The sequence below is a fragment of the Exiguobacterium aestuarii genome (genome assembly GCF_020171655.1).
In the GTDB taxonomy this organism is placed as follows: domain Bacteria; phylum Bacillota; class Bacilli; order Exiguobacteriales; family Exiguobacteriaceae; genus Exiguobacterium; species Exiguobacterium aestuarii_A.
Genome location: NZ_JAIVAC010000002.1, coordinates 112,315 through 227,118, shown reverse-complemented (window position 1 = coordinate 227,118; position 114,804 = coordinate 112,315). Strand labels below are relative to the sequence as shown.

The 114,804-nt window shown below is 47.8% G+C and carries 113 protein-coding genes and 1 pseudogene (2 of these 114 cut by a window edge); 62 read left to right on the top strand and 52 right to left on the bottom strand.

The window, feature by feature from the left end:
• Positions 1-330, bottom strand: the 5' portion of a protein-coding gene (locus LCM29_RS12125; RefSeq protein WP_224863098.1) for a TetR/AcrR family transcriptional regulator. 303 nt of this gene lie to the left of the window's left edge; only the first 330 of its 633 coding nucleotides appear in the window; the start codon lies at positions 328-330; its stop codon lies off the left edge, out of view.
• A gap of 117 nt (positions 331-447) precedes the next feature.
• Between LCM29_RS12125 and LCM29_RS12120 the strand changes: the two genes are divergently transcribed.
• Positions 448-1,197: an SDR family NAD(P)-dependent oxidoreductase gene (locus LCM29_RS12120; protein ID WP_224863096.1), complete on the top strand. Its 750-nt coding sequence runs from the start codon at positions 448-450 to the stop codon at positions 1,195-1,197.
• A gap of 33 nt (positions 1,198-1,230) precedes the next feature.
• Here LCM29_RS12120 and LCM29_RS12115 read toward each other — a convergent pair whose 3' ends face one another.
• Positions 1,231-1,557 carry a hypothetical protein gene (locus LCM29_RS12115; protein ID WP_224863094.1) on the bottom strand — a complete coding sequence of 109 codons (327 nt, stop codon included), beginning with the start codon at positions 1,555-1,557 and terminating at the stop codon, positions 1,231-1,233.
• Positions 1,558-1,679: 122 nt separating this feature from the next.
• Between LCM29_RS12115 and LCM29_RS12110 the strand changes: the two genes are divergently transcribed.
• Entirely contained in the window at positions 1,680-2,093 is a 414-nt protein-coding gene (locus tag LCM29_RS12110; RefSeq protein ID WP_224863092.1) for a hypothetical protein, read from the top strand.
• A gap of 35 nt (positions 2,094-2,128) precedes the next feature.
• Positions 2,129-2,563, top strand: coding sequence for a hypothetical protein (locus tag LCM29_RS12105; protein ID WP_224863090.1), 435 nt, complete (start codon positions 2,129-2,131; stop codon positions 2,561-2,563).
• A gap of 32 nt (positions 2,564-2,595) precedes the next feature.
• On the opposite strand, the gene rluF is transcribed toward LCM29_RS12105, so the two are convergent.
• A complete protein-coding gene (gene rluF, locus LCM29_RS12100) occupies positions 2,596-3,306 on the bottom strand; it encodes a 23S rRNA pseudouridine(2604) synthase RluF (RefSeq protein ID WP_015880301.1) in 711 nt (236 codons plus the stop codon).
• A 92-nt stretch (positions 3,307-3,398) separates the two neighbouring features.
• Here rluF and LCM29_RS12095 point away from each other — a divergent pair, with 92 nt between their 5' ends.
• Positions 3,399-4,223 carry a hypothetical protein gene (locus LCM29_RS12095; RefSeq protein WP_224863088.1) on the top strand — a complete coding sequence of 275 codons (825 nt, stop codon included), beginning with the start codon at positions 3,399-3,401 and terminating at the stop codon, positions 4,221-4,223.
• Here the strand turns inward: LCM29_RS12095 and LCM29_RS12090 are convergent.
• A complete protein-coding gene (locus tag LCM29_RS12090) occupies positions 4,189-4,839 on the bottom strand; it encodes a C39 family peptidase (RefSeq protein WP_224863086.1) in 651 nt (216 codons plus the stop codon). The two genes, LCM29_RS12095 and LCM29_RS12090, sit on opposite strands and share 35 nt — an antisense overlap.
• Positions 4,840-4,912: 73 nt before the next feature.
• The gene (locus LCM29_RS12085) at positions 4,913-6,286 is read right to left on the bottom strand and encodes a YjiH family protein (protein ID WP_224863084.1); all 1,374 of its coding nucleotides are present in this window, start codon (positions 6,284-6,286) and stop codon (positions 4,913-4,915) included.
• Positions 6,287-6,546: 260 nt separating this feature from the next.
• Between LCM29_RS12085 and LCM29_RS12080 the strand changes: the two genes are divergently transcribed.
• The 5 genes from LCM29_RS12080 to LCM29_RS12060 all read left to right on the top strand — a co-directional run bounded on the left by LCM29_RS12080 (position 6,547) and on the right by LCM29_RS12060 (position 12,881).
• The gene (locus tag LCM29_RS12080; protein WP_224863082.1) at positions 6,547-7,539 is read left to right on the top strand and encodes an LLM class flavin-dependent oxidoreductase; all 993 of its coding nucleotides are present in this window, start codon (positions 6,547-6,549) and stop codon (positions 7,537-7,539) included.
• A gap of 137 nt (positions 7,540-7,676) precedes the next feature.
• Complete coding sequence (locus LCM29_RS12075) at positions 7,677-10,847, top strand: EAL domain-containing protein (protein WP_224863080.1); 3,171 nt, start codon at positions 7,677-7,679, stop codon at positions 10,845-10,847.
• Between the two features lie 2 nt (positions 10,848-10,849).
• Positions 10,850-11,605, top strand: coding sequence for a hypothetical protein (locus tag LCM29_RS12070; RefSeq protein WP_224863078.1), 756 nt, complete (start codon positions 10,850-10,852; stop codon positions 11,603-11,605).
• Entirely contained in the window at positions 11,593-12,450 is an 858-nt protein-coding gene (locus LCM29_RS12065; RefSeq protein ID WP_224863076.1) for an MBL fold metallo-hydrolase, read from the top strand. Before LCM29_RS12070 ends, LCM29_RS12065 begins: the two co-directional genes overlap by 13 nt.
• The gene (locus LCM29_RS12060) at positions 12,450-12,881 is read left to right on the top strand and encodes a GNAT family N-acetyltransferase (RefSeq protein ID WP_214696689.1); all 432 of its coding nucleotides are present in this window, start codon (positions 12,450-12,452) and stop codon (positions 12,879-12,881) included. The genes LCM29_RS12065 and LCM29_RS12060 overlap by 1 nt, the downstream gene beginning before the upstream one ends.
• Positions 12,882-12,905: 24 nt before the next feature.
• Here the strand turns inward: LCM29_RS12060 and guaC are convergent, their stop codons facing one another.
• From guaC to LCM29_RS12025, 7 genes are all read right to left on the bottom strand, one after another.
• Positions 12,906-13,889, bottom strand: a complete 984-nt coding sequence (guaC, locus tag LCM29_RS12055) for a GMP reductase (protein ID WP_074036799.1) — start codon at positions 13,887-13,889, stop codon at positions 12,906-12,908.
• 203 nt (positions 13,890-14,092) lie between these two features.
• The gene (locus LCM29_RS12050) at positions 14,093-16,150 is read right to left on the bottom strand and encodes a PAS domain S-box protein (protein WP_214695630.1); all 2,058 of its coding nucleotides are present in this window, start codon (positions 16,148-16,150) and stop codon (positions 14,093-14,095) included.
• Positions 16,151-16,258: 108 nt separating this feature from the next.
• On the bottom strand, positions 16,259-17,443 hold the full coding sequence (locus LCM29_RS12045) for an MFS transporter (RefSeq protein ID WP_224863074.1): 1,185 nt from the start codon (positions 17,441-17,443) through the stop codon (positions 16,259-16,261).
• A gap of 156 nt (positions 17,444-17,599) precedes the next feature.
• Positions 17,600-19,609 (bottom strand): catalase, encoded by a 2,010-nt coding sequence (locus LCM29_RS12040; RefSeq protein ID WP_224863072.1) that lies wholly within the window; start codon positions 19,607-19,609, stop codon positions 17,600-17,602.
• 133 nt (positions 19,610-19,742) lie between these two features.
• Entirely contained in the window at positions 19,743-20,396 is a 654-nt protein-coding gene (locus tag LCM29_RS12035) for a hypothetical protein (protein ID WP_224863071.1), read from the bottom strand.
• A 45-nt stretch (positions 20,397-20,441) separates the two neighbouring features.
• Positions 20,442-21,644 (bottom strand): NAD(P)/FAD-dependent oxidoreductase, encoded by a 1,203-nt coding sequence (locus LCM29_RS12030; RefSeq protein ID WP_224863069.1) that lies wholly within the window; start codon positions 21,642-21,644, stop codon positions 20,442-20,444.
• A gap of 99 nt (positions 21,645-21,743) precedes the next feature.
• Positions 21,744-25,250 (bottom strand): lamin tail domain-containing protein, encoded by a 3,507-nt coding sequence (locus LCM29_RS12025; protein ID WP_224863067.1) that lies wholly within the window; start codon positions 25,248-25,250, stop codon positions 21,744-21,746.
• A 376-nt stretch (positions 25,251-25,626) separates the two neighbouring features.
• On the opposite strand from LCM29_RS12025, the gene LCM29_RS12020 reads away from it, so the two are divergent.
• From LCM29_RS12020 to LCM29_RS11995, 6 genes are all read left to right on the top strand, one after another.
• Positions 25,627-26,388, top strand: a complete 762-nt coding sequence (locus LCM29_RS12020; protein WP_224863064.1) for an alpha/beta hydrolase — start codon at positions 25,627-25,629, stop codon at positions 26,386-26,388.
• A 128-nt stretch (positions 26,389-26,516) separates the two neighbouring features.
• Entirely contained in the window at positions 26,517-28,172 is a 1,656-nt protein-coding gene (locus LCM29_RS12015) for a glycoside hydrolase family 13 protein (RefSeq protein WP_224863202.1), read from the top strand.
• A gap of 54 nt (positions 28,173-28,226) precedes the next feature.
• A complete protein-coding gene (locus LCM29_RS12010) occupies positions 28,227-28,565 on the top strand; it encodes a hypothetical protein (RefSeq protein WP_224863062.1) in 339 nt (112 codons plus the stop codon).
• 57 nt (positions 28,566-28,622) lie between these two features.
• Complete coding sequence (locus LCM29_RS12005; protein ID WP_015880320.1) at positions 28,623-28,826, top strand: YwbE family protein; 204 nt, start codon at positions 28,623-28,625, stop codon at positions 28,824-28,826.
• Between the two features lies 1 nt (position 28,827).
• On the top strand, positions 28,828-28,995 hold the full coding sequence (locus LCM29_RS12000; protein WP_015880321.1) for a hypothetical protein: 168 nt from the start codon (positions 28,828-28,830) through the stop codon (positions 28,993-28,995).
• Positions 28,996-29,262: 267 nt separating this feature from the next.
• On the top strand, positions 29,263-30,735 hold the full coding sequence (locus tag LCM29_RS11995; protein ID WP_214695651.1) for an alanine/glycine:cation symporter family protein: 1,473 nt from the start codon (positions 29,263-29,265) through the stop codon (positions 30,733-30,735).
• Positions 30,736-30,786: 51 nt separating this feature from the next.
• On the opposite strand, the gene LCM29_RS11990 is transcribed toward LCM29_RS11995, so the two are convergent.
• Together LCM29_RS11990 and LCM29_RS11985 are read right to left on the bottom strand one after the other, a co-directional pair.
• Positions 30,787-31,587, bottom strand: a complete 801-nt coding sequence (locus LCM29_RS11990) for a formate/nitrite transporter family protein (protein WP_224863060.1) — start codon at positions 31,585-31,587, stop codon at positions 30,787-30,789.
• Positions 31,588-31,680: 93 nt separating this feature from the next.
• A complete protein-coding gene (locus tag LCM29_RS11985) occupies positions 31,681-32,070 on the bottom strand; it encodes a VOC family protein (RefSeq protein WP_224863058.1) in 390 nt (129 codons plus the stop codon).
• An 80-nt stretch (positions 32,071-32,150) separates the two neighbouring features.
• Here LCM29_RS11985 and LCM29_RS11980 point away from each other — a divergent pair, with 80 nt between their 5' ends.
• The 3 genes from LCM29_RS11980 to LCM29_RS11970 are packed head-to-tail and all read left to right on the top strand — an operon-like array spanning position 32,151 to position 35,437.
• Positions 32,151-33,269 carry a GTPase gene (locus tag LCM29_RS11980; RefSeq protein WP_224863056.1) on the top strand — a complete coding sequence of 373 codons (1,119 nt, stop codon included), beginning with the start codon at positions 32,151-32,153 and terminating at the stop codon, positions 33,267-33,269.
• Between the two features lie 14 nt (positions 33,270-33,283).
• On the top strand, positions 33,284-34,426 hold the full coding sequence (locus LCM29_RS11975; RefSeq protein WP_224863054.1) for a YcjF family protein: 1,143 nt from the start codon (positions 33,284-33,286) through the stop codon (positions 34,424-34,426).
• A 48-nt stretch (positions 34,427-34,474) separates the two neighbouring features.
• Complete coding sequence (locus LCM29_RS11970) at positions 34,475-35,437, top strand: 2-hydroxyacid dehydrogenase (protein WP_224863052.1); 963 nt, start codon at positions 34,475-34,477, stop codon at positions 35,435-35,437.
• Between the two features lie 39 nt (positions 35,438-35,476).
• Here the strand turns inward: LCM29_RS11970 and LCM29_RS11965 are convergent, their stop codons facing one another.
• The 4 genes from LCM29_RS11965 to LCM29_RS11950 form a co-directional block, all read right to left on the bottom strand.
• Complete coding sequence (locus tag LCM29_RS11965) at positions 35,477-36,082, bottom strand: general stress protein (protein ID WP_224863050.1); 606 nt, start codon at positions 36,080-36,082, stop codon at positions 35,477-35,479.
• Between the two features lie 12 nt (positions 36,083-36,094).
• The gene (locus tag LCM29_RS11960; RefSeq protein WP_224863048.1) at positions 36,095-36,610 is read right to left on the bottom strand and encodes a general stress protein; all 516 of its coding nucleotides are present in this window, start codon (positions 36,608-36,610) and stop codon (positions 36,095-36,097) included.
• Positions 36,611-36,722: 112 nt separating this feature from the next.
• A complete protein-coding gene (locus LCM29_RS11955) occupies positions 36,723-37,625 on the bottom strand; it encodes a hypothetical protein (RefSeq protein ID WP_224863200.1) in 903 nt (300 codons plus the stop codon).
• A gap of 2 nt (positions 37,626-37,627) precedes the next feature.
• On the bottom strand, positions 37,628-38,041 hold the full coding sequence (locus tag LCM29_RS11950; RefSeq protein ID WP_026824646.1) for a methylglyoxal synthase: 414 nt from the start codon (positions 38,039-38,041) through the stop codon (positions 37,628-37,630).
• Between the two features lie 221 nt (positions 38,042-38,262).
• Between LCM29_RS11950 and LCM29_RS11945 the strand changes: the two genes are divergently transcribed.
• Together LCM29_RS11945 and LCM29_RS11940 are read left to right on the top strand one after the other, a co-directional pair.
• Complete coding sequence (locus LCM29_RS11945; RefSeq protein WP_224863046.1) at positions 38,263-40,014, top strand: mechanosensitive ion channel; 1,752 nt, start codon at positions 38,263-38,265, stop codon at positions 40,012-40,014.
• Positions 40,015-40,117: 103 nt separating this feature from the next.
• Positions 40,118-41,596 (top strand): HD-GYP domain-containing protein, encoded by a 1,479-nt coding sequence (locus tag LCM29_RS11940; protein ID WP_224863044.1) that lies wholly within the window; start codon positions 40,118-40,120, stop codon positions 41,594-41,596.
• A gap of 30 nt (positions 41,597-41,626) precedes the next feature.
• Here the strand turns inward: LCM29_RS11940 and LCM29_RS11935 are convergent, their stop codons facing one another.
• Positions 41,627-41,929 (bottom strand): AzlD domain-containing protein, encoded by a 303-nt coding sequence (locus LCM29_RS11935; RefSeq protein ID WP_214785516.1) that lies wholly within the window; start codon positions 41,927-41,929, stop codon positions 41,627-41,629.
• The gene (locus tag LCM29_RS11930; protein ID WP_214785517.1) at positions 41,926-42,657 is read right to left on the bottom strand and encodes an AzlC family ABC transporter permease; all 732 of its coding nucleotides are present in this window, start codon (positions 42,655-42,657) and stop codon (positions 41,926-41,928) included. The genes LCM29_RS11935 and LCM29_RS11930 overlap by 4 nt, the downstream gene beginning before the upstream one ends.
• Positions 42,658-42,771: 114 nt before the next feature.
• Between LCM29_RS11930 and LCM29_RS11925 the strand changes: the two genes are divergently transcribed.
• Positions 42,772-43,473: a CBS domain-containing protein gene (locus tag LCM29_RS11925; protein WP_214785518.1), complete on the top strand. Its 702-nt coding sequence runs from the start codon at positions 42,772-42,774 to the stop codon at positions 43,471-43,473.
• Here the strand turns inward: LCM29_RS11925 and LCM29_RS11920 are convergent.
• Both LCM29_RS11920 and LCM29_RS11915 read right to left on the bottom strand, forming a co-directional pair.
• Positions 43,456-43,791, bottom strand: coding sequence for an antibiotic biosynthesis monooxygenase (locus tag LCM29_RS11920; RefSeq protein WP_214785519.1), 336 nt, complete (start codon positions 43,789-43,791; stop codon positions 43,456-43,458). The genes LCM29_RS11925 and LCM29_RS11920 overlap by 18 nt on opposite strands.
• A gap of 76 nt (positions 43,792-43,867) precedes the next feature.
• Positions 43,868-44,707, bottom strand: coding sequence for a M15 family metallopeptidase (locus LCM29_RS11915; RefSeq protein WP_224863042.1), 840 nt, complete (start codon positions 44,705-44,707; stop codon positions 43,868-43,870).
• A 174-nt stretch (positions 44,708-44,881) separates the two neighbouring features.
• Here LCM29_RS11915 and LCM29_RS11910 point away from each other — a divergent pair, with 174 nt between their 5' ends.
• Both LCM29_RS11910 and LCM29_RS11905 read left to right on the top strand, forming a co-directional pair.
• Positions 44,882-45,100, top strand: coding sequence for a hypothetical protein (locus LCM29_RS11910; protein WP_074036747.1), 219 nt, complete (start codon positions 44,882-44,884; stop codon positions 45,098-45,100).
• A 55-nt stretch (positions 45,101-45,155) separates the two neighbouring features.
• Entirely contained in the window at positions 45,156-45,623 is a 468-nt protein-coding gene (locus LCM29_RS11905; RefSeq protein WP_224863040.1) for a hypothetical protein, read from the top strand.
• Positions 45,624-45,640: 17 nt separating this feature from the next.
• Here the strand turns inward: LCM29_RS11905 and LCM29_RS11900 are convergent, their stop codons facing one another.
• A complete protein-coding gene (locus LCM29_RS11900) occupies positions 45,641-46,744 on the bottom strand; it encodes a glycerol dehydrogenase (RefSeq protein WP_224863038.1) in 1,104 nt (367 codons plus the stop codon).
• Positions 46,745-47,118: 374 nt separating this feature from the next.
• On the opposite strand from LCM29_RS11900, the gene LCM29_RS11895 reads away from it, so the two are divergent.
• The 5 genes from LCM29_RS11895 to LCM29_RS11875 all read left to right on the top strand — a co-directional run bounded on the left by LCM29_RS11895 (position 47,119) and on the right by LCM29_RS11875 (position 50,907).
• A complete protein-coding gene (locus LCM29_RS11895) occupies positions 47,119-47,778 on the top strand; it encodes a type 1 glutamine amidotransferase domain-containing protein (protein ID WP_214695688.1) in 660 nt (219 codons plus the stop codon).
• A 109-nt stretch (positions 47,779-47,887) separates the two neighbouring features.
• Positions 47,888-48,313, top strand: a complete 426-nt coding sequence (locus LCM29_RS11890; protein WP_214785523.1) for a DMT family transporter — start codon at positions 47,888-47,890, stop codon at positions 48,311-48,313.
• A gap of 14 nt (positions 48,314-48,327) precedes the next feature.
• Positions 48,328-49,002 carry a Crp/Fnr family transcriptional regulator gene (locus LCM29_RS11885; protein WP_214876145.1) on the top strand — a complete coding sequence of 225 codons (675 nt, stop codon included), beginning with the start codon at positions 48,328-48,330 and terminating at the stop codon, positions 49,000-49,002.
• Positions 49,003-49,013: 11 nt separating this feature from the next.
• Positions 49,014-49,487, top strand: a complete 474-nt coding sequence (locus LCM29_RS11880) for a DMT family transporter (RefSeq protein ID WP_224863036.1) — start codon at positions 49,014-49,016, stop codon at positions 49,485-49,487.
• 91 nt (positions 49,488-49,578) lie between these two features.
• Positions 49,579-50,907, top strand: a complete 1,329-nt coding sequence (locus tag LCM29_RS11875) for a hemolysin family protein (protein ID WP_224863034.1) — start codon at positions 49,579-49,581, stop codon at positions 50,905-50,907.
• An 11-nt stretch (positions 50,908-50,918) separates the two neighbouring features.
• On the opposite strand, the gene LCM29_RS11870 is transcribed toward LCM29_RS11875, so the two are convergent.
• Positions 50,919-52,103, bottom strand: a complete 1,185-nt coding sequence (locus LCM29_RS11870; RefSeq protein WP_224863032.1) for an amidohydrolase — start codon at positions 52,101-52,103, stop codon at positions 50,919-50,921.
• 128 nt (positions 52,104-52,231) lie between these two features.
• Between LCM29_RS11870 and LCM29_RS11865 the strand changes: the two genes are divergently transcribed.
• Both LCM29_RS11865 and htpX read left to right on the top strand, forming a co-directional pair.
• The gene (locus LCM29_RS11865) at positions 52,232-52,780 is read left to right on the top strand and encodes a LemA family protein (protein WP_015880351.1); all 549 of its coding nucleotides are present in this window, start codon (positions 52,232-52,234) and stop codon (positions 52,778-52,780) included.
• A gap of 18 nt (positions 52,781-52,798) precedes the next feature.
• Positions 52,799-53,686, top strand: a complete 888-nt coding sequence (gene htpX / locus LCM29_RS11860; RefSeq protein ID WP_214876419.1) for a zinc metalloprotease HtpX — start codon at positions 52,799-52,801, stop codon at positions 53,684-53,686.
• A gap of 63 nt (positions 53,687-53,749) precedes the next feature.
• Here the strand turns inward: htpX and LCM29_RS11855 are convergent.
• From LCM29_RS11855 to LCM29_RS11840, 4 genes and pseudogenes are all read right to left on the bottom strand, one after another.
• Positions 53,750-55,313: pseudogene (locus tag LCM29_RS11855) on the bottom strand (IS3 family transposase).
• A gap of 340 nt (positions 55,314-55,653) precedes the next feature.
• Positions 55,654-57,144 (bottom strand): N-acetylglucosamine-specific PTS transporter subunit IIBC, encoded by a 1,491-nt coding sequence (gene nagE, locus LCM29_RS11850; protein WP_224863030.1) that lies wholly within the window; start codon positions 57,142-57,144, stop codon positions 55,654-55,656.
• Positions 57,141-57,989 carry a PRD domain-containing protein gene (locus tag LCM29_RS11845; RefSeq protein WP_251129926.1) on the bottom strand — a complete coding sequence of 283 codons (849 nt, stop codon included), beginning with the start codon at positions 57,987-57,989 and terminating at the stop codon, positions 57,141-57,143. The genes nagE and LCM29_RS11845 overlap by 4 nt, the downstream gene beginning before the upstream one ends.
• A 20-nt stretch (positions 57,990-58,009) precedes the next feature.
• Positions 58,010-58,498 (bottom strand): PTS glucose transporter subunit IIA, encoded by a 489-nt coding sequence (locus LCM29_RS11840; protein ID WP_224863028.1) that lies wholly within the window; start codon positions 58,496-58,498, stop codon positions 58,010-58,012.
• A gap of 458 nt (positions 58,499-58,956) precedes the next feature.
• Here LCM29_RS11840 and LCM29_RS11835 point away from each other — a divergent pair, with 458 nt between their 5' ends.
• Together LCM29_RS11835 and LCM29_RS11830 are read left to right on the top strand one after the other, a co-directional pair.
• A complete protein-coding gene (locus LCM29_RS11835; protein WP_224863026.1) occupies positions 58,957-60,873 on the top strand; it encodes an endonuclease MutS2 in 1,917 nt (638 codons plus the stop codon).
• A gap of 63 nt (positions 60,874-60,936) precedes the next feature.
• Positions 60,937-61,644 carry a hypothetical protein gene (locus tag LCM29_RS11830; protein WP_224863024.1) on the top strand — a complete coding sequence of 236 codons (708 nt, stop codon included), beginning with the start codon at positions 60,937-60,939 and terminating at the stop codon, positions 61,642-61,644.
• Positions 61,645-61,677: 33 nt separating this feature from the next.
• Here LCM29_RS11830 and LCM29_RS11825 read toward each other — a convergent pair whose 3' ends face one another.
• Complete coding sequence (locus tag LCM29_RS11825) at positions 61,678-62,250, bottom strand: hypothetical protein (protein ID WP_224863022.1); 573 nt, start codon at positions 62,248-62,250, stop codon at positions 61,678-61,680.
• A gap of 143 nt (positions 62,251-62,393) precedes the next feature.
• Here LCM29_RS11825 and LCM29_RS11820 point away from each other — a divergent pair, with 143 nt between their 5' ends.
• The 3 genes from LCM29_RS11820 to LCM29_RS11810 are packed head-to-tail and all read left to right on the top strand — an operon-like array spanning position 62,394 to position 65,040.
• Entirely contained in the window at positions 62,394-63,044 is a 651-nt protein-coding gene (locus LCM29_RS11820; protein WP_224863020.1) for a response regulator transcription factor, read from the top strand.
• Positions 63,041-64,309, top strand: a complete 1,269-nt coding sequence (locus LCM29_RS11815; protein WP_224863017.1) for a sensor histidine kinase — start codon at positions 63,041-63,043, stop codon at positions 64,307-64,309. The genes LCM29_RS11820 and LCM29_RS11815 overlap by 4 nt, the downstream gene beginning before the upstream one ends.
• The gene (locus LCM29_RS11810) at positions 64,300-65,040 is read left to right on the top strand and encodes an AAA family ATPase (protein ID WP_224863198.1); all 741 of its coding nucleotides are present in this window, start codon (positions 64,300-64,302) and stop codon (positions 65,038-65,040) included. The genes LCM29_RS11815 and LCM29_RS11810 overlap by 10 nt, the downstream gene beginning before the upstream one ends.
• Before the next feature lie 112 nt (positions 65,041-65,152).
• On the opposite strand, the gene LCM29_RS11805 is transcribed toward LCM29_RS11810, so the two are convergent.
• Positions 65,153-65,590 carry a hypothetical protein gene (locus LCM29_RS11805; RefSeq protein ID WP_214695728.1) on the bottom strand — a complete coding sequence of 146 codons (438 nt, stop codon included), beginning with the start codon at positions 65,588-65,590 and terminating at the stop codon, positions 65,153-65,155.
• 220 nt (positions 65,591-65,810) lie between these two features.
• Between LCM29_RS11805 and LCM29_RS11800 the strand changes: the two genes are divergently transcribed.
• Genes LCM29_RS11800 through LCM29_RS11785 form a run of 4 tightly spaced genes read left to right on the top strand, consistent with a single transcriptional unit; the run spans position 65,811 to position 68,776 of the window.
• The gene (locus tag LCM29_RS11800) at positions 65,811-66,485 is read left to right on the top strand and encodes an ABC transporter ATP-binding protein (protein WP_224863015.1); all 675 of its coding nucleotides are present in this window, start codon (positions 65,811-65,813) and stop codon (positions 66,483-66,485) included.
• Positions 66,482-67,489, top strand: coding sequence for an ABC transporter permease (locus tag LCM29_RS11795; protein ID WP_224863012.1), 1,008 nt, complete (start codon positions 66,482-66,484; stop codon positions 67,487-67,489). The genes LCM29_RS11800 and LCM29_RS11795 overlap by 4 nt, the downstream gene beginning before the upstream one ends.
• Positions 67,486-68,097 (top strand): SAM-dependent methyltransferase, encoded by a 612-nt coding sequence (locus LCM29_RS11790; protein ID WP_224863010.1) that lies wholly within the window; start codon positions 67,486-67,488, stop codon positions 68,095-68,097. The genes LCM29_RS11795 and LCM29_RS11790 overlap by 4 nt, the downstream gene beginning before the upstream one ends.
• A 16-nt stretch (positions 68,098-68,113) precedes the next feature.
• A complete protein-coding gene (locus tag LCM29_RS11785; RefSeq protein WP_015880376.1) occupies positions 68,114-68,776 on the top strand; it encodes an NAD(P)H-dependent oxidoreductase in 663 nt (220 codons plus the stop codon).
• A 39-nt stretch (positions 68,777-68,815) separates the two neighbouring features.
• Here LCM29_RS11785 and LCM29_RS11780 read toward each other — a convergent pair whose 3' ends face one another.
• Both LCM29_RS11780 and LCM29_RS11775 read right to left on the bottom strand, forming a co-directional pair.
• The gene (locus LCM29_RS11780) at positions 68,816-69,451 is read right to left on the bottom strand and encodes a nitroreductase family protein (protein WP_074036693.1); all 636 of its coding nucleotides are present in this window, start codon (positions 69,449-69,451) and stop codon (positions 68,816-68,818) included.
• Positions 69,448-69,894 (bottom strand): MarR family winged helix-turn-helix transcriptional regulator, encoded by a 447-nt coding sequence (locus LCM29_RS11775; RefSeq protein ID WP_078146066.1) that lies wholly within the window; start codon positions 69,892-69,894, stop codon positions 69,448-69,450. The genes LCM29_RS11780 and LCM29_RS11775 overlap by 4 nt, the downstream gene beginning before the upstream one ends.
• Before the next feature lie 181 nt (positions 69,895-70,075).
• On the opposite strand from LCM29_RS11775, the gene LCM29_RS11770 reads away from it, so the two are divergent.
• The 5 genes from LCM29_RS11770 (at position 70,076) to LCM29_RS11750 (ending at position 75,872) form a co-directional block, all read left to right on the top strand.
• The gene (locus LCM29_RS11770; protein WP_224863008.1) at positions 70,076-72,259 is read left to right on the top strand and encodes a malate synthase G; all 2,184 of its coding nucleotides are present in this window, start codon (positions 70,076-70,078) and stop codon (positions 72,257-72,259) included.
• Positions 72,256-72,552: a hypothetical protein gene (locus LCM29_RS11765; protein ID WP_015880380.1), complete on the top strand. Its 297-nt coding sequence runs from the start codon at positions 72,256-72,258 to the stop codon at positions 72,550-72,552. The genes LCM29_RS11770 and LCM29_RS11765 overlap by 4 nt, the downstream gene beginning before the upstream one ends.
• A gap of 75 nt (positions 72,553-72,627) precedes the next feature.
• Positions 72,628-73,896 (top strand): isocitrate lyase, encoded by a 1,269-nt coding sequence (gene aceA / locus LCM29_RS11760; protein WP_224863006.1) that lies wholly within the window; start codon positions 72,628-72,630, stop codon positions 73,894-73,896.
• A gap of 216 nt (positions 73,897-74,112) precedes the next feature.
• Positions 74,113-75,438: a PepSY-associated TM helix domain-containing protein gene (locus LCM29_RS11755; protein ID WP_224863004.1), complete on the top strand. Its 1,326-nt coding sequence runs from the start codon at positions 74,113-74,115 to the stop codon at positions 75,436-75,438.
• Positions 75,435-75,872 carry a hypothetical protein gene (locus tag LCM29_RS11750; protein ID WP_224863002.1) on the top strand — a complete coding sequence of 146 codons (438 nt, stop codon included), beginning with the start codon at positions 75,435-75,437 and terminating at the stop codon, positions 75,870-75,872. The genes LCM29_RS11755 and LCM29_RS11750 overlap by 4 nt, the downstream gene beginning before the upstream one ends.
• A gap of 24 nt (positions 75,873-75,896) precedes the next feature.
• On the opposite strand, the gene LCM29_RS11745 is transcribed toward LCM29_RS11750, so the two are convergent.
• Complete coding sequence (locus LCM29_RS11745; RefSeq protein WP_224862999.1) at positions 75,897-76,160, bottom strand: LlsX family protein; 264 nt, start codon at positions 76,158-76,160, stop codon at positions 75,897-75,899.
• 65 nt (positions 76,161-76,225) lie between these two features.
• Positions 76,226-77,422 (bottom strand): LysM peptidoglycan-binding domain-containing protein, encoded by a 1,197-nt coding sequence (locus LCM29_RS11740; protein ID WP_224862997.1) that lies wholly within the window; start codon positions 77,420-77,422, stop codon positions 76,226-76,228.
• Between the two features lie 265 nt (positions 77,423-77,687).
• Here LCM29_RS11740 and LCM29_RS11735 point away from each other — a divergent pair, with 265 nt between their 5' ends.
• Positions 77,688-78,437 carry a FixH family protein gene (locus LCM29_RS11735; RefSeq protein WP_224862995.1) on the top strand — a complete coding sequence of 250 codons (750 nt, stop codon included), beginning with the start codon at positions 77,688-77,690 and terminating at the stop codon, positions 78,435-78,437.
• A 33-nt stretch (positions 78,438-78,470) separates the two neighbouring features.
• On the opposite strand, the gene LCM29_RS11730 is transcribed toward LCM29_RS11735, so the two are convergent.
• Positions 78,471-80,096: an ABC-F family ATP-binding cassette domain-containing protein gene (locus LCM29_RS11730; protein ID WP_214695756.1), complete on the bottom strand. Its 1,626-nt coding sequence runs from the start codon at positions 80,094-80,096 to the stop codon at positions 78,471-78,473.
• Positions 80,097-80,284: 188 nt separating this feature from the next.
• Between LCM29_RS11730 and LCM29_RS11725 the strand changes: the two genes are divergently transcribed.
• Both LCM29_RS11725 and LCM29_RS11720 read left to right on the top strand, forming a co-directional pair.
• Positions 80,285-80,944, top strand: a complete 660-nt coding sequence (locus tag LCM29_RS11725) for a hypothetical protein (protein WP_224862993.1) — start codon at positions 80,285-80,287, stop codon at positions 80,942-80,944.
• A 117-nt stretch (positions 80,945-81,061) separates the two neighbouring features.
• Positions 81,062-82,306 carry an MFS transporter gene (locus LCM29_RS11720; RefSeq protein ID WP_224862991.1) on the top strand — a complete coding sequence of 415 codons (1,245 nt, stop codon included), beginning with the start codon at positions 81,062-81,064 and terminating at the stop codon, positions 82,304-82,306.
• A 39-nt stretch (positions 82,307-82,345) separates the two neighbouring features.
• Here LCM29_RS11720 and LCM29_RS11715 read toward each other — a convergent pair whose 3' ends face one another.
• From LCM29_RS11715 to LCM29_RS11700, 4 genes are all read right to left on the bottom strand, one after another.
• A complete protein-coding gene (locus LCM29_RS11715; RefSeq protein WP_412093988.1) occupies positions 82,346-82,795 on the bottom strand; it encodes an SACOL1771 family peroxiredoxin in 450 nt (149 codons plus the stop codon).
• Between the two features lie 52 nt (positions 82,796-82,847).
• Positions 82,848-84,086: a peptidase T gene (pepT, locus tag LCM29_RS11710; protein WP_224862987.1), complete on the bottom strand. Its 1,239-nt coding sequence runs from the start codon at positions 84,084-84,086 to the stop codon at positions 82,848-82,850.
• A 102-nt stretch (positions 84,087-84,188) separates the two neighbouring features.
• Entirely contained in the window at positions 84,189-84,863 is a 675-nt protein-coding gene (locus LCM29_RS11705) for an LrgB family protein (protein ID WP_214876220.1), read from the bottom strand.
• Positions 84,860-85,213, bottom strand: a complete 354-nt coding sequence (locus LCM29_RS11700) for a CidA/LrgA family protein (protein WP_214760713.1) — start codon at positions 85,211-85,213, stop codon at positions 84,860-84,862. The genes LCM29_RS11705 and LCM29_RS11700 overlap by 4 nt, the downstream gene beginning before the upstream one ends.
• Before the next feature lie 149 nt (positions 85,214-85,362).
• Here LCM29_RS11700 and LCM29_RS11695 point away from each other — a divergent pair, with 149 nt between their 5' ends.
• Positions 85,363-86,100 carry a YwqG family protein gene (locus LCM29_RS11695; protein WP_214876224.1) on the top strand — a complete coding sequence of 246 codons (738 nt, stop codon included), beginning with the start codon at positions 85,363-85,365 and terminating at the stop codon, positions 86,098-86,100.
• Between the two features lie 45 nt (positions 86,101-86,145).
• Here the strand turns inward: LCM29_RS11695 and LCM29_RS11690 are convergent, their stop codons facing one another.
• Both LCM29_RS11690 and LCM29_RS11685 read right to left on the bottom strand, forming a co-directional pair.
• Positions 86,146-89,298, bottom strand: coding sequence for an efflux RND transporter permease subunit (locus LCM29_RS11690; RefSeq protein WP_224862985.1), 3,153 nt, complete (start codon positions 89,296-89,298; stop codon positions 86,146-86,148).
• A gap of 29 nt (positions 89,299-89,327) precedes the next feature.
• Complete coding sequence (locus LCM29_RS11685) at positions 89,328-89,894, bottom strand: TetR/AcrR family transcriptional regulator (protein ID WP_214876228.1); 567 nt, start codon at positions 89,892-89,894, stop codon at positions 89,328-89,330.
• 228 nt (positions 89,895-90,122) lie between these two features.
• Here LCM29_RS11685 and LCM29_RS11680 point away from each other — a divergent pair, with 228 nt between their 5' ends.
• The 3 genes from LCM29_RS11680 to LCM29_RS11670 all read left to right on the top strand — a co-directional run bounded on the left by LCM29_RS11680 (position 90,123) and on the right by LCM29_RS11670 (position 93,662).
• Positions 90,123-91,184, top strand: coding sequence for a Fe(3+) ABC transporter substrate-binding protein (locus tag LCM29_RS11680; RefSeq protein ID WP_214876230.1), 1,062 nt, complete (start codon positions 90,123-90,125; stop codon positions 91,182-91,184).
• A gap of 133 nt (positions 91,185-91,317) precedes the next feature.
• Entirely contained in the window at positions 91,318-92,955 is a 1,638-nt protein-coding gene (locus LCM29_RS11675; RefSeq protein ID WP_224862983.1) for an ABC transporter permease, read from the top strand.
• Positions 92,955-93,662: an ABC transporter ATP-binding protein gene (locus tag LCM29_RS11670; protein ID WP_224862981.1), complete on the top strand. Its 708-nt coding sequence runs from the start codon at positions 92,955-92,957 to the stop codon at positions 93,660-93,662. Before LCM29_RS11675 ends, LCM29_RS11670 begins: the two co-directional genes overlap by 1 nt.
• A gap of 49 nt (positions 93,663-93,711) precedes the next feature.
• On the opposite strand, the gene LCM29_RS11665 is transcribed toward LCM29_RS11670, so the two are convergent.
• From LCM29_RS11665 to LCM29_RS11655, 3 genes are all read right to left on the bottom strand, one after another.
• Positions 93,712-94,611, bottom strand: a complete 900-nt coding sequence (locus tag LCM29_RS11665) for a class F sortase (protein WP_214876241.1) — start codon at positions 94,609-94,611, stop codon at positions 93,712-93,714.
• Positions 94,612-94,630: 19 nt separating this feature from the next.
• On the bottom strand, positions 94,631-95,971 hold the full coding sequence (locus LCM29_RS11660; RefSeq protein WP_224862978.1) for a copper amine oxidase: 1,341 nt from the start codon (positions 95,969-95,971) through the stop codon (positions 94,631-94,633).
• 88 nt (positions 95,972-96,059) lie between these two features.
• The gene (locus tag LCM29_RS11655) at positions 96,060-96,839 is read right to left on the bottom strand and encodes an AraC family transcriptional regulator (protein ID WP_224862976.1); all 780 of its coding nucleotides are present in this window, start codon (positions 96,837-96,839) and stop codon (positions 96,060-96,062) included.
• A 123-nt stretch (positions 96,840-96,962) separates the two neighbouring features.
• Between LCM29_RS11655 and LCM29_RS11650 the strand changes: the two genes are divergently transcribed.
• Together LCM29_RS11650 and LCM29_RS11645 are read left to right on the top strand one after the other, a co-directional pair.
• Positions 96,963-98,612, top strand: a complete 1,650-nt coding sequence (locus LCM29_RS11650; protein ID WP_224862974.1) for a glycoside hydrolase family 13 protein — start codon at positions 96,963-96,965, stop codon at positions 98,610-98,612.
• A 103-nt stretch (positions 98,613-98,715) separates the two neighbouring features.
• A complete protein-coding gene (locus LCM29_RS11645; protein ID WP_224862972.1) occupies positions 98,716-99,222 on the top strand; it encodes a flavodoxin domain-containing protein in 507 nt (168 codons plus the stop codon).
• Here LCM29_RS11645 and LCM29_RS11640 read toward each other — a convergent pair.
• Positions 99,186-100,784 carry a glycoside hydrolase family 55 protein gene (locus tag LCM29_RS11640; RefSeq protein WP_224862970.1) on the bottom strand — a complete coding sequence of 533 codons (1,599 nt, stop codon included), beginning with the start codon at positions 100,782-100,784 and terminating at the stop codon, positions 99,186-99,188. The two genes, LCM29_RS11645 and LCM29_RS11640, sit on opposite strands and share 37 nt — an antisense overlap.
• Before the next feature lie 261 nt (positions 100,785-101,045).
• Between LCM29_RS11640 and LCM29_RS11635 the strand changes: the two genes are divergently transcribed.
• The 4 genes from LCM29_RS11635 to LCM29_RS11620 all read left to right on the top strand — a co-directional run bounded on the left by LCM29_RS11635 (position 101,046) and on the right by LCM29_RS11620 (position 102,839).
• Complete coding sequence (locus LCM29_RS11635) at positions 101,046-101,246, top strand: cold-shock protein (RefSeq protein WP_015880427.1); 201 nt, start codon at positions 101,046-101,048, stop codon at positions 101,244-101,246.
• 117 nt (positions 101,247-101,363) lie between these two features.
• The gene (locus LCM29_RS11630; RefSeq protein WP_224862968.1) at positions 101,364-101,777 is read left to right on the top strand and encodes a pyridoxamine 5'-phosphate oxidase family protein; all 414 of its coding nucleotides are present in this window, start codon (positions 101,364-101,366) and stop codon (positions 101,775-101,777) included.
• 178 nt (positions 101,778-101,955) lie between these two features.
• Entirely contained in the window at positions 101,956-102,462 is a 507-nt protein-coding gene (locus tag LCM29_RS11625) for a DoxX family membrane protein (RefSeq protein ID WP_214746834.1), read from the top strand.
• 80 nt (positions 102,463-102,542) lie between these two features.
• Complete coding sequence (locus LCM29_RS11620) at positions 102,543-102,839, top strand: DUF3817 domain-containing protein (RefSeq protein ID WP_074034148.1); 297 nt, start codon at positions 102,543-102,545, stop codon at positions 102,837-102,839.
• A 21-nt stretch (positions 102,840-102,860) separates the two neighbouring features.
• Here the strand turns inward: LCM29_RS11620 and LCM29_RS11615 are convergent, their stop codons facing one another.
• Entirely contained in the window at positions 102,861-104,114 is a 1,254-nt protein-coding gene (locus LCM29_RS11615) for an MFS transporter (RefSeq protein ID WP_224862966.1), read from the bottom strand.
• A gap of 110 nt (positions 104,115-104,224) precedes the next feature.
• On the opposite strand from LCM29_RS11615, the gene LCM29_RS11610 reads away from it, so the two are divergent.
• Positions 104,225-105,415, top strand: coding sequence for a helix-turn-helix domain-containing protein (locus LCM29_RS11610; protein ID WP_214876261.1), 1,191 nt, complete (start codon positions 104,225-104,227; stop codon positions 105,413-105,415).
• A gap of 4 nt (positions 105,416-105,419) precedes the next feature.
• Here LCM29_RS11610 and LCM29_RS11605 read toward each other — a convergent pair whose 3' ends face one another.
• Together LCM29_RS11605 and LCM29_RS11600 are read right to left on the bottom strand one after the other, a co-directional pair.
• Positions 105,420-106,427: a S66 peptidase family protein gene (locus tag LCM29_RS11605; RefSeq protein ID WP_224862964.1), complete on the bottom strand. Its 1,008-nt coding sequence runs from the start codon at positions 106,425-106,427 to the stop codon at positions 105,420-105,422.
• Positions 106,428-106,490: 63 nt separating this feature from the next.
• The gene (locus tag LCM29_RS11600) at positions 106,491-106,817 is read right to left on the bottom strand and encodes a winged helix-turn-helix transcriptional regulator (protein WP_318247829.1); all 327 of its coding nucleotides are present in this window, start codon (positions 106,815-106,817) and stop codon (positions 106,491-106,493) included.
• A 106-nt stretch (positions 106,818-106,923) separates the two neighbouring features.
• On the opposite strand from LCM29_RS11600, the gene LCM29_RS11595 reads away from it, so the two are divergent.
• On the top strand, positions 106,924-107,727 hold the full coding sequence (locus tag LCM29_RS11595) for a VOC family protein (RefSeq protein ID WP_224862962.1): 804 nt from the start codon (positions 106,924-106,926) through the stop codon (positions 107,725-107,727).
• A 13-nt stretch (positions 107,728-107,740) separates the two neighbouring features.
• Here LCM29_RS11595 and LCM29_RS11590 read toward each other — a convergent pair whose 3' ends face one another.
• Together LCM29_RS11590 and LCM29_RS11585 are read right to left on the bottom strand one after the other, a co-directional pair.
• Positions 107,741-108,733 (bottom strand): 5'-3' exonuclease, encoded by a 993-nt coding sequence (locus tag LCM29_RS11590; RefSeq protein ID WP_074034157.1) that lies wholly within the window; start codon positions 108,731-108,733, stop codon positions 107,741-107,743.
• A 199-nt stretch (positions 108,734-108,932) separates the two neighbouring features.
• Entirely contained in the window at positions 108,933-110,255 is a 1,323-nt protein-coding gene (locus LCM29_RS11585) for a hemolysin family protein (RefSeq protein ID WP_214746854.1), read from the bottom strand.
• 189 nt (positions 110,256-110,444) lie between these two features.
• On the opposite strand from LCM29_RS11585, the gene LCM29_RS11580 reads away from it, so the two are divergent.
• Positions 110,445-111,242 (top strand): glucose 1-dehydrogenase, encoded by a 798-nt coding sequence (locus tag LCM29_RS11580; protein ID WP_224862959.1) that lies wholly within the window; start codon positions 110,445-110,447, stop codon positions 111,240-111,242.
• A gap of 33 nt (positions 111,243-111,275) precedes the next feature.
• Here LCM29_RS11580 and LCM29_RS11575 read toward each other — a convergent pair whose 3' ends face one another.
• Entirely contained in the window at positions 111,276-113,231 is a 1,956-nt protein-coding gene (locus LCM29_RS11575; protein ID WP_214876272.1) for an ATP-binding protein, read from the bottom strand.
• Between the two features lie 189 nt (positions 113,232-113,420).
• Between LCM29_RS11575 and LCM29_RS11570 the strand changes: the two genes are divergently transcribed.
• Together LCM29_RS11570 and LCM29_RS11565 are read left to right on the top strand one after the other, a co-directional pair.
• Positions 113,421-113,741 carry a PadR family transcriptional regulator gene (locus LCM29_RS11570; protein WP_214746862.1) on the top strand — a complete coding sequence of 107 codons (321 nt, stop codon included), beginning with the start codon at positions 113,421-113,423 and terminating at the stop codon, positions 113,739-113,741.
• Positions 113,738-114,769 carry a DUF4097 family beta strand repeat-containing protein gene (locus LCM29_RS11565; RefSeq protein WP_214876274.1) on the top strand — a complete coding sequence of 344 codons (1,032 nt, stop codon included), beginning with the start codon at positions 113,738-113,740 and terminating at the stop codon, positions 114,767-114,769. The genes LCM29_RS11570 and LCM29_RS11565 overlap by 4 nt, the downstream gene beginning before the upstream one ends.
• 32 nt (positions 114,770-114,801) lie before the next feature.
• On the opposite strand, the gene LCM29_RS11560 is transcribed toward LCM29_RS11565, so the two are convergent.
• A protein-coding gene (locus LCM29_RS11560; protein WP_224862957.1) for a LutC/YkgG family protein crosses the window boundary here: on the bottom strand, positions 114,802-114,804 show its end. The gene runs 690 nt beyond the window's last position; the window shows 3 of its 693 coding nt (coding positions 691-693); its start codon lies beyond the right edge, outside the window; it ends in the stop codon at positions 114,802-114,804.

The window sequence follows — 114,804 nt, the reverse complement described above, 5'->3', positions numbered from 1 at the left end:
ACGAAAACGGGCGTGGTCCGTCCGCTCCAACTGCATCTCGAAAAAGTGGTTCAAGATGATCTCGAGCCGTTCATAGGCGTTGCCTTCCTCATTCACAAACTGTTCAAATCGCTCGAGTGTCGGCTGTAGATTTTTGACGGCCGCTGCGACGATCAATTGGTCTTTCTTCGGAAAATAGCGAAACAGTGTCGCTACCCCAATCCTTGCCGCATCCGCAATGTCCTGCATTTGAACTTTCTCAAAGCCATTCTCTAAAAATAAGCGTTCTGCCTCTTGAATAATCAGTTGAATCCGTTCTTCTTTGTTTTGTTGTCGTTTACTCAATTCCATCACCTCATTGTCTGTCCTTAGTATATCGTCTTCGAGCAGTTTCGTTGAGATTAATGTCACATCCAATTATAATTATGATAGTTAGACTATCATAATTTAATGAATGGAGCTGGGACAATGCGTTTACAGGGGAAAGTAGCGGTCATCACAGGGGCAGGAAGTGGTATGGGAGAGTCGACGGCACGTCTATTCGCCAAAGAAGGAGCGACGGTCGTCGCAACAGATATCAATGAACAAGGGGTAGGGAGCGTAGTCGAGTCGATTCGTGCACAAGGTGGGGAAGCCATCGCGGTGAAGCATGACGTGACCTCACGTTCAAGCTGGGAAGACGTGTTTGCAGAAGTGGAAGCGACGTGTGGCAAATTGGATATCCTCATCAATAATGCCGGAATCGCACTCGCGAAACCGTTCTTGGAACAGACAGAAGAGGACTGGGCGCGCACGTATCGCATCAACATCGATGGGGTCATGTTAGGGACACAGTATGCGATTCCGCTCATGACAGAAAATGGCGGAGGATCGATTGTCAACATCTCCTCCATCTCAGCACTGAAAGGTATGGCAGGTGCCGGGGCATACACGGCCTCAAAAGGTGCTGTCCGTTCTCTCACGAAAGCAGCGGCCGTCGATTACGGGAAGCAAAACATTCGCGTCAACTCGGTGCATCCGGGGTATATCGTGACACCGATGAGTGCGCCGCATATGGAACATCCGGACTATAAGCAGCACTTCTTGAATCAAATCGCTTTGCCGAATCTCGGACAAGCGGATGAGGTCGCGGCAGCTGTCCTATTCCTCGCGTCAGACGAAGCGAATCATATTAGCGGGATCGAACTTCCGGTAGACGGTGGCGTGACGGCGAAATAAAACTAGGGTCTCTATGGAGGCCCTAGTTTTTGATTACTCTAAGATTCCGACTAACTCCATCACGAGTAGCATGACTAGACCTGAGCTGAGCACAGCGGCAAAAAAGACGAGCACAGCATACTCTTTCTGCTTCAGAATAGCCCACCATCCGGTCACAAACGCTCCGAGTCCGAGGACGGAGAATGTGGTCATATAGCTGAGTCGAAGCATGTTTGCGGTATTGTCGCTCCAAAGCGTCGAGTGGAAGATTGTATCAAATTGATTGAGCAGGAGAAACGGCACATACATGGCAAGAAACAAGGCAATCAGGATGATAGACCACTTGCCGACCGAGGTGTGTGGAAAGATTGCACCATTCATGACGAATCACCTCTTTTCGTTTGAAAATCATCTGTACCATTCATATTCCCGTTTTGAGTAAAAAATTTAAATGATTCATCAAATTGACATGATATAGTCGAAACGAAAGCGTGGGGATGAGGATGGTAGAACAGTTCAAACTGAGGCGAATATGGGAAGACGATTTGGCAATCGAAGTGATGATGACGCTAAAAGGGAAGTGGTGCGAGGTTAACGTGAACGAGTATGTCACAGCATCCGATATCAACACATTGATCTCTTCATTACGAGCGTTCAATGAACGGAATGGGAAGTCACCGGAGATATGGATACTTGACCTTCCGCTCGTCCGTGTCTCCTTGACGTTCGCGCTTGCGAATGTAAGAGGGGTTGTTCAAGTCAGCGCCGCAATCGAGCAAAATAAAGGTGATGACGGAGATATGAATGCGACGTTCTCGTTCGAGACGACGATGGGACAGATGGATGATTTGCAGCGACAACTGTCGGCATTCTTAGGACGCGAAACCAATTCGGTCGAATCGCTTCGCCCAGAGTAAGTGTTCAGATTAAAACGAAAAGGCGGGTGAGGAGAGTGAAAACTCAATTCGAGATGGAACGGATTTGGATGGATGAAACTGAGCTGTTTTATCAGGTTAAGCTACAGCTCCATGCATCCGTCTGTTCGAGCAATCAAGATGTATATATACAGGACGAGACATTGCAAGAACTGATTGACTCAATCGATGGATTCAATAACATATGGGGAAAGAATCCCGTGACTTGGGAGTTGTTGGACCCGGATGCGGATGACCAAAAAATCAGCCTCACGTTCACACTGATTGATCGGACAGGCACGATTCAAGTCGACGTCTTCATCCATGACGAGTGGCCACACGATTCGTTCGATCACTTCCATGCGACTTTCAAGTTCAGAACGACAATGGGCCAGCTCGATGACTTGAGCGCTCAACTCAAACGTTTCATTCGCCGTGAGACCGATTATGTCGCATCGCTTCGACCAGAATAAAAAACAAGCCTAGACGCGCGTCTAGGCTTGTTTTAGTACCATTCTTTCGGTTCGTAATTCAATTCGCGGAACAACTGCTCCCGCTCTTTTTTCGAAAGGTCGCGCCATTGTCCAGGCGGGAGTTTTCCGAGCGTGATGTTCATGACACGCACGCGTTGGAGGCGGAATACTTCATAGCCGAGCGCCTCACACATCCGACGGATCTGACGGTTGAGTCCTTGCGTGAGGGTGATGTTGAAGTCGAACTTCGAGAGCGGACGTACTTTACACGGTAGCGTCTTCTGTCCGAGGATTTTGACGCCGGCTTCCATCTGTTCGACGAACTCCGGTGTGATCGGCTTATCGACCGAGACGATGTATTCTTTCTCGTGCTCGCCTTCTGCGCGAAGGATTTCGTTGACGATATCGCCATCGTTCGTCATGAGGATGAGGCCTTCCGAGTCTTTATCGAGACGACCGATGTTGAAGATGCGGAGCGGGTGGTTGACCATGTCGACCAAGTTTCCTTTTACTTTCTTCTCTGTCGTACTCGTGATCCCGACCGGCTTATGAACGGCGATATACACGTTGTTTCGTGCGACACGTGCGACCGAACCGTTGACGAGGACTTCATCCCCCGGTTTGACCTGGTCGCCGATTTTTGCTTTTTTCCCGTTGATGGTGACGCGTCCCTCTTCGACGAGACGATCGGCTTGGCGACGGGACGCCTTGCCTGATTCACTGATGAATTTATTGATGCGCATGTATACACGTCCTTTGTTTGGCTTCGTCCTATCACTATAACGCATTTTATGAACTCTCGAAAGCGGGAAACGAACGGGAGAGGAGGGATGACATGGAGGCAGTAAAATTGTTACAAGATGCAATCCGATTTCAAGCAACGTTATGTGAGACATCGTTTGGTCAAGAACTGATTTCGGAGGCATCGCCTGTCCTTTGGTACGGTCGTCCTCGTGCGAATCAATGGCTGACTATTGGGACGAACCCGTCACGCGGCGAGTTTTTACATCGAGACGGGACACCGAGAATGGGGCAACACCAAAAGTTCTATTGGCGGAACGCGCTCTCGTTTGAAGATTACCTCGGAAATGAAGAGGCGCTGCAAGAAACGATAGAACGAGCATCGTCTTATTTCGAATCGGGTCGCGCGACAACGAGCTGGTTCGGGAAACCGAATGGCGCCAAACTTGAGGCGCTGTTGAACGGGATGGGGCGAACATTTTATGACGATCCGGTCTCTGTCATCCACGTCGATTTTTTCAAGTATGCGACGTATGAACAAATGGGGAAGATGAAGACCGGACGCGACTGGATGGAACACCCGAACTCAATCGAATTGTTGGAGCGGACGATTGCATATATCAAACCAATCCGTATCATTGTGCTCGGACGAGACAACTGTCGTGCCTTTAGCGGTTTTTCAACAATCGGAAGACTGTCTGCTTATCCTGCCATCACTTATGAAATCGGACGCCATGAATCGGGCATCCCGATGATTGGACTTCATATGAAACCGTCTGAAGTGTTCGTCGGGCTCGGGAATGGTCGGGATTCAAACGGGCTACATTACGGGTCATATGCCAAGCGTGAGCATCTGTTAAGAATCGGACAAGCGCTTGAAACGATTATGGACGAGTGGCTGGCGGATGGACGCGCGTGATACTTCCCCAGAAATTGAATTCATTGAAGTCGATATAGCGCACGTCTTTTGAACGGTTGTCGAGCACGGCCAACAAGATGACGTCCGAAAAACCCCGTTTTTCAAACTGTAAATAACCGATTCCGGTGACGGAATGATTTTTATAAAAGCCGTTCGCCATATTCAACACAAACGGGCGACCCGCTTTCAGCTCACGCTCAAACGTCGACCATTTCCATAGATAGCGGGAACTCCCTCGACCTTCATACCCGTATCGCTTCCATAATTTCGTGATGATGGTGGCGATTTGAGTCGGGGGCGTCCCTTTCTCGTCTTTGAAATGATGTATGAAGGCGATCTCGCGTACATCCTCTTGAATCTGTGTCACATCATCTGGGATATTCGTATACCCATGGTCTCGATAGAAACGAAAGATCGCGGTGATGGATGTCAACGTACAGTTGTTCTTTCCGTTCTCGAACTGGCGTTGGAGCAAGACGGGCACGCTTTCAATCTGTACGGAGCGCTTTAATGTCCAGCGTCCGTGATAACGGTCGTTCACGTAAAGCTCCGGGTCGATGATTCCAGCATAGCCGTTGTTCGCGACCTCGAGTTGTCCTGCAAATGGGTGCTCCATCTTGGTCTCCCTCCTTTTCTTTTAGTATACAAAGGACGCCCCATCTCATAAAAGAGAAAGGGCGTCGTTTTCGTTAAAAGACAAGATGTGCGATTCCGACGATGATCGGAAGTGTGATGAATGTCCGTAACAAAAAGATTAAGACGAGGTCGAGGAATGAGATCGGTAGTTTTGAACCGAGCAATAAGCCACCGACTTCAGACATATAGATAAGCTGAGTGACGGACAGTGTGGCGATGACGAAACGCGTCAATTCGCTCTCGATGCCGCTTCCGAGGACGGCCGGCAAGAACATATCAGCGAAGCCGACGACCATCGTCTGAGCGGCCTCCGATGCCTCAGGTACTTGCAGGAGCATCAGGATCGGTTCGAACGGCTTCCCGATAATGGTAAAGAACGGCGTATATTCCGCGATGACGACCGCGATTGTCCCGACCGCCATGACGACAGGGAGAACACCGATCCACATATCGAGGACGTTTTTGAAGCCGTCTTTGAGTGTCTCTAGGAAACTTTTACTCGAACGTGACTTTTGTAGCGCTTGTATCAACGCCCACTTCCCGAGTGAAACGTCTGACGGCACCTCTTCTTCCGGTTTAAGCTCGGTCTTCTCATAAGCCGTATCTGCTTTTTTAGATAGTGGATAAATCCGTGGCATGATGAGCGCTGCGACCAAGCCAGATAAGACAATCGCCCCGTAGTACGGTAGGAAGTATTGGTCGAGTTCGACGTATTGTAAGACGACGATCGTGAACGTGATGGAGACGACGGAGAAGGTCGTCGCAATGATTGATGCTTCCCGTTTCGTATAATAACCTTCCTCATACTGTTTGGTCGTCAGTAGAATCCCAATCGTCGCATCCCCGACCCATGAAGCGAGCGAGTCGAGTGAGGCGCGCCCTGGCAATCGGAAGAGTGGGCGCATGATTTTCATCAAGAACGTCCCGACGAACTCGAGAAGCCCAAAGTTCAAGAGGAGCGGTAACAACATACCTGCAAAAAAGAATGTCGCAAACAAGATTGGAATCAAATCAAAGAGGAGCAAACCTCCTGTGAATTCTGACGTGATCATTTCTGGTCCGAGTGTGAGTAGCGTCATCACACCGGCGACAAAACCGATGATGCGCATGACGAACCAAAACGGTGTCACGCTAAAGAGTGCGTTGATGGACGGTCGTTCCACAATAAAAGCAGGACGTGCCGTAAACAACAATAAAGATCCGACAATCGAAATCCCCATCATGATGACAGCGAGTGTCGGGACGAACTCGCCAATCCACTCAATCAATAGATTGGATAAGAAAGCGACCGGAATCGTAAAGCCTTCCTCTGATGAGATTGGGACGATGAAAAACATGATCCCGATGAGCGATGGGACCAAAAACTTAAAAAAGTCCCGACTCGAAAAAGAAGTGTTCTTTTTGTCTGGTGTTGATGAACCATTCATGATGCATTCCCCATTTCCCCGAAGTGTTTGCGCTGTCTATGTATCCCCATTACACATCCAGCCGCTATTGAAACGTATTTCTTTTCTAGTATAAAAAATATGACCAGGTGCTATCAACCGAATGCGTAAATTTTCTGAAAAATATAAAGCAGACACTAGGCAAAACATTCGTATTCCCTTGAAGCATTTAGTATGATGACGGCGAGTCCAACAAATTCAAGATATTTAGAAACTTCATTATAGAGATAGGAGAATGCATCATGAGATTGAGTGTGTTAGACCAGGCGCCGGTCACGTCGGGTCATACAGGCGAGCATGCGCTGAACAGCGCGGTCGAGCTAGCACAAGTCGCAGAGGAGTTGGGATATTACCGGATGTGGATGGCGGAGCACCATGGCGGCATGTCGTTCGCGAGCTCGGCTCCGGAAGTCATCACGGCCTATCTGGCAGCTAAGACGAACAAGATTCGTCTCGGGTCCGGCGGCATCATGATGATGCACTATTCACCATTGAAGATGGCGGAAGTGTTCAAGACGCTCAGCGCCCTTGCGCCAGGACGCATCGACTTCGGTGTCGGACGCGCACCAGGCGGGGACGCTAATGCGATTTATGCGATGTCACAAGGGCAGAAGCCGATGATGGAAGGTCTATACGAGAAGCTCGATACGACGCTTCAATTGATCAAAGATGAAGCACCTGAAGAGAGATGGTATAAGAACACACCGGCCGCCCCAACAGGCGTCACGCTTCCGGAAGCGTGGTTACTTGGGTCGAGCGGAAACAGTGCCGTGCAAGCCGGTCGGATGGGACTCGGCTATTCCTTCGCACAGTTTTTCAACGGTCAATTGAGTGCCGACACGCTTGATACGTATCGCCACCACTTCACCCCGTCTGATTTTATGGAGAAGCCGGACATCAGCGTCACGTATTTGGTCACGACGGCAGAGACGGAGGAAGAGGCCGAATATTTGGCTCGGCCGTCTGATTTGTCGCGACTCTTCTTGATGCGCGGACAGTTGAGACAATTATTGAGTCCAGAAGCAGCCCACGACTATCCGCTTACAGAAGTCGATAAAATTCATATCGCCAACAACCGAGCGATTCACCTCGTGGGAACACCGAAACAAATTGCAGAACAACTGCGAGACGAGTCGGAGCGCTATGGTTTTGACGAAGCGATGATTTGTAGCATCCAGCATAAACAAGAGGATCGCTTGAACGTCTATCGCCTGTTAGCGAACGAGTTGCTTTGATTCGACGAACACCTTCTCAGATTGAGGAGGTGTTTTTGTATGAATGAAAAACGTTTTCCCATTTTTTCAAAGGTTTTCTCCATAGTCGGAGCGAAACCAACTACACTATAAGAAAAAGGAACAGGTGGAGGTATACGATGCAACGGATGAAAGGCGACCCATATTATCTATTCGAGCTGTTCACACGCTTGTATCGAATGGTATTTCTAATGGAAGTGACGGATGAAGGCTATCGTTATGTTCATGTGAGCGATCAAGGGAAAGTCGCTTCCTCGCTTCCTGATGATGTGGAAGGTCAGTATTTACATGAGATGTATCGCTCAGAAGTGGCAGATGAATTGATTGGACATTATGATGCGGTCGTCGAGACGGGGGAACCGGTCTATTTTATGTCAAAAATGAATGTCGAATCCAATACGGCCCGATTCGCCTCCTCTATGCTTGTGCCGATCGAAGATGAATCGGGTGTCGTGCGCTATGTGCTCAGTTTGACGACGGATTTGTCAGAAGAAGCGGAAATCAAGTTGTTGCGTAGTATCGAACATATGGACTATTTGACGGGAATGCCGAATTTGATGAAAGTCAAATTGGATCTTGATCAACTGTTTGAGCGCCAGAGCATGGAAGAAACGAGTGTGATGCGCCTACATATCAATCGTTTCAAGATGATGATGTCGCTCCAAGGGGTGGAGCGCTCGAATGAATTGATTAAAGACATCACGCGTCAATTGGCGAATACACTCCCGCAAGGTTCCATTATCGGTCGGGTCGATGGGGAAGATTTTATCGCGGTCTTGCCCCACGTCCCGATGAAGACGGCCTATATGTATGCGGAACATTTACTTGATGTCATCGCGAGTCATTCTTACAAAGTGGCCGATGCAGAATTCCCATTATCAAGTTGTATCGGCATCGGTTCGGGAACTGCTGACGCCGATCGCGTCATCATGAACGCCTCAACGGCTTTATTAGAGGCACGTCAGAACGGTAACCAAACGATTCATCTATATGAACATGATGAGTATGTTCAGCGTTATATTGATGAGATTATGATTGAGACGGAGCTTGTGAAAGCTCTCAAACAAGATGAACTATATATGGTGTATCAACCAAAAGTGTCGATGGACGGGTCGATTCATTTCGAGGCGCTCATTCGTTGGAATAGTCCGGTACTCGGGTTCGTCTCTCCTGAAACGTTCATTCGTGTGGCGGAACAGTCACTGCTTATTGAAGACGTGACACAGTTCGTCATGAATCGAGTCTGTCAGGACGTATCTGCACATGCAGAGCAATTCGAAGGTCGTCGTGTCGCCGTGAATGTGTCACCGAATTTGTTTCATGAGCATCACATGAATGAATTGGTTACCATCATTTCGTCATACGACCTGAAGCCGGAGCAGTTTGAGTTCGAAGTGACGGAGCACACACTTATGCATGAACCGGTCGCAGCCATCAAAACGGTTGAATCGTTGAAGCAGCAAGGATTCCGATTGGTGATTGATGATTTTGGGGTGAGTTATTCTTCTTTAAATTACTTGAAGCTATTTGAAATCGATGGCATCAAGATTGACCGATCATTCGTTGCACAACTCGACCAGGAAAATGGACTGAAAGAGTATGAAATCGTCAAATTGATTGTGTCACTCGCCAAAAAATTAGAGCTCGAAGTGACAGCAGAGGGCGTTGAAACGGAAGAACAGTATCGTATTTTACGTCAGCTCGGCTGTGATGAAATTCAAGGTTATTTCTTTAGCCGCCCGATGGCGCTCGAAAACCTAGATGAGGCACTCGAAATCTTGTATTCTCACCAGGTGGTCTTATCGAAAATTGAACAGCCGTCGCAGTTACTTCATCCTTCACTTGATGAACGCGAGATAAAGCGAATAAAGGCCATCTTACGATTGGAGATTTTAAACACGCCACAAGAAGAACGGTTTGATCGGATTTCTCGTTTGGTCGCACAAACGTTTCAGATGCCGATTGCCTTCATCTCCATCATGACGACGGACCAGCAATGGTTCAAATCGTGTGTCGGGATCGAACTCGAATCTTCTCATCTTAAGCGGGAGTGGACGCTATGTACGCGAGTCGTCACGTCGGAACGTCCGATTGTGATTGAAGATGTGGCAGCTGAAGCATTTGAGAGTGACAGTCCGTGGCTCGAACAAGTCGGGTTCTATGCCGGGGTGCCGCTCCGGACGAAACAAGGTCACGTCATCGGTACGCTTTGTGTGGTAGATGCTCAGGCGAGAACATTCACTGAAGAGAATCTACATGCGCTCGAGTCGTTCACACACTGGGTCATGGCAGAGATTGAACATACAGAAATGTCACGGCGACAAATCAAACGCCAACAAGTCGTAGAGGCGTTGTATGAAGCGACGGCACTTCGTATGCCGTTTCAAGACCAGTTGGCACGAGTTCAAGAAATCTTATTGGAATGGGTCGGTTACTCGCATGCCGTGATCTTCTCAAGTGAATCCTCACATCGTCTCTTGGTCGAGAACGGGGTGTCTCGTCTGATGTGGGAGGAAGAAGAGCTATGCACCCTCCATCAACTGACGACGGTCGGTTCACAAACTCTTCAAGAAGGAGAACTGATTGTAGATGGAATTGAGTTCACAACGATTGTCAGCTTCCCTTTGACACATAAACACCAAGTGTTCGGGTGGATTGTCTTATTGGCGGAGCAAGGGAATTTAAATGATCAACTCGACGAAGAAACCCTGCAAGAGTTGGCAGACACGATTCGGTTGCTTGCAAGATGGTTAGAGAACGGCATTCGGAAAGAGCGGAAACAACGCGAAATGATTCGAATTGCGACACAGGATCAACTAACAAAACTCTGTAATCGATATACACTGATGACCGATCTATATAGACAGATTCAGCGTTCACAAAAAATCACATTGTTGTTGATCGATATAGACGACTTCAAACGGATTAATGATCAATATGGTTACCTGATCGGAGATGAGTTATTGATTGAAATCGCACAACGATTGAGCGGGTTCGTGGAAACGTTCGGAGGTCAGGTATATCGATTTTCAGCTGATGAATTCGTTGTCGTTCAAGAGGAAGGACCTGTTGGCTTAAAGGAGATGAACAACGTTATTTCCCAGGGAATAAGCGCGTCAAATGGTGAAACCATACGTCTTACAGTAAGTATCGGGGTCGCCACAATCCAATCTACCTCAACGATTGATTCGATTCTTCAGCAAGCGGATGCGGCTATGTATATTGCGAAGAACAATGGTGGCAACCAATGGTTTCAATACGATGGATATTCAAATGATGAGGAGTTTTAAGTATGGGGAAATTGTGGTTGATTGAGGGGTTGCCGGGAAGTGGAAAATCCACATTTGCTGAAAAGATATGTGCGTTGAAAGAAGGTGTCTTCTATTCGGAAGTGGACGCTGCTCACCCCGTCGATCTGCATGAAATCTACTGGGTAACGGAACCACCTTCACATGGTACGATTCTTGATGAAATTGAAGGCGGATGGCTCGTTCGTTACGATGAAGGGGAAGAGCGCGTAGGAACGGATGCCTATGAGTTGCCCTTTGCACTCCACACACGAATCATGTGCGAACGATGGCGTCGTTATGTAAAGAAGCTTGAGCAAGAAGAACGAGACGTCATCTTTGAATGTGCGTTGCTTCAAAATCCGTTCACGATTGGGATGGTCGCCCAAGACGTTTCGTTAGAGGCGATTGAAACATACGTTCAAGAGGTTTCATCGATTCTAAAACCAATCGAACCAATCATCATATATTTAGAGTTGAACGACGTTACCCGTATATTTCCAGTCGTCTATAATGAACGACCGATTGAATGGCAACAGGGGTTTGTCGAGTATTACACGACAGGGTCCTATGCATCGAAACGTAACCTTGTCGGTGTATCGGGGACGATTGCGGTATTGGCAGACAGACAGCGACTTGAGCTTACATTGCTTGATCGGATCCCGTTTCGTCATGTCCGAATCCAAAATGATGAGCGTTCTTCATTTGAAGAACTAACCAAATTGATAGAAGAGGAGTCGAGCCGTTCATGCAAACCTTGATCAAACATTCGGAACGTTTTTGGTATATGACGCCGGTTGCGCATACGGACCGTCCGATTCTTGGTGCCGTTGTCGGTGACACCCATACGTTACTCATTGACGCAGGCAACTCCGTGGCGCATGTCTCAACCTTTTTAGGACAGCTTCAAGAGCGTGGCCTCCGTGCGCCATCGATGGTCGCATTGACACATTGGCATTGGGACCACATTTTCGGTCTACCTGCCTTAGAAGGAGTGGTCTCGATCGCAAGCGAGGCGACGAAACACGAGATGCAGAAACTCGTCCCTTACGCTTGGGATGATGCATCATTGAATCAACGAGTTGCTGAAGGAATTGAAATCGACTTTTGTGCCCAGGCAATCCGCGAAGAGTATGGTGATTCGCGAGACATTCAAATCGTTCTGCCAACACTTACGTTTCAGGAGTCGTTGACGCTTGACCTTGGCGGGGTTCATGTCATATTGAGGCATGTCGGTGGCGACCATGCGAAAGATTCGGTCGTTATCTATCTCGTGGAAGAACGCATCTTATTTTTAGGAGACGCGCTGTATGCAAATTTGTATGCCCCGACATGGCGAATGACACCAGAGGAGACACTTCGGTTGTTACATGTACTAGAGACATTTGATGCACAACAGATTGTCTGGTCGCACGGTGAGATGGTAAGTCGTGAAGCGTTCGCAGAAGATTGCCTTGCATTGAGAAGAATCGCCATGATTTCAAATGATTTCCCAGGAAATACCGAGGAAATCACCCAATCATACGCTGCACTTGTCAATCGCGAATTGAACGAAGAAGAGCAGGAATTGATTACGTTTTTTGTGAATGGGACGGTGGAGGATTAATGCATACAATTGTACGAATCCATGAAGAAGACGAGTCATTTCAACAGTTTTTGACTGGGAAGCTACGTGATTATAATAATGTTCACTCTGCGCATCATCGCGAGATTCGCAAGGCGATCGTACCGGCTGTTCAATTGAAAATCGAGCAAGACGGACGAATCATTGCTGGCTTGTACGGGAGTGTGTATTGGGGATGGTTCGATTTAGACCGTTTATGGGTGGAGTCGAACGTTCAGGGACAGCGGCTCGGGAGTCGGTTGCTTGAAGAAGGGGAGACGATTGCGAAGTCGCTCGGTGCGACGCGTGTGAAGTTGACGACGTTCTCGTTTCAGGCGAAATCATTTTATGAGCGCTTTGGCTATACGGTCGCCGGTGTGCTACCGGACTACCCACCCGGATCTGACTATTACATGATGATGAAGGAACTATAAAAGGCGACACGAGGTCGCCTTTTTTTAGTATACTTTATCCCCATTGAAGATTGAGTTTTTCACCATGACATAGTCTACCGTGCGCAATGCTTCGAGACTGTCGCCACCCGCGTAAGAAATCGCCGACTGGAGATCTTGCTCCATCTCGGTCAATGTATCTTGTAATGCCCCTTTGTGTTCGACAAACATCTTTTTCCCCTCGACGTTTTTTCGCTCACCTTTTTGGAACTCGGAAGCAGAGCCGAAATACTCTTTTAGTTGCTTGCCGTCTTGCTCGAATGTTTCCCCTGGAGATTCGTCATGGCCAGCGAACAATGAACCGATCATGACCATCGAAGCGCCAAAACGAATCGACTTGGCGATATCCCCATGTGTACGGATTCCCCCATCCGCGATGATCGGCTTCGTTGCTGCCTTGGCACACCAGCGGAGCGCCGCCAATTGCCAGCCGCCCGTGCCGAATCCCGTTTTGATTTTCGTGATGCATACTTTCCCTGGTCCGATTCCGACTTTCGTCGCATCCGCTCCGGCATGTTCCAATTCACGAACGGCCTCTGGCGTCCCGACGTTCCCTGCGATGACAAATGAACCAGGAAGATGGTGCTTGATATGTTGAATCATTCGGATGACCGCGTTCGAGTGTCCATGTGCGATATCGATCGTAATAAATTCTGGTGTATGACCAGTCGACTGAAGCATCTCGATAAATGCATACTCCTCTTCTTTCACCCCGACGCTGATGGAGGCATAGAGACCTTTCTCGTGCATGTCCTGGATAAACGCGAGACGCGTCTCAGGATTGAAGCGATGCATAATGTAAAAGTAACCGTTCTCGGCCAACATGAGCGCCACTTTCTCATCAATAATCGTTTGCATGTTAGCCGGGACGACCGGTAAACGGAACGTGAAGCCCCCGAGCTCGACGGTCGGGTCACATTCCGAACGACTATCGACAATACATTTTGCAGGAATTAATTGAATATCTTCATAATCAAACACTTTATCCATAAGTTGCACCCCTATTCACGAACATTAACATCTTGAACTATAAAAAAACTTCGCCCATTCGGTAATATAACGTGAACAGCTCTCAAAGTCAAAGGGAAACTTCGTAAAAACGATCTAAAAATGAATGTATTTAGATTTTTTAGTATTTAATGTTCGTATTTAGGTGTTCTACATATGTTTCACGTGAAAAAAAGGACCTTGATTCACAGGTCCTTTGCGAGTACATATTGGTTTCGACCGTCTGCTTTCGCCTCATATAAAGCGAGGTCGGCGCGTTTTAACAGCTGTTTAGTCGACAATCCTTTTGTATAACGAGCGCCACCGACGCTCGAAGTTGTGATGAATGTATGCTGGTCGATTTCCCAAGGTCGTTGTAACGCTTGGATAATCTTTTCGGCGACACGATGGAGAGAAGAAGGATCGGTGAATCGGATGAGGACGGCGAATTCATCGCCCCCGAGTCTTGCCACCATATCTTGTTTTCGGAGTACCGACGTCAATCGGCGCGCCAATTGCCGCAAAAGCTCATCCCCGACATCATGGCCGAACGTGTCGTTGATTTGCTTGAAACGGTCGACATCGAGCGCGAGAACGCCTAATTGCTCTTTCTCATATCTCGTCTCTTCGATGGCTTCTTCAAGATAGGCGAGGAAGTAGCGTCGGTTCGGCAAATCAGTCAGCGTGTCGTGATATGCCAAGTGCTTTAAGCGCTTCTCAAGCGCTTTTCGCTGCATGATTTCTCGGCTGACCGTCAAGTAGTGCAGAAGATGCCCTGATTCGTCATAGATAGCTTGAATTTTTGTCTCGAGCCAAATCCAGCGTTGGTCCGCGTGAAAGTGTCGGAATTCAAGAGTCAGCGAGACGTCTTGCTCTTTCAAGTCCTTCAATTGTGAACGGACGATTTGAATGTCATCTGGATGAATATAGTCGAGCGTATTCTTCCCTTCATAGTAATCGGCCGCAAAGCCGAGAACCGTACGATGAGAAGGGGAGGCGTAACGAACCGTCCCGTCCCGTTCTAATATGCAAACGAGATCACTCATGTTTTCCGTGATCAGTCTGTATTGTAACTCACTTTGTCTCAAGGCCTGTTCCATTTCTCGTTTTTCCGTGACATCGCGCAAAATCGTCAATATGGCCAGCTGTCCTTCATAGTCGATGAGGAGACTGCTGATGTCCATATGAAGTCGGTCCCCGCTCGGCGTCACAACGACCATCTCGGTATCTTGAACAGGTCCACCTAGTTCAAGGGTAGCGAGACGTGTCCGAGTGGATTGGTGATATTCTTCTGCAATGAAAGAAAAGATAGATTCACTCTCGAGATAAGTCTCTCCAATCGTTTCGAGCGCCATTGCGTTCGCATATAAAATCTTCCCATCTTGGTGAACGATGATGCCTTCCGGAATCGTTTCGATCAGTTGGCGATAGCGACGTTCACTTTCGATTGTGGCCCGTTCAGCGTTCTTCTCAGGCGTTAAATCGATGATGATGGCAAACAATCCAGTGATGTTGCCACCGACTTCGATCGGGATGTTCAACACAGACAAATCAAGCCGCTCCCCAGACTCATGAGTGGCGTAAACCGAATACTTGTGCGGAATGCCGGATAACGTGAACTGCAACCCTTTCCGTACACGAGAACGTTCGTCCTCGGGAAGCCAGTAAAGGAACGGTTGATGGAGCATCTCCTGCTCGGCATATCCAGTGATGCTCATGACGGCCGGATTGACCGATTTGATATTCAGATGATGATCAAGTACAAAAATGCCATGGGGCGAGTAACGTCTTAATGACTCATGATGATCTTTCAAAATGGACAATTCCAGTTCGCGACGCTTTCGTTCCGTCACTTCGCGGACGACCGAGACGATATGTGTACATTGTCCCTCGTCATTAAAAATAGGAGTCACTTCTGACTCGAAGTAATGAAGGGGAAGCGTCAATACATCATTTGCTTCTACCGTATCGGTGTAGAATGAGTCAGCAAGACGATAGTCTTCATAGACGACACTTTTTTTCGTTCGAATCGCTTCATCGTAATAGGTTGTGATGAGCGCGGCCGTTTCAGCGGGGACGAGTTCGTCAATCTGTTTTCCGACATCTGCGTCCGACCAGTTGATCGCGCGTTTTGCGGGTTCATTCACAAAGACGTATCGATAAGCTGAACCATCGACTTCCATAAAGAACACATAGTCTGAAATTTTATCGAACGTCCGTAATAAAATCGATGCGTTGTATTGAAGTGTTTGGTCAGCCTTCATCTCGTCTCCCTCATTTCGTTCTATTTTTTACACGTCATTTTTATCTTAACGTATCCTTCGATAAAATGTGTGAACTTTCAAAAAAAGACAGGATGCAATCACATCCTGTCAGGCGGCCTCTTTTAGTTGTTTTTGTTCGCTTCGGCCATTCATGAGGTAATACAAGAAAATGGTAAAGAGAACGACGCCGGAAAGCATCAAGTATAGCGTCGAAAATCCAGTCAATGGAATGAGTAGACCGATGAAATACGGACCAAACCCGAGACCTGCATCGAGTGCGATGAAGAACGTCGAAGTAGCCATACCCATCCGGTGGGGTGGGGATGCTTTGACGGCAATCGCTTGTGTACCGGACTGGATATTCCCAAACCCGAGCCCGATTAGAGCACCTGCGAGTAACAGCATCCAGCCGCTATTCGCTTGACTGAGCACGAGAAGCCCGACGGCGAAAATCGCGATCGCTGGATACATGACGACGTTCGCCCCGCGCGCATCCATCAACTTCCCGGTGATCGGACGCGACAACAGGACGGCGACGGAATAGACGAGGAAGAAAATACTCGCCGCTTCAATCAAGTCGAGTTCACTCGCATAAAAGTTGATATAGGACAAGACACTTGAGTAGCTGAGTGCGGCCACCCCAATGATGAGCGCGATCGGTAACGCCTTCGGTTCAACGAATGATTTCAATGAGAAACCACGAACGACTTCCGGTGCGTCTACTTCTGGTACGTTCACGAAGAACGTACTCGCCAAACTGATCAGTCCGATCACGAAACAAAGTCCGAAAATGACGGTGAAACTCGTATATTGGCTAAGGAGCAACCCGACGAATGGCCCGATGGCTGTCGCCAAGGTAGAGCTCATACTGTAGTAGCCAATCCCTTCGCCTTTTCGTGTCGCGGGAATGACCTGTGCCACGATTGTTCCGGTTGCGGTACTCGATAATCCCATCCCGAGACCGTGTACGAAACGAGTGAGCAATAAGAACCCGACGCCCCAATGGACGAAGTACAACAAGATGGTGGCGGTGAAAAAGACGAGCCCGATATAAAGCGTCTTTTTCCGGCCAATCGAATCGATGAGTCGACCGATGAACAATCGTCCGGTCAACGTCCCGATGATAAAGATGCCGGTGACGAGCCCTGCTTGACTCGTCGTCGCCCCGTACGACTCGACGGCATGTACCCCGATGGTGACCATCAATAAGAAAAAGATGAGCGTCAGGAAGAAGTTGATGAGCGAGATAATCAAAAAGTCTCTCGTCCACAGTTTTTGGATAGGTTGTTGCATCGAAAACGACGCCTCCTTTTCTTCAAATTCGAATAGTTAATAAACATAACTAAAAGAGTATACCAAATCAAAACAGGATTGTCTGAGATGATGCATTCCACGAGTTCATGGAGCAAATAAAAAAACTCGACTCGTGAATCGAGTCGAGTGGTATCGTTAAGCGCGGTCCCAGAAGCGGGCGGTTGCGATTCCGTCGATGAACGTATCGAACCCATCGAGGTTATGCGTATCAAACGTGAAGACCCCAGGCTGGTCTGTCTTCACGCGACATGTTGCGAGCGCTTCTTTATGATGCACGTGCAGGGCGAGCGGTTTATAGTGCTTATACGTGTTCTCGATGAACTCGAGGACGTCATCTTCGACCGAGGTTGCGGCACTCACCAAGAAGGCGGCGTCGAAGAGGCTCGAGTCGACCGTGTCATACGTCTCTTTTACTTTCAAATCACCGAGCATATAGGCTTTCTTACCGACGAGACTATAGTTGACGTTGTGGTCGGCGAGTTGCTTCACCCATTGCTTCACTTGATTCGCATCCACGTCACCGGCGAGGAGAAGGGCGACGCTCTTCGTATCTGGTTTTTTGATCGTGTTCGCCATCGAGAGGGCAGGGGACGTCTTGTCTGACTGGACTTCATTGTTTTCTTCAGGTACTTGCACGCCTAAATTGTCCGCGACGACCTCGGCGAGATGGCGATCGATCCGATTTAATAAATCGACAGCGTTTTCTTTCACCATATCCGACTCACATTTCCCGAGTTCGAAACTGCAGGCTTCTTGAATGTGTTGCTTTTCGACATCGGTCATGCTGTTATAGAAGAGTTTCGCCTGTGAATAGTAGTCTAGGAAGCTGTCGCTGCGTCCTCGAATCTTATGTCCATCGACTTTCTCTTGATAATGCTCAAATCCGCCTTGGTCAGCTGGTACGGGTTCAGGCTGATTGTTATTGAGCGCATTTTTATGATAACTCGTTTGTCCTTTGTGGACGGCCATTTGATGCATGCCGTCACGCTGATTGTTGTGGAACGGACAAACGGGTTTGTTGATTGGAATCTGGTGGAAGTTTGGTCCACCGAGACGCGAGAGTTGCGTATCTGTATAAGAGAACAAGCGCCCTTGTAAGAGCGGGTCGTTCGAGAAATCGATTCCTGGAACGAGGTGTCCCGGATGGAAGGCGACTTGCTCGGTTTCGGCGAAGAAGTTATCGACGTTTCGATTGAGTGTCATCTTCCCGACAAGTTTCACAGGGATTTCTTCCTCGGGCCACAGTTTAGTCGGGTCTAAAATGTCGAAGTCATAGTTGAACTCATCTTCTTCAGGGATGAGTTGGAGTCCGAGCTCCCATTCCGGATAATCGCCTTTGTTGATGGCTTCATACAAATCGACACGGTGGAAGTCCGCATTTTTCCCGACTGCTTTTTGAGCTTCGTCCCATACTTGTGAATGGACACCGAGCTTCGGTTTCCAATGGAATTTGACGAAATGTGCCTTTCCTTCCGCATTCACGAGACGGAACGTATGGACCCCGAATCCTTCCATCATGCGTAGACTACGTGGAATTCCCCGGTCACTCATCGCCCACATGACCATATGAGCGGTCTCGTGGTTTTGTCCGACGAAGTCCCAGAACGTATCGTGCGCGCTTCCCCCTTGCGGCACTTCCGTATGCGGTTCAGGTTTTACAGCATGGACAAGGTCTGGGAATTTGATGGCATCCTGAATAAAGAAGACCGGGATGTTGTTTCCGACTAGGTCGTAGTTCCCTTCGTCTGTATAAAACTTCGTCGCAAAACCGCGTACGTCACGGACTGTATCCGCAGACCCACGCGAGCCTTGGACGGTCGAGAAACGGACAAATACCGGTGTTGTCTTCGAAGGATCGTTCAAGAAATCAGCTTTTGTGATGTCGGCGAGCGGTTCATATACGTGAAACTCTCCGTGTGCCCCAACGCCGCGAGCGTGGACAATCCGTTCTGGAATCCGCTCATGGTCAAAGTGGGTCATCTTCTCCCGGAAATGAAAATCTTCAATCAAGGTCGGACCGCGACGCCCTGCCTTCAGTGAGAATTCATCTTCCGCCATCTTCAATCCTTGGTTCGTCGTCAAGCCTGCTTGTTGTTCGTTATCAATCGTATGTTGTTTTAACTGCTCTTCTTTCTTGTTCCCCATGTGATTGCCTCCCTTAAGTATGACTGACCGTTGTAAGTCACGTTTTGACCTACTGTATCGGTGTTCCCTAACCCAAATAAAAAAATCCCTCTTTTTTCAAAAAAGAGAGATTTCACACAAACGAGTAACTCACTTATAGCGCGGCCCATACGTGCTGCTTCAAAACGATTTGTTGCACGATTTTTGGGTCAAGATCATATTCACTGGAGACGATTCGCGTCACTTTTGATTTCACGTCCGGGTCGTCTGGATCCTGTTTCGTATATTGTTCCTGCCACAACGCCCAGATTTGAATCTCTTTTCCAGTCAGTTTCGTCGACCACTCTTTCTCACGAAGCTGCCAGCCGAACATCATCTCGTCTGTTTGACCAGGTTCGACCCAGTCGGCAAGCGCATAGTCGCCTTCAGGAGCGAATACGGCCTCACCGAGTGGGGGTTCTGTCCCGATATAGGCGGCGTCATCATAAAATCGTAATAAGGCGGCCTGGAATTGGTCAGACTGTTGGACGTTCTCGATGACGTCATGGCTAATGGATTGAAGTTCATCCGTACTTGGTTCACCATGCACCACAACATCATATTCATATCGCGTCACACCGTCTTCTACAACGGGTGAACGCTTTTCGATCGTGTATATTTCCTCGGAAATAGAGACTTGTTCAGACTTTAACTGCGTGGTGGGTGTCGACTCGTTTGGCCAAAACCAGATGGCGCAGCCAAGAGGGACGAGAAACACGATCAGTCGGCGAAACGCGTACACCCATCTTGCTTTTCTTTTTTTCTTCAATCCAAAAACACTCCTTCAATATGTAACAACCCCCAAGAATAGGGGTTACGTTCGGTCTAGACGAACGAGATCAGCGTCTGGATGATGCTGACCACGAACGAGGGCGCTCAGGATGTGAGAGCCGAGCATACTGTACACCGTCCCATTTCCCCCATATCCGAGCAAGTAAAACAAATTCGGTCGATTCGGGTGCTCTCCGATGAACGGGAGTTGGTCCACCGATTCTCCAAACAAGGCGACCCAGGCATAATCGACTTCAAGGTCATACATCGGGAAGAGTTCTGCAATTTTCTCCTTCACTCGTTCAGCCCGGTCGTTCATGAGTGCCTCATCGTGAGGCGTCTCTGCCTTGTCTTCGTCGAGGCCACCAGCGATAATCCGACCGTCCGGAGTCGTACGTAAATATAGGTATGGTCGTTTCGTCTCCCAAATGAGTGCGCGTCCTTCCCATTCGCTGAACTCTGCAATCGGATTCGTTGCGATGGCGTATGAACGGTTCAAATCGATCCGATGAGAATCAAGTAGGGGAGCAGGACCGTAACCTGTCGCAAAAATGACTTTGTTTGCTTTGAATGTACCGTTTGAAGTGAGGACAATCCATCCTTCGCCTTCTGAAACGACTTCATCTACCGATGTTTCTTCAAAAATCGGGACGTTTTGTTTCGATAAGTGACGAATGATTTGACGACTGAGCGTGAGCGGATTGACTTCGGCATCACCTTTTGTGATCAAGGCCGCAGGTTTGTCGAATGGAAAACGTTCACGCAATGCATCGCGATCAAGCCATTCCACTTCAAAACCATGCTTCGAAAGCATCTCATACTCAAGTTTCAATTTGGCAACATCGGCCTCTTCACTCGCAAAACAAAGGCTATCCCGGCGAATATAAATATCGGATGCCCCGACATCTTCCGCTACCTGATCAAGTGATTCGACGGCATCGAGACAAAGACGATAGAAGCGTACCGCCGCGTCTTCTCCGATTTTTTCGGCGAGTTCATGTAACATAATGTCATTTGAATATTGAATAAGACCGGTGTTGGCCGACGTGCTGCCTGTTCCGACTTTTCGTCCGTCGAGCACCGCAAAATCCACACCATCCTGTTGCAACGTGTAAGCTGTCAGCGTTCCCGACATTCCGGCTCCGATGACGAGCACGTCATACTGCTCTTTTTTCTCAGGTTGTTGCAACACCACGTCATCTGATTCGGTCGTTGGCCAATATAAATCTCCGTTATACAATTCCATCAGTTTCATCCTCCATGATTCAGCATCTTCCTTTTTATCCCCGCTTCAAGGGAGCTGAAACCAAAAAAAACGCAGACGATGTGTCTGCGTTTCAACATGTTATTTCTTGATGATGATGGATGATGGAGAAGCACCTTTCGCATACGTGATGCGCTGAACATTTTTCGCCCCGCGAATCTCGGCAAGGTTTTTTCCGTCAACAATCACTTCTTTCACTGTTGCGCCTTTGAAGTCGATGATGGCACCGGCTTCTTTCGGTTTCACTTGAACGACGACGTTTTTCAACGCATCACCCGTCAATTCCGTGTAAGCGCCACGGACAAAGATTCCGTTTTTAAAGTTTGTCCCTTTTCCAATCGTCACACCGATAAAGTCCTCTTGAAGGACGAGGCGAGCGGCTGGATGATTTTCTACCGTGTAACGCGTCAATTCCACTTCAGGTTCTGGAGTGAAGTCGATTTGTGCGAGAACCGGATCATGGTCACTCGCGCGACCTGACATCTCGGTGAAGTCCGCATTGACGTGAATCATGTCAATCTTCGTAGAAGCGGCCAAGCGGTTCGACACGAGGATGTGGTCGAGTACTTGTGAGTTTCCTTGATAGACATATGAGTAGCGGTCAACAGCAGGGACTTTCTCGACCATGTTCGTCATCAAGTCTCCTTTAAAGATCTGAAGCGCATCCGAGAATTCGAAATCGTTAAAGTCTCCGAGTGCGACAACGTTCGCTTCCGGGTTTTTCGTCTTCACGTCCGCCACGAAGTTGTGGACGACTTGTGCAATCTTCTTACGTTGTACTTCACTTCCGAGTACGACCGGCTGTTGTGAACCGAAGAATCCAGTATCGCCGCCTTTTGAGTTCCAGTGGTTCGCGATGACAATCACGTTCTCACCTTGGAAATCAAATTGAGCTGCCAACGGTTTACGTGAGCGATTGAACGCTTCGTTCGTCGGGTCGATACGTCCCGGGTTGTGCGTCAACTTCCCGTCAACATATCCGACTGCCGTCGTCGCGTCACCAGCAGGCATTCCATCCGTCAACGATACACGCGCAGGGTCATACAAGAAACCGACACGAATGTTGGCATCCGGCGCACCACCGTCTTGGTTGTTCTCAGGGTCGATGTTGACGTACTTATACGTTTTCCCGCCGACAGCGACGATGTTGTCGATCAACCGTTGATAGCTTTGATCAGCGGCAGAACCCGCACCTTTGTCTTGTCCATCGTTGTCCTGTACTTCTGTTACGCCGATGATGTCAGGGCTGTTCAATTCATTGACGAATGCTTTTGCCAATTTGAGCGCCTTCTCATCTGATGTTTCTTTAATGTTGTTCGAGAAGTTTTCTAAGTTGTAAGACGCAATCGTCAATTGATCTTCTTCTGCTTCGATGAACGTCTTCTCACGCTGCGCATCCCCTTTGACGAAGGCAGCTTTCATGTCTTCGAGCGACGCTTGAATCTTGTAGTTTCCGAATGAGTAGCCGACGACACCAACGATTGGTCCGTTGAAACGGTCGCCTGTCGCCACATCGAAGTCACGTGCTTCTGCGTTCGGTTCGAGACGGAATTGAATGCGCTCCGGGTTTGCGTCGTTCTTTTTCAATAAGACACCACCATTGTAAGTCTCCGTTGGCGTATCTTCGAGCACGGTCACGAGGTCACCGTATTCTTGTGGTCCGACTGATTTCAAGTTGGTCGTTTGAACGCGCATGCCTTCGAGGCTTTCCCAGAAGTCAATCGCGTCCTTCTCCGGGTTGAAGACAGCGAGGTTATCACTATCGATAAACTCTGTCGGTAGGTTTGAAGCATCGATTGTAATCGGAGTCGGGAGTGTCACACCGCTCGCGACGACTTCGACTTTTCCGTTACGTGTATCGATTTGCGTCATCTTCATGTCCGTCTGTTGGCGATCGCTATATCCTTCAATCGCGTATTCGCTCACTTTCCCGTTCACCTTGACGAGGTCACCGACTTGAATACCAGCGATTGAACGTCCACCGTAAAGGACAATCCCTTCAGATGTGCGTGCATCGTTGTCGGCTTCAGCATCCGGTGTCTGGATGAAGTAATATGTCGTCCCGCTCGAGACGAAAGTAGACGTGACGATTCCTTCGACGCCCTCAACCGTCTGTCCGTTCATTGGAGCCGTATGGTTCGCTCCTTGGATGTCGTGAATGCGAATCTTATCTGTGATCTTGTATGAGAACGTCGAGACAGCGCTGAACGTGTCGCCTGTTTTCACGACCGTCTTCAGTGTCGTCGAGTTTTCGATGCGAATCGAACCTTCGTAACGAGTCCCGTTCTCTACCGGATCTGAACCGTCGAGCGTATAGAAAATCTCGGCATCTGCCGTCGTCGTTGAGAGTGTGACGTCTTGCGGTCCGACAAACGTTCCGGCACCTGGTTTTGCGACGGCCGGGCGAAGGACTGACGTATCGATGACCGTGTCCGCTGGGTCACGCGGGATGATTTGATAAGCATCGTCAAACTGCTGAACAATTCCTGTGATGGATGAATAGTTCACATCCGTCTGTAAATCGAGGATGCCCCGCTCGTCACGAACGATGAATTCTTTCGTTCCGTCCGTCGCCGTCAAGTTTTGACCGCTCCCTGTGAGCGTGACATTGTTGACGGTTACGAGTTCTGACTCGACGTCTTCATTGATTTGTTCTCCCGTCACTACTTGTGCAGTAGGAAGCGTTGCTGCTTGTTTCGAGACGACGACCGCGCTGTTCAATTGCAGGAGTTCACGATACGAACCGACGACGCCTGTGACGACGACTTCATCCCCGACATTGACCGCAAGGGACGTCGGACGGATAGAAAGACCGCCTGTCGCATCTTGAATCGAGATTGTGTTCGCAAGTTTTCCAGTGACGACTCCTTTTACAGTGACCGTCTCATTTTCTGCTTTTGTCCGTGCGTCCGCGATTGAAATCGGCGTGATCGGTGCAGGTGGCTCCGTCGTGCCACCATCGCCATACTCGACGCCTTGGAACGTATGCGCCCCGAGGTTATCGAATGAGTCTTGTGGTGTCGATGTCCATTCGACAGCAGGATCGAAAGCATCGCTTCCGTCACTGTCGCCACGCGTGACCGTATCTTTACGGATGAGTGACTGGTCGGCAGTCGCGACGGTCGTTCCCCATTTCGTACCCGGATCGACACCGAGTTGACCGAAGACATCGAGAACAGTGTCTCCTTTTTTCAAGACGATCGTGTCATCTCCGTTGAAGTTCGTCACAGCGCTCGTTGTATTCGATTTCGCTTTCAATGCGTCTGACGCACTACCGTTCACGATGACATATGTAGCTCCTGGTGCGAGTGTTCCCGTCAAATTCAATGTGTTTCCGGCAGTTGTGCCACCGTTTGAATAGAGTTCAATTTTGTAAGCAGAAAGGTCGATCGTCGCGTTCGTTCCGTTAAACAACTCGATGGCTTTATTGTTGCTTGAGCCTTCTACATACTCTGAGATGAAGAGGTCTGAAGCATTCAACGTCTCGGCATGTACATTTGCCGCGATCGGCGTCATGCTACTGACGATGAGTCCTGCTGACAAGGCGAGTCCAGTGACTGCCTTAAATGATTGTGTTGGTTTCCCCATGTGTAAGTCTCCCTTAGATGTAATTGTGTGATTCGATTTCCCCATTGTGCACCATCATAAATTGAGTATAAATACCCCTCCTTTTTATCAAAAAACAACATGATAACGCTTACATTACTTTCCTTTTAACGAATCACTTGAAAAATTATTCGTGTATTGTCAAAAGTGACAAACACATTTCCCAAGTTTTTAACTACATGTTAAACATAACCAAGCGGACGTCAGAACTCAATCCACTAAATACGAAGTTATGATTACAGTTTGATGACAAGGTAAACGAAACATGAAGAACTTGACGGTTGGGTCGATAACTTTTACACTCTTCTAATACGAATTAATTGTATCGGTTAAGTGGGAATTAAAAAAGGAGGCAGTAATGAGAGCAATCAACTATCCAGTCATTCCTGGAGCAGGCGCATTTTATTATGAAGGAAACGAAATTGGTATTTTGCTTTGTCACGGATTCAATGGAACGCCTCAGAGTGTGCAAGACGTTGGGATTGAACTGATGAAACAAGGCTTTACGGTGTATGCTCCACGTTTGAAAGGGCATGGGACAGATCCAGAAGATTTTCGATGTTCAACGCATCGATGTTGGTACAAGAGTGTCATCGAGGGCATCGAACGATTGCGCGAGTCGTGTCGGACGGTCATCGTCGTCGGTCAATCAATGGGCGGGACGCTAGCGCTCAAAGCTGCGCTTGAAGAAAAGGCTGATGCTATCGTCACAATCAATGCAGCCTTGTCCGTACCTGGGTATGCGTGTCATGCGTCAGATACCGAGTGTCGATTCATCGATGAAGACGCGCCCGACATTCTAGCAGAGGATGTATACGAGATTGTCTACGACCGCGTGCCGACAAAGGCGATTCGGGAATTGCTGGCGTTAATTGACGAGGTACGCCCGCACGTCGGGTCGGTTGATGTGCCGACATATGTCATCCATTCGGCAGTCGACAACGTCGTGCCACCGACCGATTCGATTTGGTTGTTCGATCAATTGCAAGGTACAAAAGAATATGCGGTGCTCTCGAACTCGTATCACGTCGCGACGATGGACAATGATTGGAAACACTTATCGAAGCTCATCACGACTTTTTGTGAACAAGTTGGGGCGCTTCATTCAAATGCAGTGTAAACTGCATTTTTTGTGAGTTGATTCTTTGCAAACGCTTGCACTAGTGCTATGGTAGATGTGAATCATACCTTATTGTAGGAGGCACGTGCCGTATGGAGACGTTGTTCAGCCAAACAAAACAAACAGAAGTGAGTCGCGTATGGTGGAAAGAGGCGATTGCCTATCAAATCTATCCACGAAGTTTCAAAGATTCGAATGGGGATGGAATCGGGGATTTACGTGGGATTATCGAAAAGCTCGATTACTTAGAAGACCTTGGCATTGACGTGATTTGGATTTGTCCGATGTATAAGTCGCCAAACGATGACAACGGATATGATATTAGTGACTATCAAGACATTATGGAAGAGTTCGGAACAATGGAAGATTTCGATGCGCTATTAGAGGCCGTACATGCACGTGGCATGAAACTGTTGCTCGACCTCGTCGTCAATCATACATCGGATGAGCATCCGTGGTTCCTTGAATCGAAAAGCTCTAAAGATAATCCAAAACGGGATTGGTACATTTGGCGAGACGGAAAAGACGGTGCGCCACCGAGCAACTGGGCAAGTATCTTTGGTGGCTCTGCTTGGGAATACGATAAAAAGACCGATCAATACTACTTACACGTCTTCTCGAAGAAGCAACCGGATCTGAACTGGGAGAACCGTGAAGTTCGAACGGCCATCTATGACATGATTAACTGGTGGCTCGATAAAGGGGTGGACGGATTCCGCGTCGATGCGATCAGTCACATTAAAAAGATGCCAACGGGAACGATGCTTCCATCACCGGACGGCAAGCCGGTCGTCACGGCGTTCTCGATGTACTCGAATATCGACGGCATCCATGACTATCTTCAAGAGATGAAACGGGAAACGTTCTCGAAATACGATATTATGACGGTCGGTGAAACGAACGGGATTGAGCCGGAAGCAGCAGATCTTTGGATGGGTCCAGAAAACGGCGCAATGAATATGGCGTTTCATTTTGACCATGTCGACATTATGCGGCGGTCACGTCTGGCCCCACTCGATGTCGTCGAGTTGAAACGAATCTTCGATAAGTGGCAACAAGGTTTACGTGAGACGGGTTGGAACGCGCTATATATTGAAAACCATGACATGGTGCGGGCGGTCTCGCTCGTTGGGGATGAGCATCATTATTGGCGGGAGAGTGCGACTGCGCTCGCGATGATGTACTTCTTTATGCACGGGACGCCGTTCATTTACCAAGGACAAGAGATTGGGATGAAGAACGTACCGCTTCCATCCATCCATGACTACGATGATGTCGCGACGAAGAATGAATACTTCGAACGGATTGCGAACGGGATGAGTGAAGTCGACTCGATGCAGCAAGTATGGGGCACATCCCGTGATAACGTGCGAACGCCGATTCAATGGGATGCGTCACCGCATGCCGGTTTCTCGACGACAACCCCATGGATGCCGATTCACGAAGAGTATGAGACACTCAACGTTGAGGCACAGCGAAACGATCAGCACTCGATTCTCTCGTTCTACAAGGAAATGATTCGTCTTCGCCGGGCCGAAGATACGTTTACGTACGGTCGTTATCGTGATGTCTTGCCAGAGCATAAGCAGGCCTTTGTCTACGAACGTACATTTGAGAACAATCGATTCTTCGTGGTCGTCAACTTGACTGCGAATCCGGCAGAAGTGACCATTCCGGAGATTGCGGGTGCGACGCTTGTCATGACGAATGAAATCGATCCGGAGACGATTGATACCGAGACATTCATGCTTCGACCATTCGCAGCGCGGTTATATCGTTTATGATAGAGGGGTACCTTCTGAGGAGGGTACCTCTTTTGAATGAGAGGTGTGGTGAGGATGCATACGATCGAATTTTCGGATGGGAATGATACCGTACAGATCGTAATCGAAAGTGCCAATCGTGAACGATTAACCTTGAAGATTGATCAAAGCCGTATGGCGACATCCGTGACAGCGTATCTCAGCTTTGCGGAAGCGTTCGCGGAAGCTTTTCATGCTCTTCAAGGAACAGCGACACTTCGCGATATAGACGAAAACGAGGTCATGGACGTCATCTTCTCACATCGGGGAGTACGTATTATGTTTCATACCTCCCTTCCGAAGAAGACGCTACAGACCGATCAAAGTTACATGACGGAACCGATGCGACAAATCGGGATCTGGAATAGGCTGTGACAAATAAGGGAAAAGAGCATATGATAGAGGTTGACTAAATGGAAAGGGGTGTCGGGTATGGATGGAACGAAACGTGCTGACATTCGCCCAGGACTCCATGTCCAAATCGTTTTGAAACAAGATCAACGAAGCGGGAAGCTGACGAAAGGCGTCGTTCAAGATATATTGACGAACTCGCCACGTCATCCGCACGGAATCAAAGTGCGTTTGAGCGATGGACAGGTCGGTCGTGTGAAAGTGATCGAAGCTGGAGGTGAGTAAGATGAGTGAGAAAAAACTATCTTTTCAAGAAGCGATGAAACAAAAGCTGGCAGAAAAGAAACAGAACCAGACAAAGGTTCCGACGGGTTTACATGGTACAAAACAAAAACCGTTGACGAGCCAATTGACGAAAAAACCAAATAACCAGAAGAAACGTACTGGTATTTAAGACGACAGCTACTCGAAAAGAGTGGCTGTTTTTTTGAATATGCGTTTCATCATAAATGAATTTAATCATGATTTAATATTTCTAAACATTTTTATGTAAGCGCTTTAAGTGCTTGTAAATAAGGAGTCTTGCTTAGTTGATGTGAAAAAAGAGTGAAATCACCTATAAAAAAATTATTGCTAATTGTCAGAATCTTTGTATAATTCAGAACTAAGACATCATAAAAATTCTCAACTTCAGATTCACACAACAGGGAGGAACTTATTCATGGAAGCGATTCAAGGTATGTTACAGGGAAGCGTCGACTTTTTGAACAACATCTTATGGTCGTACGTATTGATCGCCGTGCTCGTCGGAGCCGGGATCTACTTCACGGTCAGAACACGATTTATGCAGTTCCGTTACTTAAAAGAAATGTTCCGTACGATTACAGATAAATCGGACGTGACGCCAGCAAAAGATGGAAAGAGTATCACACCAATGAAATCATTCTTCATCGGTGCTGCGACTCGTATCGGTACAGGTAACCTTGCAGGGGTTACGGTAGCCGTCACACTCGGTGGACCGGGAGCGGTCTTCTGGATGTGGATTGTTGCCCTTCTCGGTGGAGCAACGGCCATGATTGAAAGCACACTCGCTCAAGTATACAAAGTGAAAGACGATGTTGCGTACCGTGGTGGTCCGGCTTACTACATCGAAAAAGGATTGAACAACCGTGCACTCGGAATCGTATTCGCGGTTCTCATCGCCGTCACATTTGGTCTCATCTTCAACTCAGTTCAATCGAACACAATCGCTGCAGCATTCGATAACGCGTTCGGCGTCGATGCAGTCATCGGTGGAGCAGTCTTAGTCGTCCTTACTGGTCTCGTCATCTTTGGTGGTGTACAACGTGTCGCGAACTTCTCGGCAATCGTCGTACCTGTCATGGCTGTCTTGTACCTTGCAATCGCACTCTACGTTGTTGTTGTAAACTTCGCTGAACTTCCAGCTGTGTTCGCGATGATCTTCCAAAGCGCATTTGGTTTAGACGAAGCGGTCGGTGGTTCAATCGGTGCTGCAATCTCAATGGGTGTCCGTCGTGGACTCTTCTCGAACGAAGCTGGTATGGGTTCTGCACCAAACGCAGCAGCAGCAGCTGAAGTATCGCACCCAGCGAAACAAGGTTTCCTTCAAGCGCTCGGTGTCTTCTTGGATACGTTGATTGTTTGTACGGCAACTGCAGCAATCATCCTTCTCTCAGACAGCTATGCTTCAGGGAACGGTGAAGGGATCGTCCTTCTTCAAAACGCTTTGACAGAACAAATCGGTGCACTTGCTCCAGCATTCATCGCCGTCAGCGTCTTCTTGTTCGCATTCAGCTCAATCGCAGGAAGCTACTACTACGGTGAAACGAACATCGAATTCATCAAGAAGAGCAAAGGTGCAGTCCTCGGATTCCGTCTTGCAACAATGGCATTCGTCTTCATCGGAGCGGTCGCAAGCCTCGGATTCGTATGGAGCCTCGCTGACCTCTTCATGGCAGGAATGACATTGATCAACATCGCGGCAATCACATTGCTCGGTGGCGTTGCCTTCAAAGTTCTTAAAGACTACGAAGAGCAACGTGCTCAAGGTCTCAACCCACGCTTCTCTGCCCGCAAACTCGGTATCGAGAACACAGAGTGCTGGGACGTGGAAGAAGACGAAGTGGCACAAGGTTCTGTTCAAGCAGCCGCTGCTGATTCTTCAAAATCTTAATTCGTGAAATGCAACAAACAGGGACCCTGCTAATCGGGGTCCCTGTCTTTTTTATGCGTGATGACGCATCGGTTTGACGGCTTGTTCCGCCTCCGATTTATTCAAATATAAGTAACTTCCAGCGACGAACAACGCACCACCGACAATATTACCGAGTGTAGCGAAAAATAGATTGTAAAGAGCACCGCTGAAGGTGATGAGGTCCGACGGTACATAGTGGAGCGCAAGGGCAAAAACGCCCATGTTCGCAATCGAGTGCTCGAATCCGGCGGCAAAAAATACGACGACTGGAATCATCGTCAGCATAATCTTCGCGACGTCGTTATTTGTTTTGAGCGGCATGAAGATGGCCAAACAGACGAGCACGTTGCATAGGATGCCTTTCAGGAAAATCGCGAGGGCATCTCCACCGATTTTTTTCGCGGCGACGACGGAGAGTAAATGATCACCTGTCACTTCGCCCATACTGTGAGCGCCGATGACGAGTAAGGACAGGATGAGGGCACCAATCAAATTACCGAACCAACTGAGTCCCCATATTTTTGCTAAGTCTAACCAGGCGACACGACCTCGTTTTGCCCCGGTGTAGAGATACATCGTGTTACTCGTAAACAGTTCTCCCCCCATCCAGACGATGAAAACGAGCGCGACCGAGAAGCTGGCACCGGCGATGAGCATCGTTCCTGGAACGTCGATAAACATGTTTCCGACCGTGAACGAGAAGACGACCCCGATCCCAATCAAAAACCCAGCGATAATCGAACGTAACATGTATTGCGAAAATGATTGCTGAAGCAATGACGATTTTTTAAATGCGGCTTCTTCCATATAGTCGATGACTTGTTTTTCCATAAGAAGACCTCCTTTAGACATTTTCAGTCTAGGAGGTTGCCATAAAGTTTGCAATTGTTTTCACAAACTTTCAAGAAGTTCTCACGAAACCGTTCACATCGTTGCCACGAGTTCAACTTTGATGCGGTCTGGGTCTTCAAAAAACAGTGCTGTATAGTTCGAACCCCCTGCGTGAGGGAAGCGGTCAGCATACAATTCACGAAAACCGTGTGACGTGAGTTGCTGTCGGATTTCTTCTAGTTGTGCGAGCGATGAGGCATGAAACGCCAAGTGATTGAGTCCGGTCTTTTTTCGATGGTAGGACGGAGTAAGGTGGTCTTCCTCTGTCTGAACGAACACGATATATGTATCGCCGTAACGATAGCTTCGACCTTCTGGCCACGATTGGTAGAGCGTGTACGCTAGCTGGTCACAGAGAAGCCATTCCCAAGCGCGTATACTGTCATCTAGGTTGGATACGTATAGTTCGACATGGTGAAGCATGAGAATCATCCTTTCGATGGACGTTTGAAATTGCTCCATTCGGTATAATTGAACTATACAACGAATGTGGGAGGAAGCGTATGGATCGGACAGGGCTCGTCTCAAATATTTTGATTGCCGGGAAAACTGGCGTCGGAAAGAGTGCGTTCATCAATTATATATATGGACATGACGTCGCCGAATCGCGTGCCGGAAGTCCGGTCACCGCAGAAGGGCTTCATGAGTACGAGTATTACGACTTAGAACGGGGAATCTTATTTCGGTTCTTTGATACGTGGGGCCTCGAGGCAGACCGCTCTGAAGAGTGGCATCAAGCGATCCTATCCATTGTGCATCAGCGCGAAGGGGCGCTCGATATCGCAGAATGGTTTCACACCATCTATTACTTGTTGTCCGTGCAGTCAGGACGTGTTGAGGCATACGAGCTTGAGGCGATTTTAAAGCCGTTATATGAACGGGGGAGCAACGTCACCCTCATTCTGACCAACTTTAATGAAGAAGACCCGATGAGTGTGCAGAAGGCAGAAGCGATGGAACGGGTATTGTTACGTGAACTGCCAATCGATGAAGGGGACATCATTCGTATCAACAGTGTCGAGAAGAAGTTACTGACCGGGAAACGTGTCCCGGTAAGAGGCTACGAAGACGTATGGAAACGGAATCGAACGAACCTTTGGAAAGACATTGAACGAAAACTTCCCATCAATCTGACGAATCATCTTTTAGAAGAGTTGGAAGATTGGCGGATTCGAAGTATCGACTCGGCAGAAAAAATCCGTATGTTCACCCCACAGGCGATGATTAGTTGGAAAGCCCGTCACATTGAAAAGGATTTAGAGAAAACACTAGAGCATGCGGCCGTGACGACAGAAGATGCGATGGCTGAAGGGGTACGTCACTATATCCAACTCATGCAACGGTACCCATTAGTCGGTGAACAAGCAGACCACTTGTTTAGAACGAGACGAGTCGAACTCGGATTTGACTATTCATTTGGAAAAACGGTAAGGAAGATGGTTCTCGGAATGATTCCCGGAGTGCATTTCATTTACTGGGCATTCAAGCGCCGAACGGCAGAACGAGGCATCAAAAAGGCCATCGATCAGCAATACACATCTGTGAAACAAACGATTGAAGAAGAGATTCGACGTGGCTTTGAGCGCGAGATGCGTCAGCTAGGGCAAACGCTCAACTCATAAAGGGGGAAACGAGAATGGAATCGACAAAGCGGTTTGATTTTAAAGACTATGATTTGAAAGCAGAGCTCGAGCGACTTCGTGGAAATGTAAAGAAACCAAACATCCTCATCGCAGGGGCGACGGGAGCGGGGAAAAGTTCGGTCGTGAACCATGTGTTTGGTCGAGATTTGACAAAGGTGGCGGCAGGGGAGCCCGTCACTCGGGGAATTCATCAATACAAGAGTGACGATATTGCGGTCACGTTGTTTGATAGCGAAGGGTACGAGATTGGGAGTGCACGCCAACAACATTACGAGGAAGAAGTCATCGGGTTTGTGGAGAACGCAAAGCAACAAGAAGCATCCGAACGAATCCATCTCGTTTGGTACACAATCAACGCCGCGACAAAACGTGTCACGCCACTCGACAAGGCGCTCATTCGTCGTCTTCGTGAATCGACTGCTGTCGCTGTCTTATTTACACAAATCGATCAGGTCGATTTAGATGAACTGACAGCATTGCGAAATGAACTGGATGGGGTCGTATCGGAGGAATCCGTGTTTCAGGTCAGTATCGCCCCGGAAATACTGAACGATGAAACGTTACGACAAGTTGTCGATTGGGAACGATTGATTGTATGGTCGGTTGAACAGCTAGACGCTTCTTTGCAGGAAGGACTACTGATGGAGATTCAAGCAGAGAGTGAGACGATGCTCAAGTTGAAACGGAAGAAAGCCAATCGAATCATTTCAGGGTATGTGGCGAGCGCAGGAACGGCCGCTGCAGTCCCGCTTCCGTTTGCAGATGCCGTGGCCTTGACACCGATTCAAGTGACGATGAGCGTCCATCTGTTTCGCTATTGGGGCGTGAAGGCGAGTGATGATTTACTGAAGACGCTCATTGGAAGCACGATTATCCCACAAATCGGACGTACGTTATCGAAAACGATTCTATTGAATGTCATGAAGTTCTTCCCGGGAGCGAATGCGGCAGCCGGTGTCATCAATGCGACGGTTGCCTCAGGGATCACGTGGGCAATCGGACTCGCCATCAACGAAATTGCCTATCGAAATGCGATGGACTCCTCAAAAACAATCGAGCAGTTGTTGAATCAAGAGTTCGGTTCGTTGTTTGAACAGTTCTTGAAACAAACTCCGAAGTCGAATCAACCATCCTAATGACTCCCTTTTGTTAGACTACAAGTAATCGTAGAGAGGGGGAGAAAGATGAAAAAACGAATCTATATTACGCGACGCTTGCCGGAAGAAGCGGTCGCGCCGCTTCGTGAACACTATGACGTGCGTATGTGGGAGCATGAGGGGCAGAGTGTTCCTCGTGAGGTGCTTTTAGAGGAGGCGTCATCTGCGCATGCACTCTGGACGATGCTTAGTGACACGATTGACCGTGAAGTGTTTGAGCGTGCACCGCATTTAAAGGTTGTTTCCAACTTGGCCGTCGGCTATAACAACATCGACTTGAAGGCAGCGAAAGGGAAGGGTGTCATCGTGACCAATACACCGGACGTCTTGACGGAAACGACAGCTGACCTGACGTTTGGACTCATGATGATGACGGCGCGACGTCTCGGAGAGGCCGAGCGTGATTTACGTGCCGGTGAGTGGAAATCGTGGCTTCCGATGGGATATGTCGGGATGGACCTCTATCAAGCGAAACTTGGGATCATCGGAATGGGACGAATCGGTGAAGCGGTCGCACGACGGGCGCGAGGATTTGACATGGACGTCTTGTATCATAATCGGACGCGTCGTCACGAGTCGGAGTCGATGTATGGCTTCACCTATGCGGAGCTCGATGAACTGTTAACGCAATCTGATTTCGTCGTCGTTCTCGCACCACTCACGGACGAGACTCGTGGAATGCTTGGGGCAGATGAGTTTGCCAAGATGAAAGAAACAGCGATTTTCATCAACGTGGCTCGTGGAGAAATCATTGACGAACAGGCGTTGTATGAGGCGCTCAAGGCGAAAAAGATTTGGGGGGCTGGCCTCGACGTGTTCACGAAAGAACCGGTCGACTTGGATCATCCACTATTGACCCTTCCGAACGTGACGACACTACCACATATCGGGAGTGCCTCGATTCGGACACGTCTCGCGATGATGGCGTTAAACCGGGACGCTATCGTTAACGTGCTTGAAGGAAAAGAACCGAAGAATCGTTTGACATAACAAAGAGCCTGACGCGTCCGCGTCAGGCTCTATTTACAATTAAAAGCGTCGAATGTTGTCTGGGTCTTCGACATCGTTTCGATACGCACGATCATCAAGACCGCGTAGTTTTTCTTCGCGGTCAGGATTCTTCGTTTCTTCGTCTAATTTATCTTGTTCCGGGTCTACAGGGTGACTTGGATCGACCGTCTGGCCTTCATGGTAAGGTTTCGAATCGATCTCTAATCCGTCGTCTGTATGACTACCGAGATGAGTGGATGATGCGTCTTGATACGGTTTCGCGTCAACCGTCACCCCGTCTTGATGGCGACGCTCGAAGTCCTCATCCACATAGACGAGAATCTTACCGGCTTCAACATCGTCATAATGACGTTTTACTTCATCTTCGCTAAGTCCCATATTTCGTAAACCGGCATGAACATCTTCATGACCACTCAAGAAGGCGCGAACTTTATCGAACCAACTTGCATGATGTGCAGCTTCTGTATGAACATCTGTGTCCCGTCTCAAAATCGATACGTTGTCTTCATGCTTCATGACGACGTAAATGTGTGAGTCTTCGTACCCTTTTGCCCGCAACTCTTCGATTTTTCCAAGCGCTGCATCTTGTGTATCGTGCATACTGATGAATCGTTTCTCGTTCATAGTAGTTCCTCCTTATAGTCGTCGATGGTCTTCTAAACCAGAATGTCCACGAACAATCGGGTCATCCTTTGTCCCTTTTGGTTCCTCGTCATGATCATTGAACGGCTTTGCATCAAAAGCAATCCCATCTGCCTTCTCACCTTTGTCATGATCGAGTTCACTATCTTTTTTGTACATATTCGGGTAACGATCATAAGAATGACGATCGACATAGAGTAAGATTTGACCTTCGTCGATGGCATCATAGTATTGCTCTGCCTCGGCGTCGCTGAGCCCCATGTTGCGAAGTTCATCGCGGATACGGTCACTTCCATGTAGGAATGCTTTCACGCGATCGAGCAAATTTACGTCTCGAATTCCAGCCTCGGCATTTACATCCGTATGGTCACGCAATGCGGAGATTTCCCCATCTCGCTTGGCGACGACATGCATATTCTTTTCGGCTTCCCCTGCAGACCTCAACTCGTCTACTTTATGCATGACCTCCTGTTCCGTTTGAAACAGACCAATCATTTTACGTTCTGACATCGAATACCCCCTTGATTTTGGCAAACCTTCAATCAGCGTCACAATAGGAGTAATTTCCGTTCTATCCAAAATTGAAACAAAAAACGCCATCTCCTAATAGGAGTGGCGCAGATTAATAATAAAGCATGAGCGTGTCGTCTCCGAGTGAACAACGTGTACTCTTCCAGACAAACTCAATCAACGTCCAAATGGCCATGAAACCACTGATCGCTAACAAAATGAGCGCATACAGTGGAGTCAATTGAATGATGAACGACCAACCAAGTGTCATCAATAGCGGTTGAATCAAAAAGATGGACGTGACATAGACGACCACGATGAGTAAAGCGAAGGCGATCCGTCGTCCGAGCGTATGAATGTGGTGCCGAAAACGGGTCAATATACCGAAGATGGCACCCGTCACGAGAACAGGTAACAGGAAGGCCAGATAGTCGATTGGATATGTCGACATCGGTGCAGTGAACAACCGTCCGCTGAACACATCGTCGATAACGAGCAGTAAGTTGGCGTATGAAAATGCCAAAATCATACCGAGCAACCAGCCGAAACGGTTCCAAATCGTCCGTGATGATTTGAGCGCTTCGATTTTCGTATAAGCGAGGAATGCAAGATCACGAACTTCAATCTCTTTCAATGAGAGTTTGGCTTCGTCTAGTTGATTGACCGCCCAATCGAAATCTCGATTCGCTTGAGCTTTTTCATGAGGTTTTAATTCATCCGAGGCATCGATCAAGACGTGGTAGCGACGGCGATATTCTTCATTTGTTTCTGGTTGTTCGATGAGGAAACGAGCGTACTCATGCGGATCTTGGTTTAAGAGACTGTCTAACGACTGTCCACTTTTCTCCGCATGGCGGATATAGCCGGCGAGAGCCAGCAAGAGGCGATCCGCTTCCGCCTCATCTCCAATCAGTTCGATCAGGCGATGGCGTACTTCGTTAAAGAACTGTTGGACGTTCGGGTCATGAATCATATTCGGTTCCAGACAGATTCCTCTCCTTTCTTGGTTTGTCATGGTCACGCAGGTGGTTCGTCATTATGAGAAAGTTTAAGCGACTCGAAATCACCTTGTTCGATGCTTCGAATCAAAATCTCGCTTCCTCCCATATTTGTCGAAAGGGGGATGGAATACACGTCACAAAGACGCATCAATGCGCTCACGTCTGGTTCGTGAGGTTGGGCAGTCAGTGGGTCTCGGAAGAAGATGATCATATCCATCTCACCGCGTGCGACGGCAGCTCCAATTTCTTGGTCCCCTCCAAGCGGTCCTGAGCGGAAACAATGCACGGGTAAGCCGGTCGCTTCCGCAATTCGCTTACCGGTTGTACCTGTTGCGAACAATTGATGCTTTTCTAGAATATGTGCATACGTTTTAATGAGAACAATCAAATCGTCTTTCTTTTTGTCGTGAGCCACTAAAGCGATGTTCATTCGAATTCCTCCTAAAATGACTTCTCATGTTATTCGTATCATATCTCGCGGGATTTGACACGATTTCTCTCTTACTTACGTACCCATTTCTATGGAATCGTAATAGTGATGTGAAAGAGTTGTCATATGCATGATGTTTGATGATTTTGAAATATAGGTATTTAAAGAAAGAACACTGTTAAGGAAAAGCAATCATCTCTTAAAAAAAGGAGGAAGATTCGATGAACAATACAACGTATAACTTCAATTCGTTCATGTCATGGCTACCAGAGCTTTTGCTGGCAATTGTTATTCTCGTAGTCGGTTATATCTTGGCGAAAGTATTGGAAAACGTGACACGAAAAGCATTGAAGAAGGCACGACTCGATGAGCGGGCCGGTATCAAAAAAGAGGGGGAAAAAGGAGATAAGTGGACACCTGAACGCATTATTGCAAAAGTGGTGTTCTTTGGGGTGTTACTTCTCGCATTCCTGATTATCTTTGAATTCATGAATGTCCCTGCAATCACAGAGCCGTTCAGTCAGATTTATGAAGGATTCTCTGGATTGATTATCGGTGTGATTAAAGCAGGTTTGATTTTACTCGTTGCGTGGGTCATCGCTACCCTTTTGAAAAAAGGGATTCAAATGGCGGGACATCGCTTGAATTTAAGCAAGTTGATGGAAAAAACGGGACAAGAATCGACAAGTGTCAATCAAACGAAATGGGTCGATACGGTCGCGAATATTGTTTTCTATCTCGTTCTCTTATTGGCATTACCAGCTGTACTTGACGCACTTGGACTTCGTGGGGTCAGTGGACCATTCGAAGACTTGTTAAACAGTTTCCTCGGATTTATTCCGAAACTTGTCGCAGCAGCGCTCATCTTCGCAATCGGTTATATTGTCGCGAAGATTGTACGTGACATTTTGACGAAGTTCCTTGAAGCGGCAGGATTAGATCGATTGGCAGAGCGATTCCATCTTTCTGATTATGTGAAGGGATCGAGTCTTGCGAAAGCAATCGGTACAATCGTGTTCATCTTCATCATGATTCCGGTCACGATTTCGGCACTTGAAGCGCTTGATATTCGAGGTATCTCGGAACCAGCGATTGCGATGCTCAATGATGTTCTTGTCATGATTCCAGACATCCTTGTCGCAATCGTCCTCGTCCTCGTCGGTGTATTCGTGGCAAGATGGTTGAAGGGTGTCGTTGTATCACTCCTTGAAAACCTTGGCGTCAATTCATTGGCTCATAAAATGGGCTTCGGGGAACGAGCATCTTCGATGTCAATCGCCCAAGTGGTCGGTGTCATTGTACAAGTGATCGTCATCTTACTCTTCGTATCTGAAGCACTTCAGGTGGCGAATCTTGAGTTCATGGCGTCTCTCGCGACAGCGATTTTCGCTTACTTGCCAATGGTGATTGCGGCACTCATCATCTTGGCAGTTGGCTTCTGGTTAGCTAATATGGCAGAACGTTTGGTCGGAAGTGTTCTTGTCGATGGCGCAGGACAACCGAGTGCGCTTCGTTACGTAGCGAAATATGCGATTCTCGGACTCGTCTTCTTCATGGCCATCAGCCAACTCGGCATCGCGCCGATGATTGTCAATACGGCCTTCCTTCTTATTCTTGGAGCCGTTGCCCTCGCCTTCGGTCTTGCTTTCGGGCTTGGCGGTCGCGAGACGGCAGCACGCTACTTGAAAAAAGCGGAGCACCGTATTGATGAGACGGAAGTTTCAAAAGAAGGACTTGAGAAAGAAAAGGAACAGATGAGTCGCGAAGCGGAAGCTGCGAAACAACAAGCTAAACAAGGTGTTGAGCAGTCGAAGCAGGAAGCGGAACAATCGAAGAACGAAGTGAAGCGAGATGTTCATGATTCAACAGGCGATCACGTAGACGGACCAGAACCAAATCCGTTCCACGAAAACATCACTCCGGATCAAGACAATCGTTCACTAGACGACAACGATGGCCCGTTACGCCCTTAAATGATTCTTTTACGGATCTCCCATGTGGAGATCCGTTTTTTGTGTTCAACTTAGAAAGGAATCTGGTCGATAGATAAAGAAAAGAGTGACAGAGGTGAGAGGGATGTTTGAACGATTTCAACGTACACTCGTTGTGAACTATGTGATTGGCTCAGGATTAGCGGTTTTTGGTGTGGGGGGCGTCTTCATCTTTCAGACGCTTGATTTGTCAGTTCGTGAAATCGGACTACTTCTGGCCATTATGTTCGGTTCAGGAATAATCATGATTACGTCGGAACTTCTTTTGTATCGTAAACATATTCGACCAATCCGACATTTTTTTAAAGCTGAGTCTCCAACGAGCCAAGAACTGACGTCAGCGTTCGAACAAGCAAGCCGCTTTCCTACTTTAACGGTACAGCGAATTTTGGGTCCTCATTTATTTGGATTATCCATTCCGTCAATCGCTTTGACGACATTCTGTATTTATCAAGGCTGGATTGATTTACCGTATCGTTTGATTGGTCTCGCTGCCATCGGTGCCGTCATGATTGCCGTGTTACATGCGTTGATTGAGTACTTTTTGACGGTACGGTCGGTGGAACCGCTACTCGTGTATATGAAAGAAAGGCACTTCGAACTGTATCATCAGCCTATCCATGCAACGTATCGGTCATTCAGTGTCCGAACTAAATTATTGATCAGCATGCTCATTACGGGTGTCTTTCCTATCATGCTGTTTATGTTGGCATCGAGCGTTCAATTGTCGACCTCGACTCGGACGGATACATATTGGAATTGGGCGTTCGTGATTCTTGTCATTATCGTTGGGATTGCAGTGTTATGTAGTTTCTTACTCTATGACAATATCAAACGTCCGATTGGGCTTTTGACGTCAGGCATCGAGCAGATGGAATCTGGGAGACTTCAGAAAATCGAAAACCCCTATTTAGATGAGTTCGCCCAATTGATTGGTGGGTTCAACCAAATGGTCGAGACTGTGAACGCTCGGGAGCAAGAGAATGCGCAACTGTTGGACAGTCTCTTCATTTTATTCGCGGCAACCCTCGATGCACGTGACCCTTATACGGCCGGTCATTCAGAACGTGTGGCGATGTACTCGGTAGAGCTTGCCCGTGCGCTTCATTTGCCAAAGGAACAAATCGATTTACTCAATAAGTCTGCACTTCTTCACGACATCGGGAAAATCGGGATTCGTGATGATGTCTTGCTGAAGGAAGGAAAATTGACAGACGAAGAGTTTTCAAAAATTCAGGAACATCCGACGATTGGCATTCATATATTGAGTCAAATTCATTTACCGGCATCCCTTCAACCGATTTTGGCCGGGGTTCGGTCGCATCATGAACGAATCGACGGCAAAGGGTATCCGGACCGCTTAAGTGAGGTCGATATTCCATTGTTCGGAAGAATCATGGCGATTGCCGATGCTTATGACGCCATGACGTCTGATCGGCCTTATCGCTCTGGGATGCCGATGGAAAAGGCACTCTCTATTTTAGAGAGCGGTCGTGGCACGCAATGGGACAGCGAATTTGTAGACGTATTCGTAAGGCTTCGTCGACAAGCGATATCTGCATAAAAAGGAGCGGCACCTCGTGTGCGGCTCCTTTTAGAATAGAGTTTGGAATGCGTACACACCGAATACGGCTCCGATAACGACAACGACGAGATTGACGCGGAGTAGCGCAAGCATCGTAGCAACCACTCCTCCGAACAAAGCGGACGTCGTAGTGGTCGTCGAAGACAAGACTCCCGGAAAAATCAAACTAGCCAATACCGCATACGGGATGAAGGAAAGAAATCGTTTCATATATGCCGGTAACGCCAATTCCTTTAACCAGAGTAGCGGGACGAGGCGAGGAAGATACGTGACGAGCGCCAACCCTAGGACGAGCAAAAATAAGGACATCATGAGACCTCACCCTCCTTAAATAGAAAAGCACCGATTCCGGCTGCGACGACAGTCGCGATGATGATCCGAATTCCATCTGAAATCGGAAAGAACGGCGTGATCATCCAATGAAGCACCGCTTGCATGACGATGGCGAAACTCGCAACAACGAAGACAGGGCGATTCGTCAAGGACGGGACGAGTAACCCGATGAACATCGCATATAGCGCAATGCCCATGCTCGCTTGTAACGTGCCGGGAAGACCGAAAGCGAGAAAGACACCAATCCAAGTACCGATGTTCCAAGCGAGAAAGGCAATCGTGTTCAATCCGAGAACGAACAGACCAGAACGTGCTTCTTTTCGGGTGGATGCGATACTGAATGTTTCATCGGTGACACCGAACGCAATGGCTGCTAAAAGCTTGCGAGACGTTGTATCGATTCGTTGCGACAACGAGGCGGACATTAAAAAATGACGAGAGTTTAGAATGAACGTCGTCAGAATGATTTCCCAATACATCGAACCGGTCATCAGCAATTGCACGGTGATAAACTGACTCGCTCCTGCAAAGATAAAAAACGACATGGACAACGTGATCACGTTTGGCAGATCAAACGATTTTGCCAAAAGACCGAAGGCGATGGCAATCGGGATATATCCAATGGCGACGGGAATACCTGCTCGCAGTCCCGCGCGAAATGTCGACTGTTGTGAAGATGGGGATGTGGATTGAACTGAAGTCGCCATGACAGCCCTCCTTGATGATCAAGATGATTTCTATGTCATTCGGGATGAATGGACGGTTTCCTGCTGAAACGATGAAAAAGAGGGTATACATGTATCGTTAAGGAGGGTGGTCACATGAGTCGTGCTGAAGAATTTTTGGCATCCTACCATCGAATCGAGGACTACTTGAGTCGAGAGATGGGAGATGGCCAGCATTTCAGTTTTAGCAATATGGTGAATCGGTTAGCGAAACAAAATCCAATCATCGATCGGTATAAAGAAGATTTACATCAAATGAGTCAACTGCGAAATGCCATCGTTCATGAGCGTCGTGAACCTGATTTCATTATCGCGGAACCCCACGAGTCGCTCGTTGAATTGATTTTAGAGGTGGAGCGTGAACTGCTTCATCCACGTCTCGTCATCCCATTGTTTGCGAAATCAGTTGTGACGTTTCAGTCCGAAGATTTTTTGACAGAGGTGCTCCGAGAGATTCGCGATAAAAACTACTCGCAGTTTCCTGTGTATCACGACAACGGCTCTTGGCGTGGTCTTCTGACGAAAAAAGGAGTGACCAGTTGGTTGGCCGAGACGATCGACGGAACCAACTTATCACTCAAAGGAGTTCGCGTGAAGCATGTTCTCCATCATGATCCGCATATGCATCGGTATCGATTTATTCGAAAAGATGCGACAGTCATCGAAGCACAACACTGCTTCACGCAAATGAAAGAGGGCGCACGATACGACGCCCTCCTGATTACGGAGACCGGTAGCCCAGATGAAACGCTACTTGGAATCATCCGTCCTCAAGATTTATTAAACGCGCTCCGTTGAGGCGAGGTGTTCAATCGCGACCTCATATTGGGTCACGGTGTTGCCGAGGACGATCGGTTTTACTTCCGACGTCCCGTCATCTCGTTTCTTATGGGCGTGCTTGTAGGCATTGCTGTCGCGCCAATTTTCAAAGCTTGCCGCATCCCGCCATGTGGTCATGATGACCACATGGTCCATTGCTGCATCGGACGTATCCGTCAACACTTGCATCCGGACAAAGCCATCCATCGCTTCGATTCCTTTTGTCGTCTCGAAACGCGATTTGACCGCATCGACTTTTCCTTTTTCAACGTCTAGTTTATTCATAACAATCCACATCCCGCATGTCCCCCTATACGAATAAGATGATTCCATTATACCGTGAACAGGGAAATGTCTAAAAAAGGATGCTCACTCAACGTTTGCCCCACCATTCTTCAAACGCCCAGTTCTTCTGCTTCATCATCGTCGCTTCGGTTACCCCGACATAGCGCAAGTGCCATGGTTCATAATTATATCCAGTGATTTTTTCTTTTCCTTTCGGATAACGGACGATAAAGCCGTAACGATGGGCGTTTTGAATCATCCACTTTCCTTCAGGCGATTGGTCAAAGGAGGCGTATAACCCTAGACGCATACGTTGACTCGTCATATCCACCGCTAGACCGGTTTGATGTTCACTGTGTCCGGGACGGGCGACATATTTTGAAGCGTATGCGACCCCGCGCGTATTGACCCAGTAGGCATATAGGGATTTTTGAGTCGAATAGGAGCGATAGGCGCTCAGTGCGTATAACGTATGACCTTGCTTTCGACCTGCGTAATACAGTTTCGCTAGTGCATAAGCGGCTTCCGCTGTCATCAGTGTTCGTTCGCTCCCTTTTTGATAAACAGTTGGGACGGTTAAGGTCACAAGTTGAGGGGAACGATAAGTGGACGGGAGCCCATAAGTTTTATTGACGAGTCGTAACCGATCGGCCGTTGGCATTTTCGGGATACCGGCTTTCAAATTCGCGGTCGGAGTGAAGTACTTTGTACGCCCGATATAGATATTGGACCAACTTCGGTTATACGTGGTGTAACGGACAGGGACATTCGTTCGTAACGTCTTCAATACAGCAGAAGATTGCATCGCACGACCGTATAGGTAGGTTGTTTTGATGGTATAGCCTGGTTGTGGGGACGATGATGCCGCCGTCACCGGCGAGGTTTGCAACAAGAGCAGACAAATGATCAAGATACGCAGGGACTTCATGACAAAACGCCTCCTCGTAGGTTAGATGATGTTCCTTTTCCCGTTTTCTTGACGGAGTGAGCATCTTTTATCCACCCTTAGGTCAGATAAGGATACAGCTTGGGCCCGATGAAGCGGGGAGTCAAATCCGATACAATAAACATAACGAATGAGATCGTAGAAAGGAGTGAGCGAATGGAAGTCTTATTTGGATTACCACTGTTGTTGCTCGTCCTGTTCTTTGCCTTTTTATACTTTAATATTAAAGGGCTATCGAATATGTGGAAGGACTACAATCGAACGAAATCGATGATTCCGCTCGGATTCTTCATCGTCGGGATTATTGGAATTTTCACAGGAGTGTGGACGTGGCTCGTCATTTTGATTTACTACGTCGTCCGCCCGAAAGACTAAACACTGTATGCAGACGCATACGGTGTTTTTGCTATACTAAGGACGAGGTGTTGAGATGGAGAAGTTAATAAAAGCATGGTTTATCGTGACGTTGATCGCGTTTGTAATTTTTAAGCTTGGTGAAGTGATGACGACCCCGTATTCGGAAACGCCGAGTGAAGGGAATGTATACTGGATTGTACTCTTGATTGGGTGGCCGTTTCTGTTATTATTTGTTTGGATTACAGTCCGTATGACACGTCGGGTCACAGCATCCGTGCGACCGATCGGGAGAGTCGTATTAGGTTTGGGTAGTCTCATCATGGCCGGGATTGCCTGGGTGACCAATCAATCGCAAGCGAGGTCTCTTCGGGAAGGAATTCATTTATCTACGAATGAGTCTTTCGCAGAAGGATGGAACCAGTTCACGAATATCATCTATATGAACCAGTTGACTTTCTTTTTCTTGACAGTCAGTTGTATGGGGATTGGGATTGTCCTTTCGTTCATCCCGACCAAAAAACAGCGAGAAGAAGCCGTCTGAGCTTCCTCTCGCTATTTTTATAACCGCTCTTGATAAAGACGGGCATATCGATCGGCTGCGATGATCGCGTCTGCAACTTCTTCAGGCGTGACATCAAAACCACTATGAATCGTTTCGTCTTCTGCCGTGGCGGCTTTTCCGACTTTCAAGATATCTTCTCGAGATGCATCTTTCAATTTGATATCTTCGAGTGTGACCGGCAAGTCGAGTGCCATATAAAAGGCAACGTACTGCTCGAATTCTTCTTGAGGACGTCCTTCGAGTGCGAGTTGCACAAGTGTTCCAAATGCAACTTTTTCACCGTGCGTCAAATGGTGGATGTCCCCTTCTAACGCGGTAAATCCATTGTGAATGGCATGGGCTGCTGCCAAGCCACCACTTTCAAAGCCGAGACCGCTCAATAGGGTGTTGGCTTCAACGACCGCTTCGAGCGCAGGTGTGACGACTTTTGCTTTGACGGCTTCATATGCTTGAATACCATACGTGAACAATACTTCTTCACAACGTTCGGCGATCGCTTCCGCCGCAAGCGTTGGGACACCGCCGGCCATCGTTTTTCCTCCGAATGAAAGGACACTTCGCACTTCGACCCACGTCGCCAAAGCGTCGGCAATGCCTGATGCAAGGAAGCGTGGCGGTGCCTGTGCAATCAACTCAGTGTCCACCAGAACGAGATCTGGATTCTTTTTATAAAAACGATAACTTTCGAAATTACCTTCATCTGTGTAAATGACTGAAAGTGCACTTGTTGGTGCATCTGTCGAGGCGATTGTCGGTACAATGACGATGCGCGCATCCAATTCATCTGCGACCGCTTTTGCTGTATCAAGCGTCTTACCACCACCGAGACCAATCACGAACGCTGTGCCACTCTCTTTGGCATCTGTGGCGATTCGAGTGATCTCATGCTTCGATGCCTCACCGATAAAATCTGCTTTCGTCGCCTCAATAGTGCTCGCCTGCAGTGAATGTGTCACACGCGAACCGACCAATTCCCAGACGACGTCATCCGCGATGAGTAAAGCGTTTGAACCGAAGTGAGCGACATACTCTCCGATGCGATCAATCGTTTGTTTCCCTTGCACATACTTAGCCGGACTGATGAAAATACGTTCTAACATAGTGAACTTCATCCTTTCATATCGGGTTTAGTGTAAGTGCTTACAACGCCATCATACTAAAGTTTGTGAAGGAATGTCCGTGAAGATTACATGAAGATTGGCAACTGACCGAGCACAAGTAACAAGATGATGATGGCGACAACAATGAGAAATCCCCAGTCGTTCATTCGTTTTGTCATACGAGATATCCCCTTCATAGGTCGGAATGTCGATTCATTTACAGTATAAAAGGATGTTGAAATAAAGGTAGGATGAAAAAATCACCAGGTCAAAAATAGACATACCTTATGACATCGAGACAGCTCATCAGGTTTAACGGATGATGAATCGGGAACAATAGTGTCGTATGTTCATTATTGAAGGAGGAATTGAGTATGTCGAAACATGTACTGATTGTCACGACGTCAGCGAATCAATTATCAAATGGTCACGCAACGGGACTTTGGCTTGAAGAGTTTGCCGTGCCTTACTTGTTATTTGAAAAAGAAGGATACAAAGTGACGGTCGCGAGTATCGAAGGTGGAGACGTGCCAATCGATGCGAATAGTTTAGAAGATGGTTTGTCAGAAGACATTCTAAATACGCGCGAGTTGCTCAAAGACACAGCGCGACTTGATCAAGTCGCAGACGAGTCGTATGACGCAATTTATTTGCCAGGTGGTCATGGGACAGTCGTCGATTTCCCAGAAAATGAAACGCTACAACGCGTTATTCGTAACGTCTATGAGAGTGGAAATATTGTCGGTGCGGTTTGCCACGGACCAGTTGGATTGGTCAATGTGAAACTGAGCAACGATGAACCGCTCGTCAAAGATAAACAAGTGACAGGGTTCACCGATGCAGAAGAAAAAGAAATGCAACTCGATTCTGCTGTACCGTTCTTACTTGAGACGGGACTACGCAATCAAGGTGGACAGTTCAAAGGAGCCGACAACTGGGCAGTGAATGTGGCAGTCGACGAGCGACTCGTCACAGGTCAAAACCCGCAGTCTTCTGAAGCGGTCGGGAAAGAACTTGTCAAATTGCTAGGATAAATAGATGAAGCAACTTCGGTTATTCGAAGTTGCTTTTTATTTTTGGACATATGTCCTATTCAAGCGGTCATTCTTTTTGTACAGTCAGACGAAGAGAGAGGGGAATGACATGGGAATTATATTTGCCATACTATCTGGCACGTTTATTGCTTTACAAGGAATCTTTAACGCCAAACTAGGAGATGCGGTAGGGGCATGGATGTCCGTCACAATCGTCCATTTTGTCGGACTTCTGTTAGCGCTCGTCATTTACTTTTTCAAACGAGATGCAGACATGACGGCTTTCAAACGCGTCCCTTGGTATTATAGTCTAGGTGGACTATTCGGTGTATTCGTCGTGTTCGGTGAACTGACAGCGATTCAACAACTGGGAGTGACATGGGCAATCTGTGTCCTGCTTGTGGCACAATTACTAGGCGCCTTTATCATCGATTTGAACGGTTGGTTTGGTGTCAAACGGAAGCCGATGAATACGGGACAGGTCATGGGACTCGTCTTGATGGTCGTCGGGATTGGAATCTATACATTCGCGTAAGGAGTTCAACTTTCATGATCAATATTATGGATGCACTAACAAGATTGCAGTGGAATCATCTTTTTTCTAACGCAACGCTTGAAGCTTCTTCTTTAGTCACTTATGAATCAGGTACAATGCTTTGTTCGAATAATCAGCATATTGAATCCTTGTTTGTCGTGCTCGAAGGACGCGTCAAAATCTATACACTCAGTGAAGAAGGGAAGTTGCGCTTGCTTCGTTTGAAAGCTGCGCCGACGCTCATTGGGGACATCGAATATGCGAGTGGTCGGAACGTATTGCATACTGTCGAGGCGGTTGGTTCGGTAACCTGCTTAAGGATTCCATTCGAGGCACTTCGTCGTCATAATCGTACGGTCGAATTCACGGAACATCTATTGCGTGGGGTGTCCGAAAAACTGTTCATCGAGGCGAACGCCTCATCCAATCATCTCATGTCGACACTTGAAGAACGGTTGGCGGGCTATTTGATTTCCCTTAGTGAATCGGGTAACGAGCTGTTTCAAGCTGAGATGAGTCAACTGAAGCGTAAAGAAGTCGCCGAATGGCTTGGGACGAGTTATCGTCATTTGAATCGGACGTTGCAGGCGTTCGTCGATGAAGGATTGGTCACGCGAACGAGAAAAGAAGTTGTCATATTAAATAGTGAACGATTGAAGGAACGTGCGAACGGTATGTTCTATGAGTAAGGAGAGATTATATGATTTTTGGGATCATCTGTTCAGCAGTGGCCGGAGCATTCATTAGTGTACAGGCAGCGGTCAATGCAAAAATGAATACAAATTTAGGAGCATGGGCGACGACAGTGTTGGTCTTCATCGTCGGATTGGTCGGATCCATCATTCCGTTACTGTTATTCGGAGGGAATCTTTCGGGATTACGTGATGTGTCACCCATCTATTGGCTTGGTGGGTTACTTGGGGTCGGTGTTGTATATTGTGTTATGCGGAGCATCCAGCTACTTGGACCGACTTTGTCCGTGTCACTCATCCTCGTGTCACAACTCATTTGGGCGTTACTCGTCGATTTATATGGCGCTTTCGGGATGCCTCAAATCACGTTATCGGCTGGACAAGTCGTTGGGCTTACGGTCCTGCTCGTCGGAGTTATTCTCTTTAAACAGTCTCAGACCGCAGCCGTCGCCAAACAAGCTGTCAACGAAGCCACTTCTTGAGGAGTGGCTATTTTTCTGAGCAAAACGGGTACAGGTTGGTAACGATTTTTTGATAAAATAAAGCAGTATGGTTTTAAAAATAGCTGAGGTGATGAAAAAAGTGGATTCTTCCATAGTGATTGATTTGTTGATTGTTTTGTTTTTGATTGTGTTGAACGGGATTTTTGCGATGACAGAAATTGCGCTCATCTCATCGAAGCCTGCAAAACTTGAGGTTGAAGCAAATCGAGGGAAACGAAGTGCCAAGATTGCGCTTCATTATTCGAAAGACCCGACAGATTTGTTGTCGACCGTTCAAGTCGGAATCACATTGATTGGGATTATTAACGGGGCATACGGGGGCGCACGCTTCTCGGCACCGCTCGCATCGGCATTTGAACAAGCCGGAATGAGTACGCAGTATGCCGGAACCGTTGCTTATGTGGCCGTTGTTACAATTATTACGTATCTGTCGCTCATCATTGGTGAATTGGTCCCGAAACGGATTGCGCTCGTCTCGCCTGAAAAAGTCACGATGGCGATCATTCCGTCGCTCGATCTATTCAGCAAGTTGATGCGCCCATTCATTTGGATTTTATCGAAATCAACGCTCTTCTTATTCAAGCTCCTTGGATTAAAGGCAGAACAAACGAGTGGAGAGACTGAGCTTGAAATTAAACAGCTTCTCTTTGAGGGGGCTCAGCAAGGTCAGTTCGCCCATGAAGAAGTGCAACAAGTTGAACGCGTCTTTGCGTTCCACGATCAATTGATTTATGAGCTCATGCAACCTCGGACGATGCTTGAATGGGTCGACTTAGAGGATGACATGGATGACATGAAAAAATCGATTTACGAGAGTAAGCATAACAAGTTACCAGTCGGTCGCGACTCACTCGACGACTTTGTCGGATATATCGATGTGCGTGACATTTTGACGTTACCGACATTGCGTGAACCGTCACAAATTTTAAAACGTATCAAGCAACCATTGATCGTGCCAAAGCAACGTGAAGCGAGCCAAGTGCTTCAGATGATGCAGAAAAATGGTGTCGAGATCGCATTCGTCTTAGATGAATACGGCGGATTCCTTGGGATGGTCACATTGTTCGACATTTTAGAAGAAATCGTCGGAGAAGTGATGATTGAAGAAGATACACCGGAAGTGGTTCGTCGTGAGGACGGATCGTATTTAGCGGACGGGTTACTCGGGATTGAGGATTTGAAGCGAACGTTCGAGATTCGGGATGACCGATTCGATGAAGGGCGCAATTCGTATCATACGCTCGCCGGACTTGTCATTTACGCATTAGGTGATTTTCCGAAGCGGGGGGACGTGGTCGAAGCGTACGGTCTTCGTTTCGAAGTCGTGGATATGGACGGCAAACGAGTTGACCAAGTGCTCGTTTCTGAATTAACAGAACCAGTCAAAGAAGAGGATTGATGCGAATTGCATCAATCCTCTTCTTCATGTGTCATCCAAGTACGCTGTAAAGCGCCTAGCAAAATGTGAGCCGTGTGGAGCATCGCTCGTTCATCCACATCGAAACGAGGATGGTGGTGAGGGAAAATCGCTGAGAGTTCAGGGTTTCCAGCGCCTGTGAAAAAGAAGCTGCCTGGTACTTGTTCTAAATAGTAAGCGAAGTCTTCTCCGACCATGAGTGGTGCCATCTCGATGACACCGTCTTCGCCGACGGTTTCTTTCGCACTTTGGCGGACGAATTCTGTTTCTCTTACATGATTGACGACGGCTGGATAACCTTTTATATAGTCAAGCGCGTACTCGGCATCGCTCGCAGCGCAGACAGAACGGATCATACGTTCCATATCCGTGATGATTTTTTCTTGCGTCTCTGAAGTGAATGTACGCACGGTTCCAGACAACTTGGCCTCTTCGGCAATCACATTGAACGCTTGACCGGAATGGAGAGTCCCGATGGTGAGAACGGCTGGTTCCAGCGGATCGATGCGTCGACTGACCACTTGTTGGAGATGATTCGCCACGTTCACGGCAACCATGAGGGCATCGACTGTATGTTGCGGAATCGCACCATGTCCACCTTGTCCTGTGATGGTCAATTCAAAGCGATCGGCTGCCGCCATGACGGGACCTGTTTTGACGCCGATCGTTCCGAATGGGAGAGGTGTCCAGATGTGCGCACCGTAGATATAATCCACGTTGTCGAGACAGCCGTCCTCAATCATCGGCTTAGCGCCACCAGGAGCCAATTCTTCGGCGAACTGGTGAATCAGCACAACATCTCCCGGGAGGTCCATCTCGGTCAATACTTTCGCGAGGACGAGAAGCGTCGCTGTATGGGCATCGTGTCCGCAAGCATGCATGACCCCATTTACTTTTGAACGATACGGGACGTCTTTCACATCTTGGATGGGAAGCGCGTCAAAATCGGCCCGTAACGCGATGGTCGGACCATCACCGCCTTTGATTCGACCGACGACCCCATTACCGCCAACGTGTTCACGTACTTCAATCCCAAGTTCGCGGAGATAAGAGGCGATCATCTTCGGCGTTTCGACTTCTTGAAAAGATAGCTCTGGATATTGGTGAAAATGGCGTCGTAAAGACACCATCTCTTCGAACAACTCGGTCAAACGTACTTCGGCATTCGTGACAACCATTGCGTACACTCCTTTGTGATCAACGCATTAAGAATTGCAACCATTTGCTAATTTTTATGAAAGTTAAGCTTATCTTATACGAGTAAAGGGAATTAATACAGGAGAAAATGAAGAAATGAGGTGCCAACATGGGGTGGATTATTGCGATTGTAGCGGTTGTCGTGCTCGTACTCATCTATTTTTCGATGTACAACGGGCTCGTCAAATATCGAAACTGGGTCGACGAGGCATGGGCTCAAATCGATGTTCAGTTGAAGCGGCGATATGATTTGATTCCGAATTTGGTCGAGACGGTGAAAGGCTATGCGAAACACGAGCAGGAGACGCTCGCGAAGGTCGTCGAACTGAGAAATCAGCTTGGTGAGAAGTCGAATCGCCAAGATCAGATGGCGGTGAACGATCAACTGAGCGGGGCGCTGAAAAATCTATTCGCGCTTCGTGAAGCGTATCCGGATTTGAAGGCGAACGAGAACTTCAAGATGTTGCAGGAAGAATTGACGCAGACGGAAAACAAGGTCGCATACTCGCGTCAGCTCTATAACAACACGGTCATGAAGTACAATACAAAAATCGAATCGGTACCGACGAACATCATTGCCTCTGTGCATCATTTTGAAAAGCGCGATATGCTTGAGGCGCGTGCCGAAGAGCGCGAGAACGTTCGCGTCTCGTTTTGATGAATCGAGGTGGCAAGTATGCTCCTCTATGAACAGATTCGAAAGAATAAAGTAAAGACGGTCTTCATCGTCACAGGGTTTGTCTTATTTGTCCTTCTCGTCGGAGCGGCCATTTCCTATGTGAACTATGGAGACGCAATCCCAGGTTTGATTTTCACACCAGTGTTCTCCTTGTTTTATGTCGGCATCGTCATCATGTCGAGCACGAATATCGTCATGAAGATGAATCGGGCGCAAGAGGTGACATCGGTGGAAGAACACCGCTTTTTATGGCATACGGTCGAAAATATGGCGATGGTCGCGCGAGTACCGATGCCCCGCATCTTTATCATCAACGATTCGTCACCGAACGCATTTGCGACCGGACTGAAACCAGAAAAGGCGGCCGTCGCCGTCACGACGGGGCTACTAGAGCGATTGTCTCGTGAAGAAGTGGAAGGTGTGATTGCGCATGAGATCGCACACATTAAAAATTATGACGTGCGACTCTCGACGGTCACACTCGCACTCGTGTCAGTCATCGCCATCATGAGTGATATCGGTTCACGGATGTTATTTTTCCGAAGCATCAGTGGGGGACGACGTGACCAAAATCAGAATCCCATCTTCCTCATCATCGGACTTGTTCTATTAGTGTTGGCTCCGCTCATCGCGATGCTGATCAATATGGCGATCTCACGTAATCGCGAGTTTCTAGCAGATGCGAGTGGAGCGGAACTGACCCGAAACCCGGATGCTCTCGCCTCAGCGCTTGAGAAGATTGCCAACGTCGAGACACCGGTCGAGCAAGCGTCGAGTGCCTCTGCACCACTGTACTTCTCCGATCCACTTAAGAAGAAAGTGAGCGGTTTGTTCTCGACGCACCCTGATCCAGTCGAGCGAATTTCCCGACTTCGTCAAATGTGAGAAGAGCCTGTCCGGTTTGAACTGCTCCCCGTCAAGTAGACAGGGCAAATAATAAAAACCAAACTAGGCGGCTTGAGACCTGTATTCGACAGGGCTCAAGCCGTTTAGCCGTTTCTGGAAACGGTCATGGTTGTAGAACGATATGTAGGCCTCGATGGCCGACGTGAGTTCGCTATAGGCCTGAAACTCACGCAGGTAGTACATCTCGACTTTCAGGGTACCCCAAAAGCTCTCGATTGGGGCGTTGTCGATGCAACGTCCGACCCGGGACATGCTGTGGGTCAGTCCTGCGTCTTCTATTATGCGTTTGAACCCTTTCGATGTGTATTGATATCCTCGGTCACTATGGATCATCGGACTCGCTCCTGTACGGAGCCCCGCAATCGCTGGCATCATCGTCTGGAAGACGAGTCCGTTGTTGTTGGACTTCCCGACGCGATAGGCGACGATCGAGCCGTCATAGAGGTCAATGATTGCGCTCAGATACGCCTTCTTCCCGGCGCCATATTTGAACTCGGTGACGTCGGTGCACCATTTCTCGTCCGGTCGGGACGCGCTGAATTCCCGGTTCATCAGGTTCTCGGCCACATGCTGTGGAGACGACTTTTTGTACCGTTTGCGCTTCTGGCGGATGACCGAACGAATCTCATGGATGCGCATGAGACGATAGATGCGCTTCTCGTTGTATGCCGGCAGGCCATGCTGGTGTCGTCTGCGGTTGACCGTCATGGTGATCCGTCGATAGCCGTAGGTCCCGTTCACCTGGTCGTAGAGGAGGCGGATGTCCTCCAGTAGGCTCATGTTCTCTTCCTCGCGTACCGAGACGGTACGCTTCAACCATTTATAGTAGGCGGCCCGTGAGACCTGAGCGATCTCACACAGGAGCACGACGGAGAACGCGTCCATTGTCGACATTTCCTTGATGGCCGTGTAACGCAATTGTAGCCGGATCTGGCTGATCAACCTCTCCTCTCGATCTCCTCTAACTTTTTTAGGAACAGGTTCTCGGCCCGAAGGCGCTCGTTCTCCCGCTCGATCTGTTGGATGCGACGTTCGAGCTTCTCCTCGTTGGTCAGTTCCTCTTCTTGCTTCGTCCGTCCACGCCGGTCCTCGAGCCCGTGCACGCCGTCGGCGTCATATTTTTTCGTCCAGCCATAGACCTGTTGGTACGACACGGCGAATACCTCGGCCGTCCGTTGATAGTTCCGTCCATTGTCCAGGCAATACCTGACGATTTCCATGCGTTCCTCGAATGTGGTCTTTCTTCCTTTTGCCATAGCTCGATCCATCCCTTTTCTCGAATCTGTTAACTCGCTATGACCAGTATACTTCTTAATCCACCTGTGAAGAACAGACCAGTGACTGATTTGATGTTTGGAGAGGGTCTCCAGTTTAGTGAGACCACCGAGATAGTCACGGACGGCCGCGATCTTCTGTTCCTTGGTGTACAGTTTACATGTCTTCGACTCCTTCAACGCATCGATCCCGCCGGTATCGAATTTCACTTTCCATAACTGAAGGGTGTCCCTAGAGACGTCATGGGTCTCCATGATCTCCTTCCAGGTATTTCCTCCATCATGCGCAGCGCACTCAGCTTTTGTTCGATCGAATGCCGACTTCTCGCCATAAAAAAACACTCCCCAATAGAATAAACAGATTTGTTATTTCATCTGTCTACCTATTGGGGAGCATATCAGTTGGGGCAGGCTCTTTGTGTTACACTGAATTGGGAAAATAAGGGGGTGGATGAGTTGGATAAAAAGATATACATAGGTTTAGGAGTCGCTTTACTAGTCGCATTATTTTTATTGGGACTAGGACCATATATTGTACATATAGTACTCAAGATTTTCATGTGGCTTACGCAATACATCTTGCCATGGATTTTTCTCTATTACTTCATTCAATTCTATAAACACTATGCACAAAAACAAGAAAAGCCACCTGAATGAGGTGGCTTTCGACGTTTATCCGGCGCGGTGGCTACGAATTTTTTCAATCTCATCGAGGACGAACTGAACGTTTGTACCGACGATGACTTGAATATGATTCGGGCTGACGACTTTAACGCCAGGGATGCCGGCTTTCTTGATTTGATCTTGGTTGACGGTATCCATGTCTTTGACATCGACGCGTAGGCGTGTGATGCAAGACTCGATTCCTGTGACGTTGCTGTCACCGCCGAGACCGTCATAAATCATGTTCGCCATAACTGAGAATTCGTTACCTGAAGCAGAAGCCACCGGTGCGACTTTCGTTTCGCCGTCTGTCGTTTCACTTGCGACTGCATCCACGACTTCATCCGGTTCACGACCTGGTGTTGCCAAGTTGAGCTTCACAATCATGAAGCGGAAGATTGCGTAGTAGATGACTGCAAACACGAGACCTTGAACGAGTAGCATATACGGTTGGTTTGCGAGCGGCAAGCGTGAGCTTAACACGAAGTCAACGAGTCCTGCGCTGAATCCGAAACCGGCTGTCCATTGGAACGTTGCCGCGATAAAGAGCGAGATTCCTGTAAGGACTGCGTGTACAAGGTAAAGAACTGGTGCGAGGAACATGAACGAGAACTCGAGTGGTTCAGTTACCCCTGTAAAGAATGAAGCGAATGCAGCTGCGAGAAGAAGTGAGGCTGCTTGTTTTTTACGTTTTGTCTTCGCTGTATGGTACATCGCAAGTGCTGCGGCCGGGAGACCGAACATCATGATTGGGAAGTAACCCGCTTGGTACATTCCCGTTACACCTTTCTCACCTTCACCCGACCAGAAGTTTCCGATGTCGTTAATCCCTGCGACGTCGAACCAGAAGACTGAGTTGAGGGCGTGGTGAAGTCCGGTTGGGATCAAGAGACGGTTGAAGAATCCGTAAAGTCCGGCACCAAATGCGCCAAGTTTAGAAATCGATTCCCCGAATCCAACGAGGCCTGTGTAAACGACCGGCCAGATGAAGTAGAGCGCGACCGATACGAGAATCATCGAGAATGCCGTCATGATTGGAACGAGACGCTTTCCACTAAAGAACGCGAGGGCATCCGGTAATTTGACGTGACTAAAGCGGTTGTACATCGAAGCAGCGACGAGACCAGAAAGAATCCCGACGAATGCGTTGGCAATCTTGCCGAATGCTGGGTTGACGGCTTCGACATCCACACCTTGGAATAAGGCGACCGTGCCAGCAGAGAGAAGTGTTGTGACGGTCAAGAAGGCGACGAGTCCACTGAGTGCTGCAGAACCATCGCGGTTTTTAGCCATTCCGAGAGCGACCCCGACTGCGAAAAGAATTGGAATGTTATCGATAATCGCCGCACCCGCTTTAATTAAGAATGCAGCTGCAATGTTTTCAGATCCCCAGCCGACTGGGTCAATCCAATAACCAATCCCCATGAGAATCGCGGCAGCAGGAAGTACGGCAACCGGTAACATGAGGGAACGTCCGAGACGTTGGAAAAAGTTCATCATTTTTGATTTCCTCCTTTTTGGTGGTGTTGATCTTGTAGGCGTTGAATGTGGAGCGTAATATAGCCAAGTTCTGACTCGGGCAAGACGATGCCATATGTCTCTTCCATTTCTTTTGCGACATCAGATGCGCACGCATAAGCAGACGTGAATTTCGTCTGAATCATGCGGAGCATGTCTTCATCAATCGTGTGATGATCGTAATGGTTGACCCGATCCATGACGAACCGTAAATGGGTTAATAATCGTTGATAGGATAAGTCATCTTCTTCAATGGATACATCGAGTCGCCGTGAAATCGATTGAATCATGTCGCGGACAATCGTTGTCTGTTTGACCGTCTTGCGTAAATCACCTCCTTTCACTTTCATCGTATGGATATGAAGCGCGATGAACGCGGCTTCGTCTTTCGGCATTTGGACGTTCAATTTTTCTGCGATGTGTTCAATCGCCCATAATCCAATCTCGTACTCATTCCGATAAAGGATTTTAATCTCGTTCAACAGTTTGTTCCGGAGTGAGATGCCTTCCATCTCTCGCTCAATGGCAAATGAGATATGGTCGGTCAAGACGATGTGGATATGTTCATTGAACGATGTCTCAAGCCGTTTTTCTGCGTACGAAATAATGTCTTCGGAAACGGTAAAATGTTCAACTGGGATTCGACTCAACAACTGTTGAAACTTGTCGTTTTCCGGCATGATGAACAATTTTTCAATTTTATGGGGATTCACGATGTCATTCTTCGCTTTTTTAAAGGCGACGCCAGGTCCAATCGCAATCTTTTCTTCCCCATCGTCCGAGACGATGACCGCATTGTTGTTTAGAATCTTTTTAATCTTAATCATGTGTCCTCCTTGTTTCGGAGTCACGCTTCCACTCGGGCGATAATTGTCTTACCCGGAACGGCTTCCTTCGTGAATGTGAAGGCGTAATGATGGGCAAGCGCGCCACCATTCGTCACGACCATTGGCGTGACCGTGTCTTTACCAGCTTGATGGATTTGGTCCAAGTCGGCTGTCATTAACAGCTGTCCTGTTTTCACGTGGTCACCTACATCTACACGGAGATCGAACGGTCGACCTTCGAGTTCGACGGTGTCGAGTCCGACGTGAATTAAAATCTCAGCCCCATCCTCGGTCCGAATACCGATAGCGTGCTTGGTCGGAGCGATTTGTACGATTTCTCCGTCAGCTGGTGAGACGACTGCTCCGTCTGTCGGGGTGATGGCAATGCCATCACCCATCATCTTTTCACTGAAGACCGGGTCCGCTACTTGATCGAGTGGAATAACGTCTCCTTCCATTGGCGAGTGCAGTGTCGGTTTGTGTCGATTCATGAACTTATTCCATAGCATATCTTCTACATCCTTTCTTAACGCAAAACGAGGAAAAACAAAACAGGCATGGAGTATAGACGGGTGGCATGCACCGTACGTCTTACCCCATGCCTGATCGAATCAGTCACATGTGATCGCTATTCGTTTCTTCACGTTCAACATAACATGTGTGGATTTGAGACACAAGTCTTTTTTTGAAAGCGTTCTCTAAAATTTTACAAGGTACTGAATCTATTGTATAGTAAGGGCGAATCTATTGAAGAAAGGTGTTGCATGTTGATGAGTGAGGTTGTATCTGCCTAACGAACTGAAAAATGTCGGATGACACGTCTTTTTGTCATGCCGTCATGTTCCGTTACAGATACCGCCCATCAAAAACTGCCAGACACCGGTCTGTCTTTTTGCGTTGGTCGTCATCGACCGACGCTTTTTTGTTTGCGCGGTATCTCGATTCTACAATTTGAGGAGAGAGACACATGAACGAACAAACATTTGAAAAATTACAATACAATGAATTGATGACAAAAGTAGAGCGTTTCTGCATCAGCGGATTTGGAAGACGACTACTCAGACAGCAACGTCCGACGAGCCATATTGCGACGGTGAAGAAGCGTCTGCAAGAAACGTCTGAAGCTCGTGCGATTTTAGATGCGACGTCACATGTACCATTCATCGGGGTATCTGATATGGAAACCATCATCGGGAAACTACAGCGAGGGATTCAACTCGAAGCAACCGAGCTCGAAGCAGTCGCGGAGTTTTTACGTGGCGCGCGCAAGCTGAAGCGATTCATGCTCGAACATGAATTTTTCGCACCACTCTTATCCGCATATGCTGCCGGAATGGGCGAATGGCGAACGCTCGAAGAAGACATCACGCAAGCGATTCGAGCCGGTCAGGTCGTCGATGAGGCGTCAAAAGAGTTGAAACGAATCCGAAAACAAGTCGATATTTTGGAAGGACGCATCGAGGAGCGGTTAGCCAAATTTTTGAAGAGCGCCGCCAATCGTGAGATGATTCAAGACGGATTCGTCACGAAAAAACAAGACCGCTTCACCATTCCAATCAAAGCTTCATATAAGCATAAAGTAGCAGGTACGATTGTGGACACATCGAATCGCGGCACGACGGTCTTTATCGAACCGGAAGCCATTTCAAAATTGAACGCCGAACTCGTCGTCAAACGTACGGAAGAAGCGGTAGAAGTGTATCAAGTACTAGCGACGTTGACAGGAGCGGTGGCAGAAGTCCTTCCTGACATCGAGGCGACGCTCGACGTCATCGCCCAGTACGATATGGTCTTCGCCAAAGGGAAGTACAGTCAGTCCATCGATGGCGTGACACCGCATGTGAATGCGACCGGGCGCATCCAATTGAAACGAGTACGCCATCCGCTCTTAGAAAGCGCTGTGCCACTCGATTTTGCCATCGGTACGGACTATCGCGGCTTGATTATCACGGGACCGAACGCCGGCGGAAAGACGGTCGTATTGAAAACGATTGGACTCCTCAGTCTCATGACGATGACGGGTCTGCATATTCCTGCCCATCCCGATACGGTTATCTCGACATTCAATGAGGTGTTCGTCGATATTGGAGACAATCAGAATTTGGAGTCGGCGCTCAGTACGTTCTCGGCACACATGCACAATGTGGCGAAAATCATGCAAACTGCAGGAAAACGTTCGCTCTTGTTATTCGACGAAATCGGAAGTGGGACGGAACCGAATGAGGGGGCCGCTCTTGCGATTGCCATTTTAGAAGCGGCATATAAACGGGGCGCAATCGTTGTGGCGTCGACGCATTATGGAGAAATCAAATCGTATTCTGAAGCGCATCCAGATTTCATGAACGCTGCGATGCAGTTTGACCCGGAAACGCTCGAACCGAAATACAGACTTCTCATGGGGCAGTCTGGCGACAGCAACGCCTTATTTATCGCTCGTAAGATGAAGTTGCCGGAAGCGATTCTCAAACAGGCATCTCGTTACATGAACGAGAAAACGTATGACACTACGAAAGTCGATGAATCTAAAATAACGCGAGAAGTGGAAGTGGTACCACTTGAAGAAGCAGAGCGTTTTGAAAAAGGTGACCGTGTTCGTCTACTCGAGACGAATCAAGTCGGTCTTGTTTATTCGTTTGATGCATCGCGTCGGCATGTACGAGTGTTTGTGGATGCAGAGTATATAGAGTTGCCGAGTCGTCGTGTCCGGTTAGAAGCACGGGCAACGGAACTTTATCCGGCTGACTATGATTTGGATACGTTGTTTACGACGTATCAAGAACGAAAGGAAGCGCACGACTTTGCACGAGGATCAAAAAAAGCGTTACGACGAGTGGAGAAAGAGATTCGAGAAAGAAAGAAACAAGAGCACTCTAACCGAAAATGAATGTAGCATACGATGAAAGGGTAAGAGCACATAAAGAGAAGTCTTAATCTGGGAGGGGCTTATGTGTTCGAGTTAAGTTTTTGGTTTGCACTCGGTTTTGCCGTGATTCACTTTTTTTCAGGAAATCTCATTCACGCGCGTGAAGTGCCGAGGAGCCGTTTTTTGTCAGTGGCTGGCGGGATTGCTGTTGCTTATGTATTTCTTCATCTCTTACCAGAGTTAAATGAATATCAACGCGAACTTGAAGGAGAGATTGGGAATAACGTCTTCGCTTCCCTTGAAAACCATATCTTGATTATCAGTATGTTAGGACTAGCTGTCTTCTATGGACTCGAACGTTTCGCGACGGCGAATAAACGCAAACAAAAACCGTATGTATTTTGGATTCACATCGGTTCGTTCACGCTTTATACGTTTAGCATCGGGTATGTACTCGCAGAAAGTGAGTTTCAATCGAATGGCACGATGTTCCTTTACTTTGTGGCGCTCGGCATACACTTTGTCACGGTCGATCAAGGATTGCGTCAGCATCATCAGCAACTTTACGATCGACAAGGGCGCATCTTCTTAGCGCTTGCCGTGCTTATAGGATGGGGAGTCGGTACATTTGCAGAAGTAAATGAACTCGGCTTGTCCATCGTTGTCGCTTTTTTAGCAGGAGGGGTGATTTTGAACGTCATGAAAGAAGAGTTGCCTGCTGAACGTGAAAGTAGTTTTGGTGCGTTTTTAATCGGATTGTTGGGTTATGCGTTGTTATTACTCGTCATATGAAAAGGCAGCCACTTGCGGTGGCTGCCTTTTGACTTATAAGCTGTTGCTTTGATTTTCTACGTTGCTGTCGCTCTCTGTTGAAGCATCGTCATCTGAAGAGGATGAATCGTCATGATGTGGACCGTGCCCATGCCCATGGCGACCACCTTCACGTCCGCCACGCATGCCGCGAGCATCTTCTAAATCATCGTAACTCGTCACATCGGCAAAACGTTCTTCGTGGTCCGCAAGGATTTGATCGGCTTCTTCTTGCGTCAAGTTTCCTTCTTCCACAGCGGTTGCGAGTTTTTCTTCATGCGACGACATGATCGCATCGATGAATGCTTCGATTGAGATGCCTTTCTCTTCTGCAAGCTCAGGAAGTGATTGTCCGTTTTCGCGAGCAGCATCCACTTCTTCTTCCGTCAGTCCAAGTGCCTCGATGAGGGCTGTATGTCCCGCTTCTCGGTCACCGAACATACCGGGACCCCGTTCACTACGTTCGCATTGTGTGGATGCTGTCGTTGTCGATTCATCTGTCGTCGTGTCATTCGTCGCGGCATATACGCCTGTGCCCGAGACGGCTAAAAGACCCGCCAAGGCGATTGCAAGTTTTGTTGATTTCATGTGTATCTCCTCCTTTGTTACTTCAAGTGTAGAACTGAAGGCTTCGGAAGTTGTGAGGGAGTTGCAAGATTTCTGCAAATTGTCTTTGGGAAACGGTGGGACGTTCGATGTGTGCGATATAATGGACGTGGAGGCGATATGAGATGAACGTACTCGTTGTGGAAGATGAACAAAAACTGGCGGACGGCATGTCCCGTTTTTTAACCTATGCCGGGTTTGAGGTGACCGTGGCGAAGACTCTAAGTGAGGCGAAACAACAGTTGCATCAACGATTTGATGCGGTCTTATTGGACGTCCGCTTACCGGACGGGGAAGGGTGGACCTTGATTCCGACATTGAAAGCGCAACAGCCCGCCCCTGCCATCATCTTGACGACGGCACGAGGCGAGGCAGATGATCGCGTATTCGGATTGGAGCTCGGGGCAGACGATTACTTGGTCAAACCGATTGTCTTGAAAGAGCTAGAGATTCGTCTGAAACGTCTCGTCAAACAGACCGATTTGATTCAATTCGGAGCGCTCACTATCGACATCAAATCGAGAATGGTACAAGAGAACGGACATCCGCTTCGACTGACGAACAAGGAGTATGAACTACTTTTGTATCTATGGAAGCACGTCGGGGAGGCGTTGGACCGGAATCGCCTGCTCGACGACGTATGGGACTACACGTTTGTCGGAGATACGCGTACGGTCGATACTCATATTAAACAATTACGTGATAAATCACCCACACTGAAAGAACAGTTGAAGACCGTTCATCGGGTCGGTTATCGCTTAGAGGGACTGTCATGAATCGATTGATGAAGAAATTACTGTGGACGGCTGTTCTACCACTTGCTGTGATGGCACTCTTAACTTTCGGACTCACGTCATTATTGATCGGGCGCTTCGCAGAAGACGAAACATATGCACAGTTAGAGCGCGAGGCAGTGATTGCGTATGAGGCCATACAAGAAGAACGTGGGATTCCAGGTCAACTAGACGTGCTACTATTTCAGAACGGGCAACGGATCGAGCTAGAACGTGGTGGACGGATGCATCGCATGATGCCGATCGGCCTCGACCCGGATGACTTAGCGGTTCAGGACGAAGTGAGTGTGAACGGCACCCGCTTCTTGACGTATTTACAAGAAGAAGGGGATATTCAAATCGTGACGTACAGCCCCGTACCGTTTTCGAATCCACAGTTTCAGCAAATTTATCTCATCTTAGCAGGTGGATTTATCCTGGCACTGTTGGTTGCCATCGGCGTCACATTTTGGATGAGTCGTCGGCTCACGCAGCCGCTCGTGGAGTTGAAACAAGCGACCGCATCAATCATGGAGGGACGACATGACATCACTCTACCGAATGTGACGAATGACGAGATTGGAGATTTGACTGTCACGGTCGGTCGTATGAATGAATCGCTTCAAGAAAAAGAGGCGCTTCAAAAATCATTCATATCCGGGGTGACGCATGATGTGCGTACACCACTCGCCATCGTCCGTAACGAGGCGGAATTGTTAGAGCTTGGCGTCGTCAATGACACAGAAATTGAGGCGACCGGAAAAAGTATTACCGAGGAAGTGGACCGAATTGACCGACTCGTCAACCAGATGCTCGAATATTCAAAGTTGTCGTCCGGTTCGATTCCGCTTGAAATAGAGTCACTTCAACTAGACGAATTGATTCGTCGGTTGACTTCACGCATGTCCGAGTGGTTCCGACAAAAAGATGTGACGCTCGACTTACAATTGGAACCTGTAACGATTCAAGCCGATCGACTAGCAATGGAACGGGTTCTCTCGAACTTTTTGAGAAATGCGTATGAAGCGAGTCCTCCTGGGGGATGCATCACCATCAGACTGACGCCAAATCGATTAGAAGTGACAGATGAAGGGAAGGGAATTGATCCTACCATCCAGCATTCGATTTGGGATATGTATGTGAAAGGAGACCGTTCGAACGGACATGGTCTAGGTCTCGCCATCACGAAACTACTTCTTGAAGCACAAGGGCTTGCTTACGGGGTTAATTCAGAGAAGGGGGCAACATTTTGGATCGAATGGACATGAGGTTATTTTTGCGTGGGGTACGGTTAGAGAGGGAACGAATCCTTTCGACAGGCTATCCGTATACGTTACCGATTTTTCAGACACTCGATGAACTCTCGTTTCATCATCCTGTCACGTTTCTTGTCGGAGAGAATGGAAGTGGGAAATCGACGTTGATTGAAGGGATGGCTGTAGCCGCGGGCTTCAATCCAGAAGGCGGGGCACCTTCCTTCCAATTTGAAACAGAGTCGACGCATAGTTCCTTGTTTGAAGCGCTTCGTCCGATTCGAGGCCCGTATCGTCCGAAAGATGGCTTTTTCTTACGTGCTGAAACGGCATACCAGCTATCGAGTTATGTGGACGAAATGGCGAAATCTGGTCCCGATCTTGAACGATTTTATGAGTCGTATGGCGGACGTTCCCTTCATGAACAGTCACACGGTGAAGCGTTTCTATCCCTCATGCTACATCGATTTCGTGGAGACGGTCTCTACATTTTGGATGAGCCAGAGGCCGCATTGTCACCGATGCGCCAACTGACGATGCTCGCGCGCATGCATGAACTCGTACAATCCGGCAGTCAATTCATCATTGCGAGTCACTCACCCATTTTGATGTCGTATCCAGGTGCGATGATTTTGCAAGTCGAGACGGGGCTTACTCCGACAGCGTTTGATGATCTGGAACATGTAAAGGTCATGCGCGACTATTTGGATGCGCCAGAGCGGATGCAGCGGATCTTGTTCGACTAAAAAAGCGGCCTCGGCCGCTTTTTTCATGCTTTCGTAATCTTTCGCAATAAGATGATTGCGAGGCTAACGCCCCCGGCAATCAACATATACAAAACAATCTCCAACCATGTGCTCATTCGTCGTCTCCATCCGCAAAGATCGCGAGCTCACCTTGCGGCATCGCGACCAACAGATAGGCGTCTCCGCCGAGCGGTCGTGCGTCACCTGCTTGCCAACATTCAAATTGTTCTTGAAATCCATTGATGAATAGGAGAGAACCTGATTCAAATTCAAGTTCGAGATGGGGATGTTCGTCACCGAGGCGTACGTGATGGATGCGCTCACGACGAAGCCGCATAAGTTGTTCGAGTTGTTCACCTTCATCAAACGTGCTTTGTGTAGCGTGAACGTGCCACGGGCCCTCAATCGAGATCCAGGATTCTAGTCCCTGGCGACTGAAATAAAGGAGATGGTGATTTGGGCCAGAACCAAAATCAATTCCGACAAAGGAAGAGGCGGTAAAGAGGTGATGCAAAATAGATGTCGCTTGTTCGTACTCCGTGGTAGACACACCGTCACCTCACTTTAAAAGAGTTGTTATTATTATCATTTCACGTTACCACGCTAAAGTAAACGAATCGCACTCAATCTTCAGAAAAAAATAATTGTGGGTGTTACATCACGAAACCGCTTCAACCGGAGCGTTTCCCAATTGCTCAGAATGTTTAGGTTATACTGGGATAAAATAAAGGAGAATACATTCGATTTCGTTTTGGATAGGGGGACAAGAGATGATTGTATCAATCGACAAAGCAGGATATGAGGTAAACGAGCCAGTCATTCGAGGCATTTCGTTTGATGTGCGATCAGGTGAAATTTTAGGGGTGATTGGGTCGAACGGTGCAGGAAAAACGACTACGATCGCCTGTCTGACAGGAACGATTCCATGGATGAAAGGGAACGTCGAGATGGAACGCTATGCGTACATCCCGGAGCAACCCGTTTACTACGATTATTTGACACTATCGGAACATATTGCGCTCGTACAAGAATTGACAGGTGTCGAGTCGAAGGAAAAGACGGAGGAGTTGTTGCAGCTTTTCCGACTCGATCATGTGACAGACCGGTATCTCTCCTCTTTTTCAAAAGGGATGAAACAAAAAGCGATGATTTTATTGGCGCTCATTCAAGAAGCGCATGTATTGATTGTCGATGAACCGTTTATCGGATTAGATGCAACGACCACCATCCAATTACTTCGATTGTTAGAAGCGGAGCGCACGAGGGGAGCCGCTGTTTTACTAGTCACACACGTTCTTGATACGGCCGAGCGGTTGTGTGACCGGTTCGTATGGATTGATGACGGGCAACTCTTGGCGAGTGGGACGAAAGCAGAGATTCGTGAAGCACTCGAAACAGAGGGGATGACCTTGTTCGATATGATGGAAGATGTGGCGCTCCGATGATTGCGAAACGATTGTTTTGGATGCGTGTCTCCCGTTATATGAAACAACAGTGGAAGACGGTCCGACTGATTGTCGACTGGACGATTTTCTTATACGGCGTCATTCCTCTTCTCATATGGGCAGGGTATTCTTACTGGCTCGTATGGGAAGGGAATATCGATTGGTTGCGTGATGTGCCTTATTTGTTATGGGCAATCCTGTTCGGATGGGTGATGTGGCAGGACCGCATATTTGTCTGGGTGGAGCGCGCCGACCTCATCCTTGTAGCTGATCGTCATCTCATTCGACAGTTGAAATGGTACTCCGTCGTATATCAGATGACTCAACATCTGATTCAATACGGATTCTATCTTCTATTGGTCGCACCGATTCTACATGTGAAGGGAAGAACCATTGTCGAGATACTCGCATTCGGAGCCGCACTTTTCTTACTCTCCTGGTGTCATACATGGATTCAGTATCAACTTCGCCTCCGACACGTCCATCTCATGAAACGATTATTGGTCGTGTTGATTGCTTTTGTAGGCGTGTATGCGCTATTGATTGAGTCGGTGTTACTCAGTGTATTGATTGGAAGCATGATGGTCACATTTGCGTTATACGTAGGGGAAGGATGGATGTCGAAACATCCGAATATCGGTCGCGAGATTGAAATCGGGGAACGTGAGCGTGCCTCATTCGACCGAGTCCTGCTGACAACCTCAGGTGCCATCGAGAAGACGAGTGAGCGGACACGTCCACTATATCGACCGAAACCGAATCGCTTTGGCACCGTCAGGCGGACGATGGAAATCCTCATCTATTTCAGGACGCCGAGCCACCGAAATTTGTGGTTTCGACTCATTCCGCTTGGCGTGACAAGCTTCATTTTACTTCCAAGCTGGTTTAAAGTATTGGTTCCGATTTATGTCATGTATGTCGCCTATCAGGAACAGACGTCGTTCACGAGAGAAATGGAGCGGCATCCATTCTTCCAATCTATTCAAGAAAGAGGTTCATCATGAACGAACAGCAATATGAGCAACTGTTACAAATCGAGACGGCCAAACCGCAGCAAGGATTTCCAACCTCGGCGGAATATCATCGTTATGAACCGACACCTTATGAGGCACTCGATTTGCTTCGGGATGCGTATCCGTTAGAGTCCGCAGATACCATCGTTGATTTTGGTTCGGGCAAAGGACGTCTCCCGTTCTATTTAGCGTATACGTTTCGCGTGCGGGCGATCGGTGTCGAGATGGACGGTGGGTTTCACGAGGAGGCACTTCAAAATTGGGCGTGCTATACGAAGAAACATCGAAATCGGGGAAGTGTTCAATTAGAACAGGGACTTGCGGAGGAATTCACGATTCCACCGGATGCGAATCGATTCTACTTCTTTAATCCGTTCTCAGTGAACGTCTTCCGCCAAGTGATTGCCAACATCATCGAATCTGTTGAAACGGATCTTCGCCCGGTCGATGTGATTTTATATTATCCGGCGGATGAGTACCTCCATTATTTGAACGACGAGACGCCTTTTCAGTACGTACAAACGGTGCGATTGCCGCTGAAGAATCTTCATGAGCGATTTTTGATTTATCGGTTTGATATGATGGAGTCATCTTGGTAATGGAGGAGTGAGCACGATGAAAAAGAAAGACATTTTAGAGGCGTATCGTTGGCGTCAAGCGACGAAAGCATTCGATGCGGATCGTAAAATCAAAGAAGAGGACATGGAGTTCATTTTAGAGACAGGACGTCTTTCGCCGAGTTCATTCGGATTCGAGCCATGGCAATTCGTCGTGGTGCGTCGGGAAGATTTGCTCCAAAAAATTAAAGATCATGCATGGGGAGCGCAAGGTCAGGCACTGACTGCCAGTCACTTCGTGTTGATCCTCGCAAGAACACCGAAAGCCATGCGTTACGATGCGGACTACATTCGTCATATCGTGACGGGTGTACAGGGCCGGACGGAAGAAGAATACGCGCAACGCGTGAAACGGGTACAGGAGTTCCAGGAAAACGACTATCGTCTCTTAGATGATGAGCGTGTCTTCCAAGAATGGATCAAGCGTCAGACATATATCCCGCTCGGAAATATGATGACGGCTGCCGCACAAATCGAAATCGATTCATGCCCGATTGAAGGGTTCAATCAAGAAGAAATCGATGAGTTGCTCATCTCAGAAGGTGTGATGGAACGAGGCGAATGGTCACTTTCGGTCATGGTTGCATTTGGGTATCGGGCGCGTGATTTCGCACCGAAAACACGCCGGGACTTCAACGAAGTCGTCAAATATATCGGATGAAAAAAAGGTTCAATCGCCTCAGCGATTGAACCTTTTGAATTATTTCCAGTCTGTGATGCGGTCGACTGGGAATCGAACTGACGGGTACCCTTCTTCTGCTGCTTTTCCGATTGAGAGAAGCATGACTGGAAGGTAACGTTCTTTGTCGAGACCGAACGCTTCAGCGATGTTCGCTTTGTCGTATCCGCCGATTGGGTTTGTGTCATATCCGTGCGCACGTGCGACGAGCATGAGTTGCATCGCAACAAGACCTGAATCGAGCATGATGCTGTCTTTGACCATTTCTTTCGGTGCATCTTTGAAGATGCCTTTGATCATGTCGACTTGACGGTCGCGGACCTCAGCCGGCATCATACCACGCTCTACCGCTGTATCGAAAATCTCTTCTGTGTAATCTGCCATTTGATAGTCAGCGAAGAGGGCGATGACAGCTGAAGATGTTTCCACTTGGCGTTTGTTGAAACTTGCGAGTGGAAGGAGTGTTTCTTTTCCTTCTGCGCTATCGATGACGACGAAGCGCCATGGCTGTAAGTTAAGTGATGAAGGAGCTGTTGTCGCTTCTTCAAGAATTTGTGTCATTTCTTCTTTTGAGATTTTGACGTTCTCATCGTATACACGAATCGAGCGGCGTCCTTTGACAATCTCCATAAAGTCTTTTTGTGTAGCAGTGTTCATATTGTAGTCTTCCTTTCATGGTCAATAGTATCTTGTAACATCGTTAGGGATGCTAGTAACTGTTGTTGATCCTCTACCTTCATGTTGACAAAAAGTCGGTCCGTTAAGCACTCTTTTTGCTCAGTCCAATGTGCAATTTGCTCACGACCATCGTCTGTCAACTCGACATAAATGACACGGTTGTCTTGTTCACAGCGTCTCCGCGTGATCAGTCCTTGTGTCTCTAATTGTTTCAGGTGTCGGGTGATGGCGGCATGGTCAACATCGACGCGTTGTTGCAATTCACGCTGTCGCAATGGACCGACGTGATACAGGTTGCTTAAAATGTCGTAGCGACTCAGGCTGAGCCCGTCCATTTCAGAGTCGAATAATTGCCCCAATTCTTTTTGTACGGTGATGATGTGATAGAGAATTTGATCACGGAGCGAGCAGGAATCTCGCATGCACATCGCCTCCTCAAATCATTGATGACTCAATCATTGATGGGTCACACAATGTATAGTAAACCCATCCTGACGAGATTTCAAATAAAAAGTTTTAAGAAATGGGTTGTCAAACTGTTATATAATAGTCTATATTGTAATCAACTGATATATAACAACTATTAAAGGAGGATGTGAACGCTTGGAACACTATGAACGACTAAATACGTATCATGTTCATGAAAAGCTGGTTGAATTTGTGAATAAAAACGTACTTGAACCCCAGGAAATCAACGTTTTTTGGGAAGGCGTTGAATCGCTTCTAGAGCGTTTCATTCCAGTGAATCAGACACTTCTGGAGCAGCGCATGACATATGAGCGATTGTTACAGGAGTGGTACAGTCGCCAAGAAGAAGTCGATCCAATCGAATATGAGACATTTTTAACGTCAATCGGCTATATCGAACCGATTGTCGAAGATTTTAACATCGATGTTTCGGGTGTCGATCGTGAAATCGCGCATCAAGCGGGACCGCAACTCGTCGTACCGTTAGACAATGCCAGATATGCACTTAACGCCGCCAATGCCAGATGGGGAAGTCTCTACGACGCCCTTTATGGAACAGATATGATTGAAGAGGCGGACGGTATGGAAAAGGGACGAGGATATAATCCCGTTCGCGGTAATGAAGTTATTCGGTTGGCGAAACAGTTTCTAGATGACACGTTCCCGCTACCGTCAGGGTCGCACAAGGAAGTGACGCAATACGTCGTTCGTGATGATGTCGCTTATGCGGTAATCGGGGACGTCGAGCAATCGTTCGCAGATGATTCTTTCGTCGGTTACACCGGGGAACCGAACGAGTTGAAGACGTTGATGCTCAGACACCATGCCTTACACGTTGAACTGCAATTTGACCGCGAGCATCCGGTCGGCAAAGTCGATCCTGCTGGACTGATGGACATCGAGCTCGAATCAGCCCTATCCGCAATCGTGGATTGTGAAGACTCGGTCGCAGCCGTTTGTGCGGAAGACAAAGTTCATCTGTATCGTAATTGGCTCGGCTTGATGGATGGGACGCTTGAAGCCTCGTTCCAAAAGAACGGGGAGCGACTCTCTCGACGTTTAAACGAAGATAAGCGTTTGATTGGAAAAGGTGGGGCGGAAGTTGTCCTCCCAGGACGCGCACTCTTATTCATTCGAAATGTCGGACACTTGATGACGACGGACTTGATCCTTGATGCAGAAGGTCGTGAGGTACCAGAGGGGATCGTTGATGCCATCTTCACTTCATTGATCGCGAGTCGCCATCTACATCGCCGCCTCAACTCTCGGGAAGAATCGATCTATATCGTCAAACCAAAAATGCACGGGTCTGAAGAAGTAGCATTCACCAATGACTTGTTTGACGCTGTAGAAGATCTGTTAGAACTTCCACGCCATACGTTAAAAGTCGGCGTGATGGATGAAGAGAGACGAACGTCGCTCAACTTGAAAAATTGTATCGCTCAAGTAAAAGAGCGGGTCGTTTTCATCAACACGGGATTCCTCGACCGGACGGGGGACGAGATTCATTCCTCGATGACACTCGGACCGATGCGTCGAAAGGGAGAAATGAAGACGTCACCTTGGCTCGCTGCATATGAACGGTTGAATGTATCAACTGGTCTCGAGAGCGGGTTCCATCATCAAGCACAAATCGGAAAAGGGATGTGGGCGATGCCTGATCGGATGCGGGACATGATGCGTGAAAAAATTGCGCATGTACGCTCCGGGGCAACGACGGCATGGGTGCCTTCGCCGACAGCGGCGACGCTCCATGCGATGCACTATCATCAACTCGATGCTTTTGATGTACAGCGAGAATTGATCAAGCAGCCTCATTCGAAACATGAGCGACAACAGCTCCTCGACATTCCGCTCGCGACGCGCATCTATTCACAAGACGAAATTAAAGAAGAGCTCGAGAACAACTTACAAGGATTGCTCGGATACGTCGTTCGTTGGGTCGAACAAGGTGTAGGTTGTTCGAAAGTACCGGATATTCACCATATCGGACTGATGGAAGACCGAGCGACACTCCGGATTTCGAGCCAACACGTGGCCAACTGGCTGCATCACGGCATCTGTTCAGCAGATCAAGTGGAGGTCACACTTTATCGGATGGCGCAAGTCGTCGATGAGCAGAACGAGTCAGATCCGAATTACCGACCGATGACACCGAATGTCGATCAGTCAATCGCCTATCAAGCCGCTCACGAACTCGTGTTTCATGGGTTGAAACAGCCGAACGGGTACACGGAACCAATCTTGCATCGCCGCCGCCGTGAATTTATGAAGCGACAAACCGTGGAGTTCAATTTAAAAGGAGGAACCTCATCATGACAACGAAAAAAATGGAAAGCGAACAGTTGATTGAACGTTGGGTCGTCCGCCGCATCGTATCTGGAGAATCGACAGCATCACTTGCGAATACAGCATTCGTATATGGCAATGACTTGATGCGCCTCGTCTTGGACCGTGCCGACGGCTCGCTCCAAATCATGAAAGAGCCGATCGATGAAGTCGTCGTCTTCCGCAAACCGGAAGATCGGGACGAAGAGAACGTATGCCGTTGCTGTGGGATGGAGCATTCGACGTTCAAAGCAGCGTTGGAGTGCTGTGCTTACCTCGACTAAAGTGTTTAATTTGCACTATCTGTTATATAACAAATTGAATTAATTGAAATTAATATAATACAGGAGGGTTTATTAATGAAACAACGCGAAGAATTGGTGAACAGCTGGAAGTCAGAACGATTTGAAGGGGTAGAGCGTCCATACTCTGTAGAAGACGTCATGAAGTTACGAGGGTCTATCGTGATTGAACAAACGCTTGCGACAAAAGGGGCGGAACGCCTGTGGAAATTGATGCATGAGCGTGACTACGTTCATGCGCTCGGCGCGTTGACAGGGAACCAGGCCATTCAGCAAGTGAAGGCAGGACTCGAAGCCATCTACTTAAGCGGTTGGCAAGTAGCGGCAGACGCTAACCTGTCAGGTCACATGTACCCGGACCAAAGTTTATATCCGGCCAACTCGGTTCCGAGTGTCGTCAAACGAATCAACCAGGCGCTTCAACGTGCCGATCAAATTCAAACGGCAGAAGGAAAAGGCGATACGCATTGGTTCGCACCGATTGTCGCGGATATGGAAGCGGGGTTCGGTGGTGTCCTCAACGTATTCGAATTAACGAAGGCAATGATTGAAGCAGGTGCTGCCGGTGTTCACCTCGAAGACCAGCTCTCGTCTGAGAAGAAATGTGGTCACCTCGGTGGGAAGGTGTTACTCCCAACCCAGACGGCTGTGAAAAACTTGATTTCGGCTCGGCTCGCGGCAGACGTCATGGGTGTCCCGACAATCATCGTAGCACGGACAGATGCGCATGCGGCGAACTTGATCACGAGCGACATCGATCCAATCGATCACCCGTTCATCATTGGAGAGCGTACACCGGAAGGCTTCTATCGTACGGAAGCTGGTATCGAGCAAGCCATCGCTCGTGGTCTTGCTTATGCACCATATGCAGACCTTGTCTGGTGTGAGACGTCTGAACCAGATTTGGCAGAGGCACGTCAATTTGCCGAAGCGATTCATGCGAAGTATCCAGGAAAACTTCTCGCTTACAACTGTTCGCCATCGTTTAACTGGAAGAAGAAGTTGTCAGACGAAGAGATTGCGACGTTCCAACAAGAAATCGGCGCAATGGGATACAAGTTCCAGTTCGTCACACTCGCTGGATTCCACGCGCTCAACTTCGGCATGTTCGAGCTCGCACGCGGATACAAAGACCGTGGCATGGCTGCGTACTCGGAGTTACAACAAGCAGAATTTGCGGCTGAAGTACATGGTTACACGGCGACACGTCATCAGCGTGAAGTCGGGACGGGGTACTTCGATGAAGTCTCACTCGTTATTTCAGGTGGGCAATCATCAACGACTGCACTCGCCGGTTCGACAGAAGCAGAGCAATTCACAAATTAATCACACTTTGGAGACGCCAATTTGTTGGCGTCTCTTTGTTTATGTGAAAATGTGTGGAGTAAGTCCTAAAATATGTGAAAAAAAGATGAATTAAAGTTCATTTTGACTTCTCTATATCGACGAATAGTTGTCACAAATAGTAAGAATAAAACGTTTCCATTCCTTGTATACTCAATCTGTTCACAAGTTGGACACAAAAAATAAGGGGGAAGCGGTATGCAAGGGGAACGATTGAACAAACGCAACGCTTGGTATCAAGCGATTTGGCGTTGGCACTTTTATGCAGGTCTTATATTTGCACCGATTTTCATTATCTTGGCTGTGACAGGAAGCATTTATTTGTTTGAACCACAAGTCACGAAGATGCAATACAAAGACATGATGACGGCATCTTTCACGGAAGAACAGCCGATAGAAATCCAAAAGGAATCATTCATGACAGAATATCCGGATGCGATAATCACATCGATTCGATTGCCGAATGAAGGTGAATCGACTCGAATCGGTTGGATGAACAATGATGAGATGATGTATACATATATTCATCCAGAAACTGCCGAAGTTTTAGGGACACGAACTGCTGAAAGTAGTATGGATTTGTTGGTTGTGATTCATGGCACACTATTAGGCGGACAAATCGGGAACTGGATTGTCGAGCTTGCGGCATCATGGGCCATTATTCTTCTCATTACGGGAACGTTCTTATTCTGGCCACGTGGGAAAAATCCGGTTCGGATGCTCATGCCGAAGCTCGGGAAAGGTCGGCAATGGTGGAAACAAATGCACGGTAGCGTCGCTTTATGGTCATCGCTAGGTCTCGTCATCATCATTAGTTCAGGTCTTGCCTGGTCCTCCGTGTCGGGAGCGATGTTGCAGTGGGTCTCCTCGTCGACAAATACGGGAGCACCGCTGTATGCCTATGCGTTTGGCGCTAAACCGGAATCAACTGTAACCACAAAAGATGTGGCAGAAGACGTACCTTGGGCAACACAAGCAGATCTTGTACCGGCATCTTCACCAAGTACACTGTTGCCAATTGACTTGAATCAGGTCGTGAACAATACGTCGATCAATCGACCGTACACGATCTCGCTTCCAGAAGGCGAAACAGGCGTCTATACCGTCACATCGGCAGCAGGACACCCGTTCAAAGAAGCAACGGTGAACTTAGATCAATATAGCGGTGAGACACTTAGTTCTGTAACGTATGCGGATTATGGGATTCTCGGAAAACTGATTACGGTCGGCATCGCCTTCCATGAAGGTCGCTTGTTTGGATTACTGAATCAATTGATTGGGGTCGCGCTTTGTATAGGTCTCATTTTTGTGGTCATCAGCTCGTTCGTAATGTGGCGCAAACGAAAAGTCGGATCCATCGAACAGATGAAGCGGTTCGAAGACGAACGGATCAAACGAATCGTTGGTATCTCGATTTTACTTCTCGGTGTGACATTACCGCTCGCGGGAATCAGCATCCTTATCGTTCTCGTATTCGATTGGTTGATCGGACGCCGGAAGTTGAAAGCGGAGGTGGCGGCATGAAACGATTCAAAGCAGTTTTTCCTGTCATCATGGCGACAATCTGGTTAGGGGCATGTCAACTTCAACCGATCGAACGTACGATTGATCCGATTGGCATTCAATTGATAGTACCTGAACGCGTGGAAGTCGGATCGACGACACTTGCGATGAAAGTAGCGAATGACGAACGCGTGACAGAAAGCCATATTCAAGTCACACCTTATGCTACCGAAGACACACAGACATACGAAGTGACGGAAAGGGATGGCTACCTCGTAACGAGCGTGAAGCTCGATCAAGGAATCTATCAAGTGAACGGCATGGTGCATGAAGGGCAGAAAGTGTATACCCCAACTGCATGGATGATTGTCGGCGATGTACCGCAAGACCAAATCGACCAGATTGAACAATCGACAGTTCAGTCACATGATCACGATGGTGGACATCATCACTAAAAATAACCGCTGCACGCGCAGCGGTTATTTTTGTTTGAGGCGTGCCCCAATTTCTCCGACGAGAATAGCGATTCCCATAAAACCTGCACCAAGTATGGCCATCTGATTCTGATTGGCGACCCCGACCTCGTTTTCGAATTGATAAATGTCACGAGTGAAGAATTGGATTGGTTCACCGGATGTGAGTGCTTGTTCATAACCGAGCCAAATCAAAATCGAGAATGTGGCAATGGAGACACCAAGTCCGATGAGTGCAGCGATACTAACGCGGATTGCGATTCGAGTCATAGCGATTCCTCTTTTCCTGTTTGCATACGATACGTCACAAGTAGAGGAAAAGATTCACGGTTCACTCATTTCGGAATGGTCAACACTTGCCCGACACTGATGAGGTTAACGTTCGTGATGTTATTGGCGGCGGCAATCTTCGCGACGGTCGTATTGTACATCGTCGCAATCTTATACAGTGTGTCGCCCGACTTTACGGTGTATTTCACGGTCGTTGTAGGTGGAGGTGTGACGGTTGTTCCTGGAATGATGAGCACCTGACCGACAGTGATGGAGTTGACGTTGGTGATATTGTTAGCGGCTGCAATTTTCGCGACGGTGGTATTGTACATCGTCGCAATCTTGTAAAGCGTGTCGCCCGACTTCACGGTGTATTTCACAGTCGTTGTAGGTGGTGGAGTGACGGTTGTTCCTGGAATGATGAGCACTTGTCCGACATAGATTAAGCTATAGTTGGTGATATTGTTAGCTGCCGCTAAAGCGGATACGGTGACGCCATACGTCCGTGCGATGCTGTACAACGTGTCACCGGACTTCACAGTATACGTTTTGTTCGTTGACGTGTTTTGATAGGCGAGTAATTGCGAGACCGTGACGAATTGGTACCCTTTTGCTTTCAGTTGTAAAATCATCGTTGGGAGTGCAAGTGGAGTACCCGGTGCACCCGCACCTGTATGCATCAAGACGATTGAACCCGGGTTGATATTGGTTTGTACTTTCGTATTGATTTGGCTCGCGGTCAACCCTTTCCAGTCAATCGTATCGATGTTCCATTGAATCGTGTAACCATAGCCAGCAGCACCGACGCCGTTCAACACAGTACTATTGACGGCTCCGAACGGGGCTCTGAAAATCGGTTTTGTCGTTTTTCCGGTCAACGACTTGATCAAAGCTTCCGTGCGGTCGAGTTCGGATTTCATTTGAGTGGCAGTTAGTTTCGTGAAGTCTGGGTGTGTGTATGAGTGATTACCGAGCTGATGCCCTTTTGCGGCGATGTTTTTAATGTATTGGGGATGGTTGTTTGCACCGGATCCTGTTAAAAAGAAAGTGGCTTTGACGTTGTTTTTTGCCAAAATGTCTAAAATCTTGTTCGTGTTTGCCCCGTCTGCCCCATCATCGAACGTCAACGCGACGACTTTGCTCGTCGTATTCACGCTCGTGATAAATTTTGAAGCGGCGGCACTGACGGAGATCGATTGCGTGATCACCATCGCCAATAAGATGAATAATGCCATCGCCCCACGAATGACCCTACGTTTCATCTGAATTCGCCTCCATTCATGATGTCATCCTCTTGATGTTAAGACTTTCCAAATGTACGCCTTATATATATTTTATATACCCCTTTTTAGAAATGATGGACTAATATTCGGAAGTGAATGAAACAAATTCTGATTCAACTATATGTGTGAAATTTGTGAGAACGTATCGTGGGATATCTCACAGAATGCTCACACTCTTTTTGGAAAGAGATGGTATCATGAACAATGTGTGAATGATGTAAGCGATTTATAAGGAGGATTTATGATGAAAAAGATGATGACACGGTTTGGGGTCGTGTTTGGACTCATCGGCCTATTCGTACTCGGTGCTTGCGGCACGGAGAAAGAAGCAGAAAGTGCAACTGTTCCACAGTCGATGGAGCCGGTAGAGGCAGAGTTGACGGTTGCTGCGACGGCAGAAAAAGAAGAAACAGTACCTTTATCTGTAAAAGTTACGCAAGATGGTCAACCCGTAGACGATGCGGATGAGATCAAGTTCGAAGTATGGAAGAATGGTGCGAAAGAAGAGAGTGACATGATCAAGGCGTCACTCACGAAAGACGGTGTCTACGAAGCAGAGACGACGTTTGCGGAAGAAGCGGTCTATACGGTCCAAGTTCACGTGACAGCGCGTTCGATGCATACGATGCCGACGACGAATGTGACGGTTGGACATCCAGAAACGACAGCTGAAGCTGAGGAAGATAGTGACCACCATCACCATGCAGGAGCGGACATTACGCTCGATCCGAAAGAGGCGACAGCAGGTGAGGAACAACCGTTCATGGTACATGTCATGATTGAAGACGAGATGTTAGCGGGGGCAGACGTACAACTCGAAATCTTCCAAGACGGAGCGGAGAAACATGAGTGGGTGAAGTTAGAGGAAGCAGATGCTGGGATGTACAAAGGAATGTACACCTTTACTGAATCTGGTGCATACAACGTTCAAGTTCACGTCACGAAAGGTCATGACATTCATGAGCACGTGATGGAAATGGTAGACGTCAAATAAAAATGATCGGCTCACGCGAGCCGATCATTTTTATTATGCATTTTGATAGAGAGATTCAACTTGTTGTTGAAGCGCTTCGTTCTCCAAGTACTCATCGTACGTTGCTTCTTTATCCACGATGCCATTCGGTGTCACTTCGATGATGCGTGTCGCAATCGTCGAGATGAGCTGATGGTCATGTGAGCTAAAGAGGAGTACGCCTTTGAATGACTCGAGACCGTTGTTGAGTGCTGTGATTGATTCGAGGTCCAAGTGGTTCGTCGGATCGTCGAGGACGAGCACGTTCGAGTTTGAGAGCATCATCTTCGAGAGCATGCAGCGTACTTTTTCTCCCCCTGAGAGGACAGACGCCTTCTTCATGACTTCTTCACCTGAGAAGAGCATGCGGCCAAGGAATCCGCGAAGGAACGTATCTGACTCATCGGCTGGTGAGAACTGACGCAACCAGTCGAGGATACTCTTTTCCGAGCCCTCGAAGTATTCCGAGTTGTCTTTCGGGAAGTACGACTGAGTCGTCGTCACACCCCATTTGACCGAACCTGTGTCTGGTTCCATCTCACCCATTAGAATTTTGAAGAGTGTCGTGATCGCAACGTCAGAACGACCAACGAATGCGACTTTGTCCGTCTTGTTAAGTGAGAACGTTACGTTGTCGAGCACTTTTACGCCATCAATCGTTTTCGAAACGTTGTCGACATAGAGAACATCGTTCCCGATTTCGCGTTCCATCGTGAATCCGACGAATGGATAACGACGTGATGACGGACGAATGTCGTCGAGTGTGATCTTATCGAGCAACTTCTTACGTGACGTCGCTTGACGCGCTTTCGATGCGTTCGAGCTGAAACGTGCGATGAAGTTTTGAAGCTCTTTGATCTTCTCTTCTTTCTTCTTGTTCTGATCTGCCGCCATACGTGTAGCAAGTTGGCTTGACTCATACCAGAAGTCGTAGTTCCCGACATACAATTGGATTTTTCCGAAGTCGAGGTCTGCCATGTGTGTACAGACTTTGTTCAAGAAGTGACGGTCGTGGGAAACGACGATGACTGTGTTTTCAAAGTTGATTAAAAACTCTTCTAACCATTGAATTGCTTTGAGGTCAAGTCCGTTGGTCGGCTCGTCCAAAAGCAAGATGTCTGGCTTACCGAAGAGTGCTTGGGCAAGAAGGACTTTGACTTTCTCGCCACCTGTGAGTTCGCTCATTTGTTTCTGGTGAAGCGCTTCTGTGATCCCGAGACCTTGAAGAACCATCGAAGCTTCTGACTCTGCTTCCCAACCGTTCAACTCGGCGAATTCGCCTTCGAGTTCAGCTGCGCGCATGCCGTCTTCGTCTGAGAAATCTTCTTTCATATAGATGGCGTCTTTTTCTTTCATGACGCTATAAAGACGCTCGTGACCCATGATGACGGTCTCGAGAACAGCACTGTCCTCATATGCATAGTGGTCCTGTTTGAGGACGGCGAGACGCTCACCCGGTGTGATGCTCACATCACCCGTCGTCGTATCTTGCTCACCTGATAAAATCTTTAAGAATGTCGATTTACCGGCACCGTTCGCACCGATCAATCCGTAACAGTTGCCTGGTGTGAACTTGATGTTCACGTCTTCGAACAACTTACGGCCGCCAAATTGTAGGCTGACGTTATTTACTGTAATCATGTATGGTATCCCTCGTTTTTCTGATTAGTTTACGACGTGTATTGTATCACGTTTTTGAAAAACGCGCAGTGTCACGTCATGATTCACAAACGTTAAAGAAAAACTTGTGCATCAGGATAGAGGATTATACAACGTAAGATGGAAATATTATGTAGAACAGAAATGCACGTGAATCAAATGGGGGTACTATGAAACAAATTAGACTCTGGCTGATCATCCTATTCATTGCGGTCAGTTCAAGTATCGTGAATTCGCTATTGAAGAATGAACTTCAAACGTTTGAGGTAGGGAAGTTTGAGTTTGGGAAATATGATGATTTTGACGAGGCGTTGGCTAAAGGTCTCACTTATGACATGAATAAGTTGATTTATATAACACGACACGATGGGGTGACCATCGTCATGTACACGACGATTCCGGATCCTACAGAATTTCAAGATGTCATGGAGTTTCAAGATGTCATGGAGTTTCAAGATGATATGGAGTTTCAAAATGAGATGGAGGCATTGGTCGTCCAGTTCTTTGAGGGGAATGATGAAGAAGGATGGGAGCTTCTTGGACCAAGAGGGTGGACGCACTATGAAAACGACAATTTCACCTCATATAGCACATTTTTACGAGAATACGATGACGCCGGAAACGTCGAACATTCTTTCAATGTGGGATTTGGAGAAGTGAACAATCCAGAAATCGATACGATTGAAACGAAATCCCATCACGAAAATACGTTCACCGAGGCAACGATGATTCAAAAAGGCCCGTACCGATATTATTTTCAAATTGGAGAAGACGCGGTTGTACGAGGAATTTCTGTGAACGGTGAGATTGTCGATCAACAAGGTAGCTGATAGTTCGAAGACTTTTGTCGCCGCTCGTATTTGATTCAAACAACATATTCTGCAAATGCGCTCAAGTAAGAATAAAAAGTGAAGTGGGTAGCGAGGTTGCAGGTAAAGGGGAAGCATATGACTCGTATAGAAAACAAACATCGTTTTGAAACAGGTTCGTTGTTAACGGCACTTGGTATTTCGAGTATGGGGGATTTTATATATCTAGTAGCAATCAATGTTTTTGTTTATCGCTTGACGGATTCAGCGATGGCTGTCGCAGGTCTGTGGATGATTGGTCCACTCGCTTCAGTCATGACAAAGTTCTGGATTGGAAGTATCGTTGATCGATCGTCTCTAAAAAATATAATGATTTGGACGGATGTTATTCGGGGAGTTTTATTAATTGGAATTCCTTTTATGGAATCGTTATGGCTGTTGTATGGAAGTTTGTATCTGCTTGCTGTCGCAAAATCTTTTTTTGAAGTCTCATCATTTTCATACATCGCAAAATTGATTCCGACGACAAGACGCAAACAATTTAATGCTTACCGACAAGCAATCACGTCAGGTGCATTTTTGATTGGTCCCGCCCTCTCCGGAGCCCTTGTCCTCGTGTCAACAACAAGTGTCGCGATATGGATAAACGCTGCATCCTTTTTCTTTTCGGCAATTTTATTAACACGATTACCTCAGTTTGAATGGAAGCCAACAACGTCTAAAGCACATATTTCGATACAAACTGTTCGAGCGGATTGGAAGAAAGTATGGACGTTCAGTCGATGTAATATATTTGTTTTCAGTATGTATATGCTGTTTCAAGGAATGGTAATTGTCTCGTTCGCGATGGATGCACAGGAAGTGGTGTTCACACAAGAAACGTTACGTTTATCCGAAGCACAATATGGTCTTCTGATTAGTCTGACAGGCTTAAGTGCTGTAGTAGGGTCACTGGTCGTCGCGTCAGCTACTCGATTCTTGTCGATCAAATGGTTGATTGGAGCGGGATCGGTGCTTGTTGCCGTCGGCTATATGATTTATGCCTTATCACATTCTTTTTGGATGACTCTAGTTGGTTTTCTCATATTAGGATTCTTTAATGCTTTTTCTGGTGCGGGTTTTATTACGTTTTATCAAAATAATCTACCAGAAGAGATGACAGGAAGGATTGCAAGTGTATATGGCATGGTTCAAAGTATCTTACAAGTGATTGGGGTGTTACTCGTAGGACTACTCAGCGATATTGTAGAGCTACGAATCACACTCATCTTTGCGGCGAGCTTCATCTTGCTTTTAAGTATGATTCAGTTCTATTTCGTCTTTCGATCATCCTCTGCAACGTATTACTCAGAGTCGGATCAACCAATCAAAAATATTTCATGAAGAAAGAGCCGTTTCTCCAAGAAGCGGCTCCTTTTATCCTTAATCGACTCGTACAACGGTCGTATTCAATTCGAACGCCACATTTCCTGCGAGCGCCCGTGAAATCATACATTGATCTTTCGCTTTTTTCGCAATACGCTCGACTAACGTGATCTCTCGGTCGGTCATCTCTGCAGGGACTTGAATCGTTGTCGTATAGCGAATCGTCTCGTAAGTGAAGATGCCGTTTGTCACATCGACGATGCCTTCCGCATCAATCGTGATGCCACGGTGAGTCAGGTCACTTCGCCCGAGTACGGCTGCAAGTGTGATGATATAACACGTGGCCGCTGCCCCGAGTAACATCTCATCCGGATTCGTGCCGACTCCGGGACCGTCCATTTCGGGTGGAATCGAAATCTGTGTCTTTAATCGCTCGGCCTCGAGGGTACCGACATCATTTCGTCCGCCATCCCAGCCGAGGTTCATGCTAAATGTATGTTTCATCAAAAATCGCCTCCAATGTCTCTAGTGTAAAAGAGAACGATTGGAGGCGCATTTGTTATGCTTGTGCACGCTTCGCGAATGTGCGAAGTGTTTCGATAATGACCGTTGTTGCTTTTTCCATGTTGTTCACAGAGATATATTCGAACTTCCCGTGATAGTTCTCGCCACCCGTGAAGATGTTCGGCGTCGGAAGGCCCATGTAAGAAAGTTGCGATCCGTCTGTCCCACCACGAATCGGTTCAATCTTCGGTTCGATGCCAAGGCCGCGCATGACGTCAGCGACGGTATCAACGATATGTTTGACCGGTTCGATTTTCTCGGCCATGTTGTAATACTGGTCTTCCATTTTGAGCTCAATCCGCTCTTCCCCGTATTTTTGTTTCCATTCGAGGACAAGTTTCTCCATCAACGCTTTACGCGCTTCGAACTTCTGTTTGTCGTGATCGCGGATGATGTATTGAAGTGTCGTCTTCTCCACATCCCCATTAAAACCGTTCAAATGGAAGAATCCTTCGTAGTTGCTCGTACGTTCCGGTGCCTCATCAGCCGGTAAACGGTTTTGGAACGCCATCGCGAGCTTCATCGAGTTGACCATCTTGTTCTTGGCACTACCTGGATGCACGTTCGTCCCATGGAAGGTGACGGTCGCACCAGCTGCGTTGAAGCTCTCATACTGTAACTCTCCGAGCGGTCCCCCGTCCATCGTGTAAGCGAAGTCCGCGTTAAAACGGGCGACATCGAATTTATGTGGTCCACGCCCGATTTCTTCATCCGGTGTAAAAGCAATGCGGACCGGTCCGTGCGGAATCTCAGGGTGAGCCAATAAGTATTCGACGGCTGTGACGATTTCGGCGATTCCTGCTTTATCATCCGCACCGAGGAGTGTCGTTCCGTCCGTTGTCATGAGCGTATGTCCGACATACCCGTCAAGTTCTGGGAAGTCTTTTGGTGACAAGACGACATGAAGCGACTCGTTCAAGACGATATCGCCACCTTCATAGTGCTCGACGAGTTGAGGTGAAACGTTCGTACCCGTGAAATCGGTCGCCGTATCCACGTGGGCGAGGAAGCCGATTGTCGGGACGTCATAATCGACGTTACTCGGAAGTGTGGCGAAGAGATAGCCGTATTCGTCCGTCTCGACGTCTGTCAGCCCGAGTTCTTTCAGTTCTTTCTCCAAATGACGAATCAAATCCCATTGTTTGGCCGTCGATGGTGTTGTCGTACTCGTGAAGTCAGACTGTGTATCAATCTTCGCATAAGTCATTAAGCGTTCAATTAATTTCTCTTGCATGGATTGCCCTCCTCTAAAAAGTTTCATCTTCATTAGTTTATCACGCGCGCTCGAAGTCGAAACAAAAAAGTCACGCCCATCGATGAAATGAGCGTGACCTGTTCAAAAGAGAAACGGGTATAAAATGGGCAAGATGAACGAAGTGAAGATGGCGGTCAATCCCATCGCGGCACCACCTGTTGCACCAGACAACGGATGTTCCGTCGCTGCTTGTGCGGTCCCGATTCCGTGACTGATGGTGCCGAGCGTGAGCCCACGCGTGAACGGGTCGTCCATACGAATCCATGTCAAGAGCACCGGACCTAGCATCGCACCTAAAATACCGCAGGCGACGGCAATCGAGGCGGCAAGTGTCGCATCCCCCTCTAACTGTCGAGCCAATTCGAGGGCAATCGGAGACGTGGCCGACTTGACCGATAGCGCAATCAACACGTTTTCGGTAAACGAAAACAACTTCCCGAAGAACACAGCGACAAAAATCGTGGAAAGAGACCCAATGACAATCGCACTCAATGCTCGCTTTGCCCGGGCGAGTAACACGGGTAAGTTGCGATAGAGCGGTAACCCGAGGGCGACTGTCGCCGGACCGAGTAAGATGGTGATGAGATCGGTAGCCGGTTTATACGTATCATAGGACTGTCCTGTCACGAGTAACAGGAGAATCAGAATCGCTGTACTTAAGAAGACGACATTAGTGAACGGAGATGCCCATTTTTTCGAAAGTTGACGACTGAGCGAATACACGAGAATCGTCAATCCGATCCAAACGTATGTCATGACGCCTCACCTTCTTTCCCGGAAACGAGAGCCGTCACGATCATACCGACCGCCATGCTGACGAGTAGTGTGACGAGAAGAGGGATGCCAGCGGCTTTTAACAACGTACCGTACGCCATGAGACCGACGGCAATCGGGATGAAGAAGAAGGCGAGATGCTTCGTCAAAAATCCAGCGCTGTCTTCAATCCATTCCACGCGGATGACTTTTGTTACTAAGAGGACGAGCAACAGCACCATGCCGATGACACTGCCCGGTACTTTCCACGAGAACGTCTCAACCATCCAGTTGCCGAGCGTGCTCAATCCAAACAAGAGTGAGAGCCCAATCATCCATTTCAATAATTTCATATATATGACTTCCTTTCGCGTCATTCAAAACGTATGCATCTTCTCAAATTCATCTTCATCGGTCAAGAAAAGGGTATGACAAAAAAGATAAGGGGTACATACGTTCGGCATGCTATACTACATCTATCATAAACAAGCGGGGTGTCGAGATGGAACTAAAAACGATTGAGCAATTTATTGAAGAGCATGGATTACAAAACGGGGAAGACATTTTACGTGCGTTCACGAAGCGGGTCAATTTGACGCTTGTACCACGAACCACACGAGAAGAAGTTCAAATCGGCCATTCAAAATTCGGTGGGCATCCCGATTTGCCAAATGCTGACTTGCACCCTGGGGAGAATATGACGTTTTTAGCTCAGTTCCGTTTAAGTGATTTAGCTGGGTTTGAATCCGTGGATGCACTCCCGAAAGAAGGTTTGTTGTCTTTCTTCTATGACTTGGAAGAACAACCTTGGGGAGATGAGGACGAGCGTCATCTTTGGCGTGTCTTGTATACGGAAGAAACGCAATTTGAGCGAGTGCGGGTTGGAGAAGCATTGAATGAGCGTGCCGTTTCTTTCAAAGAGGGCTATGCGGAGAATGGATATGATTTGTACGATTTGCTCGGTGACGACCTGTACGAAACGCTTGTCGAACAATTCGAACAAGAAGAACTCCACGCAATCGGTGGACATCCGAATGAAGTGCAGAATGACGTGTTTGAAGAAGTAGAAGAAACATATGGGGAACGATTCAATCATCCTTTCCTGCTCTTTCAAATGGATTCTACTGAAGAATTAGATGTCATATTTGGGGATGTTGGAATTCTTTATTTTCTTATTCCAGAAGATGCCCTCCGCGCCAAACGGTTTGAAGAAACCGAAATCATCATGCAGTGTTATTGAGTGCAAAAAAAGAGAGTCGACTTGTTAAAGTCAACTCTCTTTTGTTTACGCTTGTTTTTTCTTACGGAATCGTGCGAAGAACTCATAGACGATCGGTACGATGAGCAACGTGAGAAGCGTCGAACTTGTAAGTCCGCCGATTACGGTGACACCGAGACCTTTCGAGATGAGTGCTCCACCCTCGAGACCGAGTGCGAGCGGTGCGAGTGCGCCGATTGTCGCGAGTGCGGTCATCAAGATTGGGCGAAGGCGTGTGCCTGCTGCCTCAAGTAACGCTTCACGTGTTGATAAACCAGCTTCTTCTTTATGAATGACGCGGTCAATCAAGACGATGGCGTTCGTGACGACAATCCCGATCAACATGAGTGCCCCGATTAAGGCAGAAACCGAAATCGTTTCACCCGTGATGAGGAGGGCGACAAGTCCCCCGATAATCGCATACGGGAGTGAGAACAACACGACGAATGGTGTGAGTGCCCCTCCGAATGTGATAACGAGAACCAAGTAGACGATGGCGATTGCGGCGAGCATCGCAAGACCAAGCTGTGTGAACGATTCTTGAATCTGTTCCGTTACACCGCCGACATCATACGATACGCCAGACGGGAGCTCGATCTCTGATACGCGCTCTTCGATCGCAGCAGACGCTTCTGTCGCTTTATCCGTGCTGAGTTCGACACTCACTTGTGCGAGCAGTTTTCCGTCGCGCTCGACGAGTGTATCCGGCGTTGTGCCTTCTTCGATTTCAATGAAGTCTGAGATTGGGCGTGGTCCGAACGGTGTCGTGATTTCTTGTGCTTGTAAGTCATCGACACTATCATACGTTACTTGCTCGTTCGGGATGACGACGTCTAACTGTTTGTCATCCACTGTCACGCTCGCAAGTGGGCTTTCTGGTGCCTGGAATTGGCTGATGACTTGTGCGATTTGACCTGCAGACACACCGGCTTCTGCAGCGGCTTGTTGGTCGACGTTGAACGTGTATTGTACGTACGACTCACGTAAGTCTGACGTTGCCTGACGGACGTAATCCGTTTCTTCTTCAATCGTTTCGATGAAGGTCGGCACGATCGCTTCTAAATCTTCAAGCGAGTTGGCGTAGACGTTATACGTGACACCGCTCGTTGCGCCGCCACCTGAGAAGTCTTGTTCTTTCCACTCCCCGTTTGAGGCGAGTTCGTTCAACTTCTCAATATCAGCCAACTTCACATCTGCGAAATCTTCCGTGTCCGGGTCATACTGGACGATAAAGATTCCTTGTTTATTGTTTCCTGGGTTCAGCGGATTCTCTCCACCGACTGTAAATTGAACGTCCGTTGCGTTCGGTTGTTCTTCCATGAAGTATTCTTCTGCCACTTCAGCCGCGGCAATCGAATCTTCAAGCGTTTGACCAGGTTCTGGGTCGAACGTGACGAACAACGTCTTCTCCGAATCTTGGTTCAAGAAGTTGACCCCAATCGCTGGGACGAGGGCAAAACTACCAATCAATAGGGCAGTCGCGAGTCCGAAGACGACGAGTTTATGGTTCAGTGACCAGTTCAAGACGCCGCGATACCATTCTGCGAGCTTTCCTGGACCTTCTTCTGGCTTCAACTTATCGCGGTTTTTAAAGAACGAGTCGGCCATCATTGGTACGACCGTAATCGCAACAAGTAATGAAGCGAGTAGGGCGAAGACGACAGTCAATGCGAACGGCAAGAACAATTCACCGACAAATCCTGTGACAAATCCGAGCGGTAAGAATACCGCGATTGTGACGATTGTTGACGAGGCGATCGGGATGAATACTTCTTTTGTCGCCGCGATGATCAATTCTTTACCGCGAAGTGGTTCGTTCGACCGTGTGAGGCGACGGTAAATGTTCTCGATGACGACGATGGAGTCATCGACGACGCGTCCAATCGCAACGGTCATCGCACCGAGTGTCATGATGTTCAATGTGATATCCAATTGCTTCAACACGATAAGTGCCATGAGAAGCGATAACGGGATCGAGATTACAGCGATGATTGTCGATCGGAAGTTACGCAAGAACACTAAGATGATGAGGATGGCGAATAAGCCACCGAGCAATGCTTTCGATAACATCGTCTCGACCGACTCTTCAATCGGTTGTCCTTGGTCGAGTGTGATCGATACATTCGCCGTGTCATACTCTGCTTCGAAGTCATTCAATACTTCTTTGACGGCATTGACGACATCGACCGTGTTCGCATCTTGTGTCTTCGTCACCTGTACGCCGATTGAACGTTCACCGTTCGAGCGAGAAATCGATTCTTCAATTCCTTTGTCCTCGATTGTCGCGAGTTCGCTCAACGCGACAGTCGGAACCGTCGTCGGAACGTTTGGTGGTAATGCCGATGGTGTTTCCGTCGGGACCTCTGTCGGCACGTCTGGTGTTTGACCAGGTGGCAATTCAGTCGGAGCAGACGGTGTCGTCGGCGTTGATTGTGCTGGTGAGTAAGGGATTTGGATGTCACGGAACGCTTCGAGCGTCTCAGATTTTCCATCGATGACGACCGCTTGTTCCGTGTCACCTAATTCATATAATCCGAGCGCGATACGGGCATCATTCGCCTGAATCAATTGTTTGACCGTGTCTTCTGTCAAATTGTATTCAGCGAGCGCTTCTTGATCGAATTGAAGTTCGACGCGGCGAATCTCTTGTCCAGCAATTTGGACGGTTTGTGCGCCTTCGACTCCTTCAAGAGCGGGTTGGACTTCTTCCTCGACGAGTTTCGTCAATTCAGCCAAGTCCAGGCTCTCATCCGAGATGGCGGCCCCGATGACCGGGAAAGCGTCGAAGCTGAGGCGTGACACTTGAGGTTCTTGTGCCGATTCAGGTAGTTCGACGTTACTTAACGCGTCTTTGACTTGCTGTTCCGCTTCATCCATATCCGTACTGAAGTCGTAATCGATTTGGATGTTTGAAGCGTTTTGGAACGATGAAGAACGAACTTGTTCCACGCCATTTAGACTTTGCAGGCGTTCTTCGAGAACGGTACTGACTTCTTCGAGTACTTGCTCAGGGGATGCTCCTGGATAAATGGTTGTGACCGAGACGGTCGGCGTCGTGATATCCGGTAGCGTCTCGAGCTTCATCGTCAGACCTGCGAAAAGACCTGCGGCCGTCAAGATGATCGTCATCAACCAAACCGCAAACTTGTTGTTAACGGAAAAAGACGTGATTTTCTGCATGGGTTTTAAATCTCCTCTATATGTTGTTTTTATGATTGACTGTCGATGGCGTGTGCCCGTTCAATCAAGCGTGCGATGATCGCTTGTTTGAGCTCGGCAGGGGGAACACCGACCCCAAAATGTTCTGACATCATCATGCCTTCGAGTGCATAACGAATGATCATTGTTTCAACCGGGTCGGCTGTTTTTTGAAACTGTGCGAAGAACGTATCTAAATCTTGCTTCCATCGATCGGCATACTCTTGGTCGACGGCGAACAGCGTGAGAAATGCAATCATTTTCTCAACGTCGATATGAATGGCAGCGCGTTCGGGATGCAAATTCGTTTCATCGAACAGACGAACGAATGCTTCGACTGGACCGTGACCTTCCTGTTGCAGTGAGGCATACAACTCATTTTGTTCTTGTTGTAACCGTTCGACAATTGCGGTCATCAATGCTTCTTTTGAAGCGTAGTGATAGAGAAGCCCACCTTTTGAAACGCCAGCTGTTTTGGCGACTTCATCTAATGTAAGTTGATGGACACCTTGACTCATGATGATATCCGTTGCCGCATCTAACAGCTTTTGTTTTGTGATATTCGATCGGTTTGTCATATCTTCACCCCTTTCTGTACCGACCAGACGGTTTGTTTGATTTCACTATAGCGTTAGAAATCTTTTGAAGTCAAGAATTAATGACTTCAAAACTGTCACAAATCACACATTTCAACTGATAGCGATTGCAGAAAATCCTTGACGTGAGAATGATTATCAGTGATGATAGGTACTGAGAGTAATTATCATTACCATAGAGAAAAAACATTGAACGTGGGGGAATGACAGATGAACAAAAAATATGCAGCTTTAGGAATTTCAGCAGCGTTAACGACATCACTCCTTGCCGCTTGTGCAAGCACAGATGAGACAACTTCAAATGAAGGCTCGGACGATTCGAACGTCGTCAATGTTTACTCGAGTCGCCACTACGATGTCGATCAACAATTATATAAGCAGTTTGAAGAAGAAACGGGCATCAAGGTAAACGTCGTTGAAGGTAAGAGTGACGAACTTCTTGAGCGTTTGAACACTGAAGGAGAGAGCACTGAGGCTGATCTCTTTATCACGGCAGATGCTGGGAACTTGTATCAAGCGAAAGAAGCAGGACATCTCCAAGCGGTCGATAGCGACGAGCTTGAGTCAAACATCCCTGCAAAATATCGTGACACGGACAACGAATGGTTCGGTTTGACAAAACGTGCGCGTGTCATCGTTTACTCAAAAGATCGTGTGAAACCAGAAGATTTGTCGACGTATGAAGCGTTGACAGAAGAACAGTGGAACGGAAAAGTACTCGTCCGTCCATCTGAAAACATGTACAACATTTCACTTCTCGCGTCATTCATCGAAGTGAACGGAGTCGACGAGGCGAAAGAGTGGGCGAAAGGCTTAGTGAACAATATGGCACGTGATCCACAAGGGAACGACCGTGACCAAGCGAAAGCAGTCGTCGCTGGTGAAGGGGACGTCGCCATCATGAACACGTACTACATGGGGCTCATGTTGAATTCTGAAGACGAAGAAGAGAAGAAAGTCGCCGAGCAACTCGGTGTCTTCTTCCCGAACCAAGATACAACAGGTACACATGTGAACATTTCTGGTATCGCAATGACGAAAGCATCGAAGAATACAGAAAATGCTCAAAAATTGATGGAGTTCATGTCAGAGCCGTCAGCTCAAGAGAAATTTGCGAGTGTGAACTACGAATACCCAGTCAACGAGTCGGTTGAGCCGAATGAGCTTCTTCAATCATGGGGCGAGTTCAAAGAGCAAGATATCAACCTCTCTGCACTTGGAGAAAACCAACAAGAAGCAATCCGCATCTTTAACGAAGTAGGTTGGAAGTAAGATGACTTCGGCTTGAACGAGAGTTCAGGCCGGAGGTTTTTGCGTTTCATACACCCTAAGCGCTACACGGGACGCGTAGAAACTGATATGATGGGACAGGAATTGATTGTTTACAGAACGGGAGAGGTACGACATGAACTGGCACGCGGTAAAACGACAACTGAATGGATGGGCGATCCTAAGCTTTCTCGCGATTTTATTGATCGTCTTGCCGGGGATTGTCGTGCTCGTGGAATTATTTGCACCAGTCAATGACAACTGGCAGCATATTCAAGAGTATTTGTTGCCCCGTTATGTGCGGAACACGTTGTTCATCATGGTGGCTACTGGTCTCCTAACGACTGTGATTGGAACGAGTCTTGCCTGGTTCGTGACCGTCTATGATTTTCCATTCCGTCGCTTCTTTAAATGGGCACTCATCTTGCCGCTCGCGATTCCGCCTTATATCGGGGCGTATACGTATCACGGCATTTTAAATTACACGGGAGTGATCCAAACAACGCTACGGAACCAGTTCGGGATCACCGTCGATCAGTCGTACTTCAATATCATGTCGATTCAAGGGACAGTGTTTATTTTCACCTTGTTCCTCTATCCATACATTTATACGATCACACGAGCGTTCCTGCATAACCAATCGTCCTCGATGATTGAAAACGCACGGATCCTCGGTCGTGGCTCGTGGGATATTTTCTTCACCGTCGTCATTCCGATTTCCCGAGTTGCCATCATCGGTGGTGTCAGTCTCGTGTTGATGGAAGTACTTAACGACTATGGTGTCGTGAAATATTTCGGGATCCAGACGTTCAGTACCGCTATTTTTAGCACATGGTTCGGGATGAAGGATACGTCGTCAGCGCTGAAGTTGGCAGGTACCCTCATGATTCTCGTCATCGCCATCTTGACGATGGAACGGCTCGTGCGAGGACGGAAGCAATTTAGTTACGCTTCGACGAAAGTGAAACCGCTCAAACCGAGACCGCTTCAAGGCTGGCATCGCTATGCGGTATTCGCTTATGTCTCCATCGTCTTTGCCATCGCATTCGTCATTCCGTTCACGCAGTTGACGGCATGGACGTTCCTGACGTTCGATACGGTCTTCACGGAAGAATTTTGGCAACTCGTTTGGAATACGGTGCGTGTCGCCTTTATCGCGACGGTGATCATCCTGTTGTTCGCACTCATCATTGCGAACTACACACGGCTCTTCCCTTCGAACATGACACGCGTCATCTCAAAGGTGACGACGCTTGGATATTCGATTCCGGGAGCAGCGATCGCCATTGCGGTCATCACGCTCTTCTTATGGCTCGATGACAAAGTGCTCGACATGGCTAAGGCGCTCGACTTGAGTCAGACGTTCGTGTTTCGGACGACGCTCATCATGCTCATCTTCGCCTACGTCATCCGCTTCCTCGCTATCGGCTATAACTCGATTGAAAGCGGGTTCGAGAAGGTCGGGAAATCGTTCACTGAAGCATCCCGCATGCTTGGTTGGAACACGGTCCAAACGTTCTTCCGCGTGGATATCCCGATGATCAAAGGCGCCATCATGAGCGCATTTATCCTCGTTTTTATTGATATTATGAAAGAGTTGCCGTTGACGCTCTTTTTACAACCATTTAACTTTTCGACGCTTGCGACACAGGCGTTCAAATACGTGAGTGATGAGAAGATTCATGAAGCGGCACTCGCTTCCATCGTTATCGTCCTCATGAGTGGACTGTTGATATTCGTTTCCCATAAGGTGCTTGATAAGGAGGCCGACTAATGTTCGTTCAAATCAACGATTTACATTTTAGCTATAAAGGTGCACATGAAGAGACCATCAAAGGGTTCTCGATTTCGATCACAAAAGGCGAAATCGTCTCGCTTCTTGGGGACAGCGGTTCTGGGAAAAGTACGATTCTCCGATTGATCGCAGGGCTCGAGATGCCGAACCAGGGCGTCGTCGTTGTGAACGACTGTGTCTGTTGCGACGATTGTCAGTTCATGCCACCAGAAGATCGTGGCGTCGGGATGGTCTTCCAAGATTACGCACTCTTTCCACACATGACCGTTGAAAAGAACATTCGGTTCGGTCTTCATAAACTAAGCCGGAAAGAACGAAATGAGCGTGTCGAAGAGATGCTCGCGCTCGTCAACTTGACGGAGTTCCGCCACCGCTACCCGTACGAACTCAGTGGGGGACAACAACAGCGTGTCGCGCTCGCGCGTGCACTCGCACCGAAACCAGCACTGTTGATTCTAGACGAACCGTTCAGTAACCTCGACACGTCACTTCAACATCGGATTCGCGACGACCTTCGCCGTCTCTTGAAGCAGACAGGTACGACGACGATTTTCGTGACACACGACGAGGAAGATGCAGAGGCGCTTGCTGACCGCATCGTCTACCTCGGAGAAGGCAAAATTAAAAAGCAAGTCATGACGGAGAACAACAAGACATTCAACCCGCAGATTCCTTGCTTCGTATAATAGAGAAGACCCCTTATTCACACGTTAAAAGTGAGTAAGGGGTCTTTTATCATTTGGTCATCTCGGAAGGCTTCGACTCATTTCCAAGTTGGTCAATCGCAGTCACATAATAAGAAACACCTGTCTCACTTGCGACTTCGATACTCTTTCTTGCATGGGATGGGACGCTTTCGATATGAGTCGCTTTTCCGTCGACGACTTCATAGATGCGATATCCGATCACGCTCTCTTGACGCACGGCGTGCCAGGTTAACAAGTTTCCTTGTCGCTCGACTGCCGTTGGAATCTCGAGATCGACAGTTTCGTTCAGCTCGGTATCCACTAGCTCTGTATATACGACGAATCGTTCATCGTAGCCCCCGTCCCCGAACGTACCCGAACAGGTGATCAAATTTAAATTGCGATTTGATGTGGCACCGAAAATCTCTTCGATTGGCGCAGTTTTCGTATCATAGCGTTCTGTTTTTGTGACGCGGAACCGAAGTGTGTTTCCGGCTTCGTCTAGAATCAGAACGTCATCGCCTTCTTTAAGTTGATTGAGTTGATAAAAGACGGCCGGGCCGGTCTTGCTGTCGACGTGACCGGCGATCACGGCATTTCCTTTACTTCCTGGTGTGACACCAGGTTCGAACCACCCGACCTGATTTTCATCTTCTGGAACACCCATCTGTCCGTTTTCTAGTACCCCGACTTGTTCGATGGCGGTGTCGACATCGATTTTCGGAATTTGGATTTGAACAGGGGTGACGGCCTTAGCATTTTCTTCTTCCTCCGCTAATCGTAACTTCTTCACCTCTTCCTGTAGAAGTGAGAATTCAGCCGTTAAATCCGGGCTCTCCTCTATTTGTTTTTCTTCTACAGGTGGTGACGACGATTCTTGGGCGCTCGTCCACGTCCAGAAGCTAAAACAAAAGAGAGAGAGCGCCAGAAACAAATGGCGCTTGTTCATGGGGCTCCCTCCTTATTGATTATTGTTCAGACACTTTACGTTTGCGAAGCGTTACGAAGGCGAGTAAGATTCCGCCAAGTACAGCTAATCCAGCGTAGAGCGTGTTCATTGATTGTTCTTGTGCACCACCGAGACCTGTTTCAGGCATCTCTTCAGGCATCATTGTTTCTTCAAACTTGTCAGGCATTTGTGTCACGATCGCGTTACCGAGTGTTTCACCAACACCGAACATGAACGCATATCCTTCACGGAATGACATCCAAGCCGCTTCTGCATCGCCTGCGACATATTGATCGAATGTGTCGAGTACGAGCGCTTCGTGCTGTTTGATGGCTTCTTCACCGGCAGCTTGTGGCAAGTTACCTTCTGTTGCTGCATCGAGGAATGTGCTGAAGTCGACAGCGAATTGGTCGAGGCGCATACGTGCTTCTTCGATTTTCGCTTCGTCCCCTTCAAGTGTAGCAGCTACGATATCACCTTGTGCTGTGATGTGATCTGAGTTCCAAACTTTTTCGAACTGTGCAGCACCTTCGTCACCGTATACAGATGCGATGGCCGCTTTGAAGTCGAGTGTGTTCTGATCTTCTGCCCATGTGACGTAGTCATAGTCCTCTGCTTGGTCATATCCTTTTTGCATACCGATTGCAGCGAGGGCGAAGTGCTCACCTGCAAGACTGTTCAATGTTGAGCGGAGTTCAACAGCTGGTGTATCTGCTCCAGTCGTGAATTTGTCAGGCATTTGTGTGACGATTGCACCTGAGAGGGCTTTACTGATGTTGAACATGTGCTTGTAGCCTTCACGGAACGTCATGTAAGCTTCTTCGTAATCTCCTTCGACATAGTTATCAAATACAGAGAGGACTTGGTCTTCATGAAGTTCAAGTGCATCCGCTGCTGCTTCTTTCGGTAAGTTACCTTCCGTTGCTGCGTCGAGGAATGTTGAGAATTCTTCTACGAACTCATCGACTTCAGCTTCAGCTTCCATGCGTAGTTCTTGGTTGTCTGATTTTGCAGCTTCTACGAAATCATCTGAATAGTCGTTATGACCACGGAAGATGTCTTCAAATTGTGCAGCGCCTTCTTCACCGTAGATGGAAGCGATAGCTGGCGTCATGTCGAGCGCGTTTTGATCGAGTGCTTGATCCGCGACCTCAGCATCTGCAGCCTCGTCGTATCCTTTCATCATCGATGTGACGGCTAATACGTAGTGCTCAGATAAGAGTTGATCGAGTGTGGCGCGAAGGTCACCTGCTGGTGTACTTGCTGTCGGTGTGTGATCCGCTGCCTGTGCGTTGACCGGTACGAGTAGTCCTAAGGCTAGTGCCGGTGCTACGATTTTGTTTAACGTCTTCTTCTTCATGTGTAATCGCTCCTTTTCGTAAGTGAGTGTTGTTGTCGTTATTTACACCCATCTAACGGAGCGGTTCAAAAAATGGATCACTCTTTTTTTATTTTTTTTCGTTTTTTTGTTGAAGAGTGCGATAAACCCCTGGTGCTACCCCATATTTTCGTTTAAAAATTCTGTGGAAATATGGATAACTTCGAAATCCAGACAGTTCCGCAATCGTTTCTAACGAATGTTTTGTATAGCGCATTTGCTCTTCGGCAAGCTGTAAACGAATCGATTGTGCATATTCGATGATCGTCATCCCGGTCTCTTCTTTAAAGAGATGAACGGTCCGTGAAACACTGAGTCCGACCGCTGCGGCGACGTCGGCCACTTTAAAGTCACTCGTGACGTGCGATTCGATAAAGCGCATCATACGAGAGACGACTGGAGGTCGCGCCTGGGAATGCACATCTTGAATTGAACGATCAAGCATGAGTAGAAGCGCTTTGACGAGAGTTTCAATTAGTACCGCACTTTGTTCAGATGGTGGACGGCGCACTTCCTCTGTAATGTGTTGCCATAGCGAAAGTAGGCGGGAATCGATGGTGATCGCGTATAGTCTTTCCCGTGGCGTCGCATGCCACCATGTATCCATCGCATGTCCGGAGCAAAAGATATGATAGTCTCCGCTCGCAGGTGTATCGACGTGCATTTCATAGAAGTCACCTGGACGGACAATCAATACGTCACCAGGTCGTGTGATCATCATTTCCCCATTGACCACGATCCGAGCCGTCCCCTCTGTCTGTAAGCGAATCAGATACGTATCGAGTAAGTTAGCGAATGGAAAAGTGTAGGTCGTTGTATGATACGAATAGCCACAAAAGCCGATTTCCATAATAGTCTCCTCATTTTATAGCAAAATTGTACATATTCTAATCATATCATGGATGGTCATGAATCCTTGAAGGCAGTACGATGAAAGCGTTGAAACGGAAATGAACTTCAAGGAGGACGTAACATGAAACAATGGTGGAAAGAAGCAGTCGTGTATCAAATTTATCCACGGAGCTTCAATGACTCGAATGGTGATGGGATTGGTGACATCCAAGGGATCACGGAGAAGATGTCTTACTTGGCAGAACTCGGGATCGATGTCATCTGGCTCTCGCCGGTATACGATTCGCCGAACGATGACAACGGATACGACATTCGTGATTATCGTGCCATCATGGACGAGTTCGGAACGATGGACGACTTTGATGCGATGCTTGAGGAAGCACACCGTCACGGGATTAAAATCATGATGGACCTTGTCGTCAACCACTCTTCTGACGAACACCAGTGGTTCATGGAGTCACGTTCTTCAAAAGAGAATCCATATCGTGACTACTATATTTGGAAAAAAGGAAAAGACGGTCAGCCACCGACGAACTGGGGAGCTTTCTTCGGCGGCAGCGCTTGGCAGTATGACGAGGCGAGCGATGAGTACTACCTTCACCTATTCAGTAAGAAACAACCGGATTTGAACTGGGAAAGCGAGACGCTTCGTCGTGAAGTGTACGATCTTATGACGTATTGGCTCGATAAAGGGGTCGACGGGTTCCGGATGGACGTGATTAATATGATCTCGAAAGACCCGAGCTATCCGGATGGTCAAACGCAAGGAACAGGTTACGGTGACGGCACGCCATTCTTCTTTAACGGGCCACGTATCCATGAATTCATGCAAGAGATGAATCAAGAAGTCTTATCGAAATACGACACGATCACGGTCGGTGAGATGCCAGGGGTCAGTGTGGAAGAGGCGAAATTGTATACAGGGGAAGACCGAAACGAACTGAACATGGTCTTTCATTTTGAGCATGTAGACGTCGGAAACGGCAGCTTCGGGAAATGGAATCCGACGGACTGGAAACTCACAGAGTTGAAGACAATCTTCTCGCGTTGGCAAGAAGGACTGGAAGAAGAAGGATGGAACAGCCTGTATTGGAGTAATCATGATCAGCCCCGTGCTATCTCGCGCTTCGGGAACGACTCTCCGGAATATCGCGTCCGTTCCGGGAAGATGCTTGCGACACTTCTTCATCTATTGAAAGGCACACCTTACATTTATCAAGGGGAAGAGTTCGGGATGACAAACGTCGCGTTTGATTCGATTGATCAGTACCGAGATATCGAAACGTTAAACGCCTACCGTGACTACACATCAAAAGGGTTGTTGACGCACGACGAGATTTTCCGTGGAATCCATGAGCGAGGACGTGACAATTCACGCACACCGGTACAGTGGTCGGACGAAGCACATGGTGGCTTCACGACAGGGACACCATGGATTGGGGTCAACCCGAACTATGTCGACATCAATGCGGAGGCGGCACGGAAAGACCCGAGCTCGCTCTTTCATTACTATCGTCAATTGATTGCGCTCCGTAAAGCCAATCCAATCGTTGTCTATGGAAAGTATGAGCTGTTGTTACCGGAAGATGAGGCAGTCTATGCGTTCACGCGTTCGTTCGAAGGAGAGACATGGCTCGTGCTCTGTAACTTCTCAGGTGACACACAACAACGTGACTTACCATATGACGTAAAAGAACGCGTCATCGGAAACATGGAACCGATTGAACCGTTCACCCTTCGTCCTTACGAAGCACAAGTGTATAAACTGTGACGAAAAGCTCGCCAGACGGCGAGCTTTTTTGAGTGGTCGCGTATCTTCTTCTCACGATTCGGGAATAGTGTAAGTAACGTCTGACATGAAAAGAGGGAACGACATGGGTACTTTAATCGCGTACTCTTCCAGATATGGAACGAGTGAAAAAGTGGCGTCTTTACTCGCTGAACGGTTATCGGGAGACGTTCATGTCCAAAATATCGTAGAAGAGCCGAACGTCATGTGGGAGACGGTGGATCACGTCATCGTCGGCAGTTCGATTCGGATGGGTACTATCCAGGACGAGATGAAAGAATGGTTGACGCTTCATGAAGCACACTTGCTGGAGCATCCTCTCGCTCTATATTTGTGTGCCGGGACACCGACGGAATCGGAGCGGATTCGCGAGCTAGAAGAAGCCTATCGTGCTACGCTGCGCGCACATGCCTATTTCGTCGAAGTCGTCGGAAGTGGGTATGACTTTGAACGAATGGGCTTTTTAGACAAAGCGATCGTCCGCATGATGGCCAAACAGAAAGAAAGCTCGCTTGAACTCGATGAGGACAAACTGGATCGGCTTGTCGAGGCGGCTCAAACGTCCGAACGCACTCGGTCCGAGAATCCGTAAGCGAGTATACCTTGCACATCGATCGGACTTTTCGTGGAGATGAGTACATCTCCGCTTTTTTTCTGTCCTTCGATGTGATAAAGTGCGATCCTCTCCAGCTGACGTCCTATTCTTAACGCGATTGGCGCAGATTCGTGGCATCGTAAGTTTTCGATGGTCACTTCATCGGTCCGGTTATCCCCTCCGAACAGTTCGAGATCAGCTCTCGAGGTTGTAAATCCGCGCACGGAGATGCGATGTAATTGAACGCGTCGAGACTTGTATTGAATCGCCAGTGCCGGATGTTTTTCATAATCGTAAGTTGGGTCACCGATAGCGGTCAATCCATGAATCAAGACGTCCTGATAGGCCGAGACGACTAAACTTCTTGGAGAGGATTTCGCATATAGCGAGCTTCTAACCGGTTCGACGGATACTAAATTCGTACCAGATAGAAAGCGTGCTGTCTTCGAATCGGGATCGTCTGCTAAATGATGACCAATGTGACGGAAGTTAAATGAACGATTGTCATGCACCGAAAGATGGCCGAAGATATGAACGTCATGAGCTGCGGATGAGGTTCCATGTGCCTTTACTTCGATTCCGCCAAAACATCCTTCACTTTTATTGTTTACGAGTGTGACGTGCCGCGATCCATCGTCGATCTCAATGCCATTCGAATTTGAGAATCCAACAGCATGTGTTCGACCATGAGGATGATGACAATAACAGTTAGTGATATAAATGGCATCGCTATGGTGTGTCGTGATTCCGTCATCCCCATAGTTCGTCGCCTCAAGGTGATCAAGATGAATATACCGACTGCCGTTTGCGGCACGGAGGCCGTCCCCTAAGTAATGATAGTGTGGAGACGTGATGTCGAACGCATGAAGACCGGCATTTTTAGCCGTCACATGATGCACCCAGCCATACGTCACATGCGCAAACGTCAAGGCACTCGATGTCGTGTCACCGCTCGTCGTCCGTTTCGCATCGCCTAATCGTGCGACGTTCCAATCGAGCGTCAGGTGACATACCTCAATATGATGGTTTCCCGCAAATAGGGTGGCGTTTCGTAACAGTCTTCGATGCTTTGGGGCACGATCCGATAGTTTTAGAATGGTGACGTCCTGTCCGGCACCTTCTAACACGCAGTTCGAAGGAAGGCGAATGCCCCGAACGATATATACACCTGCCGGGACAAAGACGCGGCGGTTAGAGCGGAGGGCGAGACGAAAAGCGAGCGTGCAATCCGTTTGTCCGTCCCCGATAGCGCCATAATCTGTCACATCAACACGTTGTTTTGCGACCTGAAGCAGATTCAAATATTCCGCATCGAGGCGTCGCATCCAAACAGGACGAACCACTCCGTCCATTTGTTCGAGCGGGAGTGACGTTTGAACAGGCGTAATGCGCTCAGTCATTGGAATTCGGCAAGGGATGGAATGTTGCTGCTCTGAGTAAGATGTCTCGCGCGTGGCGCGGTGCCATTCGAGTGTTCGCTGGATGAGGTCTTCTTCCGACCAATCAGAATAAGAGGCAATCATCGATGCGATTGATTGCGGGTCCTTTGCATTTTTCATAATAAATCCTCCTAGCATCATCTTCTCTAGCATGTACCCGTTTCACCTCGTTTTTTAGCAATCAGAAGTATTTACTAGACAGAAGCATCTAGTCGTGTTATATTCAATATGTGCTTAATTAAGAATAGCTGGAATCATAATTCACAAGTGCTTGGGATTATTTTTCATTAGATAATCCAGAGGCTTGTATTTTTTTTGGTCAAGTTTTTTCTAGTAAGGCACTACTATAACGCATAGCGTTTATTTCAGGAGGGTTCATTCATGAACACAGGTAAAGTAAAATGGTTTAACTCAGAAAAAGGTTACGGCTTCATCGAAATGGAAGGCGGAGACGACGTATTCGTACACTTCTCAGCAATCCAAGGCGACGGCTTCAAAACACTTGAAGAAGGCCAAGAAGTAACTTTCGAAATCACAGACGGAGCTCGTGGACCACAAGCTTCTAACGTTGAAAAAATCTAATCTTCCTTTCTAAGGAATATGATACCTGCTCGCATCGGCGAGCAGGTTTTTTTGTGTTTAATCGTGTGGTTTGAGGGAACAGTATACGAGCGACAATCCATGAAGGAGGAATTCGGAATGAGTGCAAAAGAAACAGCATTAAAGATTCTAGATTCAAGTAATGTAGGGACGATGGCGACAGTGTATAAGGTGAAGCCACATAGTCGTTACATGACATTTTTCCATGATGATTTCACACTTTATACAGCAACCTCGAACGATACAGATAAAGTAGAGGAATTAGAAAAGAATCCATATACGCATATTTTGATTGGTTATGATGGCGATGGGGTCGGCGACACCTACTTAGAAATCTTAGGGAAGGCGACTGTGTCAGATGATGAATCGATGAAAGAAAAAGTATGGAACGATAAACTCGAGGGCTGGTTCGACGGACCAGATGATCCAAAGCTTGTCATCCTCAAAATCGAACCGGAATCGATACGCGTGATGAACAAGAAAGGTCAGCCACCTCAAGAAGTGACATTGTAAAATCCTCAAAGGCGCCTCAAGTAGGCGTCTTTTTGATGGATGTGAATAGAGTGTGACGTACATATGGACGAATCATGAACAAACAAAAATACATATGTGAAATGGTGAACATAGGTGATATATTGTGAATGTAATCACATTATTCATTTATTCAACTTCTTGAAAGGGAGGAATCATCATGTTCACGAAATTTTGGCAAAATCATAACATCGCTACGGCAATCTTGACGGTGTTACGTGTATGGCTCGGTTATCATTGGTTAACAGCAGGTTGGGGTAAAATCACAGGTGGCTTTGGAACGGAGGGATTCTTAAACAACGCGGTGACACTCGCGACTGGAGAACATCCAGCTGTCGCAGGATGGTGGGCTGCATTCTTAGAAAACGTTGCGATTCCAAACGCTGGATTGTTCGATATCCTCATTCCTTATGGTGAATTTTTGGTCGGGTTAGGGTTATTGCTCGGTGCACTCACACGTAGCGCGGCGTTCTTCGGGCTTGTCATGAACATGGCTTTCTTGCTCTCTGGAACGGTCAGTACGAACCCAACGATGTTGATCGTATCTGTATTGATTTTGGTTGCTGGACATAACGCAGGGAAAATCGGAGTCGACGGTTTGTTCCTTCGCAACTTCGTCGAAACGAAAGTATTGCATCGTTCACCAAATCGTCAAATAGCTTCGTAACTTTTATGCACTCTCCTGTGACAAACCTCTCATGTTTCGGCTACGATAGATATAGCCTACAGAGATAAAGGAGAACGCATATGACTACGACTCATTTTAAATGGCTTGGCTACACAGAAGGTGTGTCCTTCTTGTTGTTACTGTTTATCGCGATGCCATTGAAGTATATGGCGGGTATTCCACTCGCGGTCAGTATTGTCGGCGCAGCGCACGGTTTCTTGTTTGTGGCCTACGTACTTGCGGCCATGTACATGGCGTGGCGCTTCCGTTGGGGCTTCAAAGTGCTGACGCTTGCCGTCATGGCATCCGTCATCCCATTCGGACCATTTTTATTAGAAAAACGGGTACTCCCGTCAACAGAGAAGACATCGAACTGATTCGTTCGATGTCTTTTTTTGTTAGGATACTCGTTCAACTGACTGAGCTGCTGCTCGTTCTGCTTGGATGTCATGGCGAATCCGATATGTGAGTGTGAAGGTACATAGGAGTAGACCAATCATACATGCAGTGTATAGATGTGCGACTGATACAAGATCACTCAATACCCCGAATAGAATAAAACCGATTGGCGTGATGCCCATCGCAAGTGACTCGAGTACCCCAATGACGCGACCTAAATAATTCGGATCCGTATTCGTTTGTAAAAGCAATTGAATCGGAACGTTGACACGTACGATAAAGAAACCACTCAATAAGGCGAACATTGCGAAAAAGAAAATCGAAGTGAGGACGTTGAAGTTCAAATATAATGGAATGGCAGGGCCGACAAATAGAACACTGAGTATGGTCAGTGCAGATCGCATGGTCGACAGGCGATGTTTGATTTTGAATAGTGGCAAGGCGTGAAGTAAAGAAGCGATTAAGAATCCAATGGCAACCATGCTTTCAAGTAGTCCGAACTGAAACGGAGACACGCCAACCTCTTGTAAAGCGGCTATCGGGAACAACACTTCTGTCGCGACGAAAAAGAAGTTCAAGAAGGCAGCTAGAACGGCGACTGTCCATAAAACTCGTTGCTGCTTCAAATAAGAGAGACCAGACCGTACATCTTCCCAAGTGGATTGTTTGGTTGGAGCAATCTCTTTCTGATGAAATGTGAGTCGAGAAGCAAGCAAGGCGGCAATCATGAAGAATAGGGCTGAACTGAATAAAAAAGCTGAAATCGGTATGAGTTTAAACAGTGCTCCGGCAAGAAGCGGAGTGCCGATACTTGAGATGGAGATGATGCTCTGAATGAGGGAGTTGGCACGTTGAAGCTCTTCCTCTTCGAATAGAAGTGGGATCGAACTCGATAGCGTGACCGATAAGAAGGTAGAGACGATGGATAGGAAGAATGTGATGACATAAAATGCAGGTGCTTCGAACGTCCAAAGCAAACTTGCGATCCCTGCGAGTAAAAATAATCCTCCATTCAAAGACTCCATCTTGATGATGACTCGTTTTCGGTCAAGTTTGTCCGCATAAGCGCCGGCAAATGGTGACAAAAGAACGCGTGGCAATGTGCCTGCCAGTAAGACAAATGCGAATTGTAATCCAGATCCAGTCGTCGTCAACACCGTTAATCCCGCTACGAACGTAAATAAGTTGGATGCGAACAGTGACATGAATTTACCGAGTAATAAAATCGATAAATTGGAAGATAAGAATTTCATAGAGAACACTCCTTTACAAAATAGTTAAATGTGATTTAACATCATCATAAAGGTAATCGAGTGAAATGTAAACATAAAGTTCAATATAATTTAACTTATAGAGGTGGCATATGATTGGTGAACGAATTAAAGTGTTACGAAAACAGAAAAAAATGACCCAAACGCAGTTGGCGGAAGGAATCGTCACGAAGTCGATGCTCAGTATGATTGAAAATGGGAAAGCGGAGGCATCGATGCGTAGTTTACGAGAACTCGCAAGTCGGTTAGATGTCTCGATGCAACAGTTATTGACTGACCCGAAAGAAGCTGAACTACAAACGATGGTCGAACAGTTAGAATATGAAGAAATGACACTCGTTTCGCGTCCAGATCAAGAAATACGACAGATGCTTTCCCCATACTTAAAAGAAGAAATGAACTCCGTATGGCAAGGTAAAGCATACATGTTGTATGGGGATACGTACTTTCAAGAAGGGGAAAATGAGAAGGTATTGACCTATTACGACCGTGCCATTGAAATTTTTGAGAAGCTAGGTGAATCTGATGAATTGGCAATGGGACGAATCAGCCAGGCTTATTATTTATTGATGTGGAATCGATTTGAGGAATCGCTTGAACGGATTGACGCGATCGAACTTCTTGATGCGAAATATATGAAAACGAAAACGAGAACTGAGTATGTCATGTTGATCGTATTTAAAAACCTTCTTTGTGATGAGGATTTGGAAGATTCGATTCGACAGCTTGAAGACGTGCTCGAGTATATGAAACGGACAAGAATCTACTACCGTGCGGACGACGTGTATCGCACCATTTCGATTTGTGCGCTCTATTTGAACGATGAAAAGCAAGTTCGTGAGTCTCTACAAAAGGCGAAGCAATACATTCAATTCACGGAAGACCGCTTGGCAGAAATCAAAGTGGCACTTTCTGAAGCACTCTATGCGATGGAATATCGACATATCGATCAATTAGGGGAAAACGTCAAATTGATGGAATCACTCACGACAGAGATCGAGCCGTTCATTGCGGCGATTTCGATGGCGAAAGGTGTGTACTATGCTTTTCGAGGGGAATCGGAAAAAGGAAGAGAGTGTTTATTGGCATTATGGGAAAACAGAGACGAGTGGAAAGCACATAGTTTAGTCGATATCGCGATTTACTACGAAGGGTTATTAAGGGGAACACTGAACGGATGTGGAGACGACTGGGTATCGGTCATCGAAGAACAAGTAGCCGAATTCCCGCAAGGACTGTTTCGCAAACGTTTAGAAACGTTGCTACAACAAATCAAGGGCTGACGAATCAGCCCTTGAACGTTTGAATCAATGTCCCTTGACCATGCTCGACTTGCACAGAGGCGTGGGCCCCGTTGATGAGCGTCATCTGCGGGGGAACGTGTCCGCAATCGATATCAAAAAAGATAGGGACTCCTAACATGTGGTGGAGCTCCTCATACACCATCTCGGCCGTATAGTCTTGATGCACAGATGGGGCATCACTTCGTCCGAATAGAATACCAGACGTATGATCGAACCAACCGGCCCATTTCATTTGAAGGAGGGTCCTTTTTAATGCCGGAACGTTCATCTCTGCGTTCTCAAAATACCAAAGAATCGGTTCATCATTCAGATGCTCGTGTTGGAACGTCTTAACGTCACCATACGGTGTCCCGATTGTATGCAAGAGTACATCGAGACATCCACCGAGCAATCGACCTGTCGCGTGTTGACCACCGATTGCTTTCCATTCAGTCGTTTCCGTCAAATGAAACAGATGTGGCGTCGGATTGTCAAACTGCCATTCTTTTTGGAACTTCTCGGACGAGCGTTGGATGACCGTCTCGTCGATCCGCGTCGACAAAACATCTAGCCAGCGCGAACTCGTCTCGTCCCATACATCTGCACGCAAATCGACTAAGTTCGGACCATGGGCCGAGGCGATTCCAGTTTTTAATGTATAGACGAAGAGTAACAAACTCGTATCCGAATAACCGAGCATCCATTTCGCGGGTAAGGATTGCCAATCAATTTGATCGAGGATTTCCATTAAGAGCTCCCCACCCCAGGGCGGGATGATCAAGTCGACATTGTCATCTTGAAGTAGGGATGTCAGTTCATGTGCACGGACCCGAGCCGGAGCAGACTTCCCAAATCGTTGTTTCCACGCATTCGGGGTGAATTGTAACGTGAACCCTCGATTGGAAAACTTATGTTCCGCTTGATGCAATAAATGGTGTAATTCTGTTGGTATACCTGATGAGGGAGCGGTGACACCGATTTGATGACCGGATAACTGTGGATAACGAATCATGATGACCTCCTGTGGATAAGTGATAAATGAAATCGGTTAAAACGGTTATCCACATGTGGACAACTAGTTAGAGCGCATCCGTTCGGCGTGACGCATTCCCCATTCATTCATCGCTTCAAGAATCGGGATCAGTGTTTTCCCATACTCACTTAAACGATAATCGACACGGGGAGGGACTTCCGGATAGACGGTTCGGATGACGATCTCTTGTTCTTCTAAGTCACGGAGTTGTGCGGTCAGTATCTTTTGACTGATTTTTGGTAACGCTCGTTTCAACTCACTGAAGCGTAGCGTATCACCATTGATTAAGGCGAGGAGGATGGAGTGTTTCCATTTTCCTGTAATCAGTTCGAGTGCCGTATCGACTTCGCAGCTTGTTATCTTGGTCACATCGCTCTTCCTTTCCATTAGTATCGTTGAAGTAACTATACCACCTTTTTGTGCCTACTTCTGCAATGTGAACCGAGCGGGTATAGTGAAGGTGAGGTGATTGTATATGAAAATCGAACAAATTGAACTAGGACCGGTGACGCTACGCGTCCGTGACATCGAACAGGTGAAACAATTTTATGTAGACGTGATTGGGATGAGTGTCCTAGAAGAAACCGAAGAGCTTGCCACGCTCGGTACGAAAGAGCGTCCGCTCGTCATCTTGCACCATGTTCCACAGGCGAAGACGAATCCGCGGGCGGCAGGGTTGTTTCATTTAGCGATTTTATTGCCAGATCGTGTAGAGTTAGGAAGCATCTTGGCGCACCTCATCGAACAACGCATCGAAGTCGGACAAGGCGACCATTTAGTGAGTGAAGCGTTCTACTTGAGTGACCCAGAAGGGAACGGGATCGAGCTATATGCCGATCGTCCGAAGGAACAATGGAGCTATGAAGCGAACGGGCATGTGAAGATGGCGACTGAACCGGTCGATTATGAATCGATGCTTCAAGCTGCAGTGAATCGACCATTTGCAGGGTTACCGGTCGGCACGACGATGGGACATGTGCACTTTAAAGTCCGGTCGATTGAAGCAGCGAAACGCTTCTACCATGACCGACTCGGATTTTCCGTTACGACGGATTCTTATCCGGGGGCACTGTTCTTAGCGGCAGACGGGTATCATCATCACATCGGCACGAACGTGTGGGCACGTCCGAGTGAAGCTCTAGGGGTCGAAGCGGGACTCGAAGCGTGGACACTTCTTGTCAACGAAGAGACAAACCAGGCGTTAGGTGGAACATCGTCTGAATGGACGTTGACGGATGAAGATGGAATTACTGTGCATATAAAAAGAACGGGCGCATGAGCGGCCGTTCTTTTTAACGTGCGGATGTTTTCTTCTGACCTGCATTGAAGGAGAGACGAAGTCCGCGTTTTTGATACGCTTGCTCGACTCGCTTCGGGTTGAGGCTGAGCTCGAGATGAGCCAACTTCAAATGGTCAAGTGCCGGCACCGTGACATCAAGACGAACGAGCTCCATGTTGCGCTCTGCTTTTTTGCGTGTTCGTCTCAAGTTACGGGGCACCTCCTCTGACGTCAGTGCCGCGATCGTTTCATTTACTTGTTGTCGTTTATCCCCTTTGATACTCAAGGCAGAATACAGCTTATCGAGCGAACCGAATCGTTTGATTAGTTGGACCGATTGGTTTTCGTCAAGTCCCGCAACGGGTGGAATTCCGTCTGAACGGTCTCCCGTCAACGCTTTAACGGCTGACAGCTGTTTCGGTTTCAACCCTTCGTATAACGCCGCAATCTCTTCTGGTCGAATTTCTAAATGACGTTTGAGCGGTAACGGACGGTTATCACGAATGTCACAGCGAGCCTGCATTTGCTGAAGCTCCTGTGTTTGCAACCAAACGGTGATTCGTGGACTGACAAGCTGTAACAAGTCTTTGTCTTTTGTCATGATGACCACAGGTGCACTGCAACTGAATTTACGTGCGATGTGGGCGATTAAATCTTCCCCTTCATAGCCTTCTACTTGGAATTGTGGAATTCCACTATCCTCAAGCAGTTGGCGCATGAGTTCCATCTGCGCTTTCAATTCAGGCGGTGTTTGACGTCTGCGGCGTTTATAGCCCGGGTAGAGTTCTCGACGCCATAATGTTTCACGTGAGACGTCCCAGACGACGACAAAGTGAGTCGGACGATGTCTGCGTAGAATCGTCCGGATGAGGCCGGTCATTCCGATGACGGCACTCCGATCGTTTTTGGATACCTCGCGTCCTTTTTTTGTTCGGCTCGCGGCGGCACCATAGTAAGCACTGGCCAGCATGGAGTTACCGTCAATCAAAAATAGTTTGCGTTCCATGCGTAACCTTCTTTCTATTTCTTTCTGTTTAAACCGAACATCTCGCCATGTTTCGGTGATGTTGTGTCATTGAGTGCGTGACACTCAAATAAGCAACATATGTGCAGTATATCACGGCAAGAGGCGAAAATATAGCGACAGTTCGGTTCACACATGAAAAACCCTTCTCCAAATCAAGGAGAAGGGTTTGACAGAAACCTTATTCTGAGAGAGGCTCTTCCTCTTCATGTGAAGCTAAAATCAGGTCGACGAAGACGATTCGATGGTTATCGACTTCACTGACAATCAATTCATGGTCGCCAGGTAAGAGGAAGCGTTCGCCCGTCCGAGCGTTCGCTTTTTGCGATAAGACAAATCCGCCGACTGTATCGACATCATCTTCGATTTCGATCCCGAACCGTTCCTCGAGTTCTTGTGTTAACACAAGTCCAGAGAGACGGTAATGTTTCGGAGCAATTTCTGTAATTTCTGCTTGTTCATCTCGGTCGAACTCGTCGCGAATCTCACCGACGATTTCTTCTAGGATGTCTTCAATCGTTAAGAGGCCGGCAGTACCCCCGTACTCATCGATGACTAAACACATCATCGTCTGCGCGTTTTGCATCTTCACCATCGCTTCTTGAAGCGGCGTGAACTCGGTGACGAGTGGCAATTGATGAATGAACGACTCGAACGGTGCGTCATTTTTCGAAAGTTGAGCAGTGAAGAGTTGTTTTGCATTCACAAATCCGAGCACGTCGTCGCGGTCGCCATCTCGTGTGACCGGATAACGCGTATACTGGTGCTCTTCGACAACTGAAATGATCTCTTCAATCGTATCTTCTTCATCGATTGTGACCATGTTCATACGTGGAACCATGGCATCCTTGGCAATTCGTTCGTCAAACGAGAAGATGTTTTGTACATATGCCAACTCGTTTTCGTTGATTTCACCACTGCGGAAACTTTCCGTCATGATGATTTTCAGCTCTTCTTCTGAGTGTGCCGTCTCCTGAGCCGTTGTCTGCACCCCGAATAAGCGGAGGGTGAGACGTGCCATGCTGTTCAAGGCACGAATGAACGGGTAGAAGATTTTCGTGAACACGTAGAGCGGACGTGCGACAAGGAGCGTCAACTTTTCGGCTTCATGGACCGCAAGTGTTTTCGGCACAAGTTCTCCAATGACGACGTGCAGGAACGCAATGAGTAAGAATGCGATCAGGAACGACAAGAATGTCACGAGAGACGGCGATAAGTTCAACTGGTCGACCCATGTGTGGATATATGTTTCGATTTGATCGGCACCAATCCACCCGAGTCCGAGTGCAGAAAGCGTAATTCCGAACTGAGATGCAGAAAGGGAGTCGTCGATATTCTCGATGACTTTTTTTGCGCTGACCGCTTTCTTGTTTCCTTCAAGCACGAGCTGGTCGAGTCGAGCGCCACGCACTTTCACAATTGAAAATTCGGCTGCCACGAAAAAGGCAGTCAAAAAGATTAAGAGCGCAACGATGAGTAAGCTGAGTAACATGGGACTGTCCAACAATTCCCCCAAAAATCGGGGAGTCACCTCCATTGAGTATAAGATCAAACGTCTTTCAGGCAGTTCCTGAAAACGAATAGTTTGTTTCAGTATAGTTGATTTGTTTCAAATATTCAAAATGCAGCCAATCATGTTTGATGAAGAGGGGAATGTGGGAACTAAGAACGAGAAGATGAAGGAGGAATTCACATGGCAAACTATCCAGAGTTAAAAGGAAAAGTCGCGGTCATCACGGGAAGCTCGAAAGGTCTCGGTCGAGCAATCGGGGAACGCTATGCGAAAGAAGGGATGAACGTCGTCCTGAATTATCGTAGTAGTGAAAAAGAGATGGAAGAAGTCATCCGCGGCATCGAGGCGGGTGGTGGGAAAGCCGTCGCCGTAAAAGGGGACGTCTCGGAAGAAGGACTCGCGGAGAAGATGATCGAGAAAGCCATTTCTGAGTTTGGGAAGATGGATATTTTCGTGAATAACGCCGGCGTTCAAGTCGAAGCGAAAACACATGAGATGGAATTCGACAATTGGAAGAAGATTATCGACGTCAACTTGAACGGTACGTTCCTTGGTGTCCGTGCTGCCTTGAAGTACTTCGTTGAGAACGAAATCGAAGGCAATATCATCAACATGTCTTCTGTTCACGAAGTCATTCCACGTCCTGGTTACACACATTACGCAGCAAGTAAGGGCGGCGTAAAAATGTTTACGAAATCAGTCGCTCTCGAATATGCACCGAATCACATTCGTGTGAATGCGATCGCACCAGGGGCAATCGATACGCCAATCAACGAAGAGACAATGAGCGACCCAGAAGAGAAGGAAGGGTTAGAGGCACTCATCCCATCTCACGTCATCGGGAAGCCGGAACAAATCGCTGCCGTTGCCGCATGGCTCGCGTCGGATGAATCGTCATATGTTACAGGGACAACGATTTTTGCGGATGGTGGACTATCACTTTACCCGTCATTCGGTCCAGAGAATAAAGTACAGTAAACAAGAGGGTGCGCTATCGCACCCTCTTTTCGTTTAGCTACTCATCTGACTCGTTACATCCATTTTTGGAAGACTAACGGTGAAAATGGAACCTTTACCGATGTTCGATGTGGCATGAATTGTGCCGCCATGACCTTCTGCAATCTCTTTACAAATCGCGAGACCAAGGCCGGTGCCTCCGATTTTGCGACTGGCGGAATTGTCGACACGATAAAACTTGTCAAACAACTTCGACAGTGCGGTTTGAGGAATCCCGATTCCATGGTCTTCAATCGAAATATCAATCCAATCCGGTCGCTCACATGCGACGCGAACATGGATGTCTCCACCATGAGGAGAATACTTCACAGCATTATGAAGCAGATTCATGAAAAGTTGATTGAGTCGCGTTCGGTCTCCATATACGTAAAGATCTTCCTGACAATCAAACGAAATATGATGATGTTGACTTGCCCCTTGATGCACCGCGATAGCCTGTTTCAGGATGTCGGACAGGCGCTCGGATTCGTTATGATACGTCTGTTGTCCTGATTCCATCCGTTGGACATCGAGCAAGTTGGAAATCAAATCTTCGAGACGCAATGTCTCTTGATGAATCATTCCCAAATATTTCTCCGAACGTTCGGCTGAAAGTTTTCGGAAACGGAGAAGCTCGGTGAATCCGATGATACTCGTGAGTGGGGTACGAAGTTCATGGGAGACGGTCGAAACGAGTTCAGTTTTCAAACGGTCGACCTCAGTCTCATGCGTGACATCACGGAAGACGAGCATCGTGCCATGGCGTGTTCCTCTCAAGTAAATCTTCTCCGCATACATTTGAATGAAGCGCTCTTCCTGGTTCATCGAGAACGTGACGCTCTCTTCTTTACACTGTCCGTCAAACGACCGCTCCATGAACGCGAAAAAGTCATCCTTTTGGTCCACCTGCAGTCCAAGTTCTTCAAGGCTGGCGTCTAAACGGTATAAGTCGACTTCGTTTCGCTTTGTGATCGGTTGGTTAAACAAGACGAAGAGGGCTTGATTGGCTACTTTTTCGCTTGTTGCGTGCTCGACATAGATGACGGCATCGCGGATGGAGTGAAGGAGACGCGCTGTCTTCTCACGCTCTTCTTCGATTCGATGGCGCTGCGTCGTGAGTGACGAAGCCATCTGACGGAATGAGGTTGTCAGTTGACCGACTTCGTTTTTAGATTGAACGGTGACCGGCGTGACCGGTTGCTTCTCTCCGGCCAGGCGCTTGCTGTTTTCAATCAATTCCTGAAGTTGACCCGTTAAGCGTCTGACGTAAGGGCGAGCGACGATGAAGAGAATGAATAGGACTCCGAGTAAGGAGAGGAGCCATAAAGCTTGTGCCCATTTCGTATGTGTCGCAAGTTGAGCACGGAGCGCATCCTCTTCTGCGTTCAGTGAGTTCCGATATTCCGTGAAGACGCTCTCCATATCGACGATGCTCGCGCTCATATCTGCGGCACTTTTCGAGTTGATTTTAAATTTACGGTCTGCCGGCGGCTCTTTTTGAGGGTTTACCTTCCCGAGCGTTGGCATTTTTAAAAAGGGTTCGGTCACACTTCCGTCCCGTTTTCCTTCTACATAACGTTCAAGGCTTGGCATGACGCGTTCTTGATAAGCGACAAACAGCGTACGGGCATCGCTCGCATACGTTTTTTCCTTATCGGTTACGGCGTTCTGTTCGAACCAAGTCGTCTGTTCGTCAATCAAAACTTGTTTATCTTGTACGCGCTCTAGCATCGCATCGTCTCCGAGGAGTACGTAGCCGCGCATTTCATATTGCATCGACTGCCATGTCTCGAACAATTCGGTCGCATTTGTGCGCCGTTCACTGATGTTCTCGAGCGATGACGTCGTCTGTTCGATTTGGTTTTCCGTATACACATATACGGCAAGTGATGTGAGGAGGATCAGTCCGATGAATAAATAGAAGACGAATAAAAATTGTCTTCCGATCCGCTGGTCAATCCATGACTTCATAAAGACCGTTCCTTCCTAGAATGATGAACATTCCGACTGTGACAAATATCCTACGAGTGTCGTTCTTTTATTGTACAGATTCACCTCCTCAGAAGCTAGATATTGAGAAATCAGGGGAATGAATACTATTGTTTATTGAATAGTAGTGGTTGATGTGCTATTGTTCTATGTATAGTAGGGGGTGGGATCATGAATCCTCAATTCAAGAAGGGCGTACTCAATCTTTGTGTGCTGGCGCTTGTAGCGGAGCAAGACCGCTACGGCTATGAACTCGTCCAAGCGATTTCGGCCAAAGTAGCCATTTCAGAAGGTGCCGTCTATCCGTTGTTGCGTCGCTTGACGACAGAGGGCTATTTCACAACGTATTTAATGGAGTCCGGAGAAGGGCCGCCGCGGAAGTACTATCAGATCACGGAACAAGGGCTTACACATTTGGCTGAGTTACGAACAGAATGGAATGTATTCACGAACGGCGTCAATGACTTAATCCGAGGGGGAGACGACAGATGAATGAAGAACAGTACTTGTCAGAACTTGAGCAATTATTGATGAACGTGAAGGTGAAAGATCGCCTCGATATTTTACGAGATGTGTCTGAGTACTTCACGAGCGGTCGATTAGAAGGAAGAAGTGATGAAGAGATGGCGCGCGAGTTAGGGGAACCGAGCGTGCTCGCATCGGAACTACTTGCTTCTGTCGATTTTGAAGTAGCGGAGTCGACACGACCGCCTGCAGTTGTCAAAAGTTCGACCGTCGCTTTCCAAAGCGTCCTCATTCAAGTTCAACATGCGCAGGTGTTCGTGACACCATCACAAGATGGGTATGCGTACGCGACACTTGAAACAGAGACCGACCATGGGGTTGTCATGGATATCGTCGGGGACACGTTAGAAATTCGGATTGAATCCGAACGTCGTTTCGGTCTGTCTGATTTGTTTTCGTGGTTTGGGTCAAAAGCACCGGTCCTTCGGGTCGAGCTACCTCATCACGCCTATCATCAAATTCAATTGAAGAATCGTCACGGTTCGAGTGATGTACAAGATCTTCAAGCGGAACGTTTACTCGTAGAGAGCGAGAATGGGCGAATCATCGCACATCACATTCAAGCACGTCATGGCGAACTTCGCACATCGAACGGGAAAGTGCTCGCATCAGACTGTCATGGTCACGATTGGGAGCTTCATTCCTCAAACGGTCGTGTTGAAGCGAAGCACTCTCGGCTAGAGCGCATCAATATCCATTCCTCGAACGGTCGAATCGATGTTGATCACGTCACAGGAGCCATTGATGCCAAGACGTCGAACGGCCGGATTGACTGCCTCGTTCAATCGATTCAAGCACCGATTCGTTTGAAGACAAACAACGGAAAGATTGACTTGCACGTGGATGAACGTCCGGAAGATGTGACGATTCGGGCAAAGTCACGGAATGGAAAAGTCAATGTGTTCGGAGAACGGTCGAAAGAGTGCGTGTTCGGTGAAGGATCCATTGAAGTGAAACTAACAAGCTCAAACGGAAGCGTCACGGTATCAGGATAAACGTAGCCCCTCCATCGATGGAGGGGCTATACTTA

What these genes read in the sequence shown, in the direction of transcription:
- LCM29_RS11970 (WP_224863052.1), top strand. Translation starts at nt 34,475, where the DNA reads ATGAAAAAACGAATCTATATTACGCGACGCTTGCCGGAAGAAGCGGTC.
- LCM29_RS12080 (WP_224863082.1), top strand. Translation starts at nt 6,547, where the DNA reads ATGAGATTGAGTGTGTTAGACCAGGCGCCGGTCACGTCGGGTCATACA.
- LCM29_RS11940 (WP_224863044.1), top strand. Translation starts at nt 40,118, where the DNA reads ATGTTTGAACGATTTCAACGTACACTCGTTGTGAACTATGTGATTGGC.
- LCM29_RS12095 (WP_224863088.1), top strand. Translation starts at nt 3,399, where the DNA reads ATGGAGGCAGTAAAATTGTTACAAGATGCAATCCGATTTCAAGCAACG.
- LCM29_RS12025 (WP_224863067.1), bottom strand. Translation starts at nt 25,250, where the DNA reads ATGGGGAAACCAACACAATCATTTAAGGCAGTCACTGGACTCGCCTTG.
- guaC (WP_074036799.1), bottom strand. Translation starts at nt 13,889, where the DNA reads ATGGATAAAGTGTTTGATTATGAAGATATTCAATTAATTCCTGCAAAA.
- LCM29_RS11780 (WP_074036693.1), bottom strand. Translation starts at nt 69,451, where the DNA reads ATGAACACTGCTACACAAAAAGACTTTATGGAGATTGTCAAAGGACGC.
- LCM29_RS11875 (WP_224863034.1), top strand. Translation starts at nt 49,579, where the DNA reads ATGAAAAAAGTGGATTCTTCCATAGTGATTGATTTGTTGATTGTTTTG.
- LCM29_RS11910 (WP_074036747.1), top strand. Translation starts at nt 44,882, where the DNA reads ATGGAAGTCTTATTTGGATTACCACTGTTGTTGCTCGTCCTGTTCTTT.
- LCM29_RS11905 (WP_224863040.1), top strand. Translation starts at nt 45,156, where the DNA reads ATGGAGAAGTTAATAAAAGCATGGTTTATCGTGACGTTGATCGCGTTT.
- LCM29_RS11810 (WP_224863198.1), top strand. Translation starts at nt 64,300, where the DNA reads ATGGACATGAGGTTATTTTTGCGTGGGGTACGGTTAGAGAGGGAACGA.
- nagE (WP_224863030.1), bottom strand. Translation starts at nt 57,144, where the DNA reads ATGATGAACTTTTTCCAACGTCTCGGACGTTCCCTCATGTTACCGGTT.
- LCM29_RS11870 (WP_224863032.1), bottom strand. Translation starts at nt 52,103, where the DNA reads ATGGTTGTCACGAATGCCGAAGTACGTTTGACCGAGTTGTTCGAAGAG.
- LCM29_RS11605 (WP_224862964.1), bottom strand. Translation starts at nt 106,427, where the DNA reads ATGATTCGTTATCCACAGTTATCCGGTCATCAAATCGGTGTCACCGCT.
- LCM29_RS11930 (WP_214785517.1), bottom strand. Translation starts at nt 42,657, where the DNA reads ATGGCGACTTCAGTTCAATCCACATCCCCATCTTCACAACAGTCGACA.
- LCM29_RS11980 (WP_224863056.1), top strand. Translation starts at nt 32,151, where the DNA reads ATGGATCGGACAGGGCTCGTCTCAAATATTTTGATTGCCGGGAAAACT.
- LCM29_RS11730 (WP_214695756.1), bottom strand. Translation starts at nt 80,096, where the DNA reads ATGATTACAGTAAATAACGTCAGCCTACAATTTGGCGGCCGTAAGTTG.
- LCM29_RS12070 (WP_224863078.1), top strand. Translation starts at nt 10,850, where the DNA reads ATGGGGAAATTGTGGTTGATTGAGGGGTTGCCGGGAAGTGGAAAATCC.
- LCM29_RS12115 (WP_224863094.1), bottom strand. Translation starts at nt 1,557, where the DNA reads ATGAATGGTGCAATCTTTCCACACACCTCGGTCGGCAAGTGGTCTATC.
- LCM29_RS11945 (WP_224863046.1), top strand. Translation starts at nt 38,263, where the DNA reads ATGAACAATACAACGTATAACTTCAATTCGTTCATGTCATGGCTACCA.
- LCM29_RS11765 (WP_015880380.1), top strand. Translation starts at nt 72,256, where the DNA reads ATGACAACGAAAAAAATGGAAAGCGAACAGTTGATTGAACGTTGGGTC.
- LCM29_RS11700 (WP_214760713.1), bottom strand. Translation starts at nt 85,213, where the DNA reads ATGAAATTATTGAAATGGATGATTGGGCTCTCACTCTTGTTTGGATTG.
- LCM29_RS12000 (WP_015880321.1), top strand. Translation starts at nt 28,828, where the DNA reads ATGAGTGAGAAAAAACTATCTTTTCAAGAAGCGATGAAACAAAAGCTG.
- LCM29_RS11900 (WP_224863038.1), bottom strand. Translation starts at nt 46,744, where the DNA reads ATGTTAGAACGTATTTTCATCAGTCCGGCTAAGTATGTGCAAGGGAAA.
- pepT (WP_224862987.1), bottom strand. Translation starts at nt 84,086, where the DNA reads ATGCAAGAGAAATTAATTGAACGCTTAATGACTTATGCGAAGATTGAT.
- LCM29_RS11990 (WP_224863060.1), bottom strand. Translation starts at nt 31,587, where the DNA reads ATGGAAAAACAAGTCATCGACTATATGGAAGAAGCCGCATTTAAAAAA.
- LCM29_RS11695 (WP_214876224.1), top strand. Translation starts at nt 85,363, where the DNA reads ATGGAACTAAAAACGATTGAGCAATTTATTGAAGAGCATGGATTACAA.
- LCM29_RS12090 (WP_224863086.1), bottom strand. Translation starts at nt 4,839, where the DNA reads ATGGAGCACCCATTTGCAGGACAACTCGAGGTCGCGAACAACGGCTAT.
- LCM29_RS12085 (WP_224863084.1), bottom strand. Translation starts at nt 6,286, where the DNA reads ATGAATGGTTCATCAACACCAGACAAAAAGAACACTTCTTTTTCGAGT.
- LCM29_RS12050 (WP_214695630.1), bottom strand. Translation starts at nt 16,150, where the DNA reads ATGAAGGCTGACCAAACACTTCAATACAACGCATCGATTTTATTACGG.
- LCM29_RS11635 (WP_015880427.1), top strand. Translation starts at nt 101,046, where the DNA reads ATGAACACAGGTAAAGTAAAATGGTTTAACTCAGAAAAAGGTTACGGC.
- LCM29_RS11925 (WP_214785518.1), top strand. Translation starts at nt 42,772, where the DNA reads ATGAGTCGTGCTGAAGAATTTTTGGCATCCTACCATCGAATCGAGGAC.
- LCM29_RS11625 (WP_214746834.1), top strand. Translation starts at nt 101,956, where the DNA reads ATGTTCACGAAATTTTGGCAAAATCATAACATCGCTACGGCAATCTTG.
- LCM29_RS12045 (WP_224863074.1), bottom strand. Translation starts at nt 17,443, where the DNA reads ATGCAACAACCTATCCAAAAACTGTGGACGAGAGACTTTTTGATTATC.
- LCM29_RS11840 (WP_224863028.1), bottom strand. Translation starts at nt 58,498, where the DNA reads ATGCTATGGAATAAGTTCATGAATCGACACAAACCGACACTGCACTCG.
- LCM29_RS11865 (WP_015880351.1), top strand. Translation starts at nt 52,232, where the DNA reads ATGGGGTGGATTATTGCGATTGTAGCGGTTGTCGTGCTCGTACTCATC.
- LCM29_RS11880 (WP_224863036.1), top strand. Translation starts at nt 49,014, where the DNA reads ATGATTTTTGGGATCATCTGTTCAGCAGTGGCCGGAGCATTCATTAGT.
- LCM29_RS11565 (WP_214876274.1), top strand. Translation starts at nt 113,738, where the DNA reads ATGAATGAAGAACAGTACTTGTCAGAACTTGAGCAATTATTGATGAAC.
- LCM29_RS11735 (WP_224862995.1), top strand. Translation starts at nt 77,688, where the DNA reads ATGAAAAAGATGATGACACGGTTTGGGGTCGTGTTTGGACTCATCGGC.
- LCM29_RS11615 (WP_224862966.1), bottom strand. Translation starts at nt 104,114, where the DNA reads ATGAAATTCTTATCTTCCAATTTATCGATTTTATTACTCGGTAAATTC.
- LCM29_RS11570 (WP_214746862.1), top strand. Translation starts at nt 113,421, where the DNA reads ATGAATCCTCAATTCAAGAAGGGCGTACTCAATCTTTGTGTGCTGGCG.
- htpX (WP_214876419.1), top strand. Translation starts at nt 52,799, where the DNA reads ATGCTCCTCTATGAACAGATTCGAAAGAATAAAGTAAAGACGGTCTTC.
- LCM29_RS11575 (WP_214876272.1), bottom strand. Translation starts at nt 113,231, where the DNA reads ATGAAGTCATGGATTGACCAGCGGATCGGAAGACAATTTTTATTCGTC.
- LCM29_RS12040 (WP_224863072.1), bottom strand. Translation starts at nt 19,609, where the DNA reads ATGGGGAACAAGAAAGAAGAGCAGTTAAAACAACATACGATTGATAAC.
- LCM29_RS12060 (WP_214696689.1), top strand. Translation starts at nt 12,450, where the DNA reads ATGCATACAATTGTACGAATCCATGAAGAAGACGAGTCATTTCAACAG.
- LCM29_RS11895 (WP_214695688.1), top strand. Translation starts at nt 47,119, where the DNA reads ATGTCGAAACATGTACTGATTGTCACGACGTCAGCGAATCAATTATCA.
- LCM29_RS11640 (WP_224862970.1), bottom strand. Translation starts at nt 100,784, where the DNA reads ATGAAAAATGCAAAGGACCCGCAATCAATCGCATCGATGATTGCCTCT.
- LCM29_RS12065 (WP_224863076.1), top strand. Translation starts at nt 11,593, where the DNA reads ATGCAAACCTTGATCAAACATTCGGAACGTTTTTGGTATATGACGCCG.
- LCM29_RS11790 (WP_224863010.1), top strand. Translation starts at nt 67,486, where the DNA reads ATGAACGAACAGCAATATGAGCAACTGTTACAAATCGAGACGGCCAAA.
- LCM29_RS12030 (WP_224863069.1), bottom strand. Translation starts at nt 21,644, where the DNA reads ATGGAATTGTATAACGGAGATTTATATTGGCCAACGACCGAATCAGAT.
- LCM29_RS11580 (WP_224862959.1), top strand. Translation starts at nt 110,445, where the DNA reads ATGGCAAACTATCCAGAGTTAAAAGGAAAAGTCGCGGTCATCACGGGA.
- LCM29_RS11890 (WP_214785523.1), top strand. Translation starts at nt 47,888, where the DNA reads ATGGGAATTATATTTGCCATACTATCTGGCACGTTTATTGCTTTACAA.
- LCM29_RS11935 (WP_214785516.1), bottom strand. Translation starts at nt 41,929, where the DNA reads ATGATGTCCTTATTTTTGCTCGTCCTAGGGTTGGCGCTCGTCACGTAT.
- LCM29_RS11835 (WP_224863026.1), top strand. Translation starts at nt 58,957, where the DNA reads ATGAACGAACAAACATTTGAAAAATTACAATACAATGAATTGATGACA.
- LCM29_RS12110 (WP_224863092.1), top strand. Translation starts at nt 1,680, where the DNA reads ATGGTAGAACAGTTCAAACTGAGGCGAATATGGGAAGACGATTTGGCA.
- LCM29_RS11785 (WP_015880376.1), top strand. Translation starts at nt 68,114, where the DNA reads ATGAAAAAGAAAGACATTTTAGAGGCGTATCGTTGGCGTCAAGCGACG.
- LCM29_RS11915 (WP_224863042.1), bottom strand. Translation starts at nt 44,707, where the DNA reads ATGAAGTCCCTGCGTATCTTGATCATTTGTCTGCTCTTGTTGCAAACC.
- LCM29_RS11665 (WP_214876241.1), bottom strand. Translation starts at nt 94,611, where the DNA reads ATGAACAAGCGCCATTTGTTTCTGGCGCTCTCTCTCTTTTGTTTTAGC.
- LCM29_RS11725 (WP_224862993.1), top strand. Translation starts at nt 80,285, where the DNA reads ATGAAACAAATTAGACTCTGGCTGATCATCCTATTCATTGCGGTCAGT.
- LCM29_RS11820 (WP_224863020.1), top strand. Translation starts at nt 62,394, where the DNA reads ATGAACGTACTCGTTGTGGAAGATGAACAAAAACTGGCGGACGGCATG.
- LCM29_RS11620 (WP_074034148.1), top strand. Translation starts at nt 102,543, where the DNA reads ATGACTACGACTCATTTTAAATGGCTTGGCTACACAGAAGGTGTGTCC.
- LCM29_RS11690 (WP_224862985.1), bottom strand. Translation starts at nt 89,298, where the DNA reads ATGCAGAAAATCACGTCTTTTTCCGTTAACAACAAGTTTGCGGTTTGG.
- LCM29_RS11815 (WP_224863017.1), top strand. Translation starts at nt 63,041, where the DNA reads ATGAATCGATTGATGAAGAAATTACTGTGGACGGCTGTTCTACCACTT.
- LCM29_RS12120 (WP_224863096.1), top strand. Translation starts at nt 448, where the DNA reads ATGCGTTTACAGGGGAAAGTAGCGGTCATCACAGGGGCAGGAAGTGGT.
- LCM29_RS11920 (WP_214785519.1), bottom strand. Translation starts at nt 43,791, where the DNA reads ATGTGGATTGTTATGAATAAACTAGACGTTGAAAAAGGAAAAGTCGAT.
- LCM29_RS11680 (WP_214876230.1), top strand. Translation starts at nt 90,123, where the DNA reads ATGAACAAAAAATATGCAGCTTTAGGAATTTCAGCAGCGTTAACGACA.
- LCM29_RS11655 (WP_224862976.1), bottom strand. Translation starts at nt 96,839, where the DNA reads ATGGAAATCGGCTTTTGTGGCTATTCGTATCATACAACGACCTACACT.
- LCM29_RS11750 (WP_224863002.1), top strand. Translation starts at nt 75,435, where the DNA reads ATGAAACGATTCAAAGCAGTTTTTCCTGTCATCATGGCGACAATCTGG.
- LCM29_RS12075 (WP_224863080.1), top strand. Translation starts at nt 7,677, where the DNA reads ATGCAACGGATGAAAGGCGACCCATATTATCTATTCGAGCTGTTCACA.
- LCM29_RS11720 (WP_224862991.1), top strand. Translation starts at nt 81,062, where the DNA reads ATGACTCGTATAGAAAACAAACATCGTTTTGAAACAGGTTCGTTGTTA.
- LCM29_RS11800 (WP_224863015.1), top strand. Translation starts at nt 65,811, where the DNA reads ATGATTGTATCAATCGACAAAGCAGGATATGAGGTAAACGAGCCAGTC.
- LCM29_RS11845 (WP_251129926.1), bottom strand. Translation starts at nt 57,989, where the DNA reads ATGATTAAGATTAAAAAGATTCTAAACAACAATGCGGTCATCGTCTCG.
- LCM29_RS11960 (WP_224863048.1), bottom strand. Translation starts at nt 36,610, where the DNA reads ATGTCAGAACGTAAAATGATTGGTCTGTTTCAAACGGAACAGGAGGTC.
- LCM29_RS12020 (WP_224863064.1), top strand. Translation starts at nt 25,627, where the DNA reads ATGAGAGCAATCAACTATCCAGTCATTCCTGGAGCAGGCGCATTTTAT.
- LCM29_RS11645 (WP_224862972.1), top strand. Translation starts at nt 98,716, where the DNA reads ATGGGTACTTTAATCGCGTACTCTTCCAGATATGGAACGAGTGAAAAA.
- LCM29_RS11975 (WP_224863054.1), top strand. Translation starts at nt 33,284, where the DNA reads ATGGAATCGACAAAGCGGTTTGATTTTAAAGACTATGATTTGAAAGCA.
- LCM29_RS11610 (WP_214876261.1), top strand. Translation starts at nt 104,225, where the DNA reads ATGATTGGTGAACGAATTAAAGTGTTACGAAAACAGAAAAAAATGACC.
- LCM29_RS11675 (WP_224862983.1), top strand. Translation starts at nt 91,318, where the DNA reads ATGAACTGGCACGCGGTAAAACGACAACTGAATGGATGGGCGATCCTA.
- LCM29_RS11650 (WP_224862974.1), top strand. Translation starts at nt 96,963, where the DNA reads ATGAAACAATGGTGGAAAGAAGCAGTCGTGTATCAAATTTATCCACGG.
- LCM29_RS11985 (WP_224863058.1), bottom strand. Translation starts at nt 32,070, where the DNA reads ATGCTTCACCATGTCGAACTATACGTATCCAACCTAGATGACAGTATA.
- aceA (WP_224863006.1), top strand. Translation starts at nt 72,628, where the DNA reads ATGAAACAACGCGAAGAATTGGTGAACAGCTGGAAGTCAGAACGATTT.
- LCM29_RS12010 (WP_224863062.1), top strand. Translation starts at nt 28,227, where the DNA reads ATGCATACGATCGAATTTTCGGATGGGAATGATACCGTACAGATCGTA.
- LCM29_RS11755 (WP_224863004.1), top strand. Translation starts at nt 74,113, where the DNA reads ATGCAAGGGGAACGATTGAACAAACGCAACGCTTGGTATCAAGCGATT.
- LCM29_RS11775 (WP_078146066.1), bottom strand. Translation starts at nt 69,894, where the DNA reads ATGCGAGATTCCTGCTCGCTCCGTGATCAAATTCTCTATCACATCATC.
- LCM29_RS11950 (WP_026824646.1), bottom strand. Translation starts at nt 38,041, where the DNA reads ATGAACATCGCTTTAGTGGCTCACGACAAAAAGAAAGACGATTTGATT.
- LCM29_RS12005 (WP_015880320.1), top strand. Translation starts at nt 28,623, where the DNA reads ATGGATGGAACGAAACGTGCTGACATTCGCCCAGGACTCCATGTCCAA.
- rluF (WP_015880301.1), bottom strand. Translation starts at nt 3,306, where the DNA reads ATGCGCATCAATAAATTCATCAGTGAATCAGGCAAGGCGTCCCGTCGC.
- LCM29_RS11825 (WP_224863022.1), bottom strand. Translation starts at nt 62,250, where the DNA reads ATGAAATCAACAAAACTTGCAATCGCCTTGGCGGGTCTTTTAGCCGTC.
- LCM29_RS11590 (WP_074034157.1), bottom strand. Translation starts at nt 108,733, where the DNA reads ATGGAACGCAAACTATTTTTGATTGACGGTAACTCCATGCTGGCCAGT.
- LCM29_RS11965 (WP_224863050.1), bottom strand. Translation starts at nt 36,082, where the DNA reads ATGAACGAGAAACGATTCATCAGTATGCACGATACACAAGATGCAGCG.
- LCM29_RS11660 (WP_224862978.1), bottom strand. Translation starts at nt 95,971, where the DNA reads ATGAAGAAGAAGACGTTAAACAAAATCGTAGCACCGGCACTAGCCTTA.
- LCM29_RS11995 (WP_214695651.1), top strand. Translation starts at nt 29,263, where the DNA reads ATGGAAGCGATTCAAGGTATGTTACAGGGAAGCGTCGACTTTTTGAAC.
- LCM29_RS11885 (WP_214876145.1), top strand. Translation starts at nt 48,328, where the DNA reads ATGATCAATATTATGGATGCACTAACAAGATTGCAGTGGAATCATCTT.
- LCM29_RS11795 (WP_224863012.1), top strand. Translation starts at nt 66,482, where the DNA reads ATGATTGCGAAACGATTGTTTTGGATGCGTGTCTCCCGTTATATGAAA.
- LCM29_RS11685 (WP_214876228.1), bottom strand. Translation starts at nt 89,894, where the DNA reads ATGACAAACCGATCGAATATCACAAAACAAAAGCTGTTAGATGCGGCA.
- LCM29_RS11630 (WP_224862968.1), top strand. Translation starts at nt 101,364, where the DNA reads ATGAGTGCAAAAGAAACAGCATTAAAGATTCTAGATTCAAGTAATGTA.
- LCM29_RS11955 (WP_224863200.1), bottom strand. Translation starts at nt 37,625, where the DNA reads ATGACAAACCAAGAAAGGAGAGGAATCTGTCTGGAACCGAATATGATT.
- LCM29_RS11670 (WP_224862981.1), top strand. Translation starts at nt 92,955, where the DNA reads ATGTTCGTTCAAATCAACGATTTACATTTTAGCTATAAAGGTGCACAT.
- LCM29_RS11740 (WP_224862997.1), bottom strand. Translation starts at nt 77,422, where the DNA reads ATGAAACGTAGGGTCATTCGTGGGGCGATGGCATTATTCATCTTATTG.
- LCM29_RS11705 (WP_214876220.1), bottom strand. Translation starts at nt 84,863, where the DNA reads ATGACATACGTTTGGATCGGATTGACGATTCTCGTGTATTCGCTCAGT.
- LCM29_RS11595 (WP_224862962.1), top strand. Translation starts at nt 106,924, where the DNA reads ATGAAAATCGAACAAATTGAACTAGGACCGGTGACGCTACGCGTCCGT.
- LCM29_RS11745 (WP_224862999.1), bottom strand. Translation starts at nt 76,160, where the DNA reads ATGACTCGAATCGCAATCCGCGTTAGTATCGCTGCACTCATCGGACTT.